Origin of the sequence: Pseudomonas sp. NFACC46-3, from assembly GCF_900114515.1 — a bacterium.
Taxonomy (GTDB): Bacteria; Pseudomonadota; Gammaproteobacteria; order Pseudomonadales; family Pseudomonadaceae; genus Aquipseudomonas; species Aquipseudomonas fluorescens_Q.
This window is the reverse complement of record NZ_FOTH01000003.1, coordinates 120,936-234,774: the sequence shown is the minus strand read 5'-3', so window position 1 is coordinate 234,774 and position 113,839 is coordinate 120,936. Positions and strand designations below refer to the sequence as shown.

General features: G+C 59.3%; 108 protein-coding genes and 1 pseudogene (1 of these 109 running past the window's edge). 45 read left to right on the top strand and 64 right to left on the bottom strand.

Features of this window, described 5'->3' with window-relative positions; translation table 11 throughout:
* Nucleotides 1-892, bottom strand: partial view of a sigma-54-dependent transcriptional regulator gene (locus BM300_RS06615; RefSeq protein WP_063324630.1) — the 5' portion only. It extends 617 nt beyond the left edge of the window; the window shows 892 of its 1,509 coding nt (coding positions 1-892); the start codon lies at nt 890-892; the stop codon falls past the left edge of the window.
* A gap of 129 nt (nt 893-1,021) precedes the next feature.
* Complete coding sequence (locus BM300_RS06610) at nt 1,022-1,927, bottom strand: LysR family transcriptional regulator (protein ID WP_092223489.1); 906 nt, start codon at nt 1,925-1,927, stop codon at nt 1,022-1,024.
* Between the two features lie 111 nt (nt 1,928-2,038).
* Here BM300_RS06610 and BM300_RS06605 point away from each other — a divergent pair, with 111 nt between their 5' ends.
* Complete coding sequence (locus BM300_RS06605; protein WP_092462372.1) at nt 2,039-2,917, top strand: MBL fold metallo-hydrolase; 879 nt, start codon at nt 2,039-2,041, stop codon at nt 2,915-2,917.
* A 201-nt stretch (nt 2,918-3,118) separates the two neighbouring features.
* On the top strand, nt 3,119-3,733 hold the full coding sequence (locus BM300_RS06600) for an NAD(P)-dependent oxidoreductase (protein ID WP_092145142.1): 615 nt from the start codon (nt 3,119-3,121) through the stop codon (nt 3,731-3,733).
* A 50-nt stretch (nt 3,734-3,783) separates the two neighbouring features.
* Here BM300_RS06600 and BM300_RS06595 read toward each other — a convergent pair whose 3' ends face one another.
* The 12 genes and pseudogenes from BM300_RS06595 to BM300_RS06540 all read right to left on the bottom strand — a co-directional run bounded on the left by BM300_RS06595 (nt 3,784) and on the right by BM300_RS06540 (nt 16,810).
* Nucleotides 3,784-4,113 carry a GlpM family protein gene (locus tag BM300_RS06595; protein ID WP_170862026.1) on the bottom strand — a complete coding sequence of 110 codons (330 nt, stop codon included), beginning with the start codon at nt 4,111-4,113 and terminating at the stop codon, nt 3,784-3,786.
* 28 nt (nt 4,114-4,141) lie between these two features.
* On the bottom strand, nt 4,142-5,470 hold the full coding sequence (locus BM300_RS06590) for a two-component response regulator AauR (RefSeq protein WP_063324635.1): 1,329 nt from the start codon (nt 5,468-5,470) through the stop codon (nt 4,142-4,144).
* Complete coding sequence (locus tag BM300_RS06585; protein ID WP_063324636.1) at nt 5,467-7,371, bottom strand: two-component sensor histidine kinase AauS; 1,905 nt, start codon at nt 7,369-7,371, stop codon at nt 5,467-5,469. The genes BM300_RS06590 and BM300_RS06585 overlap by 4 nt, the downstream gene beginning before the upstream one ends.
* Nucleotides 7,372-7,583: 212 nt before the next feature.
* Nucleotides 7,584-8,318 (bottom strand): amino acid ABC transporter ATP-binding protein, encoded by a 735-nt coding sequence (locus tag BM300_RS06580; protein ID WP_003204983.1) that lies wholly within the window; start codon nt 8,316-8,318, stop codon nt 7,584-7,586.
* Entirely contained in the window at nt 8,315-8,986 is a 672-nt protein-coding gene (locus BM300_RS06575) for an amino acid ABC transporter permease (RefSeq protein WP_063324637.1), read from the bottom strand. Before BM300_RS06575 ends, BM300_RS06580 begins: the two co-directional genes overlap by 4 nt.
* The gene (locus BM300_RS06570; RefSeq protein WP_063324638.1) at nt 8,986-9,732 is read right to left on the bottom strand and encodes an amino acid ABC transporter permease; all 747 of its coding nucleotides are present in this window, start codon (nt 9,730-9,732) and stop codon (nt 8,986-8,988) included. Before BM300_RS06570 ends, BM300_RS06575 begins: the two co-directional genes overlap by 1 nt.
* A gap of 190 nt (nt 9,733-9,922) precedes the next feature.
* Nucleotides 9,923-10,837 (bottom strand): glutamate/aspartate ABC transporter substrate-binding protein, encoded by a 915-nt coding sequence (locus BM300_RS06565; RefSeq protein ID WP_063324639.1) that lies wholly within the window; start codon nt 10,835-10,837, stop codon nt 9,923-9,925.
* Nucleotides 10,838-11,285: 448 nt separating this feature from the next.
* On the bottom strand, nt 11,286-12,824 hold the full coding sequence (gene glpD, locus BM300_RS06560) for a glycerol-3-phosphate dehydrogenase (protein WP_092145144.1): 1,539 nt from the start codon (nt 12,822-12,824) through the stop codon (nt 11,286-11,288).
* A 320-nt stretch (nt 12,825-13,144) separates the two neighbouring features.
* Nucleotides 13,145-13,282: pseudogene (locus BM300_RS31320) on the bottom strand (transcriptional regulator); the annotation flags it as partial.
* A gap of 236 nt (nt 13,283-13,518) precedes the next feature.
* On the bottom strand, nt 13,519-14,274 hold the full coding sequence (locus BM300_RS06550) for a DeoR/GlpR family transcriptional regulator (protein ID WP_003204973.1): 756 nt from the start codon (nt 14,272-14,274) through the stop codon (nt 13,519-13,521).
* 85 nt (nt 14,275-14,359) lie between these two features.
* Nucleotides 14,360-15,865: a glycerol kinase GlpK gene (glpK, locus tag BM300_RS06545; RefSeq protein WP_072348398.1), complete on the bottom strand. Its 1,506-nt coding sequence runs from the start codon at nt 15,863-15,865 to the stop codon at nt 14,360-14,362.
* Nucleotides 15,866-15,958: 93 nt separating this feature from the next.
* Nucleotides 15,959-16,810 (bottom strand): MIP/aquaporin family protein, encoded by an 852-nt coding sequence (locus BM300_RS06540; RefSeq protein WP_092145146.1) that lies wholly within the window; start codon nt 16,808-16,810, stop codon nt 15,959-15,961.
* Between the two features lie 323 nt (nt 16,811-17,133).
* On the opposite strand from BM300_RS06540, the gene ybaK reads away from it, so the two are divergent.
* Nucleotides 17,134-17,604, top strand: a complete 471-nt coding sequence (ybaK, locus tag BM300_RS06535; protein ID WP_063324643.1) for a Cys-tRNA(Pro) deacylase — start codon at nt 17,134-17,136, stop codon at nt 17,602-17,604.
* A gap of 175 nt (nt 17,605-17,779) precedes the next feature.
* Nucleotides 17,780-18,562, top strand: coding sequence for a PhzF family phenazine biosynthesis protein (locus BM300_RS06530; RefSeq protein WP_063324644.1), 783 nt, complete (start codon nt 17,780-17,782; stop codon nt 18,560-18,562).
* 178 nt (nt 18,563-18,740) lie between these two features.
* On the opposite strand, the gene BM300_RS06525 is transcribed toward BM300_RS06530, so the two are convergent.
* Both BM300_RS06525 and argF read right to left on the bottom strand, forming a co-directional pair.
* The gene (locus BM300_RS06525; RefSeq protein ID WP_092145148.1) at nt 18,741-19,850 is read right to left on the bottom strand and encodes an ABC transporter ATP-binding protein; all 1,110 of its coding nucleotides are present in this window, start codon (nt 19,848-19,850) and stop codon (nt 18,741-18,743) included.
* Nucleotides 19,847-20,767 (bottom strand): ornithine carbamoyltransferase, encoded by a 921-nt coding sequence (argF, locus tag BM300_RS06520; RefSeq protein WP_092145150.1) that lies wholly within the window; start codon nt 20,765-20,767, stop codon nt 19,847-19,849. Before argF ends, BM300_RS06525 begins: the two co-directional genes overlap by 4 nt.
* A gap of 403 nt (nt 20,768-21,170) precedes the next feature.
* Between argF and BM300_RS06515 the strand changes: the two genes are divergently transcribed.
* From BM300_RS06515 to grxD, 3 genes are all read left to right on the top strand, one after another.
* Nucleotides 21,171-21,458: a hypothetical protein gene (locus BM300_RS06515; protein ID WP_072348410.1), complete on the top strand. Its 288-nt coding sequence runs from the start codon at nt 21,171-21,173 to the stop codon at nt 21,456-21,458.
* A 131-nt stretch (nt 21,459-21,589) separates the two neighbouring features.
* Complete coding sequence (locus BM300_RS06510) at nt 21,590-23,698, top strand: molybdopterin oxidoreductase family protein (RefSeq protein ID WP_092223495.1); 2,109 nt, start codon at nt 21,590-21,592, stop codon at nt 23,696-23,698.
* Between the two features lie 89 nt (nt 23,699-23,787).
* Nucleotides 23,788-24,129: a Grx4 family monothiol glutaredoxin gene (grxD, locus tag BM300_RS06505; RefSeq protein ID WP_003204956.1), complete on the top strand. Its 342-nt coding sequence runs from the start codon at nt 23,788-23,790 to the stop codon at nt 24,127-24,129.
* A 167-nt stretch (nt 24,130-24,296) separates the two neighbouring features.
* On the opposite strand, the gene bfr is transcribed toward grxD, so the two are convergent.
* Complete coding sequence (bfr, locus tag BM300_RS06500; RefSeq protein ID WP_003178701.1) at nt 24,297-24,770, bottom strand: bacterioferritin; 474 nt, start codon at nt 24,768-24,770, stop codon at nt 24,297-24,299.
* 198 nt (nt 24,771-24,968) lie between these two features.
* Nucleotides 24,969-25,187, bottom strand: coding sequence for a bacterioferritin-associated ferredoxin (locus BM300_RS06495; protein ID WP_003178704.1), 219 nt, complete (start codon nt 25,185-25,187; stop codon nt 24,969-24,971).
* A 57-nt stretch (nt 25,188-25,244) separates the two neighbouring features.
* Here BM300_RS06495 and BM300_RS31010 point away from each other — a divergent pair, with 57 nt between their 5' ends.
* Nucleotides 25,245-25,400: a hypothetical protein gene (locus tag BM300_RS31010; RefSeq protein ID WP_158265801.1), complete on the top strand. Its 156-nt coding sequence runs from the start codon at nt 25,245-25,247 to the stop codon at nt 25,398-25,400.
* 101 nt (nt 25,401-25,501) lie between these two features.
* Nucleotides 25,502-26,104: a peroxiredoxin gene (locus tag BM300_RS06490; RefSeq protein ID WP_025215179.1), complete on the top strand. Its 603-nt coding sequence runs from the start codon at nt 25,502-25,504 to the stop codon at nt 26,102-26,104.
* 186 nt (nt 26,105-26,290) lie between these two features.
* On the opposite strand, the gene rnt is transcribed toward BM300_RS06490, so the two are convergent.
* Nucleotides 26,291-26,968 carry a ribonuclease T gene (gene rnt, locus BM300_RS06485; RefSeq protein ID WP_063324649.1) on the bottom strand — a complete coding sequence of 226 codons (678 nt, stop codon included), beginning with the start codon at nt 26,966-26,968 and terminating at the stop codon, nt 26,291-26,293.
* A complete protein-coding gene (pyrC, locus tag BM300_RS06480; RefSeq protein WP_003204946.1) occupies nt 26,965-28,011 on the bottom strand; it encodes a dihydroorotase in 1,047 nt (348 codons plus the stop codon). The genes rnt and pyrC overlap by 4 nt, the downstream gene beginning before the upstream one ends.
* Nucleotides 28,012-28,201: 190 nt before the next feature.
* Between pyrC and BM300_RS06475 the strand changes: the two genes are divergently transcribed.
* Entirely contained in the window at nt 28,202-29,179 is a 978-nt protein-coding gene (locus BM300_RS06475) for a flagellar protein MotY (RefSeq protein ID WP_063324650.1), read from the top strand.
* A 127-nt stretch (nt 29,180-29,306) separates the two neighbouring features.
* A complete protein-coding gene (locus tag BM300_RS06470) occupies nt 29,307-30,524 on the top strand; it encodes an argininosuccinate synthase (RefSeq protein WP_003204943.1) in 1,218 nt (405 codons plus the stop codon).
* A 90-nt stretch (nt 30,525-30,614) separates the two neighbouring features.
* On the opposite strand, the gene BM300_RS31315 is transcribed toward BM300_RS06470, so the two are convergent.
* Nucleotides 30,615-31,097, bottom strand: coding sequence for a hypothetical protein (locus tag BM300_RS31315; protein WP_092223499.1), 483 nt, complete (start codon nt 31,095-31,097; stop codon nt 30,615-30,617).
* A gap of 469 nt (nt 31,098-31,566) precedes the next feature.
* Here BM300_RS31315 and BM300_RS06460 point away from each other — a divergent pair, with 469 nt between their 5' ends.
* Nucleotides 31,567-32,193, top strand: coding sequence for a response regulator transcription factor (locus tag BM300_RS06460; RefSeq protein ID WP_003204939.1), 627 nt, complete (start codon nt 31,567-31,569; stop codon nt 32,191-32,193).
* 55 nt (nt 32,194-32,248) lie between these two features.
* Here BM300_RS06460 and BM300_RS06455 read toward each other — a convergent pair whose 3' ends face one another.
* From BM300_RS06455 to metG, 8 genes are all read right to left on the bottom strand, one after another.
* Complete coding sequence (locus BM300_RS06455; RefSeq protein WP_063324652.1) at nt 32,249-32,431, bottom strand: PA3496 family putative envelope integrity protein; 183 nt, start codon at nt 32,429-32,431, stop codon at nt 32,249-32,251.
* Between the two features lie 107 nt (nt 32,432-32,538).
* A complete protein-coding gene (nth, locus tag BM300_RS06450) occupies nt 32,539-33,177 on the bottom strand; it encodes an endonuclease III (RefSeq protein WP_003204935.1) in 639 nt (212 codons plus the stop codon).
* A complete protein-coding gene (locus tag BM300_RS06445) occupies nt 33,174-33,707 on the bottom strand; it encodes an Rnf-Nqr domain containing protein (protein ID WP_092345641.1) in 534 nt (177 codons plus the stop codon). Before BM300_RS06445 ends, nth begins: the two co-directional genes overlap by 4 nt.
* Entirely contained in the window at nt 33,700-34,311 is a 612-nt protein-coding gene (locus BM300_RS06440; RefSeq protein ID WP_063324654.1) for an RnfABCDGE type electron transport complex subunit G, read from the bottom strand. The genes BM300_RS06445 and BM300_RS06440 overlap by 8 nt, the downstream gene beginning before the upstream one ends.
* Nucleotides 34,308-35,294, bottom strand: coding sequence for an RnfABCDGE type electron transport complex subunit D (locus tag BM300_RS06435; RefSeq protein ID WP_092462370.1), 987 nt, complete (start codon nt 35,292-35,294; stop codon nt 34,308-34,310). The genes BM300_RS06440 and BM300_RS06435 overlap by 4 nt, the downstream gene beginning before the upstream one ends.
* Nucleotides 35,281-36,300, bottom strand: coding sequence for an electron transport complex subunit RsxB (gene rsxB, locus BM300_RS06430; protein WP_092462368.1), 1,020 nt, complete (start codon nt 36,298-36,300; stop codon nt 35,281-35,283). Before rsxB ends, BM300_RS06435 begins: the two co-directional genes overlap by 14 nt.
* Nucleotides 36,297-36,869 (bottom strand): Rnf-Nqr domain containing protein, encoded by a 573-nt coding sequence (locus BM300_RS06425; RefSeq protein WP_092462366.1) that lies wholly within the window; start codon nt 36,867-36,869, stop codon nt 36,297-36,299. Before BM300_RS06425 ends, rsxB begins: the two co-directional genes overlap by 4 nt.
* Nucleotides 36,870-36,999: 130 nt before the next feature.
* Entirely contained in the window at nt 37,000-39,045 is a 2,046-nt protein-coding gene (gene metG / locus BM300_RS06420) for a methionine--tRNA ligase (protein ID WP_092223508.1), read from the bottom strand.
* Nucleotides 39,046-39,323: 278 nt separating this feature from the next.
* Between metG and apbC the strand changes: the two genes are divergently transcribed.
* Nucleotides 39,324-40,418: an iron-sulfur cluster carrier protein ApbC gene (gene apbC / locus BM300_RS06415; RefSeq protein WP_092145168.1), complete on the top strand. Its 1,095-nt coding sequence runs from the start codon at nt 39,324-39,326 to the stop codon at nt 40,416-40,418.
* 59 nt (nt 40,419-40,477) lie between these two features.
* Here the strand turns inward: apbC and BM300_RS06410 are convergent, their stop codons facing one another.
* Nucleotides 40,478-41,236 (bottom strand): SDR family oxidoreductase, encoded by a 759-nt coding sequence (locus tag BM300_RS06410; protein ID WP_092145170.1) that lies wholly within the window; start codon nt 41,234-41,236, stop codon nt 40,478-40,480.
* A gap of 164 nt (nt 41,237-41,400) precedes the next feature.
* Here BM300_RS06410 and BM300_RS06405 point away from each other — a divergent pair, with 164 nt between their 5' ends.
* From BM300_RS06405 to groL, 4 genes are all read left to right on the top strand, one after another.
* Nucleotides 41,401-42,132: a HugZ family pyridoxamine 5'-phosphate oxidase gene (locus BM300_RS06405; RefSeq protein ID WP_092462364.1), complete on the top strand. Its 732-nt coding sequence runs from the start codon at nt 41,401-41,403 to the stop codon at nt 42,130-42,132.
* A gap of 66 nt (nt 42,133-42,198) precedes the next feature.
* Entirely contained in the window at nt 42,199-42,675 is a 477-nt protein-coding gene (locus tag BM300_RS06400) for an FxsA family protein (RefSeq protein WP_063324662.1), read from the top strand.
* 244 nt (nt 42,676-42,919) lie between these two features.
* Nucleotides 42,920-43,213, top strand: a complete 294-nt coding sequence (locus tag BM300_RS06395) for a co-chaperone GroES (RefSeq protein WP_003204913.1) — start codon at nt 42,920-42,922, stop codon at nt 43,211-43,213.
* 50 nt (nt 43,214-43,263) lie between these two features.
* Entirely contained in the window at nt 43,264-44,907 is a 1,644-nt protein-coding gene (gene groL, locus BM300_RS06390; RefSeq protein ID WP_063324663.1) for a chaperonin GroEL, read from the top strand.
* 196 nt (nt 44,908-45,103) lie between these two features.
* On the opposite strand, the gene BM300_RS06385 is transcribed toward groL, so the two are convergent.
* A complete protein-coding gene (locus BM300_RS06385) occupies nt 45,104-45,847 on the bottom strand; it encodes a phosphatase PAP2 family protein (RefSeq protein ID WP_092462362.1) in 744 nt (247 codons plus the stop codon).
* 218 nt (nt 45,848-46,065) lie between these two features.
* Between BM300_RS06385 and colR the strand changes: the two genes are divergently transcribed.
* The 5 genes from colR to BM300_RS31310 all read left to right on the top strand — a co-directional run bounded on the left by colR (nt 46,066) and on the right by BM300_RS31310 (nt 49,744).
* Nucleotides 46,066-46,749, top strand: a complete 684-nt coding sequence (gene colR, locus BM300_RS06380; RefSeq protein ID WP_025215158.1) for a two-component system response regulator ColR — start codon at nt 46,066-46,068, stop codon at nt 46,747-46,749.
* Nucleotides 46,739-48,016: a sensor histidine kinase gene (locus tag BM300_RS06375; protein WP_063324665.1), complete on the top strand. Its 1,278-nt coding sequence runs from the start codon at nt 46,739-46,741 to the stop codon at nt 48,014-48,016. Before colR ends, BM300_RS06375 begins: the two co-directional genes overlap by 11 nt.
* 114 nt (nt 48,017-48,130) lie before the next feature.
* Nucleotides 48,131-48,799, top strand: coding sequence for a class I SAM-dependent methyltransferase (locus BM300_RS06370; protein ID WP_092145176.1), 669 nt, complete (start codon nt 48,131-48,133; stop codon nt 48,797-48,799).
* A gap of 4 nt (nt 48,800-48,803) precedes the next feature.
* Complete coding sequence (locus tag BM300_RS06365; RefSeq protein WP_092145178.1) at nt 48,804-49,514, top strand: lipopolysaccharide kinase InaA family protein; 711 nt, start codon at nt 48,804-48,806, stop codon at nt 49,512-49,514.
* A 2-nt stretch (nt 49,515-49,516) separates the two neighbouring features.
* Nucleotides 49,517-49,744 carry a hypothetical protein gene (locus BM300_RS31310; protein ID WP_092145179.1) on the top strand — a complete coding sequence of 76 codons (228 nt, stop codon included), beginning with the start codon at nt 49,517-49,519 and terminating at the stop codon, nt 49,742-49,744.
* Nucleotides 49,745-49,962: 218 nt separating this feature from the next.
* Here the strand turns inward: BM300_RS31310 and BM300_RS06355 are convergent, their stop codons facing one another.
* The 11 genes from BM300_RS06355 to BM300_RS06305 form a co-directional block, all read right to left on the bottom strand.
* The gene (locus BM300_RS06355) at nt 49,963-52,989 is read right to left on the bottom strand and encodes a multidrug efflux RND transporter permease subunit (RefSeq protein ID WP_063324669.1); all 3,027 of its coding nucleotides are present in this window, start codon (nt 52,987-52,989) and stop codon (nt 49,963-49,965) included.
* A 13-nt stretch (nt 52,990-53,002) separates the two neighbouring features.
* Complete coding sequence (locus tag BM300_RS06350) at nt 53,003-54,151, bottom strand: efflux RND transporter periplasmic adaptor subunit (RefSeq protein ID WP_092145184.1); 1,149 nt, start codon at nt 54,149-54,151, stop codon at nt 53,003-53,005.
* A gap of 155 nt (nt 54,152-54,306) precedes the next feature.
* Nucleotides 54,307-55,404: a DUF1513 domain-containing protein gene (locus tag BM300_RS06345; RefSeq protein ID WP_092462360.1), complete on the bottom strand. Its 1,098-nt coding sequence runs from the start codon at nt 55,402-55,404 to the stop codon at nt 54,307-54,309.
* Between the two features lie 2 nt (nt 55,405-55,406).
* Entirely contained in the window at nt 55,407-56,471 is a 1,065-nt protein-coding gene (locus BM300_RS06340) for an imelysin family protein (RefSeq protein WP_092462358.1), read from the bottom strand.
* 28 nt (nt 56,472-56,499) lie between these two features.
* Nucleotides 56,500-57,927 carry a di-heme oxidoreductase family protein gene (locus BM300_RS06335; RefSeq protein ID WP_092462356.1) on the bottom strand — a complete coding sequence of 476 codons (1,428 nt, stop codon included), beginning with the start codon at nt 57,925-57,927 and terminating at the stop codon, nt 56,500-56,502.
* Nucleotides 57,928-58,210: 283 nt separating this feature from the next.
* Nucleotides 58,211-59,551 carry a sensor histidine kinase gene (locus BM300_RS06330; RefSeq protein ID WP_063324673.1) on the bottom strand — a complete coding sequence of 447 codons (1,341 nt, stop codon included), beginning with the start codon at nt 59,549-59,551 and terminating at the stop codon, nt 58,211-58,213.
* A 65-nt stretch (nt 59,552-59,616) separates the two neighbouring features.
* A complete protein-coding gene (locus BM300_RS06325; protein WP_092145190.1) occupies nt 59,617-60,054 on the bottom strand; it encodes a Spy/CpxP family protein refolding chaperone in 438 nt (145 codons plus the stop codon).
* 328 nt (nt 60,055-60,382) lie between these two features.
* Entirely contained in the window at nt 60,383-61,060 is a 678-nt protein-coding gene (locus BM300_RS06320; RefSeq protein WP_063324675.1) for a response regulator transcription factor, read from the bottom strand.
* A 7-nt stretch (nt 61,061-61,067) separates the two neighbouring features.
* A complete protein-coding gene (locus BM300_RS06315) occupies nt 61,068-61,478 on the bottom strand; it encodes an SH3 domain-containing protein (protein WP_092223529.1) in 411 nt (136 codons plus the stop codon).
* 107 nt (nt 61,479-61,585) lie between these two features.
* Nucleotides 61,586-61,885, bottom strand: coding sequence for a YciI family protein (locus BM300_RS06310; protein ID WP_057452480.1), 300 nt, complete (start codon nt 61,883-61,885; stop codon nt 61,586-61,588).
* Nucleotide 61,886: 1 nt separating this feature from the next.
* Entirely contained in the window at nt 61,887-62,483 is a 597-nt protein-coding gene (locus BM300_RS06305) for a septation protein A (RefSeq protein ID WP_063324677.1), read from the bottom strand.
* 87 nt (nt 62,484-62,570) lie between these two features.
* Here BM300_RS06305 and BM300_RS06300 point away from each other — a divergent pair, with 87 nt between their 5' ends.
* The 5 genes from BM300_RS06300 (at nt 62,571) to rluB (ending at nt 67,406) form a co-directional block, all read left to right on the top strand.
* A complete protein-coding gene (locus BM300_RS06300; protein WP_092462354.1) occupies nt 62,571-63,434 on the top strand; it encodes a PHP domain-containing protein in 864 nt (287 codons plus the stop codon).
* 13 nt (nt 63,435-63,447) lie between these two features.
* Complete coding sequence (locus tag BM300_RS06295) at nt 63,448-64,077, top strand: L-threonylcarbamoyladenylate synthase (RefSeq protein ID WP_063325238.1); 630 nt, start codon at nt 63,448-63,450, stop codon at nt 64,075-64,077.
* A gap of 132 nt (nt 64,078-64,209) precedes the next feature.
* The gene (locus tag BM300_RS06290) at nt 64,210-64,908 is read left to right on the top strand and encodes a segregation and condensation protein A (protein WP_165826070.1); all 699 of its coding nucleotides are present in this window, start codon (nt 64,210-64,212) and stop codon (nt 64,906-64,908) included.
* A gap of 11 nt (nt 64,909-64,919) precedes the next feature.
* Nucleotides 64,920-65,873 carry an SMC-Scp complex subunit ScpB gene (scpB, locus tag BM300_RS06285; RefSeq protein ID WP_092345621.1) on the top strand — a complete coding sequence of 318 codons (954 nt, stop codon included), beginning with the start codon at nt 64,920-64,922 and terminating at the stop codon, nt 65,871-65,873.
* A gap of 297 nt (nt 65,874-66,170) precedes the next feature.
* The gene (gene rluB, locus BM300_RS06280; RefSeq protein ID WP_060740973.1) at nt 66,171-67,406 is read left to right on the top strand and encodes a 23S rRNA pseudouridine(2605) synthase RluB; all 1,236 of its coding nucleotides are present in this window, start codon (nt 66,171-66,173) and stop codon (nt 67,404-67,406) included.
* A 181-nt stretch (nt 67,407-67,587) separates the two neighbouring features.
* Here the strand turns inward: rluB and BM300_RS06275 are convergent, their stop codons facing one another.
* Nucleotides 67,588-68,553: a M29 family metallopeptidase gene (locus BM300_RS06275; protein ID WP_092462352.1), complete on the bottom strand. Its 966-nt coding sequence runs from the start codon at nt 68,551-68,553 to the stop codon at nt 67,588-67,590.
* A gap of 92 nt (nt 68,554-68,645) precedes the next feature.
* Entirely contained in the window at nt 68,646-68,783 is a 138-nt protein-coding gene (locus BM300_RS31000; RefSeq protein WP_003178782.1) for a hypothetical protein, read from the bottom strand.
* 937 nt (nt 68,784-69,720) lie between these two features.
* On the opposite strand from BM300_RS31000, the gene BM300_RS06270 reads away from it, so the two are divergent.
* Together BM300_RS06270 and arfB are read left to right on the top strand one after the other, a co-directional pair.
* The gene (locus BM300_RS06270; protein WP_063324682.1) at nt 69,721-71,139 is read left to right on the top strand and encodes an amino acid permease; all 1,419 of its coding nucleotides are present in this window, start codon (nt 69,721-69,723) and stop codon (nt 71,137-71,139) included.
* A gap of 338 nt (nt 71,140-71,477) precedes the next feature.
* Nucleotides 71,478-71,891 (top strand): alternative ribosome rescue aminoacyl-tRNA hydrolase ArfB, encoded by a 414-nt coding sequence (gene arfB, locus BM300_RS06265; protein WP_092145197.1) that lies wholly within the window; start codon nt 71,478-71,480, stop codon nt 71,889-71,891.
* Here the strand turns inward: arfB and BM300_RS06260 are convergent.
* The 4 genes from BM300_RS06260 to BM300_RS06250 all read right to left on the bottom strand — a co-directional run bounded on the left by BM300_RS06260 (nt 71,888) and on the right by BM300_RS06250 (nt 74,766).
* The gene (locus tag BM300_RS06260) at nt 71,888-73,087 is read right to left on the bottom strand and encodes an MFS transporter (RefSeq protein ID WP_063324684.1); all 1,200 of its coding nucleotides are present in this window, start codon (nt 73,085-73,087) and stop codon (nt 71,888-71,890) included. The genes arfB and BM300_RS06260 overlap by 4 nt on opposite strands.
* A 102-nt stretch (nt 73,088-73,189) precedes the next feature.
* On the bottom strand, nt 73,190-73,420 hold the full coding sequence (locus tag BM300_RS06255) for a hypothetical protein (protein WP_092462350.1): 231 nt from the start codon (nt 73,418-73,420) through the stop codon (nt 73,190-73,192).
* 37 nt (nt 73,421-73,457) lie between these two features.
* A complete protein-coding gene (locus BM300_RS30995) occupies nt 73,458-73,601 on the bottom strand; it encodes a hypothetical protein (protein ID WP_003204853.1) in 144 nt (47 codons plus the stop codon).
* A gap of 142 nt (nt 73,602-73,743) precedes the next feature.
* Entirely contained in the window at nt 73,744-74,766 is a 1,023-nt protein-coding gene (locus BM300_RS06250) for a transporter (protein WP_063324685.1), read from the bottom strand.
* A 244-nt stretch (nt 74,767-75,010) separates the two neighbouring features.
* Here BM300_RS06250 and BM300_RS06245 point away from each other — a divergent pair, with 244 nt between their 5' ends.
* A complete protein-coding gene (locus BM300_RS06245; protein WP_092145203.1) occupies nt 75,011-76,636 on the top strand; it encodes a methyl-accepting chemotaxis protein in 1,626 nt (541 codons plus the stop codon).
* Between the two features lie 81 nt (nt 76,637-76,717).
* Here BM300_RS06245 and BM300_RS06240 read toward each other — a convergent pair whose 3' ends face one another.
* Both BM300_RS06240 and BM300_RS06235 read right to left on the bottom strand, forming a co-directional pair.
* Complete coding sequence (locus tag BM300_RS06240) at nt 76,718-77,023, bottom strand: PepSY domain-containing protein (RefSeq protein ID WP_063324687.1); 306 nt, start codon at nt 77,021-77,023, stop codon at nt 76,718-76,720.
* Nucleotides 77,024-77,146: 123 nt separating this feature from the next.
* Complete coding sequence (locus BM300_RS06235; protein ID WP_092145207.1) at nt 77,147-78,274, bottom strand: glycerophosphodiester phosphodiesterase; 1,128 nt, start codon at nt 78,272-78,274, stop codon at nt 77,147-77,149.
* Nucleotides 78,275-78,517: 243 nt separating this feature from the next.
* On the opposite strand from BM300_RS06235, the gene BM300_RS06230 reads away from it, so the two are divergent.
* Nucleotides 78,518-78,844, top strand: coding sequence for a DUF2025 family protein (locus BM300_RS06230; protein ID WP_063324689.1), 327 nt, complete (start codon nt 78,518-78,520; stop codon nt 78,842-78,844).
* Nucleotides 78,845-79,060: 216 nt separating this feature from the next.
* Here BM300_RS06230 and BM300_RS06225 read toward each other — a convergent pair whose 3' ends face one another.
* Entirely contained in the window at nt 79,061-79,375 is a 315-nt protein-coding gene (locus tag BM300_RS06225; protein ID WP_092145209.1) for an antibiotic biosynthesis monooxygenase family protein, read from the bottom strand.
* Nucleotides 79,372-80,082: a CTP synthase C-terminal region-related (seleno)protein gene (locus BM300_RS06220; RefSeq protein ID WP_092462348.1), complete on the bottom strand. Its 711-nt coding sequence runs from the start codon at nt 80,080-80,082 to the stop codon at nt 79,372-79,374. Before BM300_RS06220 ends, BM300_RS06225 begins: the two co-directional genes overlap by 4 nt.
* Before the next feature lie 14 nt (nt 80,083-80,096).
* Between BM300_RS06220 and BM300_RS06215 the strand changes: the two genes are divergently transcribed.
* Together BM300_RS06215 and BM300_RS06210 are read left to right on the top strand one after the other, a co-directional pair.
* Complete coding sequence (locus BM300_RS06215; RefSeq protein ID WP_092462345.1) at nt 80,097-81,044, top strand: LysR family transcriptional regulator; 948 nt, start codon at nt 80,097-80,099, stop codon at nt 81,042-81,044.
* A 93-nt stretch (nt 81,045-81,137) separates the two neighbouring features.
* The gene (locus tag BM300_RS06210) at nt 81,138-81,671 is read left to right on the top strand and encodes a DUF1003 domain-containing protein (RefSeq protein ID WP_092145215.1); all 534 of its coding nucleotides are present in this window, start codon (nt 81,138-81,140) and stop codon (nt 81,669-81,671) included.
* 23 nt (nt 81,672-81,694) lie between these two features.
* Here BM300_RS06210 and BM300_RS06205 read toward each other — a convergent pair whose 3' ends face one another.
* Nucleotides 81,695-82,303, bottom strand: a complete 609-nt coding sequence (locus BM300_RS06205; RefSeq protein WP_072348224.1) for a TetR/AcrR family transcriptional regulator — start codon at nt 82,301-82,303, stop codon at nt 81,695-81,697.
* A 190-nt stretch (nt 82,304-82,493) separates the two neighbouring features.
* On the opposite strand from BM300_RS06205, the gene BM300_RS06200 reads away from it, so the two are divergent.
* Nucleotides 82,494-83,552, top strand: a complete 1,059-nt coding sequence (locus tag BM300_RS06200) for an MBL fold metallo-hydrolase (protein WP_092223542.1) — start codon at nt 82,494-82,496, stop codon at nt 83,550-83,552.
* A 15-nt stretch (nt 83,553-83,567) separates the two neighbouring features.
* Here BM300_RS06200 and BM300_RS06195 read toward each other — a convergent pair whose 3' ends face one another.
* Complete coding sequence (locus BM300_RS06195; protein WP_063324696.1) at nt 83,568-83,885, bottom strand: helix-turn-helix domain-containing protein; 318 nt, start codon at nt 83,883-83,885, stop codon at nt 83,568-83,570.
* A gap of 82 nt (nt 83,886-83,967) precedes the next feature.
* The gene (locus BM300_RS06190; RefSeq protein WP_092145221.1) at nt 83,968-84,744 is read right to left on the bottom strand and encodes an AraC family transcriptional regulator; all 777 of its coding nucleotides are present in this window, start codon (nt 84,742-84,744) and stop codon (nt 83,968-83,970) included.
* 112 nt (nt 84,745-84,856) lie between these two features.
* Here BM300_RS06190 and BM300_RS06185 point away from each other — a divergent pair, with 112 nt between their 5' ends.
* Nucleotides 84,857-85,672, top strand: coding sequence for a sulfite exporter TauE/SafE family protein (locus BM300_RS06185; RefSeq protein WP_092345617.1), 816 nt, complete (start codon nt 84,857-84,859; stop codon nt 85,670-85,672).
* 125 nt (nt 85,673-85,797) lie between these two features.
* Complete coding sequence (locus tag BM300_RS06180; protein WP_092462343.1) at nt 85,798-86,994, top strand: DUF3298 domain-containing protein; 1,197 nt, start codon at nt 85,798-85,800, stop codon at nt 86,992-86,994.
* Here the strand turns inward: BM300_RS06180 and BM300_RS06175 are convergent.
* From BM300_RS06175 to BM300_RS06160, 3 genes are all read right to left on the bottom strand, one after another.
* The gene (locus BM300_RS06175) at nt 86,991-87,977 is read right to left on the bottom strand and encodes a hypothetical protein (RefSeq protein WP_092223547.1); all 987 of its coding nucleotides are present in this window, start codon (nt 87,975-87,977) and stop codon (nt 86,991-86,993) included. The two genes, BM300_RS06180 and BM300_RS06175, sit on opposite strands and share 4 nt — an antisense overlap.
* A 629-nt stretch (nt 87,978-88,606) precedes the next feature.
* Entirely contained in the window at nt 88,607-88,786 is a 180-nt protein-coding gene (locus BM300_RS06165; protein WP_092462341.1) for a DNA-binding protein, read from the bottom strand.
* Between the two features lie 197 nt (nt 88,787-88,983).
* A complete protein-coding gene (locus BM300_RS06160; RefSeq protein ID WP_092462339.1) occupies nt 88,984-89,493 on the bottom strand; it encodes a BRO-N domain-containing protein in 510 nt (169 codons plus the stop codon).
* Between the two features lie 714 nt (nt 89,494-90,207).
* Between BM300_RS06160 and BM300_RS06155 the strand changes: the two genes are divergently transcribed.
* Together BM300_RS06155 and BM300_RS06150 are read left to right on the top strand one after the other, a co-directional pair.
* Nucleotides 90,208-90,720 carry a hypothetical protein gene (locus tag BM300_RS06155; protein WP_092462337.1) on the top strand — a complete coding sequence of 171 codons (513 nt, stop codon included), beginning with the start codon at nt 90,208-90,210 and terminating at the stop codon, nt 90,718-90,720.
* Nucleotides 90,721-90,779: 59 nt separating this feature from the next.
* Nucleotides 90,780-91,403 (top strand): DUF2272 domain-containing protein, encoded by a 624-nt coding sequence (locus tag BM300_RS06150; RefSeq protein ID WP_092462335.1) that lies wholly within the window; start codon nt 90,780-90,782, stop codon nt 91,401-91,403.
* A gap of 901 nt (nt 91,404-92,304) precedes the next feature.
* On the opposite strand, the gene BM300_RS06145 is transcribed toward BM300_RS06150, so the two are convergent.
* Complete coding sequence (locus BM300_RS06145; protein ID WP_139232338.1) at nt 92,305-93,393, bottom strand: hypothetical protein; 1,089 nt, start codon at nt 93,391-93,393, stop codon at nt 92,305-92,307.
* An 84-nt stretch (nt 93,394-93,477) separates the two neighbouring features.
* On the bottom strand, nt 93,478-94,296 hold the full coding sequence (locus BM300_RS06140; protein ID WP_092462331.1) for a hypothetical protein: 819 nt from the start codon (nt 94,294-94,296) through the stop codon (nt 93,478-93,480).
* A gap of 287 nt (nt 94,297-94,583) precedes the next feature.
* Between BM300_RS06140 and BM300_RS06135 the strand changes: the two genes are divergently transcribed.
* The 6 genes from BM300_RS06135 to BM300_RS06115 all read left to right on the top strand — a co-directional run bounded on the left by BM300_RS06135 (nt 94,584) and on the right by BM300_RS06115 (nt 107,426).
* On the top strand, nt 94,584-95,474 hold the full coding sequence (locus BM300_RS06135) for a DUF4747 family protein (RefSeq protein WP_092462329.1): 891 nt from the start codon (nt 94,584-94,586) through the stop codon (nt 95,472-95,474).
* Nucleotides 95,475-95,478: 4 nt separating this feature from the next.
* Nucleotides 95,479-96,042: a hypothetical protein gene (locus BM300_RS06130; RefSeq protein WP_092462327.1), complete on the top strand. Its 564-nt coding sequence runs from the start codon at nt 95,479-95,481 to the stop codon at nt 96,040-96,042.
* A 402-nt stretch (nt 96,043-96,444) separates the two neighbouring features.
* Nucleotides 96,445-98,526, top strand: a complete 2,082-nt coding sequence (locus BM300_RS30990; RefSeq protein WP_170862021.1) for a hypothetical protein — start codon at nt 96,445-96,447, stop codon at nt 98,524-98,526.
* Between the two features lie 26 nt (nt 98,527-98,552).
* Nucleotides 98,553-102,767: a DEAD/DEAH box helicase gene (locus BM300_RS06125; protein ID WP_170862020.1), complete on the top strand. Its 4,215-nt coding sequence runs from the start codon at nt 98,553-98,555 to the stop codon at nt 102,765-102,767.
* A gap of 386 nt (nt 102,768-103,153) precedes the next feature.
* Entirely contained in the window at nt 103,154-103,933 is a 780-nt protein-coding gene (locus BM300_RS06120) for a Hachiman antiphage defense system protein HamA (protein ID WP_092462323.1), read from the top strand.
* Nucleotides 103,917-107,426: a DEAD/DEAH box helicase gene (locus tag BM300_RS06115; protein ID WP_092462321.1), complete on the top strand. Its 3,510-nt coding sequence runs from the start codon at nt 103,917-103,919 to the stop codon at nt 107,424-107,426. Before BM300_RS06120 ends, BM300_RS06115 begins: the two co-directional genes overlap by 17 nt.
* 177 nt (nt 107,427-107,603) lie before the next feature.
* On the opposite strand, the gene BM300_RS06110 is transcribed toward BM300_RS06115, so the two are convergent.
* The 4 genes from BM300_RS06110 to BM300_RS06095 form a co-directional block, all read right to left on the bottom strand.
* Nucleotides 107,604-108,737 carry a hypothetical protein gene (locus BM300_RS06110; RefSeq protein WP_139232337.1) on the bottom strand — a complete coding sequence of 378 codons (1,134 nt, stop codon included), beginning with the start codon at nt 108,735-108,737 and terminating at the stop codon, nt 107,604-107,606.
* A 295-nt stretch (nt 108,738-109,032) separates the two neighbouring features.
* Entirely contained in the window at nt 109,033-110,280 is a 1,248-nt protein-coding gene (locus tag BM300_RS06105) for a ribonucleotide-diphosphate reductase subunit beta (RefSeq protein ID WP_063324703.1), read from the bottom strand.
* 490 nt (nt 110,281-110,770) lie between these two features.
* Nucleotides 110,771-110,986, bottom strand: coding sequence for a hypothetical protein (locus BM300_RS06100; RefSeq protein ID WP_063324704.1), 216 nt, complete (start codon nt 110,984-110,986; stop codon nt 110,771-110,773).
* A 31-nt stretch (nt 110,987-111,017) separates the two neighbouring features.
* Nucleotides 111,018-111,281 (bottom strand): DUF2790 domain-containing protein, encoded by a 264-nt coding sequence (locus BM300_RS06095; protein WP_003204807.1) that lies wholly within the window; start codon nt 111,279-111,281, stop codon nt 111,018-111,020.
* A gap of 445 nt (nt 111,282-111,726) precedes the next feature.
* On the opposite strand from BM300_RS06095, the gene acs reads away from it, so the two are divergent.
* On the top strand, nt 111,727-113,682 hold the full coding sequence (acs, locus tag BM300_RS06090; RefSeq protein ID WP_092145230.1) for an acetate--CoA ligase: 1,956 nt from the start codon (nt 111,727-111,729) through the stop codon (nt 113,680-113,682).
* Nucleotides 113,683-113,839: the final 157 nt, after the last annotated feature.

Below are 113,839 nucleotides of genomic sequence, written 5' to 3'. Positions count from 1 at the left end.
TCTCGCCGATTTCATCGAGGAATACCGTGCCCTGGTTCGCCAGCTCCATCAGCCCCGGCTTGCCGCCTCGTTGCGCGCCGGTGAAGGCGCCGGGGGCATAGCCGAACAGTTCGCTTTCGGCCAGGTTCTCCGGCAATGCCGCGCAGTTCAGGGCCAGGAACGGTGCGCCATGACGGGCGCTGATGGCATGGCAAGCCCGGGCCACCAGTTCCTTGCCGGTGCCGGTTTCGCCCTGGATCAGCAGTGGTGCGTCCAGCGCCGCGACCCGCTGGGCCCGGGCCTTGAGGGTGCGGATTGCCGGGGATTCGCCCAGCAGCGCGTCGAAGCCTTCGGCGTGATCGTGATGCAATGCCGACAGGCGCTCGCCGATGCGGTTCGGCTGATACAGCGTCAGCAGCGCGCCGGCATCGGTGATGGGCGTAGCGTCCAGCAGCAAGGTCTGGCCATTGAGGGTGATTTCCCGCAGCGGCAAGCGAAAACCGTTCTCCAGCAAGGCGTCCAGCAATGCCTCGTCACCGAACAGCTCGGCCACGCTTTCCCCGGCCGGTTCACGCCCGTACAGGGCAATCAGCGCCGGATTGGCCAGCAGCACCTTGCCGGCACTGTCCAGGGCCAGCACCGGGTCGGTCATGGCCGCGAGCAAGGCATCGAGCTGCAAGTGCCGACGCTGGCCCGGCAGGATGTCCACCACGGTGACCGCCTGCACGCCGCGCACGCTGAACAGCGCCTCGCGCAACTCGTCGAGCACTTGCGGGCTGAGGGTCGGGGCGTCGATGTAGACGTTGGGCGGCACCATCTCCACCGCATCCAGGTTTAGATTGCGTCCACCGAGCAAGGCCAGGACTTCCTGGGTGATGCCGACGCGGTCGATGAAACTGACGTGGATACGCATGGGGCGATGGGTTCTGGAACTCGGAGGGTCGCAAGTATGCCTTGGGGCGGGCTATTGGTGAAATCCTGGTGCAACTCTTGAGAAACGCACCGAACTCCCACAGGGGGACGGTGGTGAGGCGAATATGTTCTACAACCCCACATCCCACTCCGGTACCTCGGGAAATTTCTGTACCAGGAAATCCAGCAGACTGCGCAGCGCCGAGGGCATGTGCTTGCGTGAGGCGTACACCGCGTACATGTTCATCCGGCGGGGTTCGGCGTGGGGCAGCAGGCGGATCAGTTCGCCGTTCTTGATATGGGCGCCGGCCTGGTAGCTGGGCAGCATGGCCACGCCGGCACCGGCTATCGTTGCCTGAAGCAATGTGCTGGCTTCGTTGGCGCTGATATTACCTTGCACCGGCACCGAGACCTGCTCGCCGTCCTGCTCGAAATGCCACAGGCTCTTGCCGACGTAGGAGTGGGTCAGGCAGTTGTGTCGGCTCAGGTCTTCCACTCGCAGCGGTGTCGAGTGCTCGCGCAGATACTGTGGCGAGGCGCAGATCACCGAGCGGCAGACCGTGAGGCGACGGGCAATCAGGTTCGGGTCCAGGTCGTTGCTCATGCGGATCGCCAGGTCGATGCGCTCATCCACCAGGTTCACGGTGCGGTCGAGCATCTGTAGGTCGACGCTCACCCCTGGGTAGCGCTTGACGTATTCGGCCATGGCGCTCGCCAGTTGGGCCTGGCCGAACGAGGTACTGGCACTGATACGCAACATGCCCCGTGGCGCATCGTCCGGGGTGCTGACGGCGGCTTGCATGTCGCCGGACAGCTCCAGCATCTGTCGGCACCGGGGCAGGATCTCCGTGCCTGCGGCCGTCAGGCTCAGCTTGCGGGTGGTGCGGTGCATCAGCCGGGCACCGACCCAGTCCTCCAGCTCCGCCAGATACCGCGACACCACTGGGCGCGACAGGTCCAGATGCTCGGCCGCCGCCGACTGACTGCCCAGGTCCACCACCGTGACGAACACCCGCATTGCTTGTAGACGATCCATGATCTGCCCGATTTCAGAAACAAACTATGTTGGATCATCGCATTTTTTGAAATGAATCAGGTCACTAAGCTTCGTCTCATTCCCTTCGGGCTTTTGGACAATGGAGCACCCATGACCGCATTCACCCCACTCAAGCGCCTGTTGCTGGCGACCGCCTCGCTGGCGTTCGCCACACACACCTGGGCTGCGGACCTGACGTTGGACGTCTACAACCCAGGGGCGGCAGCGATTTTTCCGGTGACCTCGGTATTGGTCAGCGGCGAGAGGGAGGCGATCCTGGTAGACGCCCAGTTCGGCAAGTCCCAAGCCGTGCAGGTCGTGGAAAAGATCCGCGCCAGCGGCAAACAACTGACCACGATCTACGTCAGCCACGGCGATCCAGACTACTATTTTGGTCTGGAAACCCTGGTTGCCGCGTTTCCTGAGGCCAAGGTGCTGGCGTCCGCACCGACTGTCGAGCACATCAAGCAGACCATGGACGGCAAGCTGAAATACTGGGGACCGATCCTGAAGACCGATGCCCCGACCAAAGCCATCGTGCCCCAGGTGCTCAAGGGCGACAGCCTGACCCTGGAAGGCCAGCGCTTGCAGGTCGTCGGCCTGGATGGCCCACAGCCGGACCGCAGTTTCGTGTGGATTCCGTCGATCAAGGCCGTGGTAGGCGGTGTGGTGGTGGCCGAGAACATTCATGTGTGGATGGCTGACACCCAGACGCCGCAGTCTCACAAGGATTGGCTGGCGACCCTCGCCAACATTGAAAAACTGCAACCGGGTACGGTGATTCCAGGTCACTACCTGGGTGACAGCGCCCGTTCCCTGGCCCCGGTGCGCTTCACCGCCGACTACATCAGGGCTTTCGACGAAGAAACCACCAAGGCCAAGGACTCCGCCGCGCTGATCCGTGCCATGAAACTACGCTATCCGGACCTGGGTGAAGACAGCTCCCTGGAGCTCAGCGCCAAGGTTGCCAAGGGCGAAATGAAGTGGTGAACCACAGTTTGTAATGCGAGCACACAGTTGTGGCGAGGGGATTTATCCCCGTTGGACCGCGAAGCGGTCCTGAGAAGGCTGATCAAGTTACATCAGGCCTGCTGCATGTGATGCATTAGGGGACTGCTTCGCAGTCCAGCGGGGATAAATCCCCTCGCCACAAGAGCATGTATTCAACATCGCTAATCACTGGAGAACACCATGAGCAAAATCGCAATCATCGGCGCCACCGGTCGCGCCGGCAGCCAATTGCTGGAAGAAGCCCTGCGCCGTGGCCACAGCGTGACGGCCATTGCCCGCAACACCGCGAAAATCGGTGAAAGGGCCGGTGTGGTCAGCAAGCAACTGGATGTATTGGACAGCGAGGCGTTGACGGCGGCGGTGACCGATCACGATGTGGTGATCAGCGCGGCGCACTTTGCCACCGTGCCGGCCGACAAGGTCATCGCGCCGGTGAAAGCCGCTGGGGTCAAGCGTTTGCTGGTCGTCGGTGGGGCGGGTTCGTTGTTGCTGCCGGATAACAGCCGTGTGATCGACAGCGATGGCTTCCCGGAGGAATACCTGGCCGAAGCCAGCGCCGGAGCATTGTTCCTGGACGTACTGCGTCAGGAGCAGGACCTGGACTGGACCTTCCTTTCGCCTTCGGCGGAGTTCGTCGAAACCGAGCGCACGGAGCAGTTCCGTCTCGGCAAGGATCACTTGCTGTTCGACGACGCCGGGCGTAGTTGGATCAGCTTTGCCGATTACGCCATTGCGATGATCGATGAAGTGGAAACGCCGCAGTTTTCGCGCACACGGTTTACCGTCGGGTATTGATCGGGCGCTTTCGCGAGCAGGGTGGCTCCCACATGGGGGCCACAGTTTATTTAGCCATGGACTCTCACCCAGACGCTGACCAGCACCGTCGCGGCCATCAACCACGCCACCGCCGCCACGGCCAGGGACGCCTCCAGGCGCATGCGGTCGACCATCACATACAGCGTCGCCAGGTAGACAAAGTACGGAATGATCGACCACATCCCAAACACGATGGTGGTCTTCAGGTCATCCACCGAACGGCCCTTGCCGACGATGTAATGGGCAATCAGGGCGAAGGTCGGGAACAGTGGCACGAGCCCGGCGATGTAATAGTTCCTGGTCTTGGCCAGCATTGCCAGGATGACCACCACGGCTGCACCGAGCGCTGCCTTGAAAATCAGATCCACAGGTTTCCCGCCCAGTTGATTAATGGCTCAAGCCATATTTTTTGACTTTGTCGAACAGCGTGGTCTTGGCCATGCCCAGCTCCTGGCTGGCCTGGGTCAGGTTGCCGCCGCTGCGTTGCAGGGCGTCCACCAGCAGGTTGCGCTCGAAGGCTTCGACTGCTTCGGCGAAAGCCAGGCCCTGGTTGCCGCCGCTGGCACCGGAGCGCTTGAACGCCGGCAGGCCCAGGGCGTAACGCTCGGCGACGTTGCGCAGTTCGCGTACGTTGCCCGGCCAGTCGTGGCTCATCAGGTTCGACAGGGTCTGGTTGTCCAGCTCCGGCACCGTGCGGTCGAAGCGCAGGGACGACTGCTGGAGAAAATGCTCGAACAGTTGCAGGATGTCTTCGCGTCGCTCGCGCAAGGGCGGCAGTTCCAGGGTCACCACGTTGAGGCGGTAATACAAGTCGCTGCGGAACTGCCCGGTCCGGCCCATTTCGTCCAGGTCGGACTTGGTGGCGGCGATCACCCGGCAATCCACGGCCACGCTCTGGTTCGAACCCAGGCGCTCTAGGGTGCGTTCCTGCAACACGCGCAGCAACTTGATCTGCAAGGGCAGGGGCATGCTTTCCACTTCGTCGAGAAACAACGTGCCGCCATCGGCGTGCTCGATCTTGCCGATCCGGCGTTTGCCGGCACCGGTAAAGGCATTGGCCTCGTGGCCGAAAATCTCGCTTTCGAACAGGTTCTCTGGCAGGCCGCCGCAGTTCAGTGCGACGAACTGCTTGTCGTGGCGTCGGCTGAAGTCATGCAGGCAACGGGCGACCAATTCCTTGCCAGTACCGGTTTCACCTTCGATCAGCACGTTGGCCGAGGTGTCGGCGACGTTGGCGATCAGCGCGCGCAGGTGCTGCATGGCGGGCGAGCGGCCGATGATCCGGCCTTCCAGGGAATCGCGTTCGGCCAATTGCCGACGCAGCGACGACACTTCCCGGGCGAGGCTGCGCTGCTCCAGGGCACGGCGGGCGACGTCCACCAGGCGTTCAGGGGAGAAGGGCTTCTCCATGAAGTCATAGGCACCTTTTTGCATGGCGCCGACGGCCATGGAGATGTCGCCGTGGCCAGTGATCAGCACCACCGGCAAGCTGCGGTCCCGCGCCTTGAGTCGGGTCAGCAGTTCCAGGCCATCGATGCCCGGCAGGCGAATGTCGCTGATGACGATGCCGGCAAAGTTATCGTCGACGCGCTCCAGGGCCTCTTCGGCGCTGCCCACGCCGATGCAGGGAATGTCTTCCAGGGTCAGTGCCTGCTTGCAGCCCAGCAGGACATGGGGGTCGTCTTCGACGATCAATACGCTCAGGTCGTTGTTCATAGCGGCTCGGCAGGTAAAAGGCTTACCAACGGTAAACTGAGGACAAACGTGGTTCCACTGCCCTCGACCGGGTGTTCGACGCCCAGGTAGCCACCCGTGGCGGCGGCCAAGCTGGCGGAAAGCGTCAGGCCCAGGCCCAGGCCTTGTTCGCCGGGTTTGGTGGTGAAGAAGGGTTCGAACAGATGCTTGCGTGCTTCTGGGTCAATGCCATGGCCGTTATCCCGCACGCGCAGGCGATATTTGCCATCGCCGGCCTGGCCTTCGAGCCAGAGCTGCGGTTCGGGTTGCGTCTGCATGGCGTCCAGGGCATTGCCGATCAGGTTCACCAGGATCTGCTCCAGGCGCGTCTGGTCAATTTGCACCTGGACGTCGTCGAAGCTGGAATGAATCTGGATGTTCAAGCTTTCAAGACGAGCGCCCAGCAGTTGCAGCGCGGCCTCGACACCGTTGCCGAGGCTGGCCTGGCCCTGGTCGTCCCCACGCCGGGCAAAGGAGCGCAGGCTGGCGGTGATCCGGCCCATGCGGTCGATCAAATCGTTGATGGTCTTGAGGTTGGCGCTGGCGATATCCAGCTGGCCGCGTTCCAGGAAGCGCACGGTGTTGCCGGACAAGGTGCGCAGTGCCGCCAGCGGCTGGTTGAGTTCGTGGGCGATGCTGGTGGACATCTGGCCGATGGCAGCCAGTTTTCCGGCCTGGACCAATTCGTCCTGGGCCCGGCGCAAGGTCTCTTCGGCCTGTCGCCGCTCGCGGATCTGGCCCTTGAGTCGTTCGTTGCTGGCGCGCAGGTCGGTGGTGCGTTCGGTAATCCGACGCTCGAGCTGGTTGTTGGCTTGCTGCAAGGCTTCCCGGGCCGCGAGACGGGTGGCGATGACCTTGCGCCGTTCGTTCCAGGCGATCAACAGGAATGCCACCAGGGCGAAGGCCACGGCCACCAGGATGCCTTGGTTGATCGCCTGGCGACGCAGGTCTTCAAGTGGGGTCAGCAGGGTGAAATTCCACGGTGTATCGCTCAAGGGCCGGGTCTGCGACAAGTAGCTGATGGCGCGCTCGTCGGACACCAGTTCGCTGTTGGCCGGGAACGTCAGCTTCTCCATGCCTTCGGCCAGGCGTTCCCGGGCCAGGGGCACCAGTTCATTGAGCGGGAACCAGTAGTACTGCAGGCTGCGGGCCAGGCGTTCCTTGGTGTCGTCGCTCAGGGGGCGAACCGACTTGAGCCGTCGCGCCGGGTCGCTGGACAGGATAATGATGCCGTTCTCATCACTGACGAACGCCTCCAGCCGCGCACGTTGCCAGCGTTCCTCAAGGGCTTCGAGGCGCACCTTGACCACGGCGACGCCGATGATCTTGCCTTGTTGCTCCAAGCCATGGGCCAGGTAGTAGCCGGGTTCGCCGTTGGTACTGCCGATTCCGTAGAAGCGCCCCGGCTGGCCGCGCACGGCATTCTGGAAGTAGGCGCGGAAGGACAGGTCTTCGCCCAGGTAACTGTCGACATCGCGCCAGTTGCTGGTGGCCATCACCCGGCCGGTGGTGTCCATCACGTAGATGGCCCGGCTGCGGCTGCGACGGTTAAGGCCTTCGAGGTATTCATTGACGATCTTGCGGTGCTCGGGTGTCGGGTCGTCGAGCAGTTGCGAGACACTTGACTCAAGCTCCAGCAGGCTGGGCAGGTAGGTGTACTTGCTGATCTCGCTCTCGACCGCACGGGCGTGCAGTTCCAACTGGCGCTCGCCATTCTCGGCGAGGCCACGTACGCCATAGTGCTCGCTGATCCAGAAGCCGAGGTAACCCAGGCCGATCATCAGGGCAATGACCAGTGGCGGCAGGAACAGATGGCGGATCAGGCGGGGTTTCACGGCGAGTGATGGCGGCGCGGCGCGATAGAGGGTGGGGTCGCATTTCATCACAGAAGCCTTGGGTCAACCAGTGTGGCGGCGGCCGCCCTTCGAACCCGGTCCGGTGGCGAGGGAGCTTGCTCCCGCTCGGCTGCGAAGCAGTCGCATAATCGGCTCATGCAGTATGCCAGGTACACCGCATTCGCCGGTTTTGGGGTCGCTGCGCGACCCAGCGGGAGCAAGCTCCCTCGCCACAGGAGCCGCTCCAAAGGACGTGGCGCTTAGTGCTGCAGGATTTTCTCGAGGAAATGCTGCGCGCGTTCGGAACGGGCGCTGATGTCGCCGAAGAACTCTTCTTTCTTGCAGTCTTCGATGATCTGGCCCTGGTCCATGAATATCACCCGGTTCGCCACTTTGCGGGCGAAGCCCATTTCGTGGGTCACGCACATCATGGTCATGCCTTCGTGGGCCAGTTGCACCATCACGTCGAGCACTTCGTTGACCATTTCCGGGTCGAGAGCCGAGGTCGGCTCGTCGAACAGCATTACCACCGGGTCCATCGCCAGGGCACGGGCAATCGCCACGCGCTGCTGCTGACCGCCGGAGAGCTGGCCCGGGTGCTTGTGGGCGTGGGCCGAGAGGCCGACCCGCTCAAGCAGTTGCAAGCCTTTCTTGGTGGCCTCTTCCTTGCTGCGGCCCAGCACCTTGATCTGCGCGATGGTCAGGTTTTCGGTGATGGTCAGGTGCGGGAACAGTTCGAAATGCTGGAACACCATGCCCACGCGCGAGCGCAGTTTCGGCAGGTTGGTCTTCGGGTCGGCGATGGACGTGCCATCGACCACGATGTCGCCTTTCTGGAACGGTTCCAGGGCGTTCACGCATTTGATCAGCGTGGATTTGCCGGAACCGGACGGCCCGCACACCACCACCACCTCACCTTTGCTGACCTCGGTGCTGCAATTGGTCAGTACCTGGAAGTCCCCATACCACTTGTTGATGTTCTTGATAGAGATCATACGGCGAACCTTTTTTGCAGACGCTTGACCAGCTGCGAGGCGGCAAAGCTGACGGTGAAGTACACGAGACCTGCGATGATCAGGAACTCATTGGAGCGGCCGATGATGTCGCCACTGGCCCGCGAAGCATTGAGGAAGTCCACCAGGCCGACCGTGTAGACCAACGAGGTGTCCTGAAACAGGATGATGCTTTGTTGCAACAGCAGCGGGGTCATTTTGCGAAACGCCTGGGGCAGGATGATCAGGCGCATGGTCTGGCCGTAATTCATCCCCAGTGCCTGGGCGGCCCCCATCTGGCCCTTGGGAATCGACTGCACGCCAGCCCGGACGATTTCGCAGAAGTACGCCGCTTCGAACATCATGAACGCCACGATGCAGGAACCGAATGCCCCGATCGGCGTATCTTCGCCGGTGATCCAGCGCAGCACGAACGGTACCGCCAGGTAGAACCAGGTGATCACCAGCAGCAGCGGGATCGAGCGGAAATAGTTGACGTAGGCGCCAGCGATATTGGAGACCAGCTTGTTATGGGACAGGCGCATCAGCGCCAGGATCGTGCCGAGGATGATCCCGCCGACCACTCCCAAGGCCATCAGCTTGAGGGTCATCACCATGCCGTTCCACAAACCGGGAATGGCCGGGATGATGCCAGTGAAGTCGAATTCCATTATTTACCCCCCACGGAGATCAGGCCGGGCACCGCGACTTTCTTCTCGACCATGCGCATGAGCAGCATCAGGCTCATGTTCAGGGTGAAATAGATCAGCGTGGCCAGGGTAAAGGCTTCGAACAGGTTGGCGGAGAACTCGGCGGTCTGCTTGGTCTGCGCGAGCAACTCCATCAGGCCGATCAGCGAGGCCACGGAGGAGTTCTTGAAGACGTTGAGGAATTCCGAGGTAAGCGGCGGAATGATGATCCGGTAGGCCTGGGGCAGCAGCACGTTCCAGTAGATCTGCGGCAGCTTGAAGCCCATGGCACGGGCGGCGGATTCCTGGCCGCGCGGCAGCGCCTGGATACCGGTACGCACCTGTTCGCAAACACGGGCGGCGGTGAACAGGCCCAGGCACACGACTACGCTCAGGTAGGCCGAGGTGGTCGGGTTCAGGTCCTGCTTGTACCACTCCTGCATATCGGCGGGCAGCAGGTCCGGCACCAGGAAGTACCAGATGAACAGCTGAACCAGCAGCGGCACATTACGGAAAAGCTCCACGTAGCACGTGGCGATACCCGATACGAGCCGGTTCGGCACGGTACGCATGACGCCTAGTATCGAGCCGAGCAGCAGGGCGATGATCCAGGCTACGATGGCTATGGCGATGGTCCAGCCCAAGCCGGACACGTACCAGTCGAGATAGGTCTCGCTGCCCACGCCGGTGGACTTGAAGAACACGCCCCAGTCCCAGTTGTAATTCATTAGGGTCTCCCCTCAGATCGTTCGATGTACAAATGCCCGCCTGGGGAAACTCCGTTCCCGCCCGACTTGAAGGCCAGGCACACGCGATCGGCTCGACAGCCACCGGTTCGAGTGTTTCCAGATTTGCCAGCAGGGAGTGACCATCCCCTGAAAGGGCCGGGCCCTTTCAGGGGATAAGGTTAGTCAGAAATCAGGATTTCTTGTCGTCAGCCGCTTTATCGGTCGGCTTGGCGATCAGTGCCTTGAGTTCGTCGCTCATCGGGAAGTTCAGATTCAGGCCTTTTGGCGGGATAGGTTGCATGAACCATTTTTCGTAGATCTTGTTGATCTCGCCCGAAGCGTAGGTGGCCTTGATGGCGTCATCGACAGCCTTTTTGAACGGCTCGTCGCCCTTGCGCATCATGCAGCCATAGATTTCGTAGGACTGTGGGGTGCCGGTCACGGCCCAGTCATCGGCTTTCTTGGCCTTGGCGGCTTCGCCAGCCAGCAGGGCGTCGTCCATCATGAACGCGACGGCACGACCCGATTCCAGCATCTGGAAGGATTCGCCATGGTCCTTGGCGGAGATGACGTTCATGCCCATCTGCTTGTCGGCGTTCATCGCCTTGAGAATGCGCTCGGACGTGGTGCCGGCGGTGGTCACGACGTTCTTGCCCTTGAGGTCGTCGAAATCCTTGTACTTGGAATCTTTCTTGGAGAGCAGCTTGGTGCCGATCTCGAAAATGCCAACGGAGAAGTCAACCTGCTGCTGACGCTCGACGTTGTTGGTGGTGGAGCCGCATTCCAGGTCCACGGTGCCGTTCTGCACCAGTGGGATACGGGTTTGCGAGGTGACCAGGTTGTATTTGATCTGCAGGTTGGGCAGGTCCAGGTCTTTTTTCAGTGCTTCGACGACTTTCATCTGGATATCGTGGGAGTAGCCAACCGGTTTGCCGGAAGCGTCCGCGATGTAGGAAAACGGAATGGAAGCGTCGCGATGGCCAAGCGTGATAACGCCGGACTCTTTGATCTTTTTCAGCGTGCCGGTCAGTTCGGCTGCGAAAACCGGGGTGCTGATCAGAGCGGCAGCCATGGCTGCGCCCAGGAGATGGGGAACGATACGCATCGATGTTTCCTCGACATTGTTTTTTTTATTTCGGCCGGTTTGTCGGCCCTGAGTACTTCGAAGTGCCTGGCAGCTCCTGTTGTGTTGGCGTACAGGCATTCGTCTCCAGAAGTGTAGAGCATGACTCGTGCCAGGCCAGGGCTGTCTGTTTAACTTGTTGTTTTATATGGTAATTAATGTTTTGTTTCAGGTTTACGCGGGCTGCTTTATCCGGTTAGCCGAACTGACGGGCGGGTCATGTTCGGAAAACCGAATGGCTTGAGCCCGTCTCGATCCATTGTGGGAGCGAGCTTGCTCGCGATAGCGGTGTGTCGGTCCCATACAGGGTTGAATGTGCTGGCCTCATCGCGAGCAAGCTCGCTCCTACAGGGGGGCGGAGGTGCACGCCAGATAGCAAAAAGCCCCTGAATCGCTGGATTCAGGGGCTTTGGGTTTTGCGGGATATCCGTCAGGCCGCTTCGATCTTGCGGCGGTTGTGCTCGACCTTGTCCAGGTACTGCTGCAGTTTCTCCTGCTCGACCGGGGTGGTGAACAAGCCCAGCTTGCTGCGGCGCCACAGGATGTCCTGGGCATCGACGGCCCACTCGTCGCTGCACAGGTAGTCGACTTCGCGCGTATAGAGGCCGGCGCCGACGTGCTCACCCAAGTCGCCCAGGTTGTGCACGCCTTCGAGCATGCGCCAGGTGCGGCTGCCGTAGGTAGTGGCCCAGCGGCGTGCGATGTCGGTTGGCAGCCAGTCGAACTTGTCGCGGATCGCCGAGCACAGCGCCTGCGGGGTGGTCATGTTTTCGCCGCCGGGGAGGGCCTCTACGGCGGTCCAGCCCGGACGCATTTGCGTGAAATACGGGGCCAGTTGCGCCATCGCCGATTCGGCCAACTTGCGATAGGTGGTCAGCTTGCCGCCGAACACCGACAGCAAGGGGGCTTCTTCACCGCCACCCGACAGCGCCAGGGTGTAGTCGCGGGTCACGGCCGATGGGTTGTCGGATTCGTCGTTGCACAGCGGGCGTACACCGGAATAGCTGTGCAGGATATCGTCGCGGCTGATCTGCTTCTTGAAGTGGGCGTTGACCACCTTCAACAGGTAGTCGGTTTCACCCTCGGTGATCGCCACTTTGGCCGGGTCACCGGTGTATTCGCGGTCAGTCGTGCCGATCAGGGTGAACTGGTTAAGGTACGGAATGGTGAACACGATGCGCTGGTCTTCGTTCTGCAGAATGTGCGCATGTTCGCCTTCGTAGAGTTTCGGCACGATCAGGTGGCTGCCCTGGATCAGGCGGATGCCATAGGGCGATTCCAGCTTCAGGTCATCGCGAATGAACTTGGCGACCCACGGGCCGGCGGCGTTGACCAGTGCCTTGGCGCGGATCGAAAACAGGCTGCCGTCGGCACGTTCCAGGTGCAGGTGCCACAGGCCTTTGCTGCGGCGGGCATTCACGCAGCGCGTGCGGGTGTGGATGTGCGCGCCTTTTTCCCGGGCGGCCATGGCGTTGAGTACCACCAGCCGCGCATCGTCGACCCAGCAGTCGGAATATTCGAAACCTTTGGTGATCTCGCTTTTCAATGCGCTGTCGGCACCGAACTTCAGGCTTTTGGAGCCGGCGAGCTGCTCACGCTTGCCCAGGTGATCGTAGAGGAACAGGCCGGCGCGAATCATCCAGGCCGGGCGCAGATGCGGGCGGTGAGGCAATACGAAGCGCATTTGCTTGACGATGTGCGGGGCCTTGGTCAGCAGCACTTCGCGCTCGGCCAGCGCTTCGCGCACCAGGCGAAATTCATAATGTTCGAGGTAACGCAGGCCACCGTGGATCAGCTTGCTGCTGGCCGACGATGTGTGGCTGGCCAGGTCGTCCTTTTCGCAAAGGAACACCGAAAGACCGCGACCGGCAGCGTCCGCGGCAATCCCCACGCCGTTGATCCCGCCACCAATGACGGCGATGTCGTAAATCTCGGCGAGAGGGGGCGTAGGCAAGGTAGAAGTGGGCATCGGCTGGCCTCGGGCTCTTTTTCGCAATATTTGAATTCGAACATAAATGTTCATTTGCGAAAATACTAGCCCATAAAGACCGCAACAGCCAGCTGACTTCGATTGAAAATACTGATCAAAGGAAGCTGAAAGGAAAATTTTCGAACAAAAAAGTTACTGGTGAAGTGCGTTTGTGGCGAGGGAGCTTGCTCCCGCTGGGCGGCGCAGCCGCCCCAAGATGGACTGACGCGGTCTTCCAGGCAGACCGCGTCAACCGGTTTTACGACGGCTGCGCCGCCGAGCGGGAGCAAGCTCCCTCGCCACAAAAGCAGGTCGGTATTTCACTGCGCTACACCGAAGCGCTCGGCCAGCCAGCGGATCTGCCTCAAATTGAGCTGACGCTTACCGCTCAAAACCTCCGATACCACCGACTGGGTACCAACGCCTGGCAAGTCGCTCTGGCTCATGCCATGTTCACGGAATGGGGCAAGCGCCTGGAGTTCATCTGCTCGTCGTAACCCAGCCCCTCGGCTGAACACATAACTGTTTGGAGGCATGGTTAACCCTGTGGCGAGGGAGCTTGCTCCCGCTCGGCTGCGAAGCGGTCGTAAAACCGGCTGGCGCGGTGTGCCTGAAAGGTCGCGTCAGATCATTGGGGGCGGCTGCGCCACCCAGCGGGAGCAAGCTCCCTCGCCACAGGGAGACTTGGATGCAGTCAGACCACTTCCAGGCGAATCTTGTGCTGGCTCAGCAACTGCGCCAGGGCCGGCACCGGTTGCTGGTCGGTCACCAGGCAGTCGATCAGGCTGATGGGGCCCAGGCGGACCATGGCATTGCGTCCGAACTTGCTGGAGTCCGCCGCCAGCAGCACTTGCCGGGCGTTGGCGATGATGGCTTGGGAAACCCGTACTTCCTGATAGTCGAAGTCCAGCAGGCTGCCGTCTTCATCGATCCCGCTGATGCCCACCAGGGCGAAGTCGACCTTGAACTGGTTGATGAAGTCGACGCTCGCCTGGCCCACCACGCCGCCGTCACGCCGTACGTTGCCGCCAGCGATCAGGACTTCGAAGTCGTCCTTGGCACTGAGGATCGAAGCCACGTGCAGGTTATTGGTGATGACCTTCAGATGGTTGTGATTGAGCAGCGCCCGGGCAATGGATTCGGTGGTGGTGCCGATGTTGATGAACAGCGAGGCATGATCGGGGATCTGGGCGGCGATGGCTTCGGCGATGCGTTGCTTCTCGTCGCGCATCTGATCGGCGCGCATGGCGTAGGCGGTGTTTTCCACGCTTGAATCGTAGGCGGCGCCGCCGTGGTAGCGACGCAGCAGGTTCACCTCCGCCAGTTGGTTGATATCGCGGCGAATGGTTTGCGGGGTGACGACGAATAGCTGCGCCATTTCCTCGATGCTGACATAGCCGCGTTCGCGGACCAGTTCGAGGATTTGCTGCTGGCGGGGAGGCAGATTCATGGGGCTTCCTTTGGGCTGCCGTACAAAATTTGCCCATGATGCCGCAGGAATCCACTCCCGACCAGTTTCAGAAGCTTATCAGGCTTTATTCAGCGTCTTCATGGGGTTCCCAGTCACGGGTGCGACTGACCGCCTTCTGCCAGCCGGCGTAGAGTTTTTCCTTCGCCTGTTCGTCCAGTTGCGGTTCGAATTCGCGCTCGATCACCGCTTTGCCGCGCAGTTCTTCCAGGCTGCCCCAGAAGCCGCATGCCAGGCCGGCCAAATACGCAGCACCCAGGGCGGTGGTTTCACGCATTTTCGGGCGCTCGACCTGGGTACCCAGGATGTCGGCCTGGAACTGCATGAGGAAGTTGTTCGCCACCGCGCCACCGTCGACTCGCAGGGCCTTGAGGCGTTCACCCGAATCCTGCTGCATGGCGTCGAGTACGTCGCGGGTCTGGTAGGCAATCGACTCCAGTGCTGCACGAATGATGTGGTCGACGCGTACGCCGCGGGTCAGGCCAAACAGCGCGCCACGGGCATAGGGGTCCCAATACGGCGCGCCCAGGCCGGTGAAGGCGGGCACCAGGTACACGCCGTTGCTGTCCTTGACCTTGTTGGCAAAGTATTCGGTATCCAGCGCATCGTTGATGATTTTCAGTTCGTCGCGCAGCCACTGGACCGTGGAGCCGCCATTGAAGACTGCACCTTCCAGGGCGTAGGCGACTTCGCCGCGTGGGCCGCAGGCGATGGTGGTGAGCATGCCGTGATTGGATTTGACGGCCTTGCTGCCGGTGTTCATCAGCAGGAAACAGCCGGTGCCGTAGGTGTTTTTCGCCTGGCCCGGCTCCACGCACATCTGGCCGAAAAGCGCCGCCTGCTGGTCGCCGGCGATGCCGCCGATGGCGATGCCGCTCTTGGTGCGGCCATAGATCTGCGAGGACGATTTCACTTCCGGGAGCATTTCGCGGGGGATGTCGAGGATGTCGAGCATCTTCGCGTCCCATTCCAGCGAGTGAATGTTGAAGAGCATGGTGCGCGAGGCGTTGGTGTAGTCGGTGACGTGGACCTTGCCGCCGGTGAATTTCCAGATCAGCCAGCTGTCGACGGTGCCGAACAGCAGTTCACCGTTGCGCGCACGCTCGCGGCTGCCTTCGACGTTGTCCAGGATCCACTTGAGCTTGGTGCCGGAAAAGTACGGGTCGGTGACCAGGCCGGTGGTTTGGCTGATGTATTGTTCGTGGCCATCGCGCTTGAGCTGCTGGCAGATTTCGGTACTGCGGCGGCATTGCCAGACGATGGCGTTGTAGATCGGCCGGCCGGTGGTCTTGTCCCAGACCACGGTGGTTTCACGCTGGTTGGTGATGCCGATGGCAGCCACCTGGTCATGGTGCAGGCCGGCCTGGGCGAGGGCTTCGACCATGACCGCGCTCTGGGTGGCGAAGATTTCCATCGGGTCGTGTTCGACCCAGCCGGCCTGTGGGTAATGCTGGGCGAATTCGCGCTGGGCGGTGCAGACCACGTTGGCGTCACGGTCGAAGATGATTGCCCGCGAGCTGGTCGTACCCTGGTCGAGGGCAATGATGTAGTTCTTGTTCTGTATATCGGTCATGTCGATTGCCTCGGGTCTTTCTATAAAAGGGAGACTAGATAAGGGAAGAAGCCACGGCGCAGGCTGGAATGGCAGAAGCCTGCGCCGACTGTTTCAGGATGTTCTGGGCTTGCCGTCAATGGCCGGTTTTGCATCCTTTGTAGCAGTTATGGCGCTGGGCAGGTGGCGGGCAATCAAGCCGCGATAAGCCGCAGCACCCAGGCATGCACCCACAATCGGGGCAAAAATCGGAACCAGGAAGTACGGGATGTCACGCCCGCCCGTGAGGGAAATTTCACCCCAGCCGGTGAAGAAAGTCATCAGTTTAGGGCCGAAGTCCCGCGCCGGGTTCATCGCAAAGCCTGTCAGCGGCCCCATGGAGCTGCCGATCACCGCAATCAGCAGGCCGATCAGCAGTGGCGCCAGCGGGCCGCGAGGCAAACCATTGTTGTCATCGGTCAGGGACATGATCACTCCCATCAGGATGGCTGTGATGATCACCTCCACGAGGAAGGCTTGGCCGGTGGACAGTGCGGCGTGGGGGTAGGTGGAAAACACCGAGGCCAGTTCGAGGCTGGCTTCGGTGCCTCTAATCATGTGCCGAGACTGTTCGAAATCGAAGAATAGGTTGCTGTACAGCGTGTAGACCAGAAATGCGCCGCAGAAAGCACCGGCCACTTGGGACAGCATATAGAAAGGCAGTTTGCGCTTTTCGAAACCGGTGAAAATGCACAGGGCAATGCTGACGGCGGGGTTGAGATGGGCGCCGGAAATGCCCGCGCTCAGATAGATCGCCATGCTGACGCCGACACCCCAGATGAGGCTGATTTCCCACAATCCGAAGCTGGCACCCGCAACCTTGAGGGCCGCGACGCAACCGGTGCCAAAAAAAATCAGTAGGGCGGTGCCTAGGAATTCAGCCAGGCATTGGCTGGGCAGGGACGGCTGTTGTAAAGCAGTTGTCATTCAAACCTCGGTTTTTTGTTGTTTTGCTGCGCCTTCGATAAAGCTCGATGGCGCGATCTCCAACGAGGCAGGATCCCCATCCTGATCTCGAGTTGCTGCTTGAGACCTGCGATATGACTTTCAGTTTCGAAAAAATATAGACAAGAAACGCTGGTGTCAAAGGTCGAAAGTGAACCGTCGGTCACATTTCAACTATTCGTGACGTGAATGACTCTTGCGCTGGCGGCGGATCACCGGCACTCACGACGCCCTCCCAAGCCTTTTCGCTGGCGATGGCTTAGAATCCGGCCACTCTTTTTTTCATTTCTTTGTCAGGAGCAGTCATGACACCCGCGTTGGATCTGCTTAAGAAAGTGCGCGCCGAACATCGCATCCACAGTTACGAACACGATCCCAAGGCCGCGTCCTACGGTTTGGAAGCGGCGGAAAAGCTCGGCCTGGATCCGGCGCAGGTGTTCAAGACGTTGTTGGCGGCCAGCGAAAAGGGTGAACTGTTGGTGGCGGTGGTGCCCGTGGCCGGAAGCCTGGATTTGAAAGGTCTGGCCCATGCCGCCGGGGTGAAAAAGGTCGAGATGGCCGACCCCGCCGCTGCGCAGCGTTCGACCGGTTATTTACTGGGTGGGATCAGCCCGCTGGGGCAGAAGAAGCGCCTGCGCACCTTTATCGACAGTTCCGCACAGCCGCTCGCCAGCATGTTTGTCAGTGCGGGAAGACGCGGCTTGGAAGTCGAGTTGGCGCCTTCGGTATTGAAGGAGCACACCGGGGCGACGTTTGCTGACATTGGGCGCGCTTGAATAACGGCTGCGCAGCCGAGCGGGAGCCAGCGCCCTCGCCACAAGGGTATGAAAGGCTAAGCTTGGAGTCAGAGCTTCCATCCCCCGCTGTAGGGTGAAAATTCTACTGATCTGTCACTGGATAAGCTGTGCCGCTGCGCCGCATGCTGGCGCATCAAAAAAAAGGAGAAGTGCCATGCAGCTTGCGTTTCATCAGGTCGATGCGTTCAGTGACCGGCCGTTTGGCGGTAACCCGGCGATGGTCTATCGCCTCGACGGCTGGCTTGCTGATGACTTGATGCAGAAGATCGCCGCCGAACATAACCTGGCTGAAACCGCGTTTCTGGTGCGTGAAGGCCAGCATTGGCATATCCGCTGGTTCACGCCCACCACCGAAGTCCCGCTGTGCGGGCACGCCACGTTGGCCAGCGCTTATGTACTGTTCGAGGTCTACCACGAACCCGTAGGGCGGCTGGATTTCATCTGCAAGTCCGGGGCGTTGAGCGTCACGCGCGAAGGTGATCGGCTGTGGCTGGATTTTCCGGCCATCGTGCCCGCCGAGCTGGGGGCATCCCTGGCAGTCCAGAGTGCCTTGGGTGTCGAAGCGGTGGACGTGCTGAGCTCCAACGAACTGTTCGTGGTGCTGGAGTCGGAGCAAGCGGTGCTTGATTGCAAGCCGGACATGGCGGCCCTGGCTAAACTGCCTTGGCCGGGCGCTATCGTGACCGCGCCGGGGAGCAAGCATGATTTTGTTTCGCGCTATTTTGCCCCGGCGATTGGCATCAACGAAGACCCGGTCACCGGCTCGACCCACTGCAGCCTGATTCCCTACTGGTCCAAACGCTTGGGTAAACACGGGCTGACGGCTTATCAATGCTCGGCCCGGGGTGGGGCGTTGTTCTGTCGGTTGGAAGGTGAGCGGGTGAAGATCGGTGGGAATGCGACGTTGGTGGCCAGTGGGACGTTGATGCTGGGTTGACACCACGGTCTGTGCACTTCTGTGGCGAGGGAGCTTGCTCCCGCTGGGCTGCGAAGCAGCCCTCAAAACAGTCACCTCGGCCTACATCTACCTGATCCACCGCGTTGTCAGGTTTTAGGGCTGCTGCGCAGCCCAGCGGGAGCAAGCTCCCTCGCCACACAAAAGCGGGTATCCGGCGTTAGCTGGCGGTGCTATAGCGCCGCACGCCGCTTTCCACCGGCGGTATATGCGCCGCCGTGCTGCCCGAGGCCTGGAACAGCACCAGGTGTTCTGCCGCTACCCGGATGCCGACCCGGTCACCGACCTGATGGTCGGCGTGGCTTGGGAAGATCGACTCCAGTTGCGCGCCTGTCGGCAGTTGCAGGCGATACAAGGTCGAGGCGCCTAGGAACGTCTTGCCGACTATGCTGGCGGTGAGCGGGCTGTCCGGTGCGTAGACGATATCGTCCGGGCGCAGCAGCACGTCCACCGCGCCGCCGATGGGCCAGGTGTAGGCTCGGTTACCGCGCAGGGTGCCCAACTCGGTTTGCACCGATTCAGGGCTGTCCAGCTGGCCGCGAATGAAGTAGCCCTGGCCAATGAAACTGGCGACGAATGGCGTCAGCGGTTCGTGGTACAGGTTGTAGGGCGTGTCCCACTGTTCCAGTCGACCTTCCTTGAATACCCCAACATGATCACTCACGGCGAAGGCTTCTTCCTGATCGTGTGTGACCAGGATCGCGCTGGTGCCGCGGGCCTTGAGGATATCCCGCACTTCATGGCTGAGCTTGCGTCGCAACTCGCCATCGAGGTTGGAGAACGGCTCATCGAGCAACAGCAGTTGTGGTTCTGGTGCCAGCGCGCGGGCCAGGGCCACGCGTTGCTGCTGGCCGCCGGACAACTCATGGGGAAAGCGCTTGCCCAGATGCATCAGGTTGACCAGTTCCAGCAACTCTTCGACGACGCGATCCTTGTCCGGATGCTTGCGAATGCCAAAGGCGATGTTCTCGGCCACGCTCAGGTGGGGGAACAGGGCATAGTCTTGGAACACCATGCCGATACGGCGTTTTTCCGGGGCGAGGGTGAAACCGGCGCGGGAAATGGTTTCCCCGGCCAGTTGGATTTCACCCTCGTGCACGGGTTCGAAGCCGGCTATGGCACGCAACGTGGTGGTCTTGCCGCACCCGGACGAACCGAGCAGGCAACCGATATCGCCGGCATTGAGGTGCAGGTTGAGGTTCTGCACGACCCGCTGGTTTTGGTAACCGCAGGCCAGGTCGTGCAAATTCAGCAGCAGCGAATGGCTCATGCGTGGTGATACGCCGGCTCGACAAGGAACTCGAGCAGTGCCTTTTGCGCGTGAAGTCGATTTTCTGCCTGGTCCCAGGCCACCGAGCGCGGATCGTCCAGCAAATCGAAGCTGATCTCCTCGCCACGGTGGGCCGGCAGGCAGTGCATGAACAGCACGTCGGCATCCGCCAGGTCGAGCAAGGCCCGGTTGACCTGCAGCGGCGCGAACAGCTCGAGGCGCTTGGCGGTTTCTTCTTCCTGGCCCATGGAGGTCCAGACGTCGGTGCTCACCAGGTGCGCGCCGGCCACGGCCTGTTTCGGATCACGCACGATGGTCACCCGGTCGCCGGCCTTGGCGAGCAGTTCGGCATTGGGGTCATAACCTTCAGGGCAGGCAATGCGCAGTTGGAAGTCGAATTGCAGCGCCGCTTCTATATAGCTGTTGCACATGTTGTTGCCGTCGCCGATCCAGGCTACGGTCTTGCCTTGGATCGAGCCGCGATGCTCGAGGAAGGTCTGCATGTCGGCCAGCAACTGGCAGGGGTGCAGGTCATCGGACAGGCCGTTGATGACGGGGACGCGGGAATGGGCTGCGAACTCGGTCAGGGTGCTGTGGGCAAAGGTACGGATCATCACCGCGTCCAGCATGCTCGACATGACGATGGCGCAATCGCTGATGGGTTCGCCACGGCCCAGTTGAGTGTCGCGCGGCGACAGGAAGATCGCCTGGCCGCCCAGCTGGATCATGCCGGCTTCGAAAGAGATGCGGGTGCGGGTCGATGACTTCTCGAAGATCATCCCCAGCACGCGGTTTTTCAAGGGCTCGAACAGTACGCCGCGGTTACGCAGGTCCTTGAGCTCCACGCCTCGACGGATCACGCCGAGCAACTCATCGGGCGTGAAATCCATCAGGGAGAGAAAGTGCCTTGCGCTCATGATTGACTACCTTTTTGTAACTGACCGCAGATGCTCAAAGCCTTGTTTATTCAAAAAACGGGCGAGACCTGCGGCAAAAGCCGCACGGGGCGACGAAATAGGGGAAGGCGCGATCTTATAATTAAATGTCGCGTCTTACCAATAGGGCTACGGTTTTTGGGGATTTCAGCGAGGCCATCGTGCGAAGGCGATGGCGTATTTGTGGCCGGTTTCCTGACAGCAGCGACCCATTTGTACACTGGCGTTGCTTGGATTGGCAATCGAGCGCGGCGGGCGTGCCATGGATGAACGTCGTTTTGCGCCGTGGCATCCCAGCCTTTCGCCTGTCTGCGGGTGGCTGTGAAACATTTCCTAATGCAAAGGCCTGGGTTATAAATGAACCTCAGCGACACAGGAGCCCGAAATGGATTCGAAAGAGCAACAATTGATGGAATTGCTGGGGCTGACTGCACGCTCGCTGACGCACCTGACGGCTTCGGTGACTTCCATGTCATTCGAATTGCTGCGCAGCGATGACGAGGTGACCAAGGCAGCGGGCCGTCGGATGATCGACCGCATGGCCACTATCAGCAGCGGCCTCGACGAGCATTGGCGGCTGATTGGCGAGCTCACGGGGGTGCCCATTGCCCAGGAGCAGGTGGAAACCGTCGAAGAAATCCAGATGCTGGCACCGCCTTCCGATCAGCCTTGACGCGCGCTCATCGGTGGGCCTGATGCCCGGCAATTCACAGGACGAACGTCGCTGGCGCTGCCGGGAATCACGCGCCATAGTTTTGTTCCCGCGGCCGAAAGCGCCCGCCACGAATAAAACAGAGACTGGCCATGACCAAGACTCTCCACCACCGTGCGTGCCACCTGTGTGAAGCCATCTGCGGCTTGACCCTCGAAACCACCGAAACCGACGGCCAGGGCCTGGCAATCACCTCGATCAAGGGCGATGCGCTGGACACCTTCAGCCGCGGTCACATCTGCCCCAAGGCGGTGGCCCTGCAAGATATCCAGAACGACCCGGACCGGCTGCGCCAGCCCATGCAGCGCGTTGGCAATGAATGGCAACCCATTGCCTGGGACGATGCCTTCGCGTTGGTGGCCGAGCGTCTGGCGGATATCCAGGCGCGCCACGGCCAGAACGCGGTGGCGGTCTACCAGGGCAACCCCAGCGTGCATAACTATGGGCTGATGACCCACAGCAACTATTTCCTGGGCCTGTTGAAAACCCGCAGCCGTTTCTCGGCGACTTCGGTGGATCAACTGCCCCATCACCTGACCAGTTACTTGATGTATGGCCACGGCCTGCTGCTGCCGATTCCGGACATCGACCACACCGACTTCATGCTGATCCTGGGCGGCAACCCGCTGGCTTCCAACGGCAGCATCATGACCGTGCCGGACGTGGAGAAGCGCCTCAAGGCGATCCAGGCCCGTGGCGGCAAGGTGGTGGTGGTCGATCCGCGCCGCAGCGAAACGGCGGCCATTGCCAACCAGCATGTCTTTGTACGCCCCGGCGGTGATGCTGCGCTGCTGTCTGGTTTGCTCAATACATTGTTCAGCGAAGGCCTGACCCGTGACAGCCACCTGCCAGTGGACGGCCTGGACGAGGTGCGCGAGGCCGTTGCCACGTTCACGGCTGAAGCCATGAGCCCGCTCTGTGCGGTGCCGGCAGCGCAGATCCGGCAATTGGCCCGGGACTTCGCCGCCGCGCCGTCAGCGGTGTGCTACGGACGGATGGGGGTCTCGACCCAGGCGTTTGGCACGCTGTGCCATTGGCTGATCCAGGTGATAAATCTGGTCACCGGCAATCTTGATCGGGTGGGCGGGGCGCTGTGCACCGAGCCGGCGGTGGACCTGGTCGCTACCACTTCGGGCGGGCATTTCAATCGTTGGCAGAGCCGGGTGTCCGGGCGTCCCGAGTACGCAGGGGAACTGCCGGTGTCGGCCCTGGCCGAGGAGATGCTCACCGAGGGCGAAGGCCAGATTCGGGCGCTGGTCACCGTGGCCGGCAACCCGGTGCTGTCTACACCCAACGGGCGGCAGTTGGAGCAGGCCCTGGATGGGCTGGAGTTCATGGTCAGTGTCGATCTGTACATCAACGAAACCACCCGCTACGCCGACCTGATCCTGCCTTCGACCTCGGCCCTGGAAAACGATCATTACGACACCACCTTCAACCTGTTCGCGGTGCGCAACGTGACCCGTTTCAACCGGGCGATCCTGCCCAAGCCCGAGGGTGCGCTGCACGATTGGGAAATCTTCGTCGGCCTGGCCAAGGCTTTTGCCGCCCGAACCGGCAAGGAACTCAAGCCGACCATGCCGCCGGCGCAGATGATCGATTTCGGCCTGCGCAGCGGAGCGTATGGCGATGCCTCGCCGCATAAGCTGTCCCTGGCGACCCTGTTCGATCATCCCCACGGCATTGACCTCGGTGCGCTCAAGCCCAACTTGGCTGCGCGCCTGAAAACCGAAAACCAACGTGTGCAGGCTGCGCCAGCCGTGATACTTGTCGATCTCGAGCGCTTCGCTGGGTTGCAGGCGCCAAAACCGGACGAATTGCTGATGATTGGCCGCCGCCATGTGCGCAGCAATAACTCCTGGATGCATAATTTTCATCGACTGGTGAAGGGCAAGCCGCGCCATCAATTGTTGATGCACCCGGATGACCTCGCCAGTCGCGGCCTTGTCGACGGGCAACGGGTGACCGTCAGTTCGCGGGTGGGCGTCATCGAAGTCGAGGTGCTGGGCAGCCTGGACATGATGAAAGGCGTGGTCAGCCTGCCCCACGGCTGGGGGCATGCCCGGCCGGGCGTGCAGATGACCATTGCCAGCGGACAACCGGGCTCCAGCGCCAACGACCTGACCGATGATTGTCAGCTCGATGAGTTGTCTGGCAATGCGGCGCTTAACGGCGTACCGGTGAAGGTGGCAGCTGCGTAAAATTGTCTCTGGAGCAGGTTCGGCTTTCCGTTACAATGCGTCACCGTGTCGACAACTTAAGTCGCAAAAGTTTTAAGCCGAGGTGCTCCATGGATATCATCGAAACGATTAAAGACCAGATTGCCAACAACACCATCCTGCTTTACATGAAAGGCTCGCCGAACGCGCCACAGTGCGGTTTCTCGGCCAAGGCTGCTCAGGCTGTGATGGCGTGTGGCGAGAAGTTTGCCTACGTGGACATCCTGCAGAACCCGGAAATCCGCGCCAACCTGCCCAAGTACGCCAACTGGCCAACCTTCCCACAGCTGTGGGTGGGTGGTGAACTGATCGGCGGTAGCGACATCATGACCGAGATGGCCGCCGACGGCTCTCTGCAGGCCACGATCAAGGAAGCGGTGGAAAAAGCGGCGGCGAACAAGACCGAAGCCTGATTCATGGATGTATGTTCACCACATCCGTCGTGGTGAACGGGAAACCTTGTGGGAGCGAGCAAGCTCGCTCCCACAGTGGTTTTCGGTGTGGCCTGGAATTCAGGCAATAAAAAGCCCCGCCTCTCGAAAGAGGGCGGGGCTTTTTAGTGGCTGGCTTTCGGGAAAGCTTACTCTTCACCCATCTGCGATTGCAGATAGTTCTCAAGACCGACTTTGTCGATCAGGCCCAATTGGGTTTCGAGCCAGTCGATGTGCTCTTCCTCGGATTCGAGAATGTCTTCCAGCAGTTCGCGGCTACCGAAGTCGCCAACGCTTTCGCAATGGGCGATAGCGGCTTTCAGGTCGGCGTGGCCGGTGCGCTCGATACGCAGGTCGCACTCGAGCATCTCGCGGGTATGTTCGCCGATGTGCAGCTTGCCCAGGTCCTGGACGTTCGGCAGGCCTTCAAGGAACAGGATGCGCTTGATCAGCTTGTCCGCGTGCTTCATCTCGTCGATGGATTCGTGGTACTCGTGCTTGCCCAGCTTGTTCAGGCCCCAATCCTCGTACATGCGCGCATGCAGGAAGTATTGGTTGATCGCGACCAGCTCATTGGCAAGGATCTTGTTGAGATGCTGGATGACTGTAATGTCGCCTTTCATGATGAGGCCTGCCCTGTAATAGCTGTGTATAAGGCAGAGTTTGAGCCGCGTATTTACGAGTGTCAAACCTAAGTTATTGAATAATAAATGAAAATTAATCGGAATAAGAATGTTTGTGTTCCGCGTCTGGAGGCTAAGCGCTTGATTTACAGGCATAAAAAAACCGGACATTGAGTCCGGTTCTTCAAAAAGCTGGTTTCAAGCGGCAGTAAATTCTACCGGATAGGGAATCGAGGCTTGAGCCGTTTGCACTTTGGCGAGGGTTTCACGAACCACTTCCTTGGCCAGGCAGGCACATTTGCCGCATTGGCTGGCTACGCCGGTGGCCTGGCGGACTTCGCGATAGCTGCAGCAACCTTCGTAGATCGCTTCGCGGATCTGCCCGTCGGTGACGCCAGTGCAGAGGCATACATACATAAGTGAGAACCGTCGCTGGTTGTGACTCAATTGGGACGGATCTTAATGTTAACGAGAATGATTGTCAAAGTGGTTTCTCAAGGTCTTGCGCCAGAGCGTTGCCAGGCTGACGAACGGTTTATCCAGGACGACTGGTGCGGCATGGAACCGGACGGCGATTTTTTCGATGTCGCCGAAAAACCGTTGAAGACAGTCCAAATGCGCGGTGTATGATGATCGGCCCTTGCAAGCGGGTTCGTGTCACAGGGTTGTCGCCTGAGGGTGGCAGGCTGGCCCGGACCTTGTTTTCACGCTATTACATCAGGAGATATCCAATGAGCGTACTCGTAGGCAAACAAGCCCCAGACTTCACCGTTCCAGCCGTCCTCGGCAACGGCGAAATCGTCGACAGCTTCACCCTGTCCTCGGCCATCAAAGGCAAATACGGCCTGGTGTTCTTCTATCCACTGGACTTCACCTTCGTCTGCCCGTCCGAGCTGATCGCACTGGATCACCGCATGGATGATTTCAAGGCGCGCAACGTCGAAGTGGTCGCTGTTTCGATCGACTCGCACTTCACCCACAACGCCTGGCGCAACACCCCGATCAACAATGGCGGTATCGGTCAGGTGAAATACACCATGGCTGCCGACATGAAGCACGAAATCGCCAAGGCCTATGACGTTGAGTCCGAAGGCGGCGTGGCCTTCCGTGGCGCGTTCCTGATCGACGACAAAGGTGTTGTCCGTTCGCAGATCATCAACGACCTGCCACTGGGTCGTAACATGGAAGAACTGATCCGTCTGGTCGACGCGCTGCAATTCCACGAAGAGCACGGCGAAGTCTGCCCGGCCAACTGGAAAAAAGGCGACAAGGGCATGGACGCATCGCCTGAAGGCGTGGCCGCTTACCTGACCGAGCACGGCGGCAAGCTGTAAGCGCGCAAGGCATAAAAAAACCGGCCCTCGACAGGCCGGTTTTTTTATGGGGTTGTAAAGCAGAACACAGACCCCGTGGCGAGGGAGCTTGCTCCCGCTGGGTGGCGCAGCCGCCCCAAGATCTTGTGAGCGCTGCGCACTCAAGCGGGAGCAAGCTCCCTCGCCACACAAAGAGCCAGGCCGATGTCAGTCGTCGAAATCCTGCCAGCCACCCATCTGCTTCCACCGATTGACGATGCCGCAGAACAGCTCGGCGGTCTTCTCGGTGTCGTAGCGGGCCGAGTGGGCTTCACGGCCATCGAAATCGATGTCGGCCGCCTGGCACGCCTTGGCCAGGACGGTCTGGCCGTACGCCAGGCCAGCCAGGGTCGCGGTGTCGAAGCTGGAGAACGGGTGGAACGGGTTGCGCTTCATGTCCAGGCGCGCGACGGCGGCGTTGAGGAAGCCCAGGTCGAAGCTGCTGTTGTGGCCGACCAGGATCGCTCGCTTGCAACCATTGGCCTTGAGCGCCTTGCGCACGCCACGGAAGATGTCGGTCAGGGCCGTTTCTTCGCTGACAGCCATGCGCAACGGGTGATCGAGCTTGATCCCGGTGAACTCCAGGGCCGCCGCTTCGACGTTGGCGCCTTCGAACGGTTCGACACGGAAGAAGTAGGTGTGGTCAGGGAACACGAAGCCTTTTTCGTCCATGCCAATGGTGGTCGCGGCGATTTCCAGCAAAGCGTCGGTGGCGGAGTTGAAACCGCCGGTTTCTACGTCGACGACGACCGGCAGGTAGCCACGGAACCGAGCTGCCATGGGGTGACGGGCGCCGCCCGAACCACCGTTGCCGTCCAGTTCGTCGTCGAAATGATCTTCACTCACGCGTTTTCCTCCAGCAGGCGCCAGCGCAGTTTTTCACCGGCGCGCAGCGGGATGACAGCCAGATCGCCGAAAGGCAGGCTGGCGGGGGCGGTCCACTCATCGCGAACCAGGGTAATACGATCGGTGTTCACCGGCAGGCCATAGAAACGTGGGCCATGCAGGCTGGCGAAGCCTTCGAGCTTGTCCAGCGCGTTGCGCTGTTCGAAGGCTTCGGCGTACATCTCGATGGCGGCATAGGCGGTGTAGCAACCGGCGCAACCGCAGGCCGCTTCCTTGGCATGCTGGGCGTGGGGTGCCGAGTCGGTGCCGAGGAAAAACTTGGCGCTGCCGCTGGTGGCGGCGTCCAGCAAGGCTTCCTGGTGGGTATTGCGCTTGAGGATCGGCAGGCAATAGAAGTGCGGCCGGATCCCGCCCACCAGCATGTGGTTGCGGTTGTACAGCAGGTGATGGGCGGTAATGGTCGCGCCGACGTTGGCCGGGGCCTCGTTGACGAACTGCACGGCATCGCCGGTGGTGATGTGTTCGAACACTACCTTGAGGGTCGGGAAGCGCTCCACGACGCGGCGCATGTGCTCGTCGATGAAGATTTTCTCGCGGTCGAACACGTCGACGTCGCCCCGGGTGACTTCACCATGGATCAACAATGGCATACCGACTTCGGCCATCGCCTCCAGCGCCGGGAAGATCTTGTCGATGCTGGTGACGCCGGAATCGGAGTTGGTGGTCGCGCCGGCCGGGTACAGCTTGGCGGCATGGACGAAGCCGCTGGCCTTGGCCTCGCGGATTTCTTCGGGCTGGGTGCGGTCGGTGAGATAAAGCACCATCAACGGTTCGAAGCGGCTGCCAGCCGGGCGTGCGGCGAGGATGCGCTGGCGATAGCCGTCGGCTTCGGCGGCATTGCGCACTGGCGGAACCAGGTTAGGCATGATGATTGCGCGCCCGAAGGTGCGCGCGACATCGGCGACGGTATGGGTCAACACAGCACCATCGCGAAGATGAATATGCCAGTCGTCGGGACGCAGCAGGGTCAGGCGGTCGGACATTGGGGGGCTTCCAGGCGGGTCAAACTGTGGGAATGCTACCGGAAAAGACCGATTCAGGCACCCGCTATCAAGTTCTGGCGCAACTTACCGATAGCTCCTACAGGTGTGCCACGAATCCGTTCAGTGCCCCGGACAGGCGTCATGCCCTCGGCATGCGTCGATCTTTGTATAAAAGTCAGTGGAGCCTCCCGTGCGCCAGCGTTATCTAGCCTTGCTCAGTGTGTTTGCCAGCCTTCCTGCCATGGCGCTCACTTTCCAGACCCGTCTGGAGAGCATTGAGTGGACGGTCGAAGGCGACAAGTTCGAGTGCCGGCTGAGCCAGCCGATCACTGATTTTGGCAGTGGCGAATTCGTGCGCCGGGCGGGTGAGCAGGCCACCTTCAGGCTCAAGGCCTATAATCCGATGCTCGGCGGCGGTTCCGCGACCTTGCTGGCGGCGGCCGCACCATGGCAACCGGGGCGAGGCGATATCAACCTGGGCTCGGTCAGCATTGGCAGTGGCGATGTGTTGTTCAACAGCTCGCAGGTCCAGGCCGGTCGCTTGATCAGCGGCCTGATGGACGGTCGCAGCCCTGTGGTACGGCGCAATACCGAGGACGGTCGAGTGTCGGAAGTCCGGTTGCTGCCGGTGCGTTTCAACAAAGCCTTCAGCGACTATCAGAGCTGCGTGGCCAAGTTGCTGCCGAAGAATTTCGAACAGGTGAAGCAGACCCAGATCGGCTTCCCTGGCGAGGAAGTCGAGCTCGATGCGCGGGCCAAGGCCCAGTTGCAGGTGATGCTCGACTTCATCAAGGCCGACCCGAGCGTCAATCATGTCGAACTCGATGGTCACTCCGACAACAGTGGCAATCGCCTGACCAACCGTGAACTGTCGCGCCGTCGGGCCCTGGCGGTCCAGGATTTCTTCAAGGCCAATGGCTTCCAGGAATCGCAGATCACCCTGCGTTTCCACGGCGAGCGTTATCCCCTGGTGCCCAATACCAACGCCGCCAACCGGGCCAAGAATCGTCGCGTGGTCGTGCGCCTGGAGCGTGTGGCGCCGACCGAAGCACCGGCCCCGCAGCCGACAACCCCGGCGCCAGCCCCAGCAGCAGCCCCCGCCAAGGTTCCGGCACCGGCTGCGGCACCGGCCAAGGTTCCCGCTGCCGCCACTGCACGCACGTCCTGATCAAGGGCGGCCGTCGCTCAATCGACATAATCTGTCGCTTCGTCGTCATAAGCTGTCGCGCCTCTGTAAATTATCCGCATTGGACGTTAGACTTCCCGGCTTTCCGTACAACCCGTGGAGTGATGGCATGGCGGACGTAAACAAGGTCGTTCTGGCGTATTCCGGCGGCCTGGACACTTCGGTGATCCTCAAGTGGCTGCAGGACACTTATAACTGCGAAGTGGTGACCTTCACCGCTGACCTGGGGCAGGGCGAAGAAGTCGAGCCTGCACGCGCCAAGGCCCAGGCCATGGGCGTCAAAGAGATCTACATCGATGACCTGCGCGAAGAATTCGTCCGCGACTTCGTGTTCCCGATGTTCCGCGCCAACACCGTTTACGAAGGCGAGTACCTGCTGGGCACCTCCATCGCCCGTCCGCTGATCGCCAAGCGCCTGATCGAAATCGCCAACGAAACGGGCGCCGATGCCATTTCCCATGGCGCCACCGGCAAAGGCAACGACCAGGTGCGTTTCGAGCTGGGTGCCTATGCCCTCAAGCCGGGCGTGAAAGTCATTGCCCCGTGGCGTGAATGGGACTTGCTGTCCCGTGAAAAACTGATGGACTACGCCGAGAAGCACGCGATTCCGATCGAGCGCCACGGCAAGAAGAAATCCCCGTACTCGATGGATGCCAACCTGCTGCACATCTCCTATGAAGGCGGCGTGCTGGAAGACACCTGGACCGAGCACGAAGAAGACATGTGGCGCTGGACCGTCTCCCCGGAGAAGGCTCCTGATACTCCGCAATACCTGGAACTGACCTATCGCAACGGCGATATCGTCGCGCTGGACGGCGTTGAGATGAGCCCGGCCACCGTGCTGGCAACCCTGAACCGCATCGGTGGCGAACACGGCATCGGTCGTCTGGACATCGTCGAAAACCGCTATGTGGGCATGAAGTCCCGCGGTTGCTACGAGACCCCGGGCGGCACCATCATGCTGCGCGCCCACCGGGCGATCGAGTCGATCACCCTGGACCGCGAAGTGGCTCACCTCAAGGACGAGTTGATGCCCAAGTACGCCAGCCTGATCTACACCGGCTACTGGTGGAGCCCAGAGCGCCTGATGCTGCAACAGATGATCGACGCCTCCCAGGCTCACGTGAATGGCGTGGTACGCCTGAAGCTGTACAAGGGCAACGTGATCGTCACCGGGCGCAAGTCCGACGAGTCGTTGTTCGATGCCAACATCGCGACTTTCGAAGAAGACGGCGGTGCCTACAACCAGGCTGACGCGGCCGGCTTCATCAAGCTCAACGCCCTGCGCATGCGCATCGCGGCGAACAAGGGTCGCAAGTTGTTCTGACCCTGGTGACCTGAAAACGGCCTGCCATGAGCAGGCCGTTTTTTTACCCTTTTTTTGTGTGGCTTTTGTTGCGGCGCTGCCCCGGCTCGCTTATTTATCCTGCCCGTGCGTTGCCAGGTCTGCGCTGCTGTAGATGACGTACACGACGATGCTGGTTTGCTTCAAATGTCTTGATCGACAAGTCTCGATCGGGCGTTTCGATTGGCTGCATACGATACAAAGGGTATCTGGTCCGCGCCTGCGTCGATGAAGACGTATCACCAGCAGTTCCTTGACGTCGTCGGCCCGACGTAGCTGTCGTTTGCGTCGACAGGGCGAATCATCCATGGTCTTTATGAAGTGTTTGCTCTTGCGAAAATCCGAAGGTGAATACAACGAACGATAATTGAAGTTGAGCGTTATGAAAAAAAGCAGCAATAGATAAAAAGGAAAACTGATCAGGAACCACAGGTAATACTCACGATCCTGGTCATCCAGAAAGGGCAGGGAAATCGCTGCGGAAGTTTCGGATAAAGTGGCGAATATGGCGATGAGGGTCATGGGGTTGGTTATGGTCTTCAAAGGTTTGTTCATGGTTAATGCTCATGGAGTACTTGTGCTCGGTGTGTGGGTTGGAAAGTGGTTGTCCATGCCGAATGAAATATAGGCATGGTCGCAATGGCTGCCGATGCTGGATGTCAGGCGCCTGAATATGTTTTATATAGGATTCCCCTTCCTTAAGTGAGTGGAAGGTAGTTTTAACAGTAAATAATTCAGTTACTTTCTATGAGTGAAGAACTTTCCAGTGGGCTGTCCATAGGTGGGTGGGCCGCTGAAAAAGCGCATTGTTCACAGGGTTACCGAATTGTTAAGAAAGGTCATTCCTTCTCTGTAAAAAAATCCATGACACATTTTTTCTGCGGCGATTTGTAGGACTTTTCTGTATAGCTTGTAGGTTCTGTCTCTCGGTGCGAGCGTTCAGGGGGGGGCGGCATGCCAAGGTAGAAATGACTAGGCTATTGTGCGTGCTCTAAAAATTCGAACAGCGAAGTTGGATTTGCCCATGAATAAAGTGCTGATCGTGGATGATCATCCCGTCATTCGTCTTGCTGTACGTTTGCTGATGGAGCGTCATGGTTATGAAGTCGTTGCCGAAACCGATAATGGCGTCGATGCGTTACAGTTTGCTCGCGAACTTATGCCCGATATCGTCATTCTCGATATTGGTATTCCGAAGCTGGACGGATTGGAAGTCATTGCTCGCCTGACGGCCATTCCTTCACCCATGAAGGTGTTGGTGCTGACTTCCCAGGCGCCGGGACATTTTTCAATGCGCTGCATGCAGACGGGGGCGGCCGGGTATGTATGCAAGCAACAGGATCTTACCGAGTTACTGAGTGCAATAAAGGCGGTACTGTCCGGTTACAGTTACTTTCCCAACCAGGCATTGCATACGGTGCGGTCGAGCCTGGGTAATGCCAGTGAGTCCGATATGGTCGATCGATTATCGGGGCGGGAAATGATGGTCTTGCAGCAACTGGCGCGCGGAAAGACCAACAAGGAGATCGCCGATGGAATGTTCTTGAGCAACAAGACCGTCAGTACTTACAAGACGCGCCTGTTATTGAAGCTCAATGCCCGTTCGCTGGTCGACCTGATCGAACTGGCGCAGCGCAATGGCTTGGTGTGAGTTTTCGGGTCACGCGTACTCAGTAAAAAGCCTCCATCAGGGAGGCTTTTACGTGTCAGAGGTCAAAATCATAATCGGCCAGTTGTTTCTGCAGGCGACGCTCTTCCAGCAGGTTATCGATGGTGCGGCGCTTGCTCAGGTTGGTTTTCGCCACTTCCACGACCACAGGTTCGACGTCGTCGCCCTCAGCGGCGATGAATTCGTCTTCTACATCCAGTTGTTCTTTGCCAGCACTCATGGGTTCGACTCCAGGCTAAGACTGCCATTGGCGCTCCTTATATCGATAAACCGCGGGCGGGTAAAAAAGATTTTTTCAATCGATGGATCGATAAAAGCAATAGCACCTCAATCGTCGGAGGTCTTGTGCTTGTATTCGCATAAATCTTCGATTCGGCAGCTGCCGCAGCGAGGCTTGCGCGCCAGGCAAACGTAACGGCCGTGAAGGATGAGCCAGTGATGGGAGTCCAGCAGGAATTCCTTGGGAACAAATTTCATCAATTTCTTCTCGACCTCCACCACGTTTTTGCCGGGGGCCAGCCCGGTGCGGTTGCTGACGCGGAAAATGTGGGTGTCGACCGCCATGGTCAACTGCCGAAACGCGGTATTGAGCACGACGTTGGCGGTTTTGCGGCCGACCCCCGGGAGGGCTTCCAGCGCTTCGCGAGTTTGCGGGACTTCACTGCCGTGGCGCTCGATCAGCAGGCGGCAGGTCTCGATCACGTTTTTGGCCTTGCTGTTGAACAGCCCGATGGTCTTGATGTATTCGGACAGTCCTTCGACGCCCAGGGCATAGATCGCCTCTGGCGTATTGGCCACCGGGAACAGTTTGGCCGTGGCTTTGTTGACGCCGACATCGGTGGACTGGGCTGACAGGATGACCGCGATCAGCAACTCGAACGGTGAGGAATAGGCCAGTTCGGTTTTCGGTTCCGGGTTGTCCTCGTGAAGGCGACGAAATATTTCCAGGCGTTTTGCGGCGTTCATGGGCGCGGCGTTTCCTCAACGGATGAATGGGGTCTGGCGGCCGTCCAGGCCTGTCGGGCCGCCAACAGCAGCCCGAGCAGAATGAACCCGCCAGGGGCGAGCAGGGCCAGGGGCAGGCCGTTGCCGATCAACTCACGCACGGCGCCCAGGCTGATCATCAAAAGGCCAAACAGCCCGGCCAGCCTGAGGCGTCCGGGCCAGCGAGAATCAACGAAGAAGCCCTCATGCTCCAGCGCTACGCAGCTCAGGGCGATCCAGCCAACGTAAAGGCTCAACGGTCGATACAATTCCAGTGCCCAGGCCTGGAGGACAAGGCCAATGCAGGTGCTCAGGGTAGCGGCCAACACGATAGAGGCGAGCAGCCGTTGACAGGCTGCCAGGTGTTGCCGCACAAGCCCCATTGCCAAGCCATGGCTGAAAAGAACCAGGGCCCAGGCCAGCCATAACCCCAGCGCGCCAACCAGCGAATCGCTCGCGCCGACCAATGGGACGAGCAGCAGGCCGTGTGTCAGTCCCCATGGCTTATTCATTGGCCGCCACCCCCGTCAACTGAGCCTTGTGCTCGTCGAAGTAACGCAGCGCATCGTGAACAGCCTGGAGGACCGCCCGGGACGTCACTGTCGCGCCAGCCAGTTGATCGAACTGGCCCTGGTCCTTTTTCAAGGCCCAGCCGCTGTCATCAGGCGCCTGGCGTGATTTACCCGTGAAGGTCTGCAACCAGGCGTTCGGCCAGCCGGCAATTGCTGCGCCCAATCCGGGTGTCTCGGATTGGCGCAGGGTCTTGACACCCAGCAACCGGCCCTGTGGATCGATGGCGACCAGCAATTCGATGCTGCCTTCATAGCCCAGCGCCTGGCTACGCAGCAGCACGGCGCTGGGTTGGCCGCTGCGAGTCGCCAGGTAGCCGCCCAGCAGCGTGCTATGGGCCAGGGGCTCTGAGGCTGTGACAACGGGGTGCGCCAACGGCTGGTTATCATAGTGGTCGGTGGGCAGCACCTCGAGCAAGGCCCTGTTCGCCAGCGCTTGCTGCTGGGCCTCGATGCGCCCGGCCGTGCCGAGGTGCGTGAGGTAAGTGGCACCGAGCCCCAGGCCGATCAACAGGGTCAGGATTGCCACGCCGACGGGGTTGTTCATGTCAGTGGCCGCCGTTGTCGCGCCTCGGCAAACCGGTCCAGTGCCGGCACGCCGAGGTTCATCAGCAACACTGCGAACGCCACGCCGTCGGGATAGCCACCCCAGGTGCGTATCAGATAGACCAGCAATCCCATGCCCGCGCCAAACAGCAGGCGGGCGAGAGGAGCCTTGGCACCGGAGACCGGTTCGGTCGCGATAAAAAACGCGCCGAGCATGGTTGCGCCGCTGAACAGATGAAACAGCGGCGAGCCATGGGAGTCGGAGCCCGAACCGTTCCAGCACAGCAGGCTGACGACGGACAGGCTCAGCAGCATGCCCACGGGTGCATGCCAACTGAACACCCGTTGCTGCAGCAGAAACAGACCGCCCGCCAGGAAGGCCAGGTTGACCCATTCGCCACCCCGGCCACCGAAACGCCCGAACGCCGGATCGTTGGCGAACAGTTCATCGACGGTCAGGCTCGCGTTGATTCGCAGGCTGTCCAGTGCGGTCGCCCCGGCCCAGGCATCGGGCGCCGGATGAGCGCCGAATACCTGCTGCAAGCCTTCAGACAGGCCCATGCCGTGGAGCGCCGGCCAGTGACTCATCTGGGAAGGAAAGGCCACCAGTACCAGGGCGTACCCGAGCATTGCCGGGTTGAACGGGTTGCTGCCGACGCCGCCCCACAGGTGCTTGCCGAACAGCAAGGCGCAGGCGGCCGCCGTGACGGTCAGCCACCAGGGGCAATAGGCCGGCAAGGCCAGGGCCAGCAGCGTGGCGCTGACCAGCGCGCTGCCATCGTTCAGGTCGGGCCTGAGTGGCTGGCGTCGCAAGCGCAGCACCAACGCCTCGACTGCCAGCGCAGTGGCGCCGGACAACAGCAGGTTGAGCGCCACGCCCCAGCCATGGAACCACAGCAACGCCAGCACGCCGGGCAGCGTCGCCAGCAACACTCGCGTCATTGCTGGGCGCAGCCGTTCGTCCACTGGCTCAAGAGGCGGCATGGGCGTCCACCTGGCGTTCGGCATCCTTCACCGCTTGTTCCAATGCCTGCAGTTGTTCATCCGATGCCGTAGCTGCCCGGGCTTTGCTGAGTTCGGCGCGGCGCATCGCCAGTTGGATCTTGGCCCGCTTCAGCTCGGCGTTTTGCGTCGGTGCTGGGGCTGGCGCGGCTGCGGGCGCGGCGCTTTCCAGTTGGTTCAGCGCCTGTTCGGCCGCTTCGAACTGGCGTTGCAGCACGATCAGTTGCGACTGCTGCTCGAAGGTTGGCGGGTGGCCGAACGCTTTCAAGGATTTGTTCAGCTGTGCCCGGCTCATGGCCAGGTCGATCTTGGCTTTTTTCAAGGCGGCATCGGCGGTAGCGGCTTTTTGAGCGCGCACGCGCTCCAGCGCGGCTTGTACGGGGTCGAGTGCCGGGTCCTGGGTTTGAGCCTGGGCCTGCGCCGCCCGTTTGGTCCGAGCCAGGCGCTCGGCCTGGCGCTGTTCCTCTTCGCGGCGCAGGCGCGCATTGCGTTGTTCGAAGCGGCGCCGGGCATGATTGCGCTTGGCGGTTCGCGCCTGTTGTTCTTCGGTGCTGAAGGCCAGGCCGCCGACGATCGGCAGCACGTTTGCCGTCGGCAGGGGACGCATTTCGATGCAATCGACCGGGCAGGGCGCCACGCACAGATCGCAGCCTGTGCATTCGTCGATGAGGACGGTGTGCATCAGCTTGGCGGCGCCGACAATCGCGTCCACCGGACAGGCCTGGATGCACTTGGTGCAACCGATGCATTCGGCTTCCCGGATAAAGGCGATTTGCGCCGGGGCCACGCCGCGGCTGGTGTCCAGCTCCAACACCGGTATTTTCATCAGTTCGGCCAGGGCCGCGATGGTTTCGCGCCCCCCGGGCGGACATTTGTTGATCGGCTCGCCCTGGGCAATGCCTTCGGCGTAGGGTTTGCACCCGGGATGGCCGCACTTGCCGCATTGGGTCTGCGGCAGCAGGGCGTCGATACGTTGAATCAGGCTCATGTTTTGACCAGCCCGCGTAATCCGAGAAAGGCCACCGCCATCAGTCCGGCGCTGATCAACTGAATCGGCAGGCCCCGAAAGGGCAGGGGAATATCGTTATTGAAAGTGCGCTGGCGCAAATCGTCGAACAGGCCCAGCACCAGCCAGAACCCCAGCCCGGCACCCAGGCTCAGGGCGATGGCGTGGCCCAGGCCCCGGTCATCCTGGCCGTTGAGCAGTGTGACGCCCAGTATGCCGGCATTGCCGAGCAACAGCGGCCACAACCCCTCGAACGACATTGCCGGCCGCCAGCGTGCCAGCAGGCGCAGCAAGGGGTCGATCAGCAACACGCTCAAGGACAGCCAGGCCAACAAGCGCAGCGAGACCAGGTTGCTTGGTGCCAGTAGGTAATGGTCGATCAGGTAGCCCAGGGTGCCGACGATCAGCATCAGGCACGCCGTCGCCAGGCCCAAGGCGTGCACCTGCTTTCGACCATTGGCCGCCAGCAGCGGATCGACGCCCAGCGGCCAGTGCAACACCAGGTTGTTGATCAGGGCAGCGCTGAACAGCGTGAGGACGATTTCGGTCATGGGTGCGTTGGCGACAAAGGGCCTGTTACAAGATTAGGCATTATCCGGCACGCCGGGAGCATGGGCCAGATATGAAAATCCCACAGCCACCTGCAAGGCGACTGTGGGATCGGTGCAGCAAGCGGTCGCGTTACTTGATCCGCTGGCCCGGCTTGGCGCCGCTGTCAGGGCTCAACAGGTAGATTTCCTCGCCGCCGGGGCCCGCCGCCATCACCATGCCTTCGGAGATGCCAAAGCGCATTTTGCGCGGCTTGAGGTTGGCGATCATCATCGTCAACCGACCTTCGAGCTTGGCCGGGTCCGGGTAGGCACTCTTGATCCCGGAGAATACGTTGCGTTGCTCGTCGCCGATGTCCAGGGTCAGGCGCAGCAGCTTGTCGGCGCCTTCGACGGCCTCGGCCTTGACGATCAGCGCCACGCGCAGGTCAACGGCGGCGAAAGTGTCGAAGTCGATTTCCGGCGACAGCGGGTCCTTGGCCAGTTCGCCGTTCCCGGCAGGTACACCGGTGTCGGTCTGGCTGGCGGCCAGGTCTTCCTTGGAGGCGTCGGTCATGGCTTGCACCTTGGTCGCGTCGATACGGGTCATCAACGGTTTGAACGCGTTCAACTGATGGTTGCTCAGCAGGGTCTGGTGATCGTTCCAGGTCAGCGGTGCGACGTTGAGGAACGCCTCGGCATCGGCGGCCAGCAGCGGCAGCACTGGCTTGAGGAAAATCACCAGTTGGCGGAACAGGTTGATGCCCAGGGCGCAGATCGCCTGGACTTCGTCCTGCTTGCCTTCCTGCTTGGCCAGGGACCAGGGCGCCTTGTCGGCGATCCAGGCATTGGCGCGGTCGGCCAAGGCCATGATCTCGCGCATGGCCCGGGCAAAGTCGCGGCTCTCATAGGCATCGGCGATGCTTGGCGCCGCGGCCAGGAAAGCGTCGGTCAGCTCCGGCGCGGCGTTGCCGGCTACCAGAACACCGGCGTTGCCTTTGTGGATAAAACCGGCGCAGCGGCTGGCAATGTTGACCACCTTGCCCACCAGGTCGGAGTTGACCTTCTGCACGAAGTCTTCGAGATTCAGGTCCAGGTCGTCGACGCCACGGCCGAGCTTGGCCGCGTAGTAGTAGCGCAGGTATTCCGGCGACAGGTGGTCCAGGTAGGTCCGGGCCTTGATGAAGGTGCCGCGGGACTTGGACATTTTCTGGCCGTTGACGGTCAGGTAGCCGTGGACATTGATACCGGTCGGCTTGCGGAAGCCGGCGCCTTCGAGCATGGCCGGCCAGAACAAGGCGTGGAAGTTGACGATGTCCTTGCCGATGAAGTGATACAGCTCGGCAGTGGAGTCCTTGCCCCAGAACGCGTCGAAGTCCAGCTCCGGTGTGCGGTTGCACAGGTTCTTGAAACTCGCCATGTAGCCGATCGGTGCATCCAGCCACACGTAGAAATACTTGCCGGGCTCGTCGGGGATCTCGAAGCCGAAGTACGGCGCATCGCGGGAAATGTCCCACTGCTGCAGGCCTGCATCGAGCCATTCGGCGATCTTGTTGGCGACGGCGTCCTGCAGGGTGCCGCTGCGGGTCCAGGCTTGCAGCATCTGCTGGAAGTCCGGCAGCTTGAAGAAGAAATGCTGGGAGTCCTTGAGCACCGGCGTCGCCCCGGAAATCGCCGATTTCGGGTCCTTCAGGTCGGTCGGTGCGTAGGTGGCGCCGCATTTTTCGCAGTTATCGCCGTACTGGTCTTCAGTGCCGCATTTCGGGCAGGTGCCCTTGATGAAGCGGTCGGCCAGGAACATTTTCTTTTCCGGGTCGAAATACTGGGTGATCGAACGGGTAGCGATGTGCCCGGCGTCACGCAGCTTCAGGTAGATCTGGCTCGACAGCTCACGGTTTTCTTCGGCGTGGGTGGAGTGGAAGTTGTCGAAATCCACCAGGAACTCGGCAAAGTCGGCGCTGTGTTCAGCCTGGACGTTGGCGATCAGTTGTTCCGGGGTGATGCCTTCTTTTTCCGCACGCAGCATGATGGCCGAGCCGTGGGCGTCGTCGGCGCAGACATAAATACATTGGTTGCCGCGATGCTTCTGGAAGCGCACCCACATATCGGTCTGGATGTATTCCAGCATATGGCCGAGGTGAATCGAACCATTGGCATAGGGCAGGGCGCTGGTGACGAGGATCTTGCGTGGCTCGGACATGGGGCTCGGCTACTTGATGAAACGGAGGTCGGCCACTATAAAGCGCTGGCGGCTTTTTTTCACCCTGTGAGCCTGTTTCCAGATGCTGGCAGGGCCTCTGTGGCGAGGGAGCTTGCTCCCGCTGGGTGGCGCAGCCGCCCCAATCAGTCAATCCTCAATCTCCTTTACTGCCTGATGGCGACTGCTGCGCAGTCGAGCGGGAGCAAGCTCCCTCGCCACACAAGCAGGTGGGGCGTAGGATAGCGGCCTGTTTTCAAGTCTTGCTATCGGAGTTGCCCATGAGCGCCGTCAATCGCGCAGCGGTGGAAGCCGTCCTTCGCCAGTACACCGACCCCTACCTGAACCAGGATCCGGTCAGCGCCGGATGTGTGCGCACCATCGACATCCAGGGCGATCGCGTCAGCGTCCAGCTGGAAATCGGCTACGCCGCCGACCTGTTCAAGGGTGGTTGGGCGCAGATGCTGCAAATGGCGATCGAGGCCCTGGACGGGGTGAGCGCCGCCAAAGTCGACGTCACCAGTGTGATCGCCGCCCACAAGGCCCAGGCGCAGGTGCCGGGGCTGGCGAACGTCAAGAACGTGATCGCCGTGGCCTCGGGCAAGGGCGGCGTGGGCAAGTCCACCACCGCCGCCAACCTGGCCCTGGCCCTGGCCCGTGAAGGGGCGAAGGTCGGGATTCTCGATGCAGACATCTACGGCCCGAGCCAGGGCATCATGTTCGGTGTTGCCGAGGGCACCCGACCGCAGGTCAAGGACCAGAAGTGGTTTGTGCCGATCCAGTCCCATGGCGTGGAAGTCATGTCCATGGCCTTCCTCACCGACGACAACACGCCGATGGTCTGGCGCGGGCCGATGGTTTCCGGTGCCTTGTTGCAACTGGTCACGCAAACCGCCTGGGGCGACCTGGATTACCTGGTGATCGACATGCCGCCCGGCACCGGCGATATCCAACTGACCCTGGCGCAGAAAGTCCCGGTGGCCGGTGCGGTGATCGTCACCACGCCTCAAGACCTGGCCTTGCTGGACGCGCGCAAGGGTGTGGAGATGTTCCGCAAGGTCAACATCCCGGTGCTGGGCGTGGTGGAGAACATGGCCGTGCACATCTGTTCGAACTGCGGGCATGCCGAGCACCTGTTCGGCGAAGGTGGCGGGGAAAAACTGGCGAGCCAGTACGGCGTCGAATTGCTGGCTTCGCTGCCGCTGTCGATGCTGATCCGCGAACAGGCCGACGGCGGCAAGCCGACGGTCATCGCCGAACCGGACAGCCAGATCGCCATGGTCTATCAGGAACTGGCCCGCCACGTGGGCGCGCGGATCGTGTTGCAAGAGGCCGCTTCACCGATGATGCCGAACATCACGGTCAGCGACGATTGACAGGCTGGGCCATCCACTGTGGGAGCGAGCTGGCTCCCACAGTGGATGTGTACGGGCGCTTAGATCCGCAACCCGCCATCCATCTCCAGGATCCGACCGGTGTAGTAGTCGTTCTCGAAGATATACGCCGCCGAATGAGCAATCTCCTCGGGCTTGCCCATGCGCTTGAGCGGAATCCCCGAGGTCATTTTTTCCAGGGCCTCGGGCTTCATGCCCAGGGTCATTTCGGTTTCGATGAAACCCGGGGCAATGCCGGCGACACGGATGCCGTAGCGTGCCAGCTCCTTGGCCCAGGTCACAGTGGCGGCGGCCACACCGGCCTTGGCGGCCGAGTAATTGGTCTGGCCGACGTTGCCGGCGCGCGAGATCGACGAAATGTTGATGATGGCGCCGCTGTTCTTCAGCTCGACCATTTTCGCCGCCACCTCACGGGTGCACAGGAATACACCGGTGAGGTTGACGTCGATCACGGCCTGCCACTGGGCCAGGCTCATCTTGGTCATGTCGCCGTCCTTGACCTTGAGCAGCAGGCCGTCACGCAGGATCCCGGCGTTGTTGATCAGGCCGTGGATCGCGCCGAAGTCCTCGGCGACCCGGGCGACCATGTCGCTGACCTGCTCCTCATTGGCAACGTTGCACAGGTACGCCCGGGCTTCGACGCCCTTGGCTGCACACGCGGCAACCGCCTGGTCGAGTTTTTCCTGGTTGAGGTCCACCAGGGCGAGCTTCGCGCCTTTGCCCGCGAGATACTCGGCCATGGAGCGGCCCAGGCCCTGGCAACCGCCGGTGATAATGATTACTTTGTCAGTGAGTTGCATGCTCATGTCCAGGTGGCGCAGCGATGGAGGGGACCTTTTGGGATGTCTTTCGATTGGCGACCGTGTAGCCCGGTTGCACACGAGAACTGTCCTATCGGTGTATCGGAACATTACTCCAGTCGCCTGACCGTTTTCTAGACGGATTTCATTAAAGGAGTCATAAGTTGAGCGTTGAAGCTGCCAAGCATGCCCGGGAACTGCTGCTCAAGGAATACCGTGGAGTGCTCTCCACTCATTCCAAATCCATGCCCGGCTTTCCGTTCGGTTCCGTGGTGCCCTATTGCCTGGACGAACAAGGCCGGCCACTGATCCTGATCAGCCGTATCGCCCAGCACACTCACAATCTGCAGAAAGACCCCAAGTGTTCGATGCTGGTGGGCGAGCGGGGAGCCGAGGATGTGCAGGCCGTGGGGCGCCTGACCTACCTGGCCGAGGCCCGCAAACTCGAAGACAGCGCCGTCATCGAGGCTGCCGCCGAGCGTTACTACCGCTATTTCCCTGACTCGCAGAACTACCACAAGGCCCATGATTTCGATTTCTGGGTGCTCGAGCCGGTGCGCCATCGCTACATTGGCGGCTTTGGCGCCATCCACTGGCTAGACCAGCTCACCCTGGCCAACCCCTTCGCCGGCAAAGCCGAAGCCAGCATGGTCGAGCACATGAATGCCGATCACGCCAAGGCCATTGCCCATTACGTGGAACTGACCGGCCTGCCGAAAAGCGAACCGGCACAACTGGCGGGCATCGACAGCGAGGGCATGCACTTGCGCATTGGCCAGGGCCTGCACTGGCTGGCGTTTCCGACGCCTTGCAACACCCCGACACAAGTGCGCGAAGCCTTGGTTTATCTGGCTCACGCCGAGCAATGGCCGAAAAATGCCGAGGTCGACGCTTGAATTCACGAAAGGGCGACGTCATTTAGGGTTTCATAGCAAGGCATTCTTGCGTTGAGGAACCATTTGATGCGCCCTTTTTTGTTGCTCTTTCTGCTGTTCCCGGTGTTGGAGCTGTTCGTATTCGTCAAGGTCAGCGGTGCGATCGGGTTTTTCCCGGCCCTGCTGCTGGTCATTCTCGGCTCGATGCTCGGCGTGTTCGTGCTGCGTATCGCCGGCCTCGCCACGGCATTGCGTGCCCGTGAAAGCCTGAACCGCGGCGAGCTGCCCGCCCAGACCATGCTCGAAGGCCTGATGCTGGCCCTGGGTGGCGGTCTGTTGATCCTGCCAGGCTTTATCAGCGACGTGTTGGGCCTGGTCATGCTGTTGCCGTTCACCCGTAGGCTGCTGGCCAATAAAATGCGCCAGCGTGCCGAAGAGCAGGCGATGCGTCAGCGTGCCTTCGCCGATGACCTCCAACCCCGTGGCGGCCCGGCTCCGCGAGAGCCTATGGGCCGCGAGCCCAATGTGATCGAAGGCGAATTCGAACACCGGGATTCCAAGTAAAACCTTCAGCACGGCGCCTTCGGGCGCCGTGCTCGTTTTGGTGGCGCGGAGCAAAAAAATTTCTGTCCCCGCCCTTGTAATCCACTTGTGCGCCCTTATGTAACGGTCACCGCAAGGTTTCCGGTGGTGACACCGGGCAGACTTCCGCGGTTCGACTGACGAACCGCACCCGGCTCCGCCGGCTTTGTTAAACCCGCCGGGACTACACCGGCCGATGAAAACCAAAAATTAGGAGAGATCGACAATGAAGCTTCGTCCTCTGCATGACCGCGTCGTCATCCGTCGCAGCGAAGAAGAGAAGAAAACCGCTGGCGGTATCGTCCTGCCAGGTTCGGCTGCTGAAAAAGCCAACCACGGTGAAGTTCTCGCTGTAGGCCCAGGCAAGGCACTGGAAAACGGTGAAGTACGTGCGCTGGCCGTGAAAGTGGGTGACAAGGTTGTGTTCGGCCCTTACTCCGGCAGCAACACAGTGAAAGTCGACGGCGAAGACCTGCTGGTAATGAGCGAGAACGAAATCCTCGCTGTTCTCGAAGGCTGATTCCCCCGCCCATTTTCCCGTTACTACAAAGTATTTAAGGAATATCGATCATGGCTGCTAAAGAAGTTAAATTCGGCGATTCCGCCCGCAAGAAAATGCTCGCCGGTGTCAACGTCCTGGCTGACGCAGTAAAAGCGACCCTGGGCCCGAAAGGCCGTAACGTGATCATCGAGAAGAGCTTCGGCGCTCCGACCATCACCAAGGACGGCGTTTCCGTAGCCAAGGAAATCGAGCTCAAAGATCGCTTCGAAAACATGGGCGCGCAGCTGGTCAAAGACGTTGCCTCCCGTGCCAACGATGACGCCGGTGACGGCACCACCACCGCCACCGTACTGGCTCAGTCGATCGTCAACGAAGGCCTGAAAGCCGTCGCTGCCGGCATGAACCCGATGGACCTCAAGCGTGGTATCGACAAGGCGACCATCGCCATCGTCAAGGAACTGAAGGGTCTGGCCAAGCCTTGCGCTGACTCCAAGGCGATCGCTCAGGTCGGCACCATCTCGGCCAACTCCGACAACTCCATCGGCGACATCATTGCCGAAGCCATGGAAAAAGTCGGTAAAGAAGGCGTGATCACCGTTGAAGAAGGCTCGGGCCTGGAAAACGAACTGTCGGTTGTAGAAGGCATGCAGTTCGACCGTGGCTACCTGTCCCCGTACTTCGTCAACAAGCCGGACACCATGACCGCCGAGCTGGACAGCCCGCTGATCCTGCTGGTGGACAAGAAGATCTCGAACATCCGCGAAATGCTGCCAGTGCTGGAAGCCGTTGCCAAAGCTGGCCGCCCACTGCTGATCGTGGCTGAAGACGTTGAAGGCGAAGCCCTGGCGACCCTGGTTGTGAACAACATGCGCGGTATCGTCAAAGTGGCTGCCGTCAAGGCACCAGGCTTCGGCGATCGTCGCAAGGCCATGCTGCAGGACATCGCTGTACTGACCGGCGGTACCGTTATCTCCGAAGAGATCGGCCTGAGCCTGGAAAGCACCACCCTGGAGCACCTGGGTAACGCCAAGCGCGTGATCCTGTCCAAGGAAAACACCACCGTGATCGACGGTGCCGGCGTTGAGGCTGACATCCAGGCTCGCGTTACCCAGATCCGCGCACAAGTGGCCGAGACCTCGTCCGACTACGACCGTGAAAAACTGCAAGAGCGTCTGGCCAAGTTGTCCGGCGGCGTCGCAGTGATCAAGGTTGGCGCGGGTTCCGAAGTTGAAATGAAAGAGAAGAAAGCCCGCGTTGAAGACGCCCTGCACGCTACCCGCGCAGCCGTCGAAGAAGGCGTGGTACCTGGCGGTGGCGTGGCTCTGGTTCGTGCCCTGCAAGCCATCAGCGAACTCAAAGGCGACAACGATGACCAGAACGTCGGCATCCAGTTGCTGCGTCGCGCTGTAGAAGCTCCGCTGCGCCAGATCGTTGCCAACTCCGGCGACGAGCCAAGCGTTGTGGTCGACAAGGTCAAGCAGGGTTCGGGTAACTACGGTTACAACGCTGCCACCGGCGAATACGGCGACATGATCGAAATGGGTATCCTGGACCCGGCCAAAGTGACTCGTTCGGCTCTGCAAGCGGCTTCGTCGATTGCCAGCCTGATGATCACCACCGAGGCGATGATCGCTGAAATCAAGGAAGACGCTCCAGCTGGCGGCGGTATGCCAGACATGGGCGGCATGGGTGGCATGGGCGGCATGATGTAAGCCAGCCTTACCCCTGTAGCGAAAAACCCCGCCTGCGAAAGCAAGCGGGGTTTTTTATTGCCTTGGATTCATGACGCGGTGCCAATCCCCTGTGGGAGCGAGCTTGCTCGCGATTACGGTGTGTCAGCTCATATATCCGGCACTGACCCACCGCTATCGCGAGCAAGCTCGCTCCCACATTGGGATGTGGTTCAGTTCAGGCATTGGCGGGACTGGTTACAGCTACGTGATCAGCCGTGGCGGCCGGTCGGTACAGGATGTAGTAGTAACACCCCAGGCAGATCAGCCAACAGAACACCGCCGTCCACACGTTATGGGAAAAGAAATGCGCCCCTTGCATCATCCGCCCCAGGGAGAACACCGTTCCCAACGTGAAGGCGAATATCAGAGCCTGGCGGGCCAGGCGTGGACGGCGGTCGCGTAGCACAAAAAACAGCGCAAACAACGTGAACCCAGTGGCGGCGTGACCGCCGGGCCAGCATCGACCGGGTTTGTCCGTGGCCGGCCGTGGGCTGAGCAGTTCGCTATAGGTTTCCTTGCCACCGAATTCCTTCAGGCTCCAGGGGCATTGCACTGCTGTCACCGCTTTCATCGGCGTGACGAAGGACGTCGCCAGTGCCAGGGACAGCACCAGGCAACCGAGCTCGCGCTTGAGCGGTTTGAGCCGGGCGATGAAGAACGAGCTGATGAATCCCAGGACCGCCAGCATGGAAAATACGATCACCACCTCTTTGGCCCGGTCGTGCAGGATGTCCTCCAGGAAAAAGCTGTGTCGACCGATAAATCCACCCGCCATCGGGTCGTAAAACAGCTTCGCCAGGTCTATGTCCAACGTGGTCAGTTCCAGTAACACCAGAATCGCTGCGACAACGGCAGGCAGGCCGAGGGCAATCCAGAAATTCAGGGGCCTGGAAGCGGGGCGGATGGCGGTGGAAACCATGGCAGTACCTTTGGTGGTGGGGGCGTAAGCAGCGCGATGCGCAGTCTGGTCTGCGTTGCGTCGGGACGGTGTGAATGTTGGGTGAAAAACTCGTCAATGCCTTGCAGTCTGGCTGTGGGTCCAGGCTGCCACAGCCGATACAATCCTAGCCGTCAGCCAAACTTGGCCGTAAGCTGCGCGGGCCAAGATGGCCGTTAACTGTGTACGCAGAGGTGCCCATGCGAATTCTATTGGTCGAAGACAACCGCGATATCCTGGCCAATCTGGCCGATTACCTGGGGCTCAAGGGCTACACCGTCGATTGTGCCCAGGACGGTTTGTCGGGGTTGCACCTGGCCGCGACCGAACACTACGACCTGATCGTGCTCGACATCATGCTGCCGGGCATCGACGGCTACACCTTGTGCAAGCGCCTGCGCGAAGACGCCCGACGCGATACACCGGTGATCATGCTCACCGCCCGGGATCAGTTGGACGATCGTTTGCAGGGCTTCAAGTCCGGGGCCGATGACTACCTGATCAAACCGTTTGCCCTGTCGGAACTGGCCGCACGGATCGAAGCTGTCATGCGTCGGGCCCAGGGCGGTGGCCGCCGTGCCTTGCAGGTTGGCGACCTGAGCTACGACCTCGACACCCTGGAAGTGACCCGTGAAGGCAAGCTGCTCAAGCTCAACCCTGTAGGCCTCAAGCTGCTGGCGGTACTGATGCAGAAAAGCCCCCACGTGCTGCGCCGCGAAATCCTCGAAGAAGCCTTGTGGGGCGATGACTGCCCGGACAGCGACAGCCTGCGCAGCCACGTCCATCAACTGCGCCAGGTGATCGACAAACCGTTCGACAAACCGTTGTTGCACACCGTACATGGCGTCGGCTATCGCTTGGCCGAGGGCCGCGATGGAGTTTAAGCAGAGCCTCGCCCAACGGATCATCATCGCCTTTGCGCTGATGAGCGCACTGGTGGCAGGCGCTTTCGCCATGGGCATCGTGGCGACGGTCCACCTGGTGGAAGAGAAGCTGATTTCCGCCGGGCTTGGCGGTGATTTGCAACGCCTGCTGTTGATGGACAGTGTCTCGGACTGGAACCATCGGCCGGAACCCGACCAGTTGTTTTATTTCAGCGGCGGCCCGGGGGACTTCGAGTTGCCCAAGGATCTGCGCCATCTGGAGCGCGGTTTCCACGAGGTGTTTCGCGAGCAGTTGTCCTATCACGCCATGGTAGAGATCGTTGATGGGCGGCACTACGTGTTGCTGCAGGACCAGAGCGATTTCGAAGAGCGCGAACGGGTGCTGTTCGCCGTGGTGCTGGTGGGTTTCGTGCTCAGCCTGGCACTGGCGGTATTTTTGGGCTGGGTCTTGGCACGCCGGGTAATGGCGCCCGTGGTTCGCCTGGCCCGGCAAGTGCGTCATCGCGACCAACTGCTGGGACTCGCGCCGCCGCTGGCCCCGGATTATGCCGCCGATGAGGTGGGTGAACTGGCGGTGGCGTTCGATGCCACATTGGGGCGTTTACGCCAGGCCTTGACCCGCGAGCGGTTGTTCACCAGCGACGTGAGCCACGAGTTGCGCACACCGTTGATGGTCCTGGCGACCTCTTGTGAGTTGCTGTTGGAAAACCCGGCGCTGGACCCGCGCGGTCGTACCCAGGTCGAGCGCATCAATCGGGCCAGTGAAGAGATGCGCGAGCTGGTGCAGACCTTCCTGATGCTCGCCAGGGCCGAGCGTGAAGACAACGGCATGTCGCCTCGACTGACCTTGGGGCAGGTGGCCGAGAACCTCCTTGGCGTGTGGCGTGCCCCCATCGAATCCAAAGGTCTGACGCTGATCTTCGAACCTGGGCAACCCGTCGACACCCTGTATAACGCCACGTTCCTGACGGCCGTGATGGGCAATCTATTGCGTAACGCCCTGCACTACACTGACCAGGGTTTTATCCGCCTGTCGCTGACCACCACCGGATTCGTGGTCGAGGACAGCGGCGTGGGGATTCCAGAGGAGAAGCGCGAGGCGATGTTCGAGCCGTTCGTGCGCGGAAACGAAAAACGCGGTGAGGGATTGGGATTGGGCTTGTCTCTGGTGCAGCGCATCTGCGAGAACCAGGCTTGGACAGTCAGCCTCAGTACGATGGAGCCCAATGGTTGCCACTTCGAGGTGGAATTGAATCCAGAGGGCTAAACCTCCATGCCGAAAAGTCTTGTAAACATTGGAGCGTTTACCTGACTTTATTTTCACAAAGGCATGACATTCCGATCCATAAGGTGGGGCCGATCAGTCATTGAGGCCCGCCTAATGTCCAAGCCCATCAAGCTGGAATTTTCTGAAAAATACGACGAGCAGCACGCCAGGGAATATTTTCATAAGCACCGCCGTGGCTTGAGTCGCCGTCTTTCCAATCAGCGAGATCAACAACTGGCCCGGCGTGCATTGGCCCTCGTCGCAGACCCCGGCCTGGTCCTGGACCTGCCCTGCGGTGCCGGGCGCTTCTGGTCTTTGTTAGCCGAAAAGCCGAATCGAGTCATCATCGGCGCGGACAATTCCGAGGCCATGCTCAAGACCGCAATGGAGGCTCAACCGACCGATGTGGTGAAACGGGTACAACCCTTGCACACTTCTGCGTTCGACATCGCGTTGCCTGATAACGCCGTCGATAGCATTTTTTGCATGCGTCTGTTGCACCACATCGGTGAACCCGCGCACCGACTGGCGATTCTGAAGGAATTCGAGCGTGTCAGCCGCGACAGCGTGATCGTTTCATTGTGGGTTGATGGCAATTTCAAGGCCTGGAAACGCAAGCGTCTGGAGCGCACTCGTGCGCAGAAAGACTACCAGAATCGATTTGTGTTACCGATAGATACAGTAGAAGAAGAGTTTCGGCAGTCTGGGTTTCGCATTCAGGAACGGCTGGATTTCCTACCGCTCTATGCCATGTGGCGAGTTTATGTATTGCGCAAGAGGTAAGGGCATGGGTGTACAGGCAGCAGAACCATCAATGTTTCTTCTCGACGACTTTGAACATTTCTGGAGTCAGCAGGGTGATTGGGTGGAAGAACCTAATGTACGTCGCGGTGGTGAAAGCGGCGTGCAGCGGATCAAGAGCAAGGATGGCAAGCTGCTTTATGCCAAGCGTCAGACCGGACATATTTATCGCAGCTGGCTGCACCCATTCGGTAGACCGACCGTGCTGCGCGAGCAAGACGCACTCCTGGCGTTGACCCGACTGGATGTTCGCGTCCCCCAGCTCATTTTCTGTGGCGCCCAATGGGACCCGGTTCACCAGTGGCGTGCGCTGCTGGTAACCCAGGCGCTGGAAGGTTTTGAAGAGATCGAGCACTGGTATGCCGGGGGTGGTCGCGAGCGCCATGGCGAAGCGGTGCATGATCAAATCCTCCTGGCACTGGCTGAAAACCTGGCTCGCATGCACAAGGGCCGTTGGCAACATGGCTGTATCTACATCAAGCATGTCTTTGTGCGCGTGAGCGGGGAGGGCGAGGCGGCCAAGGCCGAAGTGGCTTTGCTCGATTTTGAAAAGTGTCGCCAGCGTCTGACCGCCCAACGTGCGGCATCCCATGACCTGAAGCAGTTGCGGCGCCACTCGTCGTTCAGCGAGGCTGACTGGAAAAAACTGGTCTATTTTTACGAGGCGGCGTTTGGCAGCGCTATCAAAGGTTTATAGCGATGAAACTAGAAATTGCTAGAGGTTTGTTTTTAGTCGGAGCCCTGGCAGTTGCGTCGTTGGCGTTGGCTGTCTGGGAACAGCCTCGTTCGCAGATCCTCAGTGCCTCCAACGCTGGCGCTCACTGCCCTTTGCCAAGGGTAGCCAAGGCCAGCGAGGCGATCCGACCGGATAACGATCTGTTGCTGTTCATGTTCAGCCTGTCCCAAGGAATGAGGCCGCAGAGTTGAACATCACGAAGCCCAAAAGGCCTCGCTTGTGCGAGGCCTTTTTTTTCCTGCCGCAATCTCCAGTCGAGCACTGAAACCAGTGGCGAGGGAGCTTGCTCCCGCTGGACCGCGAAGCGGTCCCAATCGATTGCTCAGGTAGCCTTGGTGCATTGACGACTGCTTCGCAGCCGAGCGGGAGCAAGCGCCACAAAAAACCTCCTGTTCCCTTCTGGCGGCCTTCAGGGTTTATCGGGCTTGGCCAGCAGCGTGTAGACGCAAGGCAACACGAACAGCGTGAACAAGGTGCCAATCGACATCCCGGTGGCGATCACCGTGCCAATGTCGAAGCGGCTCACCGCCCCGGCGCCTGTGGCGAAGATGAGCGGCACCATGCCGAACACCATCGCAGCGGTGGTCATCAGCACCGGCCGCAGACGAATCGACGCGGCTTGTTCCACGGCTTCCCGCGGTGTCAGGTTCTGTTCCCTGCGCAGCTGGTTGGCGAATTCGACAATCAGGATCCCATGCTTGCTGATCAGGCCAATCAACGTCACCAGCCCCACCTGGGTATAGATGTTCATGCTCGACCAGCCGAGGAACAACGGAATCAAGGCGCCGCAAATCGACAACGGCACGGTCACCAGGATCACCAGCGGGTCCCGGAAACTCTCGAACTGCGCGGCCAGCACCAGGAAGATAATCGCCAGGGCCAGGGCAAAGGTCACCCACAACGCGCTGCCTTCCTGTACGAATTGGCGTGAAGCCCCGGCGTAATCGAAGGCGAACCCCGCTGGGGCTTCCTCCCGGGCGATCTGGCGGACGGTCTCGATCGCCTCGCCCATGCTTACGACGGGAAAGCCCGAAATGGTCACCGCATTGAGCTGCTGGAACTGGTTCAGCTGTCGCGGTCGCGCCCGGTCGCTGACCTTGATCAGGGTCGACAGCGGGAGTGATTCACCCTTGGCATTTTTCACGTAGTAGTTGTTCAACCAGTCCGGGTTGTCCCGGAAGGGGCGTTCGACCTGGGCAATGACCTTATAGCTGCGCCCCTCGAGGGTGAAGCGGTTGATCTCGGCTTCACCCAGCAGTGTCGCCAGGGTACCGCCCAGGTCCTGCATCGAGACGCCCATCTGGGCGGCCTTGGCGCGATCGATATCCACCACGACTTCGGGTTTGTCGAACGCCAGGTCAATGTCCATGAAGGCGAACTTGCCGGATTCCAATGCGCGCTTTTTGACACGCTCGGCAATCTCCAGCAGCGTCGCATAATCCTTCGGCGAGTTGATGACGAACGCAAATGGCAAGCCTTCGCCAGTGCCCGGCAGTGAGGGGAGGTTGAAACCGAAGATCTGCAAACCAGGCACGCTTTCGAGCTTGGCCTGGACCTCTGGCAGGATTTCCATCTGGGTGCGGCTGCGTTCGTTCCAGGGCTTGAGCAGGAAGCCGCCGATGCCCGACTGTACGCCGTTGTAGCCGTTGATCTGGAACGAGGAGTAGTACTCCGGGAACTCCTTGAAGATGGTAATGAAGTGATCGGTGTAGGTGTTCAGGTAGTCGAGGTTGGTTGGCTGCGGGGCGTTGGCCATCATGAAGATGATGCCCTGGTCCTCGTCGGGGGCCAGTTCGGACTTGGTGAACATGATCAGCACCGGGATCAGCAGCAGTACGATCACGGCGAACACCAGTACCACCGGCCGGGTGTTGAGCGTGCCGTGAAGCATGCGCTGGTAACGGCTCTTCAGACGCTCGAAAACCATGTCCAGCCGATGGGCCAGCCCCGAGGGGTTCTCATCGTGGCGCAGGAGCATGGCGCACATCATCGGTGACAAGGTCAGGGCGACGATGCCGGAGATCACCACCGCCCCGGCCAGGGTCAATGCGAACTCCTTGAACAAAGCGCCCGTCAGGCCCTGGAGCAGGCCGATCGGCGCGTACACCGCCGCCAGGGTGATGGTCATCGAGACCACCGGCATGGCGATTTCCCGGGCACCTTCTATCGCGGCGTCGAATGGTGTCTTGCCTTCCTCGATATGCCGGTGAATGTTCTCCACCACCACGATGGCGTCGTCCACTACCAGGCCGATGGCGAGCACCATGGCCAGCAGGGTCAGGAGGTTCATCGAGTAGCCCATCAACTGCATGAAGAACATCACGCCGATCATCGACAGCGGGATGGTCACCACCGGGATGACCACCGAACGCAGGGCGCCGAGGAACAGGAACACGACGACGATGACGATCAGCACCGCCTCGAACAGGGTTTTCACCACTTCGTCGATCGAGGCCTGGATGAACAGGGTGGCGTCGTAGGCAATCTCGGCCTTGAGGTTGGCCGGGAGCTGGGCCTCCATGTCCGGCATGATCTTGCGTACTTCCTTGATCACATCCAGCGGGTTCGCACCGGGTGTGGCCTTGATCCCTATGTACACCGAGGGTGTGCCACCAAAGGAACTGATGGTGTCGTAGTTCTCGGCGCCCATTTCCACGCGGGCGACGTCTCGCAGCAACACCCGGCTATCGCCGTCGGTCTTGAGCGGGATCGCGGCGAAGGCCTCGGCGGACTTGAGTTCGGTGTTGGCGTTGATGCTGGTGACGATGTACTCGCCTTTCACTTCACCGGCGGCGGAGAGGAAGTTGTGCTGGCGCACGGCATTGGTTACGTCGGCGGCAGTCAGGCCGAAGCCGGCGAGCTTGACCGGGTCCAGCCACAGGCGCATGGCGAAGACCTGGTTGCCGAGGATCTCCGCCTCGGCCATGCCGGGCAATGTCGCCAGCTTGGGCTGGATCACCCGTGACAGGTAGTCGGTGATCTGCGGGTTGTTCAGTTCCTTGCTGAAGAAGCTGATGTACATCAGTGCCGAGGCATCGGCGGCCTCGCGGCTGAGGACCGGATCCTCGGCATCCTGGGGCAACTGGTTCTTGACCTCGTTGGCCTTGGCCAGCAGTTCGGTAAAGAGCCGGTCGCTGTTGGAGCCGATGCGGGCATAGACCGAAATCACCGAGAAGTTCTGGCGACTGACCGAGGTCATGTAGTCGATGCCCTCGGCACTGGCCAGGCTCTGTTGCATCGGTTGGGTGATGTAGCCCTGGATGGTCTCGGCGTTGGCCCCGGGGTAGGCGGTGGTCACCGTGATCAGGGCGTTTTCCATTTGTGGATACTGACGCAGGGGCAGCTTGCTCCAGGCCTGGAAACCCAGGAGCACGATCAACAGGCTGACCACGGTGGCGAGCACCGGACGGCGGATGAACGGATCGGTAAAAGCCATGGGGGTTCCTTGATCAGTCCGCGCGCGGCGGGCTGTTCTGTTCGGTCAGGGTCTTGTCGTCGCTGATGGCGATGGGCGTACCGTTATCGAGCTTGATCTGGCCGGCGATCACGACTTGTTCGCCGCTCTGCACACCTTTGGTAACCAGCACCTGCCCGTCGCGTCGCTCGCCGGTTTCAACGAAACGCCGTTCAGCGATCAGGACCGGCTGGCCCTTGTCGTCTTTCTCGACTGTGCCGTCGGCGGCTTTCTTTTGCGCCACCACGTACATGGAGTTGCCGTAGAGGGTGTAGGTCACGGCGCTTTCCGGCACGACGATTCCGGCGGCCACGTCCGGCAGGATCACCTGCAGGTTGGCGAACATGCCGGGCAGCAGCTTGCCGTCGGGGTTGCCCAGGGTGGCGCGCACCAGCACGTTGCGGGTGCTGTCCTCGACCTTGGGGTTGATCGCGCTGATGGTGCCGACGAAGGTCTGCCCGGGATAGGCCGAGACGCTGACGTTGACCGGTTGGGCGACCGCGAGCCGGGGCACGCTTTGCTCTGGCACGTAGAAGTCCACGTACAGGCTGCTGAGGTCTTGCAGGGTGGCGATCACCGTGCCGCTGGCCAGGTAGTCGCCGACGTCCACCTGGCGAATGCCGATGGTGCCGCTGAATGGCGCCAGAATCTGTTTTTTGGCCAGCGAAGCCTTGAGCTGGTTGACCGTGGCCTGGTTCTTCTTCAGTTGTGCCGAGAGCCGGTCGAATTCGCCCTTGGAGATCGCCTGGCTGCCCACCAGCTGTCGGCCGCGACCGAAATCCAGTTGCGCCAGGCCAAGGTCGGCCTCGGCGGTTTCCAGCAGGGCGCTTTCGACTTCACTATCCAGTTGCAGGAGCGGCTGGCCCGCCTTGACCTTCTGCCCGGACTGGAACTGCACCTTCTGCACGGTCCCGGCGATTTCCAGGCTCAGGTCCACGCCTTGCAGGGCCTTGAGGCTACCGACGGTGGGCAGGCGTGCCTGCCAGGGCTGCTCGATGGCCTTGGCCACGGCCACGCTGACGGGTGGTTTCGGTGCAGAAAACATCTGGATCTGCTGGTAGATGGAGAAGGCCTTGTAGCCGGCGAGCAACAGCACCACCAGCAGGACAACACCCAACATGATCAGCATGCGGCGTCGCAGCATGTTCCACTTCCTTGGAAAAGGGCTGAGAGAAAATACAGATAGGCGGGCACATTACCCTGAGTGTGCGGGCTATTCCAGATGCTGGCGGGCTGGAGGTGCGTGGGATTTTTCCGAAAAATCAGGGAGCTCGGCGCCGATGGGCTTCGCTCCCTGGCTCAGGCCAGATGCAAATGGTTGTCCCAGAGCCCTGCCGGCAGATCCAGCGGCTTTGCAACCAGTTGTGTCTGCCGGCAATCGTAATAACGGCAACGCCCTTGTCCCGACGTCACGACGAAACCGTCGGCCACCGCACCCACACCGGCACAGTCCGGTAAAGGTGCATCCAGGCGCACTTCACCGCTGTCCAGGTCCCAGATGAAAAAGCGGTTGCCACGGGGAGCGGTCAGGGCCACCAGGCGCAGGTCGCTGTGCACGGCGACGCTGGCGGTGTAGTGCCCCATGGCCTGCAATTGTTCCTCAGGCAGGGGAAACGCCTGGAACGGCTGGCCCGGCCGCTTGATCGCTAGCAGTTCCGACGACTCGTGGGCTGCGCCCATGAACTGCTGGCCGGAGACGATGGTGCCGTCACTGGCGATGCCGAGGTGGCGCACGCTGTTCATCGATTGGGCGAGGGTTTCCTTGCTCAGCAGGGTGCCATCGCGTTGCATCAGCACCAGGCTCGGCTCCATGGCGTCGAGGTTCATTTCGACCCGGCTTTCGGCCTCGGTGCGAATGCCGCCATTGGCCACCACCAGGGTTTCGCCGTCAGGCATCCATGAGACCTGGTGCGGACCGATGCCATGGGTGAATATCTCGCCGCTGTGCACCAGCCGCTCGCCTTCGAAACGGTAAACGCCCAACAGGCCGCGTCCCGGGTCGGTGGTGTCGTTCTCGGTGGCGTACAGCCATTCGCCGCTGTTATGGATGACCGCGTGGCCGTAGAAATGCCGGTTCGGCAACGAGGCGATGGTTTGCAGCAGCGCCCCGTCGCGCAGGTCGATCAAGTAGCTTTCGGTGCCTGGACGACGGGCGACGAACAGCGCAATCGGCTGTGTCGGATGATTGATGATGTCATGGCAGCGTTGGCCGACCTGGGTGGCGAACACCCGGGTGCCGTCCAGTCGATAGCCGACGGCGTAGTGCTTGCCGTCGCCATCGTCCCGTGCCGAAAGCAAGAGTGGGTGCTTGTCCTTTTGCTTGAACAGCGTCCAGCCGCCCAGGGTGACGGCACCGAGCAGCAAGCTGCCCAGTGCCAGGACCTGACGTCGAAACATGATCAGTCACCGTCGTTGGCATTGAAGCCCAGTTGAATGCCCAGCGCCTTGGCCAGTTCGCCTTCGTGCAGGCGATGGACGACGTTGAGGCTGTCATACAAATCGTTGAGTTGCTGGCGCCCGGCATCGTCGTTGAGCATTTCAGTCAGCGAACGCTGGCTGCTGGCGAACAACTTCAAGGAGGCATCGTAGGCGGCGTCGATCTTGTCCGCCAACGGTTTCTGGTCGCTGGGCAGCAGGCCGCGCAGACCCTTGTTGTCCACGCCGGCCCAGACAGTCCTGGCCGCGCTCAGGCTGGCCTCCAGGCCTTGCAGCGACGACTGGCTGCGCCAGGCATCGGCCTGGAACGGTTGCGGCACACCCTTGCTCTGGCGGCCCATCGGCGTGCCGAGTTTTTTCTTCAGGGTGTCGAGGGCGGTGACCTGGACCCGCAGCAGGTCAGCGATGGCTTCGTGGGAATCGGCGTAGCGCTGGTTGGGGAATTTGCTCATCTGGGCGAGCATGCCGTCGTTGGTGTTCCAGCGCGACAGGATCTCTTCGGCCAGTTGTTTCTGGCGTTCGCCAATGGCGGTGAGCAGCGGGCAATACTTGGCTTTTTGCGCACTGTCGGCCATGTCGATCTTGGCGTCGAACAGCAGGTATTCATAGGCCGAGAGGCCCTGGACCACGACGCTGGACTTGGCCAGGCCGGCGGCGTCGATCTGTGGCTCGCTGTTGACCAATTGCTCGACCTGACGGCCCACCAGGTTTTTCTTGTCCGGCCAGAACTGCACCTGCCAGGCGCGGTTGCCCTCGGCCAGCGGACCGATCAACAGCGGTTGCAATTCGGCCCAGGCTTTTTGTGCCTTGAGGAAATCGGCGCGGGCGGTTTCCAGGTTTTCCTTGCCTTGGCAGAACGCCAGGGCGCTGGTCGCCAGTTGCCGGTCGGCCTCGACCCAGCGGCTATAGGTCGGCAGGATCACTTGCTTGGCGATGGCGGCCGAGGTTACGGCTTGTGGATCCTGGGGCGAGCAGGCACTGAGGGCGATGGCGGCGAGGCTGGTGAACAACAGCTTGGGACGGAACATGTCGTGCTCCCACTTCTGGAAAAGGCATTTAAAGGGAATTCAGGAAGGCCAGCAACGCAGTGCGCTGCTCGGCATTGAACGCTAAAACCTGACGCTGCGCCGCTTGTGCTTCGCCGCCATGCCACAGCACGGCTTCGAGCAGGTTGCGGGCCCGGCCGTCATGCAGGAACTGGGTGTGGCCGTTGACGGTTTCGGTCAGGCCGATGCCCCACAGCGGCGGGGTTCGCCAGTCACGGCCGCTGGCCTTGAATTCGCTGCGGTTGTCCGCCAGGCCTTCGCCCATGTCGTGCAACAGCAGGTCGGTGTAAGGGCGGATGACCTGGTTCGCCAACTCCGGTTCGGCGGCGTTGGCGGAGGTGGTGTATTTCGGGGTGTGGCAGGACTGGCAACCGGCCTGGAAGAACAGATTCTTGCCCGCCAGCACCTGGGGTGAATTCACCTCGCGCCGGGCCGGTACGGCGAGGTTGCGACTATAGAACAGCACCAGTCGCAGGATGTTGTCGCTGACTTCCGGTTCGCCATCCGGGCCGTTGCCGCTGGGCGCACGCTTGCAGTCGACCTGGGTCTGGGTGCAGTCGTCGAAGGGTCGCAGGCTTGTCGTCAGGCCCATGTCGCCGGAGAACGCGTGGACGTTCTGCTGGTTGAGGTTGGGCTGTCCGGCCTTCCAGCCGAACCTTCCCAGGACGGTTTTTTGCTGGGCATCGTCCCAGACCTCGTTGGGACGCCCGGCGATGCCGTTTTTCTCCCGGGCCTGGGCTTCGGCGTTTGCGAGGATGGCTTCGTCGGGGATCGCCTCGAGCAGTCCCAGGCCGATCATCGGCGGGGCGACGCGGGCGGAAAAACGCGTGTCCGGGTGCATCGGTCCATAGGCCAGTTGGGTAATCTGCAGGTCCGGCTTGCGCAGTTCCACCACGGTGCCGTCCTTGAAACGCATCGGGACCGGCGTGTAATCGACCCGCACCTTGCCTTCGGGGGCGACGCCGGGCACGGACATGTCCTGTAATTGCCCGCCGTAAACCGGTTCCGGCACGACGCCCAATTGTTCGATGACCTTGGCGTAGGGTGGTGCGTCGGGGATCGACAGGCGTACCAGCATCGATACCGCGGTGGTCGCGTCCGGCGCAGGTGGGTGGCCGCGGCCGTCCTTGATGTGGCAGTTCTGGCAGGCGTTGGTGTTGAACAAGGGCCCGAGGCCGTCGCGAGCGGTGGTGGTCGAGGGGGCGATCACCCAGGGGCTGCGGAAGAAACTGTTGCCGACGCTGAAATCCACGCGCCGTGAGGGCGGCAGGTTGGCCGAGGGCAGGGAAAAGGCGTTCTGGTCCGTCTTGCGTACTGTCGCGGCGCCACCGGAACGGGCTTCACCCGGTTCGGCCTGGGTAAAGCGCGGGGCATCATCGCAGGCGCTCAGGCCCAGGGCCATGAACAACGCACATAAACGAAGAGGCAACGACGGCATCGGGCGTCCTGGGAGATGAGTGAAAACGAGGGCGCAAAGTCTAACAGGGCGGGGCTGTTTGAATAAGAGGAATTATCGTTTGGTTGAGGGGGTCGCGCTTGCCTGGCGGCAACACTGCTCACTCAGGCTTGCTCGATTCCCTGTGGCGAGGGAGCTTGCTCCCGCTCGGTTGCGCAGCAACCGCAAAATCTTGGGGCCGCTTCGCAGCCCAGCGGGAGCAAGCTCCCTCGCCACAGGGTGCAGCGTTGCCCTGGAGTCAACAGATCAACTGTTCATTTGCAGGTTACGGCTGGACGACCGCCCCCGGCACCAACGGCAACTCCAGCGTCGCGATGAACCCGCCGCCAGGATGATTGCCCAGCACCAGCGTGCCGCCGTGGCGTTCGGCGGCACGGCGCGCGATGGCCAGGCCCAGGCCATGGCCGGCGGCGGTCTGGCCGGGCGCGCGATAGAACGGCTCGCCCAATTGTCCCAGGTGTTCGGCATCCACGCCTGGCCCGTGGTCGCGCACGCTGATCAGGATCCGTTCACCCTGGCGCATCGCGTGCATCTCGATCGATTGCCCGGCCGGATTGAAGCGCTGGGCGTTGCGCAGCAGGTTGTCCACTGCTCGCTCGATCATGGTCGGCCAGCCCTTGAGGGTCAGGTCCGCCTCGGTTTCGAGCTGCACGGTTTGTTCCGGTGAGGCCAGTTGCGCATCTTTTTGCAGGGTGACGAGCAAACCGTTGAGTTCCACCTCTTCGGCGCTGGCGTTGTCGGCATCGACCCGGGCCAATACCAGGATTTCACTGATCAGCGCTTCCAGGCGATCGCATTCGCGGGTCAGGCGTGGCCAGAGCCTTTCACGCTCCTCGGGGCTGGCTCGTTCAGCCAAGGCCAAGGCAATGCGCAGCCGGGCCAGGGGCGAGCGCAGTTCGTGGGACACGTCGCGCAGCAGTTGTCGCTGGCTGGTGATCAAGCTTTGCAGGCGCGCGCCCATGCGGTTGAAGTCAGTGGCCAGTACGCCGAACTCATCCCGCCGGTTGGCCAGCTTGGCGAGGCTGTTCTGCTGATAGGCGGCCTGGCCCAAGTCATGCACCGCACCACGCAGGCGGCTCAGCGGGCGAGTGATGGAAAGCGTCACCAACAGGCTGAACAAGGTCAGCACCACCAGCGCGATCCCCAGCGCACTGAGGGGCCAGAGCAGGCTGTCGCGGTGCCAGGCGTCCAGTTCGGGATGGGGGATGCGGTAGATGAACAGATACGTGTCGCCGGTTTTGGCGCTGGTGAATTCGTCGGTCAGTCGCCGCCAGGGCAGGCGTCGCTCGTTGTTGTTCTGCCGAGCCTCGAAGGCCGCGGCGCGATGTGGGAAGGTGCCGCGCACCACCGGGTCGCCGCTTTCATTGAACACTTGGACGTCGATGTGATATTGACGCTTGCGCTGTTGCAGGATGTCCTGCGCGGCGTCCTCGCCCTGGCTTTCGTAGGTTTGTGTCCACTCTTCGGGCAGGGTGTTGAGACCCGGATGGCGGCTGAGGATCCAGGCGTCCTGATTGAGCATGTGGCCCATCAGGAGCGAAAGCCCTGCAACCAGAGCGATGGCCAGCCAGAAACTGGCCAGGATGCGCCAGAACAATGAACGCACGGTAAATCCTCGAAAACAAAGAAAGCCCAACGGCGACTTGCCGTTGGGCTGGGGGCTTCAGTGCATTATTGCGCTTTTTGCGGCTGTTGCGCTTTCCAGGCCTTGAACTCAGCCCACTCGGCGCGACGCTCGGCCTGTTTCTTCTGGATCGCGTCGAACTCTTTCTGCTGCTCAGGCTTCAACAGCGCGCGGATCTGGGCATCGATCTTCTGATGCCGGGCGTCCATTTCGTCTTGCATGGCTTTCTGGTCGGCTGGCGACAGCTTGGCCAGGTACTTGTCTACCAGTTCGCGTTGTTCGTGGCGCTGTTCGCCCATGATCCGGCGAATCTGCTGGCGCTGTTCGCGGCTCAGGTCCAGATCGCTGAAGGGACCTTTGTCATGCATCATGCCGCCGTGGCGCGGGCCATCCATCGGACCCATCGGGCCGGCGTCTCCAGGCATGGCCATGGCGACGGTCGGCAGGGCAGCAGCGAACATCAGAGCGATAAGGGTCTTGCGCATGGTGTGTCTCCTTGTCTCATTCCCGGTCAGTTCCGGATGAGTGCAGATTACGGAGATCAAGGTCAGCGGCGGTCAGGGGTGGGTAAAGCTTGGGTAAAGAGGTTTTGGTGGCGGGCTTACAAAACCGTCGAAGCAAAAGATGTGGCAGGCAGATAATCTGTGGCGAGGGGATTTATCCCCGTTGGGCCGCGCAGCGGCCCCCCCTTGGTGTTATTTGATACACCAATGGGCAGACTGACTTGGGGGCGCTTCGCACCCCAACGGGGATAAATCCCCTCGCCACAAAGGGATCATGTCCCCCAGTCCAAGCAAGGCATCGGTGCAGTGCTTAGAGGCTGTAGTAGTAACCACGGCTACGCAGCGCCACGATGCGCGGGCGGCCGTCGGGGTGGGGGCCGATCTTCTTGCGCAGGTTGCTCACGTGCATATCGAGGCTGCGGTCGTACAGGGTCAGCTTGCGGCCCAGGGCGATCTGCGCCAGTTCCTGCTTGTCCAGCGGCTCGCCTGGCTGCTTGAGCAACGCTTCGAGCAGGCGGCTTTCGGAAATGGTGAGGGCCTGTTCCTGTTCATCGATGCTGACCACGCCACGCACCGGGCTGAAAGTCAGGTCACCCAGTTCGATCTGGGTGGACACGGCCGTCGGGTGGCTGCGCCGTAGCACGGCGCGCAGGCGGGCGGTCAGTTCGCGTGGGTCGCAGGGCTTGGCCAGGTAATCATCGGCGCCCAGTTCCAGGCCGAGGATACGGTCCAGCGGTTCACCCCGGGCCGACAGCATCAGCACCGGCAGCTCCGGGTGATCGCTGCGCAATTGCTTGAGCAGTTCCAGGCCACTGCCGTCGGGCAGCATCACGTCCAGTACCACGGCTGCCGGGGCGGTTTCGGCCAGGGCCTTGCGGGCACTTTGGCCATCGTGACAGGCCCGGACCTGAAAACCTTCCTGGCTCAACCAGCTAACGAGGAGCTCGCACAGCTCCTGGTCATCGTCTATCAGTAACAGCTCGCTCATGACTCACTCAATTTAGCCATTGCCGACGTTGTCTACGTCCACCGCTGGCAAAGATACCGCACAGCAGGGCCAATAGCGCTACCCCGGCACCGATGACAAACCATTGCTGTTGATCGGTCAACAGGCGTGGCAGGGGGCTGGCCTGGGCTTCCTTGAGTTGCAGCTTCAGGCGCTGGTTCTCCTGGCGCAACCGGGCCAGCAATGCGCTCTCGCGTTCGCTGTCGGCGCTTTGCAATTGCTTGCTCAATTCTTCGCGCTGGCGTTCGCTGTCTTTCAAGCGTTGCTGCAGTTCGGCGATCTGGCTGCCGGCACTCAGGGACAAAGGCGTCGAATGACTGCCCTCGGTGTTCTCCTCGCCATGGGCGGGTGCCCCGATCGCCAACGTGACCAATAACAGGCACAACGGACCTTTGCGCATTGCAACTCCTGAATTCCAATCGAGATTAGACAGGTTGTCGGCAGGCAAACGAGAACAATGAGCAATTGAACGCAATGAGCCGCGAAGGCTCATCGCGCCAGGGGCATTTACGGCATGACTTGCTTGAATGGCTTGACCACGACATTGGCATAGACGCCGGCCGCAACGAACGGATCGGCCTCGGCCCATTGCTGCGCAGCGGACAGCGAGTCGAATTCGACCACCATCAGGCTGCCACTGAAGCCCGCGGCGCCCGGGTCATTGCTGTCCACCGCCGGATGCGGTCCAGCCAGCACTACGCGGCCTTCGTCCTGGAGTTTTTGCAGGCGCTCCAGGTGCGCGGGACGAGCGGCCTGGCGTTTTTCCAGGGAGTTGGCGACGTCGGTAGCAATGATTGCGTAGAGCATGTCAGTCCTCGGTTTTTGGCGTAGTGGGGTCGGCATCATGCAGATGACGGGACAGGTAGATACCCTGGCCAATCAGGAACAACAGCGTCAAGCCCAGGCTACCGAAGACCTTGAAGTCGACCCAGTAGTCCTGGAACGTGAACGCAACGAACAGGTTGGCGGCGCCGCAGAACAGGAAGAACGCGATCCAGGCGATGTTCAACCGGGTCCAGATCAGTTCTGGCAGGTTGATGGCATGGCCCATGATGCGCTTGATCAGCAAGCGGTCACCGACAAAGTGGCTGCCGATGAAGGCGAGGGCGAACAACCAGTTGACCACCGGGGCCTTCCATTTGAGGAAGGTTTCGCTGTGGAACGCCAGGGTCAGGCTGCCGAACACGAGGCAGGCGATCAGGGTCAGCCACTGGCTCTTCTCCAGCTTGCGCTGGGACACGAACAATGCGCCGTAGACCACCAGGGAACTGATGATCAGCACTGCGGTGGCGCTGTAAATACCGCCTACAGTCAAGGAATGACCGGCGAAGTCGACGGCCCGGGGATCAAGTTTGTAGACGATGAAAAACAGCAGGAGCGGGATGAAGTCGATGAATTGTTTCACAGTGGCAGCCAGAAGCAGGATGTGGCGGCATAATAACAAACATCCTTGGCCGCGATAGGGCCAGCTGATTTGAGGTAACAAACTCTCGTGAATGTTGATTTGCACTGCCATAGCACGGCCTCCGATGGCGCCCTGGCGCCTGCGGTTCTGGTGGCGCGGGCGTTCGAGCACGGCGTGCGAGTCCTGGCCCTGACCGATCACGACACCCTCGAAGGCCTCGACGAGGCCCGCAGCGCCGCCACGGCACTGGGCATGCAACTGGTCAATGGGGTCGAGTTGTCCTGTACCTGGGGCGGGGCGACCATTCATGTGCTGGGCTATGGTTTCGATGTGAATGCGCCCGCATTGGTCCAGGCCATCGCGCAGTTGCGCGACGGGCGCTGGCTGCGTTCCGAAGAGATCAGCCGCAAGCTGGCCCTCAAGGGCATGCCCGGTGCGCTGGACGGCGCCCGGCAGATCCAGCAGGAACTGGGCGACAGCGGCAACGCACCGGCCCGGCCACACTTTGCCGACTGGATGGTGCGCGAAGGGTTCGTCAAGGATCGCGCCGAAGCGTTCCGCAAATGGCTGGGGGCCGGCAAGCTGGGGGATGTCAAGCAGCATTGGCCGACCCTGGAAGAAACCGTCCAGACCCTGCGGGCCGCTGGCGCCTGGGTCAGCCTGGCACATCCATGGCATTATGATTTCACTCGCAGCAAGCGCCGTCGCCTGGTCGCCGACTATATTCAAGCGGGGGGCCATGCCATTGAGGTGGTCAACGGCCATCAGGCTGCCGAGCAGGTCGGCAGCCTGGCGATCCTGGCCCGTGAGTTCGGCCTGCTGGTCACCGCCGGCAGTGATTTCCATGGCCCTGGGGGCTGGTCCGAGATTGGCGAGTACCGCCCGTTGCCGGAAGATCTGCCACCACTATGGTGTAGATTCAAACATGATCCCGTTACCGCCGCCGTCTGAACAGGTAGAACACGTGAGTCAATTTTTCCAGATTCATCCGGAAAACCCGCAAGCGCGCCTGATCAAACAGGCCGTGGAGATTATTCGTAGCGGTGGCGTGGTGGTCTATCCCACCGACTCGTCCTATGCCATCGGTTGCCAGATCGGCGACAAGAATGCCGTGGAGCGTGTCAGACGCCTGCGTCAACTGGACGACAAGCACAACTTCGCGCTCATCTGCAGCGACCTGTCGCAGTTGGGCCTGTTCGCCAAGATCGACACCGGCACCTTCCGCCTGCTCAAGGCGCATTTGCCGGGGCCATACACCTTTATTCTCAATGCTACGCGGGAAGTCCCGCGGCTGTTGCTGCACCCGAAAAAGCGCACCATCGGCCTGCGGGTGCCAAGCCATCCCATTGCCCTGGCGCTGCTGGCGGAACTGGGTGAGCCGCTGATGAGCGTGACGCTGATCATGCCCGGCGAGACCGATCCATTGACCGATCCCTATGAGATGCGCCAGATCCTCGAGCATCAGGTGGACCTGATCATCGACGGCGGTTTCGGCGGCATGTCGGCGTCCACGGTGATCAACCTGGCCGATGGCGAGCCCCAGGTGGTGCGCGTCGGTTGTGGCGATCCGACACCGTTCATGGTCGAGGCCTGAATGTCCGCCGTGGAAACCGCCGTGGAGCGTACAGACAGCCAGGCCGGCGCGCAGCAGGAGCTGCCGTTCGCCATGGTCTATGGCCAGGCGGTCATGGAAATGCCCCTGGACCTGTACATTCCGCCGGATGCGCTGGAAGTATTCCTCGAAGCCTTCGAGGGCCCGCTTGACCTGCTGCTGTACCTGATTCGCAAACAGAACATCAACATCCTCGACATCCCCGTGGCGGAAATCACCCGCCAGTACATGGGCTACGTCGAGTTGATGCAGTCGGTGCGCCTGGAACTGGCGGCCGAGTACCTGGTGATGGCCGCCATGCTGGCCGAGATCAAGTCGCGGATGCTGCTGCCGCGCTCGGCTGAGGTCGAAGCGGAAGAGGACGACCCGCGGGCCGAACTGATCCGTCGTTTGCAGGAGTACGAACGCTTCAAGGTCGCAGCCGAAGGCCTCGATGGTTTGAATCGGGTCGGGCGCGATGTGGTGGTGCCCAAGCTCGATGCCCCCGAGGCGCGGGCGCGCAAGTTGCTGCCGGATGTGAGCCTGGAAGAGTTGCTGATGTCCATGGCTGAGGTCCTGCGCCGGGGCGATATGTTTGAAAGTCATCAGGTCAGCCGCGAAGCGCTGTCCACCCGCGAGCGCATGAGCGATGTGCTGGAGCGGCTCAAGGGCGGCGGTTTCGTGCCGTTCGTCGAGCTGTTCACCGCCGAGGAAGGGCGCCTGGGGGTCGTTGTGACGTTTATGGCGGTCTTGGAATTGGTCAAGGAATCCTTGGTCGAGCTGGTACAGAATGAGCCGTTCGCAGCGATCCATGTGCGGGCACGAGCCGAATAACGAGCAAATCAATGAATCTGACTGAACCCCGCGAGCTGGCCCCCTTGCTTGAAGCTTTCCTGTTGGCCTCGGGAAAGCCGCAATCGATGGAGCGCCTGTTCGAACTCTTCGAAGAAGGCGAGCGACCTGAGCCGGCCGTGTTCAAGAAAGCCCTGACGCTGCTGGGCAAATCCTGCGAGGGACGGGCCTTCGAGCTCAAGGAAGTGGCGTCCGGTTATCGCCTGCAGATCCGCGAGAAGTTCGCGCCATGGGTCGGGCGCCTGTGGGAGGAGCGGCCGCAGCGCTACTCCCGCGCCATGCTCGAAACCATGGCATTGATTGCCTATCGTCAACCGATCACCCGGGGCGAGATCGAAGATGTGCGCGGCGTGGCGGTCAACAGCCATATCGTCAAGACGCTGTTGGAGCGCGAGTGGATCCGCGTCGTCGGCTATCGCGATGTGCCCGGCAAACCGGCGATGTTCGCCACCACCAAGGCCTTTCTCGATCACTTCAACCTGAAGAACCTGGATGACCTGCCGCCGCTGGCCGAACTGCGGGAGCTGGAACCCGAACCGATGCTGGAATTCGACGACGCCCCGGTGCCCCAGGGCCTGCAGGAATTGGCCGACGCCAGTGCCGAGCCTGAGGAGCCGAAGGAAGAGACCAGTTTCCACTCGTTGTTGCTGGAGCTGGACACCATGGAGGAGGGCTTGAAGACCGATTTCGACGACCTGCTGCGTGAGGGGCCGGGGCCTGAAGGCGAGACGGATGAGTTGCCGGAGCCTGACAGCGAGTCGGAGCCTGAACCTGAACCTGAACCTGAGCCGGAAGAAGACATCCTCGGCGTTGCCGAAGCCCGGGAAAAACTGCTGGCCGCCGTCGCCGCCCTCCAACCGCCGGAACCCGAACTGAGCGACGAGGAAGCCGAAGCCCGCGCCCTGGCCGAAGCGATCGAAAACGAACGGCGCCAGTTCGACGATTGATTCAACTGGGTTGGAACGCGGTCGCCTGTGGGAGCCGAGCTGCTCGCGATGACAGAGGAACATTCAGCATCAATGCAAGCTGACCCACCGCTATCGCGAGCAAGCTCGGCTCCCACAGGGGGCCTTCAGCCACCGGTCGGCGGAAAAAGCGCTGAGCCTGGGTTGATCAGCTAGTCTCTGATGCGCAATCGCCTCAACGAGCGTATGATTCGCGACCCTTTGGCGATCCCTTCGTCGAAGACCCGTTTTCAAAGCGTCAGGCCAAGCCTGGCTCGACCACACCGGGAGGTGCCCAGAATGAAAGACCAAGACCAGAACGACAGCCAGGAAATCGGCCCAGCAGGCGAGAAGCTGCAAAAAGTCCTCGCCCGTATCGGCGTCGGTTCGCGCCGTGACGTGGAAGCCTGGATCACCCAGGGCCGGATCAAGGTCAATGGCAAAGATGCCACCTTGGGCCTGCGTGTCGACATGCATGACGCCATCACCATCGATGGCAAGGTGATCAAGCGCGAAGAGGCCGCCGAAACGGTGCGTCGCGTGATCATGTACAACAAACCCGACGGCGAGATCTGCACCCGTGACGACCCGGAAGGCCGTCCGACCGTGTTCGACAAGATGCCGCGTCCGAAAGAAGGCCGCTGGATCAACATCGGGCGCTTGGACATCAACACCACCGGTCTGCTGATGTTCACCACCGACGGTGAACTGGCCAACCGCTTGATGCACCCGTCCTACGAGATGGACCGCGAATACGCTGTGCGTGTGCGTGGTGAAGTCGATGACGAGATGATCGAGCGCCTGAAGGCCGGCGTCGTGCTGGAAGACGGCCCGGCGCGTTTCACCGACATCAAGCAGGCGCCCGGCGGTGAAGGCTTCAACCACTGGTACCACTGCGTGGTGATGGAAGGCCGCAACCGTGAAGTGCGGCGTCTGTGGGAATCCCAGGGGTTGGTGGTCAGCCGCCTCAAGCGCGTGCGCTTCGGTCCGGTGTTCCTCAATTCCGACCTGCCGATGGGCCGCTGGCGCGAAATGAGCCAGTACGAAGTCGACATCCTGGCGGCCGAAGTGGGCCTCAAGCCGGTAGCAATGCCGCAGATGACCGCCAAGAGCAAGGACAAGCTGGAGCGGATGCAGCGCAAGTCCTCGCGTCCGATGGGCAAGACCGAGCGCGTGCGTACCCTGCGTCCGGCTGCTGAAGGTGTGGCGACCGGCCCGCGTCCTTCACGCGAGCCGCAGATCGAAGGCGAACGCCCGGCCCGCAAGCCTGCACCTCGCCAGGACGGCGAGCGTGGTCCACGCACGCCGCGTCCGGCCAATGGTCGGACTGAACGTGGTGAGGGGCGCGGTGCTCCGGCTGGCCGCGGTACACCAGTCGCCGATCGCCCGGCCGACACCAAGCGTCCGGCCAAGCCCGCGCCGAAAAAGCGCCCGGGTATCGTCCTGGCCGATCGCGATGCGCCATCGGGCAAGCGCCGTGGTGCACCGGCAGGTTCGGGACAGCGTCCGGGGTTCGGGCGTCGTAAGCCGGAGTGAGGCAGCCATGAGCTTCTAGCTGCAAGCTGCAAGAAAAAACGGCAACCACTAGGTTGCCGTTTTTGTGTCTGGCGTTATTGATACGCTGCCGGTGCGGCCGTCTTCGCGAGCAGCTCCACACCACGATCCAGAGGCTGCTCGCTCTTTCTTGCCGCTTGAAGCTCGCCGCTTGCAACTGCCCCTAAAGCACAAACCGCCCATCAAACATCGGCTCGTTATCCAGCGCCAATACGCCGCTCTCGAAAATCAGGTCCAGGTGATGGCTGCCCTTGGCCCCGCCACCGAGTCCCAGGTGCAGGCCGCAATGGCGCTCCTCGAAACCGGCGTTGCGTGCATAAAGACTCTTGACCCCTTCATTGGTGCCGATTCCCAGTTCCTCGATGCGGCGATTGGACGGGTTGGCGTCCAGGTACTTGTTGAAGTCGTGCTCCAGGCCCGGTACGTCGGTGGCGATTTTCTGGATGGTGGAGTCTTCGATCCACAGCTCCAGCGGCGATTGCAGCACGCCGTATTTACGTGCGAACGGGATGGTGCTCAGGAAGGTGCCGACGAAATTCACCCGACCATTGATGGTGTCGCTGTGAGTGGCGATTTCGCCGGGCGCCAGGTCGTAGTTGCCGAGGCCGTTGATGTCGGTCCACTTCTTCACGCCGCCCAGGACTGTGTCGAAATATGAACCGTGGTCATCCTGGAAACTCAGGGTCGCCGCCTGGGACATGCGTCGGATCAGGTGACTGTTGAGTCCGGCGATACGCTGGGGAATCACGCTGAAGGTGTCGTAGAAGTAGTCGCCGTAGTCCTTGAACAGCAGCGATTTCTTCCAGTTGTCGGCCATCACGCCTTGCAGTGCGCGGACAAAGTCCGGGCCGTCGGGACGAGGGTTGGGCAGGGTCGAGGAGTCGTAGAAGAAAATATACAGATCGCTGTCGGCAATGGCCTGGGACAGGCGCTCCGTGGGTTCGAGGTCCAGGCGCATGGCACTGAACCGGAAGGGCGAGCCGCTGCCCGCCTGTTCGGCGATGGCGCCGGTCAGCGCTTCGTAGTCAGCGGTATGGCCGAGCAACACCTTGGCGGGCTGGATGCCGGCCAGGGCGGGATGGTGTTCGAGGTAGTAAAGGAAATGTGAGATGGCTCGTTGCGTGTCCATGCTTATTCTTCCCTGACAAGTTCATTAAACGTCCCTGACAACCGGCAAAAGTGGCGGAGTCGACCGGCCGGATCGCCTCCGCCGGGCGGTGCCTACAGAGGCCACATCGCCGTGCCGAATGGAACGACGGCATCGGCCTGCATCATTTCAACGGCGGCTTCATGGGTTGGGGCTTCAAACCATTCGTCCAGTTGCAGTTCGGTTTCCAAGTCTTTGTCCAGTGCTTGCATAGTGAATCTCCTAGATGACTTTTACGGAAATAAGCGGCTCGCTTCGGCGAGTGGAAACAGGCCGGCGACGGCACCGCAGAACTTGTCGGCACGATGCCTTGGCAAGTCGCTGAAAACCTAGTCGAGGGAATTTTGGATTGCAAAAAAATAATTTATTTTTTTCGTTTGAACTTTTTGTTCCATTTTCAGCGACGACATTACTCATTCAAAAACAGCCGCCTGGGTGTTTTTTTAAATAGGTAGCTACCTACCGTCAATTTGCAGTCAGCCTACGGAAATTTCCTACTTGGAAAATTTGCGTGACGGGTTGTAAAGAAATGCTGACGTAAAAGGCCGGTCGAGAGGGGCCGAAACGTCGTTTTCCCAAAGCGTAAGAAAAAACTTCCGTAAGCCCCGCCCTGCAGGGGTTTCCAAAGCTCTGGCCCGCTTGTTTCGAATCGATGGGCAGGGTGAGATGCGCCTCATGCCTGTCGTGCAGGTGAATAACAAGAAGGAGGCGCAATGAACGCCGCAGCTCAAGTGCATTTCTCCCGTCGTAGCGTTTTTAGCGCTACACCCTTCAGGGGCTCGCAAGGGCCTGGACACTTTTTTGCAGCCGCCCGGCATGTTCGGGGCGGCCCCATGCAATCCCGGCAAACGACACGCTGATCCGGTGGTGTCTGGCAGCAGGGGGTCAGCGGTGTACAATGCGCCGCGTTTTACTGTGACCCTTCGCGTACCCACGCACTTTCAAGGTTATCCACCTTGTTCACTCCGCCACGCCACAAGCGTGTCGGGTTCGATTTCGTCACAGATAAAAACAAACAGGTGACGCATGACCGTTGTAAAAACGCTGAATTCCTGGTGCCTGCGCTGGGGTTTGATCGGCGCTGCTTGAGATCCGATTCGAGCGGCAACGTCTAACGAACATCATCAAACCTTGCGTGAGACCCTTTTCATGAGTGGACAAAACTCGCATTCGGGCGAGCTGAAACGCGGCCTGAAAAATCGCCACATTCAACTGATCGCCCTCGGTGGCGCGATCGGCACTGGCCTGTTCCTCGGCTCGGCGGGGGTGCTGAAATCAGCCGGCCCGTCGATGATCCTTGGCTACGCCATCTGCGGCTTCATCGCCTTCATGATCATGCGCCAGTTGGGCGAAATGATCGTCGAAGAGCCAGTCGCCGGGTCCTTCAGCCACTTCGCCCACAAGTATTGGGGCGGTTTCGCCGGGTTCCTGTCGGGTTGGAACTGCTGGATTCTGTACATCCTGGTGGGCATGTCCGAACTGACTGCTGTCGGCAAGTACATCCATTACTGGGCGCCGGATATCCCGACCTGGGTGTCGGCGGCGGCGTTTTTCATCCTGATCAACGTCATCAACCTGGCTAACGTCAAAGTCTTCGGCGAGGCCGAGTTCTGGTTCGCGATCATCAAGGTCGTGGCGATTGTCGGCATGATTGCCCTGGGCAGCTATTTGCTGGTCAGTGGCCACGGCGGCCCGCAAGCGTCGGTGACCAACCTGTGGTCCCATGGTGGGTTTTTCCCCAACGGCGTCAGCGGCCTGGTGATGGCCATGGCGATCATCATGTTCTCTTTTGGTGGCCTGGAAATGCTCGGTTTCACCGCCGCTGAGGCCGACAAACCGAAAACCGTGATCCCCAAGGCCATTAACCAGGTGATCTACCGGATCCTGATTTTCTACATCGGTGCGCTCGTGGTGCTGCTGTCCCTGACGCCTTGGGACAGCCTACTGAGCACGCTCAACGCCTCCGGCGATGCCTACAGCGGCAGCCCGTTCGTGCAGGTGTTCTCGATGCTGGGCAGCAACACCGCGGCGCATATCCTCAACTTCGTGGTGCTGACCGCCGCGCTGTCGGTGTACAACAGCGGCACCTATTGCAACAGCCGTATGTTGCTGGGCATGGCCGAGCAGGGCGATGCGCCCAAGGTCTTGTCCAAGATCGACAAGCGCGGCGTGCCGGTGCGTTCGATCCTCGCATCGGCGGCGGTCACGCTGGTGGCGGTGCTGTTGAATTACCTGATCCCGCAACATGCGCTGGAGTTGCTGATGTCGCTGGTGGTCGCGACCCTGGTGATCAACTGGGCGATGATCAGCTACTCGCACTTCAAGTTCCGCCAGCACATGAACCAGACCCATCAGACGCCGCTGTTCAAGGCGCTGTGGTACCCGTACGGCAACTACATCTGCCTGGCGTTCGTGGTGTTCATCCTGGGCGTGATGTTGTTGATCCCGGGCATCCAGGTATCGGTCTATGCGATTCCGGTGTGGGTGGTGTTCATGGCCGTGTGCTATTGGATCAAGAACAAGCGCAGTGCGCGGCAGGAACTGGCTGTGGCGGCTGCAGCCAAGTAATCCATCCTGAAAATACAACAAACCCGGCGAAGTGCCGTAATGCTGTTCACTCAAGGCAATCGGCAAACCCGTGGCGAGGGAGCTTGCTCCCGCTGGGCCGCGAAGCGGCCCCAAAACCTGCCAGATGCGGAGCATCAGACGCACCGCACCCGCCGGTTTACGACTGCTTCGCAGCCGAACGGGAGCAAGCTCCCTCGCCACAGGTCCATCATTTTTCTTGAATGAACCGCATTAGGCCAAGTGCCGGGTTTGTCGTTTCCGGCTCACACCTCCCACAGGGTTAGGCGTTGTCGGGGGGATTCGCGGTATCCTGTGGGGCCTGATACCGGACACTTTCCATGCTGGCGATTTCCAACACCGTGCACATCCCGGATGCCGAGATCGAGCTGACGGCCATCCGCGCCCAGGGGGCCGGGGGGCAGAACGTCAACAAGGTCTCCAGTGCCGTGCATTTGCGCTTCGACATTCCGGCCTCGTCGCTGCCCGAGTTCTACAAGGAGCGGCTGCTGGCCCTGAGTGACAGTCGCATTACCAGCGACGGTGTGTTGATCATCAAGGCCCAGCAGTACCGCACCCAGGAACAGAACCGGGCCGATGCCCTGGAGCGCCTGCTCGAGCTGATCCTCAGCGCCACCAAGGTCGAGAAGAAGCGCCGTCCGACCAAACCGACCCTGGGTTCGAAAAAGCGTCGCCTGGAATCCAAGACCAAGCGCGGCTCGATCAAGGCCGGCCGCGGCAAGGTGGACTTCTAGCTTTTCTCCCGTTCCTGGCGATGCCTCGGCGCCTGTCGGTACAGATAGACGCTCAATGCCAACCCGCCCAGGGCCGCGAATGCGGCGAACAGAAAGATCGAGGCAAAGCCGAAGCCCGCAGCAATCGCACCGGCCAGCGGTCCGGTGATCCCCAGCGACAAATCAATGAACAGTGAATAAGCCCCCACCGCCGCCCCACGGCTGGAGGCCGGCACCAGGTTGACCGCTTCCACGCCCAGCGCCGGAAACACCAGGGAGAAGCCGAAACCGCTCAACGCCGCGCCCGCCAGGGCCCAGTGGGCATCCGGTGCGAGCCACAACAGCAACAGGCCCAGGGTTTCCACCGACAGGCAGGCAATGGCGACGCGGAAGCCGCCCATTCGGTTGATCAGGTTGCCAAAGAGCAAGCGCGCGCCGATGAAGCTGGCGCCGAACAGGCTCAGGCACAACACCGCGTTGTCCCAATGCTGGGTGGCGTAGTACAGGGTGATGAACGTGGCGATGGTGCCAAACCCGATGGAACCCAGGGCCAGGCCGCAGCCGTGCGGCAGGACGCGCCCCAGCACGTGCATGAACGGCAGGCGTTCGCCAGTGACGATGGGCGCGGCGGTTTTGCGCCAGGCCAATGCCAACCCCAGCAAACCGAGCAAGATAATGCTCACGCCCATGCTCCACAGCCCCAGCGCATTGACCAGCCACACTCCCAGCGGTGCGCCGATCGCCAGCGCGCCGTAACTGGCGATACCGTTCCAGGAAATCACCTTGGCGGTATTCGCCGCGCCGACCCGGCCGATGCCCCAGCCAATCGAACCGGAGCCCACCAGGCTTTCCGCGCTGCCGAGCACCAGACGACCGATCAGCAGGCTGATCAGGCTGAACGTGGGCAGGTGGGGCGTCCAGGCAGAGACCAGCATGAACACGCCGCTCAGCCCGCAGCCGGCGAGGCCGAACATCACCGCGCGCTTGCTCCCCAGGTTATCGATGATTCGCCCGGCGTAAGGACGACTGAGCAGGGTGGCCAGGTATTGCACGCTGATCACCAACCCGGCGATCACTGCGCCGAAGCCCAGTTCGCCGTGGACGAACCCGGGCAGCACGGCCAGGGGAATGCCGATATTCAGGTAGCCGATGAAGGTGAACAGGACGATGGAGACGACTTGCAGCGTGACCGCCAGGGGGCGCTGGGAATCTGACATGGGGTAAAGGTCCACGGAGCAGCAGGATAGATAGGCTGCTTATGATAACGGCGACCGTGGGGTCAGGGCGCAGAAAAGTAAAACTATTTGCCCAATGGTGGTTCAGTTGCCGCCCTCACCGCTGACCAGGCGTGTGGTAACCAGTGCGGCGATGGCGTTTTCTTCGCTGCCAAAGCGCGCCAGCAGGACCGCTTGTTTCTCGGCAGGAAGGCGGGTCCAGATCTCGACCATTTTTTCGGCAGTGCCGATCAGTACGCTGGCCTGGGCTTCGCTGAATGGAGGGGTGTCATCGGTCATGGAGGGCTCGGGGTTCAGGCGGTGTGGAAAGCGCATCTTAGCGCTTTCCACACGGTCTGGTGGTGCGGGTCAATCAGTCTTCGCTGTCGGCCTGGCGGCGTTCAGTGGCTTCTTTTGGCTCGGGTTGCTGGGCGTCTGCTTGCCCCCCGGCTTGTAGCGTGGTCGTCTGCTCAGTGTCGTGCAGGCTTGGGAAGGGGAGATTAGGGATCTCGTGCATATCGCGCTCCTCGCAAGGTCTGTGGATAGATCTGGTAGATCCGCGCTTTTACAAAGCCTGGGCAGGATACAGCAGGAGAAATGACAAAAAGACTTTTAAATCCCGTCGGGCCGACAAAAGGGATTGTCTAGACACGTCATGTTCAATAGTCACCTCGCTTGCGAAATGCCCAGCGGCCGGCAATCAGCGTGAAGGTTGCCACCAGTGCCACCAGGATCCAGAAGCCTTCGGGATCGCTGGCAAGCGGCACGCCACCGACGTTCATGCCAAAGAAACCGGCAATGATGTTGATGGGCAATGCCAATACCGTGACCACCGTCAGGGTGAACAGGGTGCGGTTGCTTTGTTCGTTGAGATTGGCGGCGATTTCTTCCTGGAGCAGCTTGATCCGTTCACTCAACGCGGTGAGGTCGTTGATGATCAGGGCGAATTCCTCGGTGGATTTGCGCAGCTCCTTGACGTCTTCTTTCTGCAACCATTGCGGCGGGCGGTTGAGCAGACGTAGCAATGAACCCGGCTCCAGGGCCAGCAAGCGCTGCAAGCGCACCAGCACCCGGCGGTTGCTGCCCAGCTCGGCGCGGTTGGTGGACAGCCGCGAGGACAGCAATTGATCTTCGACCTGGTCGACGCTCAGGCTGGTCTTGCGCACGATCTGGGTCAGCACTTCGCCCTGGTCGCGCAGCAAGTGCACGAGTAATTCCACTGGCGAGCGAAAGCACTCGCCGGCCTTCACCGACGAGCGCAGCTTGTCGACCGAGTGCAAGGGTTGCAGGCGCGCGCTGACGATCAATCGGCTGTGCACGCAAACCCACAATGTGGAGACATCCGAGGACACCATGTTGCTGAGGTTGAACACGACATCGTTCACCACGGCCAGCAACGCCGAGTCGACATGCTCGATGCGGGTCGAGCGCGAGCCTTCGTGCAAGGCTTCGAAAAATTCCTGGGGCAGGGCCAGGTGACCTTTCATCCAGCGCTCGCACGCAGCGTGGGCCAGGTTCAGGTGCAGCCAGAGGAACTCATCCGAGTCTTGCGGGTGTTGCAGGCTCCGTAAGGCCTGGGCCGAATCGATTTCCTGCCCGCGTTCGCCGGGGCGGAAACGGAACCCGTAAAGCAGGCCGAACAGGTCCGGATCACGGTGGCTTTGATCAAGGCTGTGGTTCATGAAGTCTCGCTGGCGGGAAGTGCCTGTCGCGGCTACAGGTTCACTTGAACGCCATCTTCGCAAGCTTTCTTGATGGTTTTGTGACAGTCCCATCCGCACCGCCAAGCTGGCGCTACCGGCAGTCGCCAAGTTTCAAGAATGCCCCGGGCAGGCCGATGTCGTGTACATATCCCCCGTATTCGGTGTGTTGCGGATATGGGGGCGGGACATCGTTCCTGTTCCTCTTGCTTAGAGATTGCTCCCCATGATTCTACAAAAATCCCTTCGAGCCCAGATTCTCGCCCTGTTGAGCGGCAGCCTGCTGGCGATGTTGCTGATCGCCCTGGCGTCCTTTCATTTCCTTTCCAATGGTGTCCAGAACTATCGCAACCTGATCGATGGACCGTTGCGTGCCTCGCAATTGATCGACGAGGCCAACCTGCAGTTCAAGGTGCAGGTGCAGGAATGGAAAAACGTCCTGCTGCGCGGCAAGCAGCCGGCGGACCTGGATAAATACTGGAAGCAGTTCGAGGAACGTCAGCGTGAGGTCCAAGACATCCTTGGCCAATTGAGCGGGCGTGAAGGTGTGCCGGCGCCAATCAAGACCCGCATCGTGGCCCTGCGCGATGAACATCGTCAGTTGGGCGCTGCCTACCAAAAGGGCCGTGACGCATTTGTCGCCTCCGGTGGCGATTCGGCGGCGGGCGATGCGGCGGTCAAGGGCGTGGACCGTGCGGCCAGTGAGCAAATGAGTGCGCTGGTGGTGGAGCTGCGCAAGCTGGCCACCGAGCAATCGACGCTGATCAGTGCCGGCGCCGATCGCACGATTATGCTGGGCACCGTGATCATGCTGGTGTCGGGTGTGCTGATTGGGCTGTTCAGCCTGTGGCTGGTCAATCGCAACCTGGTTCAACCGATCCGTAACCTGATCGACTACGTGACCCGACTCAGCCATGGGCGTTTCGCCGAGCGTGTGACAAGCAACCGTCAGGACGAGTTGGGCAATCTGGCGGTAGCGGCCAACACATTGCGCGATTTCCTTGCCGAAACCTTTACCCGCCTGCAACGCAGTGCCACGGAACTGGACAGTGCCAGCGGTGAGCTCAATGCCATCGCCAGCCTGATGAGCCAGGGCACCAGCGAGCAATTCGAACGCACCGATCAGGTGGCGACGGCGATGAACGAAATGTCCGCCACAGCCCAGGAAGTGGCCCGCCATGCGGCTGACGCTGCAAGGGCGGCCGATGACGCCGATCAATCGGCGCAGCAGGGCGAGAAGGTCATGCAAGGGACCATTCACACCATCACCCGGATGCGCGGCGAGATCGCCAACACGGCCACGGTCATCCGTCAGTTGGAAACCGACAGCGGGCGCATCGGCAAGGTGCTGGAGGTGATCCGCGGGATCGCCGAACAGACCAACCTGCTGGCCCTCAATGCTGCCATCGAAGCGGCGCGAGCCGGGGAGGCGGGGCGCGGTTTCGCGGTGGTCGCCGATGAGGTCCGCAGCCTGGCCCAGCGTACGGCTTCGTCAATCATCGAGATCAACCAGATTATCCAGACTGTACAAACGGGAGCGGTGGACGCGGCCCACGCCATTGAAAGTGGGCAATCGCGCAGCGAAGAAAGTGTGGAGCAAGTGACCCAGGCCGGTGTGATGCTCGAACGCATCACCCAGGCTGTCGAAGCGATTCGTGACATGAACCGCCAGATCGCCACCGCAGCCGAAGAGCAGACTTCCGTGGCCGAAGACATATCCCGCAACCTGACGGAAATCACCTGCATTGCCAGCACTAACTTGGACAATGTGCAGCGCACCGAAGCCGCCAGTCGGGACTTGCACGGTTTGTCGGGACAGTTGAATGAAGTGACGGCGCGGTTGAGTGCCTGACGGTCGTTCGCGACAGGTATTGATAAACGCAAAAGAGCCGCGCAACCCCAAGGTTGCGCGGCTCTTTTTTTTGCTGATGGATCAAGTGTCTTGCTTGTTGCTCAAGACTTTGCCGGTGGTGGCATCGAAATCAACATCAAACTCTTTGCCGTCGGCGGTTTTCAATTCGACTTCATATTCATAACCGTTGAAGTGGTTATCCAGGTCGGTGTCGGTGATGGTCGCGCCCGGGTGCAACTTCAGGGCTTCGTCGTTCATCGACTCAAGGGACTTGATCTTGCCTTCCTTGACCAGTTGAGGAATCTGATCGACGCGAACATCTGCCTGGGCCAGGCCAGCAGTCAGGGTCAGGGCAGCGGCGGTAAACAGGGCAGTCAATGTTTTCATGAGTTCTTTCCTTGGTGTCGTTAAGGGTGAGTCGTTTAAGTGAGCTCAGATTAACTGTGGCAACTTAATTCACCCTTAATTCGAAAAAACCTGAAGCAAGTTGCCTGGCAACCGTCTTGCTACTCAGTAGCCATTCTTTTCCAATAGTTGCACCACGCTGCCTGTCTCGGGACGCTGGAAGTACTTGAGCAACTCATTGGCACGGTTGGTGAAGATGCCATCGACACCGGCATCCATCACTTTCTTGAAGTCCACCGCTTCATCCACGGTGTAGACATGCACCAGCAGACCCTGGTCATGGGTGTACTGGTTCATCCACGGTTGCACCAGGTCCGCGTAACTCTGGCTGCCGCCATGGGTCAACGCCGCGGATGGCCCGGTACCAACGGCGCCCTGGGCCTTGGCGTACTGAATCCATTTTTCGAATTCAGCCTTGTCCTTGGGTTCCTGTTTGGCGTAATAGGCGGCCTTGTCCGTTTCGCCGGACTCGGCAAAAGGCACCTTGGATTTGGGCTCGATGTTGCCTTCGCCCACCCACAACAGCAGGATCTTCGGCACCTTTGGCATTTCTTTGTGCAGCAGTTCGAGACTGCTCTTTTCAAAGGTCTGCAAGACGACTTTGCCCTTGCCCTGGCCGACTCCCGTGGCCCGCTTGGCCAGTTTCGACCCGGCCGGGCTCAGCCAACCGCGGTCCTGCAATTTGTCCTTCAGGTCGCGCTCGATGCCGGGGAACAGTTTCGGCTCTTTGGTTTCGATGTACAGCCCGGGTTTTTGCTGCGGATTGCCCTCGGCGATATTGATCACTTCATCGAGGGTCAGGATCTTCAGGCCGGCGAACGAAGGGCGCGCGCGGTCCGGGTAAGCGGTGTTGAACCAACTGCCGGCATCGAGCGTCTTGAGTTCCGCCATGGTGAATTCGTTGGCGGTGCTGTCCTTGCGCTCGGGGAATTTGACCGCGACATCCGTGGTGCGCAGCAGGCTGTCGTCATGCAGGACGAACAGCACGCCGTCCTTGCTGCGTTGCAGGTCCAGTTCCAGGTAATCGGCGCCCAGGTCGCGGGCCAGCTTGTAGGCGGCAGCAGTAGATTCCGGCGCGTCGAACGAGGCCCCGCGGTGGGCGATCACGGCGGGGTGCGGAATGCCCTGGAGGGTTGCCAGGGCCTTGGGGCTCGGGGCCTCGGACGCTTGGGGCTGGCCGAAGCCGAGCAACAGGCTCAGCATCAAGGCGGTGCGGGTGAAGGTGACAGGCATGCTCGAAATCCTTTCGTCGGTGTGCAAAAAACTATCTTTTAACAACTGAACGCGGTCGGCGCTATCGCCATACCGACATAAAGCTGTGCAAAGAAGATTTTTCCCACGCATTTCCAGGCCGCTTTGCAGTACCCTTGCCGCATCAGTTTCCCCGGCAGAGGGAAACCTTAAATCTTGTGTCCGCTTGCCCTGCGTGTAAACCATTGATCAGACGTCCTGAGGGACGCATCCATGAGGTTTACCATGCGCACCACTTCGACATTCATCTGCCAGGCCGCCGACCAGCTCAAGGGTTTTGTCGGCTTGAACCGCAAGACTGGCCAGTACATCGTGCGTTTCAGCGAAGACGCTTTCGGCATGGACGTGGCCGACGACGGCATCATCCCCACCTGCGAATTTGTCTGGGCCCCCGTGGCAGACGGCACCATGGCCCTCAAGCGCGAGCGGATCCAGTTGCTGCTGGACCAGCACATCGACGACCGGATCAACCTCACCGAACCCTTGCGGGTGTACATGGCCCGCAGTGATTTGCCAGAGATCGTGGCGGTGCGGCAGTTGGTGGAGGGCTGAAGCCCTCGATCTTGCGTTGAACAGAGATCCCGTGGGAGCCCACAAGGATTTTTGGAATGGCACGGTCCTGTGGCGAGGGAGCTTGCTCCCGCTGGGTCGCGCAGCGGCCCGCAAAAAAGCGATGAGCGCTGCGCACTCAAGCGGGAGCAAGCTCCCTCGCCACAAAAGCTTCCCTGCTATCACGCTACAGATTGATCAACGGTAAACCCTGTGACATTAGATTGGGCGTTGGAAGGCATAGTCGCGTTCGACCTTGCACACCCTCGTATGGCAATGGCTATACCAAGTGGAGCGGCCGCGCTCACGGATCGCGCAGTGTTCGGGATGCTGCTTCCAGGCCAGGATCGCGGCTTCATCGCTCCAATAGGACACGGTAATCCCGAGGCCATCTTCGCCACGCGCCGATTCGACACCGAGAAACCCCGGCTGCTCTCGAGCCAAGGCCAGCATGCGCTCGGCGGCTTCGGCGTATCCTTGGTTCCCCTCGGTGCGCAGGGAGGTGAAAATCACTGCGTAGTAGTGGGCGTTCATGGCGTTGTCCTGGCGCAGGCTTGGACAAACGCGCTGACCAGCGGCGGCACGCGCCCTTCCAATGCGGCACGTTCAGGCTGGAACAGCGTGGCGACGAAGAACGGATGGTCCTGCAGCTCCATCGCTCGCAGGCCGCCGGCCGAGTCTCGGGCCACGGGATGCAGGCGCTGATTGAGCAAGTCTTCTTCAAAGTTCGGGTTGACCCCGAAGCGGCAATGGTAGCCCTCGAATACCATCTGGCGACCATAAGCCTTGGCAATCAACGAGTCCGCATCGAGCTGAAGGCTATCGATGGTTTCGATCAAGGCACAGCTCAGCGGCGTCAACAGCGCGCGTTTAGCTTCGGGATCGGTTTCGCCATGGGCGGCATCGGCCCAACCCATCACATTGCGCGCGTATTCCAGCACGGCATGCTGAAAACCACCGCAGGTGCCGAGGAAAGGGCGACGCTGTTCGCGGGCAAAACGAATCGCTTGCACGGCGCCGTCTTCACTTCGGTAAGGACTGCCGGGCACGCACCAGACGCCGTTGAAGTCATTTAGAACGCTGTTGTCAGCGATGGAGTCGGTTGCCAACCATTGGAAGTGAATGTCTTGGCCGGTTTGTCTGGTGATGAGCTCAAGGGCGATGGGGATTGCCCGATGAGCCGTTATCTGGGGGGCATGGTCGCCGACCAGGGCGATGTGTAGAGGACGCTGTTTTTCCATGGGAGAGTCGCCGCTTGTTGATTCCTGGTCGCCACTATAGATTGGCGTTCACGCAATCAATATTGGCGTTTATACAAGTGATCAATGCAGCAGCGCACTATCGTCTGGACTATCCCGACCTGTCCCTGATCCTCGCACTGGTCCGTGGCGGCTCACTGGCCCGGGCCGCTCGATTGCTGCAGGTGGATGTGTCCACGGTGTTTCGTTCGGTACGTCGGCTGGAGGCGGCCCTGGGCCAGCCCTTGTTCGAAAAAAGCCGTTCCGGGTACTTGCCCATGAGCCTGGCCCAGGCGCTGGCCGAGCAAGCCGAGCGCGCCGAACAGGCCTTGGAGGCGGCGCGGGTGGGGGTGGAGCAGGGCGGCGAGGTCATCAGCGGGACGGTACGCTTGACGTGCAGCGACTCGGTCCTGCAAGCGTTGCTGCTGCCTGCGCTGGCGCGTTTCATGCCCGCGTATCCGGCGTTGACCCTTGAGCTGAGCACCTCGAACGACTTCGCCAACCTGAGCCGCCGCGATGCCGACATCGCGTTACGCCTGACCCGTACGCCGCCGGAACACCTGGTCGGTCGAAATCTGGGCGATGTGGCATACCGGGTATGCGCCAGCGCCACCTACCTGCGCTTGGCGAATACGGATGACCTGGCTTCCATGACCTGGATCGCGTCGGACGATTTTCTCCCGGATCACCCCACCGTAGCCTGGCGCCGCCAACATCTACCCGCCGTGGTGCCCGCCTATCGCTGCAACAGCATGCTCTCGGTCACCGAACTGGTGCGAGCCGGCTTGGGGGTGGCGGCGCTGCCAGACTTTCTGATCGATGAACACCAGGGCCTGATGCCCCTTGGCGAACCGCTGGAGGGGTATGACACCGCCCTGTGGCTCCTGACTCGCCCCGACTGCCGGGCCTTGCGCTCGGTGGTGAGCTTGTTCGATGAGCTGGGGCGCAATCTGCGCTGGCGCTGACTTTTAACGAGTAGGGTGTGCATGACTCAATGGATGATGGTCCCCCAACGATTATAGTGCCTCAAGCACCCGCCCTTGGCAGAGAACATCACGATGACGAAGTCTTCCCAACCCACTCCCGCCGCACCCGTTGACCACTTGCGTTTTCATCGCCCCCACGCGCATCTGGCGCCGACCTTCGGCAATGACCGCTTTGCGCTGAGAGCGGAGGCGTTCGCGCGTTTTTTCGGGACGCCGATGTTCCTCGGCGCGCAAACCTTGATCGTGTTGATATGGGTCAGCCTGAACCTGCTGGGGGTCTTTCATTTCGATGCTTACCCATTCATTTTGCTGAACCTGGCGTTCAGCCTGCAGTCAGCCTATGCCGCGCCGCTGATCTTGCTGGCACAAACCCGTCAGGCTGCTCGGGACAAAGCCCAGGCGGAAGCCGATGCCCAGCATCGTGAAGCCTTGGCCATCGCCAATAGCGAGCGCCAGGCCCAGGCCGCGCAGAATACGGCGCAGTTACTTGAGTTGTTGGAACAGAACACCCGCCTGACGGAAATGACCAAGGCATTGACCGAGCGCATCGACAACTTGACCACTGAAATGCACCAGAAGGTCGTGCACAACCCATCGGTGCAGTAGTCCTTCACGCCAGGACTTCTTGATCAAGCCTGGTAACGGCTCAGGAACATGTCGAGGGCCGATTCGATCACCTGGGCCTGCTCATCCTGGGTCAGGCTGGGTTGCCCCATCGAGACCTGCGGCCAGAAGGCGAACGTCTTGAGCAGCCCATGCATTTGCTGGGCGGCAAATGCCGGTTCCACGGGTTTCAACCGGCCATCGGCCTGGGCTTGGCGAATCCAGGCCGTCAGGCCTTCTTCCCGCTGGCCCATGCGCGACACCATGTCCCGGGCCCGCTCCGGGGAATGAATGGTTGCGGCGATGGCGATGCGCGCCAGGTCAAGGAAGTTCTCGTCCGCCAGCATGTGCAGTTTGGCTTGCAGCAACGTTTGCAGCTGCTCCCGTAGCGGCTTTCGCGGGCTGTAGGGCATGTCCTGTTCCGCGGTAATGCTGTTCCATAACCGATTCAGAATTTCGGCAAACAACTCTTCCTTGCTCGGAAAATGGTTATACACCGTGCGCTTCGATACGCCGGCAGTCGCCGCAATCTTGTCCATGCTGGTGATCTCGAAACCGCTGCTACGGAATTCAGCAATCGCGGCCTGGAGGATGGCTTCGCGTTTTCGCTCGGTAAGGCGCTGCGGTACGGTCATGGGCAATTCGTCGGTGAGATGAGAGAACTTACACTCGGCAGTTTACTTGCTGCCGGGATTCATGCAATCTAGAAAGTACACCGAGTGGTGTAGTTTTTTGAGTCAAGCGGCTGAGCGTGCATGCAACGGCCATCCAGCGTCCCACGACGGCGAAGCGCAATTGCGCCGACGCCCTTGGAGTTATCGCACCATGACCATTCCCTCTCTTTCGACCGACAATCCGTCCGCCCAAGACGCATCCCGGCGTGAACAGGGCAAGTATCGCAATCATGCCTTCACGCCTCGGGAAGGCTTTGGCACCACCCTGCGTATCATCTGGAACATGATCTTCCACAAGCCGCGCACCACTCGGCCTTCGGGCGCCATCGAGGTTCAACCGCTGTCGCGCGACACTCTGCTGGCCGCGCCGAATAACAGTGTCTGGCGCCTCGGCCATTCCACCGTGCTGCTCAAGCTGCGGGACAAGTTCTGGCTGACCGACCCGGTTTTCTCCGAACGTGCCTCACCCGTGCAATGGGTCGGTCCCAAGCGTTTTCATCAGCCACCCATCAGCCTGGAAGAACTGCCGCCGATCGAAGCAGTGATCCTTTCCCATGATCATTACGATCACCTCGACCATCAGGCCATTCTCAAACTGGCTGCCAAGACCCGCCACTTCCTGGCTCCCTTGGGCGTGGGCGACACCCTGATCAAATGGGGCATCGACGCCAGCAAGGTCCGTCAGTTGGACTGGTGGCAAGGCACCGAAGTGGACGGTATCGAGTTCATTGCCACGCCATCCCAGCATTTTTCCGGTCGCGGCCTGTTCGACAGCAACGGCACGTTATGGGCCTCGTGGGTGATGATCGACGCCGGTACCCGGATTTTCTTCAGCGGCGACACTGGTTATTTCGATGGTTTCAAACGCATCGGCGAGCAATACGGCCCCTTTGATCTGACGCTGATGGAAACTGGTGCCTATAACGTCGACTGGCCGCATGTCCACATGCAGCCGGAGCAAACCCTGCAAGCTCATATCGACCTCAGGGGCCGCTGGTTGCTGCCGATTCACAACGGCACATTCGACCTGGCGATGCATGCCTGGTATGAACCCTTCGATCGCATCCTGGCCCTGGCCTGGGAGCGAAACGTCAGCATCGCTACGCCGCAAATGGGCGAAGCATTCACCCTGACGCAGCCGAAACGTGGCCGCGCCTGGTGGCTGGATGTGGAGCCCTCGGCTTATCAGGACCAGCCCGACATGGCCTGACTCCCGACGCATCGATCATTCGATCATTGCGTAGTCTGGGCGCTCCATCGGATCCGGCGTGGCGCCCTTGATGTTCATGCCGCGCCCCGGTGCGAAGCCGGGGAAGAACACCAGGCCCTCGGCCTCCAGCCGAAAGGCCAGGGCCAGGCGGGTCACATCGAGCAACTCGCCCCCAGCCTCGAAGCGGCGGATGGCCTGGACCGAGACGCCGGATTGGCGGGACAGCTCCTCGACACTCCAGCCCAGCATGGCTCGCGCCTGTGCACTGTGAGCAGGGGTGAATTGATAGACAGCGATGCGTTGCAGGGTGGTTTTGATTGCGAGAGAGGCCATGGGGGGCTCCAAAGCTATGGGATAAAAAAGTACTGTGTTTTTGTACAGTTATTTTGAATCCCGATCAATCTCATTTTTTTGATCAATGGCCAGCGGTCTTTTCCAGCCAGGCACTCGGTGCGTGTCCCAGTACCCGGCGGAACATGGTGGAGAACGCGGCGGGGCTGTCGTAGCCCAGATCAAGGGCAATGCGGGTTACCGAATCGCCTACGGCCAATCGGGACAATGCCGACATCACACACGCCTGTTGCCGCCATTGGCTGAAACTTGCCCCAGTTTGCTGGCTGAACAGGCGATTGAACGAGCGCAAGCTGATATGTAGCTGCGCCGCCCATTGCACGGGCGAGACGTGGGCGTTGGGGTGTTTCAGAAAACCCTGGCACAGGCCTAGCAGGCGCGGGTCCTTGGGCAGTGGAAGGTGCAGCGGCAAATGCGCGCTGCGGGCCAGCTCGTGCAGCAACAGATCGATTAATGCACCGTCGCGTCCAGCCTCGTCATAGTCCGGGGCAAGTTCCACGGCTTCCATCAGCAACTGGCGCATCAGCGGCGACACGCTGATGACCTGGCAACGGGCGTCCATGGCCGTTACGGCGGCCGGTTCGATATACAAGCTTCGCGTGCTGACGCCCAGCATCAGCACCTCATGGGCAACCCCGGGCGGGATCCACACCGCCCGTTGCGGCGGCACCACCCAATTGCCGTCCGCGGTGCTGACCTGCATGACTCCGGTGGCGCCGTAGAGCAACTGCGCCCGCCGGTGGGTATGGCGCGGCAACCGATGACCGTCGGGGTAATCCGTGCCGATAGCCACTACTGGCCGTGGCGTGTCGTCCAGCAGGTCAATCGAAACATTGCGCATCGAGCGGTATCCAGCGATTGGCGTAAACACAAACATTATTGGCCTACTTGCTGAGGCAGGCCAAGCCCCATCGCTCTATCGTCGGCCTCTCTCAACTTACGGATGCTGCGCGATGTTCTACCTCTTGCTGGCACTCTTCGGTTGCATGACAGGCATCACTGCTGTGCTGTTCGGCTTCGGCGGTGGATTCGTCGTGGTGCCCTTGCTATACCGCATGCTCACCGCCAGCCACGGCGCTGACGACCCTATCGGCCAATCGGCGATGCATATTGCCGTGGCCACCTCGACCTGCGTGATGATAGTCAATGCGCTGATCGCCACCGCCAAGCATCACCGCGCCGGTAACCTCATTCGCCACTACGTGTGGCCGTTGGGCGGCTTCATCGGCCTGGGCGCTATCGTCGGAGCCGTTGCCGCGATGTGGGCGAGTAGCGAAGTCATTCGCTATGCCTTCATCGTTTATCTGGGCGTGACCATCCTGGACTGCTTGTTCAGACGCGGTTTTCTGACGCAGCCTGACGCTGTAGTCCCACGGCGATTGGGCAGGGCAGAGGTATCGGCAGGCGGAATCAGCATCGGCGTCATCGCCACTTTTCTGGGCGTGGGTGGCAGCGTCATGACCGTGCCGTTATTGCGTCGTTGCGGGCTGAACATGTCGCGCGCGACGTCCATGGCTAACCCGCTGAGTTTGCCGGTTGCGGTGGCCGGGACGTTGACTTACATGGCCATGGCCGGGTTTACCGAGTTTGATTTGGGGCCGTGGTTTGTTGGGTATGTGGATTTGCAGGCGTTTGCGGTTTTGACACTGGGCTCGTTAGTGGGGATTCGATTAGCTACGCCATGGATCGGGCGGATACCGGATCGATTTCACGCCGGGGTCTATATCGGATTGTTGATCGTCGTGATGTTGGGCATATCGGTGCGGTAAGTTGCTGCGTGGCATTGCTCAAAATTTTGTGGGAGAGGGTGGCATATCGATTCTATGAGGCTGATTCGTCATACTTCGCGCCACTCATTTCGTGAGCTGACGCTCGCTTTTTCCAGGAAGATTCCATGTTCAAAGGACTGTTGCTCCTCGCATCCAGCGCCGCGTGCCTGCTCGCGCTCTGTTCGACAGCCAGTGCCGATGGTGGTAGTGGCGTCTTTACCGGCACCTTGGGCAAGATGCCGATTGTGCTGGGACTCAACACTGCTCAAGAGGACGAGGTCATCGGTCGTTATTTCTATGAGAAATACCATCGTGACTTGGGATTGAGCGGCTCGCAGCAAGGAAAGACCCTGACGCTGGTCGAGGGCGGTACCCGTTACGACGACGGCCAATCGCTGCCAACCCTGACGCTGCAAAAAACGGCCAACGGCTGGCAGGGTGAATGGAAAAGTCTCAAGGGCAAAGTTCTGCCCGTACAGTTGACCGAGGCCAGGCTCCCGGCACCTGGGGCTGATCTTTCCCCCGTTATCGCCGAGCTGCAAAAAAGTGATCCTTATGAGTATCTCCGCCTGCAAGGCTTGAAACTCAAGCCGGGCAAGAAAGAATCTTTCATGGGGCATGACTTGCAATGGTGGACGGAGCCAGATTCCGGCATTTCTATGTTCAGCGTCGAGTCCGGCTACTCGAAAGACGAACTACAACGGGTCAATCGGCAATTGTTGGGACGGCTCTGGACCGAAGTCATCAGCTACCACGGCTGTCTGTTGCAGGGCGCGGATAATGCCGAGTTCGACCAAGGCGTTGCGCCCAAATTCCTATCGCCCGATGTGATCAGCCTGAACATTTCCACAAGTTACTACTGCGGCGGCGTGCATCCGGATTTTGGCAATTCGCCGCTCAATCTCGATGCTCACACCGGCCACAGTTTGTCGCTGGAAGATGTGCTCTGGGTTGGCACAGGCAAGCCAACGCTGTACGCCGGCCACAACGACATGGGTGATGCTCCGTTGACCGATGCAGAGAGCCAGGCGCGATACACTTACCAGCGCGAGGTATTCGCGCCATGGCTGATCAAGCAATTCACCACGCTGTACCCCGACGAGATGCTGAAGCCAACGGATGAAGACAGCTGCGACTACACCGATGAAGGCGTCTGGGGATATTCCAATTGGTACTTCACCGAAAAAGGTTTGTACCTGGGACCGTTCTTCGCCCGCGCGCAACGCGTTTGTGATGATCCTGGCTGGTCGGTGCTGCCATACGCAGTCGTAAAACAACACCCCGGTGCGGTCAAACTTCAATTGCCCGGGACTGGTGACTAACCCTCAGCCAACCCGGGTGCCTCCCGAATAACGAAGTGATCGAGGTTCTCGATACTGGCACTGAACACCCCGAACGTCTGTTCGGGGTTCTTCTTGCTCGGTACCTGTTTCAACTCCGGCGTCACGCCATAAAAGAAGCAATACAACGGCGCGTCACTGTCGACGGCATGCTTGATCTCTTCCAGGAACGCTTTGCGCTTGCGGTAGTTGTCGATCAACTTCTTGCTCAGGTAAACATTGACTGAGTAAGGCTTCTTCTTCGTCTCGTCCGGTTGCCTGAACCAGACCTTCTGTTCGAAATCGATGCGAAAGCTTTGCGTGTAATCCTTGATCTCCTTGATCTTGCCCCAGTAAATGAGCCCCTTGTTATCCAGCAGGTACTCGACCTTCTTGAAGAACGAGCCATAGGGCGCCGTGTGCTCGCCAATCTTCAGCATCATGCGCTTGAGCAGGTCCTTGTCCGCGAAGTTCGACACGAAGCACTCCACCGGATGGGCGAAGACATGGGTCTTGTCCGGTGCCGAGTCACGGCCCGGGTGCTCGTCATGCCTGGCGGCTGAAGGCACTCGCTCATCGCGCATCACGTCTGCAGTCGCCGTCGGGTTGGACGGCTTGCGCACATACTCACGTCGAGTCAGCAACAACTCCGAAGGGAAATGCTCCTCCCGCCCGTCATCCGATTCCGCACCATCCACTTCCAGGCCCGACGCCGATGCCTTCAGGCTGACATAAGGACAACCTTCGATATGCCGTGTGCTGGGGATGTTCTTGAAGTGCGGCGTGCGCACGTAATTCACATTCTTGGCGTTGAACGTCCCCAACACATTCGCCGCATCAAACGCCATTCGACAGGCATCGTTGGGGCACTGGAACTGTTCCTTCGCGGAATCGAACGCCACCGTCTCGTCGAAATTCAAATCGCGAACGTCATAGATCGACAGCTTGTCGTCGAGGCTGCGGCAGTAGGCGAGGTCGAATTTCATGGTGGGCTCGGGTCCTTGAGAGGAGAAGGGTATTAATAGCGGGAGGCGGGGTGGGTTGCACTGACTGTTTTCAGCTCAGAGCAAATTTGTAGCAATGCCCCGCCCATGGACAGCGCCCGAGACGTTATTGATATTCTTCCAGCTCAACACCGACCCTGTGGCGAGGGAGCTTGCTCCCGCTGGGCTGCGCAGCAGCCCCCAATTCCTATCACCAACAAAAAACCGTCGCTCGAACACAGACGGCAACGTCGCAATTACAACTCGCTTAACCACGCGCGTACGCATAACCGGAATTATATTGCCGGAAGTGGAGGCTTGAGCCACGACAATCGGCATTGTAGTTCCGACTATGTTGGACAAGCCTGCTCCTGAAGCGAGCGTTGCTACACTGCGAGGCATTGCGAAGGCCAAGGATGATGACAAGGGGGATCGAATGAGTGATGACGCAAAATCCGCAGGTACGCGTGCATGGCAGGGGGACAGGATGGTGTTCACAAAGGCCGATAAGCCTCATCTGGATCTGCTACCTCATGCCGATACGCCTCAGATGCGCAAGCCAGGTCGGTTGAAGGGGAAGATTCGGATGTCGGCGGATTTTGACTGCACCCCCGGGGACATCATCGAGAGTTTTAAGGGACGGTCGTGAGTTCGGAAGAGTTTTCCTGATCTGAGATTTCAGCAGGCACCTCAGCAATGCAGGTCTCGTCGAACTCCCGCATAGCGGCCGTGTCGATAGCGCCGATCTTCAGCAGCGCTTCAGCCGAGTTGTGAATCGATTCGAGAGCTTCACTTTTGTATTCTTCAGCCATGGCACATCTCCAAAAAATCTCGTTCTTGAGCAACTCAACGGGAGCCTGCTCGTGATCTTAAAAAAACACAGTAATGAGGCCTGCCGCTGAATTGTGGCGAGGGGATTTATCCCCGCTGGGCTGCGAAGCAGCCCCAACCCCCATTTCACCAACAAAGAACCGCCGCCCGAACACGAACGACGGCTTCAGATTGAGCTTCAAAACCCACGCAAAACCCGCGACGCCTTCCGCCACCAAGACTCATGCTGGCCAAACGGATCATCCACCAACACCGCCGGCATATCGCGCAAACGAATCCACGGCTCATCCTGCCAGTGCAGCATGCAGAGCGACATCTTCGGCCAATCCAACACGCTCAACGTAGGACGCTCCCCCTTATGTGAGTAGCGCTCATCCCGCAGCGTAGGCACCACCTGATGCGTGATCCACTCACGTAGCAACCGATACTCAGGGCAGTAGTGATAGACCAGCAACGCATAAACGCCCGACTCGCTCAGCATCAGACGCTCTTCGGTCAAGCCGTGGACATGCACGAGCATCATCCGGCGCTGGTCAGGGTCAAGCTTGCGGGTCATGCGCTCGTCGAGGTGCTTGCTCATCAAGCGTCCCAAGTCGGAGGCGCTGAACCAAGCCTGGTTTTCAACCAGAAGGGCGTGCAGATGAATATTGTGTCGAATAAATTGAGTAGGAATCAGGGGGTCAGACATGACAGATCTCCAGAAGCGGCTGTGCATGAGCTGACGAGCGGGTAGGGCTGGTTACCTTCATCTTGAAGGTCAGATTTACAGGCATATCCTTTACCTCTGGCTGCTTTCTTAGGGCATTCGTTATGGGTGCCGGGAGCTAAGAAACCCACCAGAGACGGGCCGGACATATTCCCCTTTCGGGTCTTGTATTCGCCCACTCCCGACATAACGGGGGATTTTCGCAGGCGTAGAGAAACCGCAGACGAAAAAAAGCCGCTGGCTGTCGGGTGCGGAGGACCGCTCTGGTTGAGGCGTTTCTTAGGCGCCGGATTGAGAGCCTAGAGGCTCAATGCCGCGGGGTCAACCCTTCAAAATCGGCCATGATAATTGAGTCTATCCTGGCCGTTCTAGAAGCCTACAAGTCCCGCACAGGGGGATTTTTTCGATTGGTAGCATGCCACCTCAAGAATCTTCAGCTAACGTAATCATCGGGTTCGCGCTGCGAGGATCGTATAGGCTCAAGATCAACCGCATCTGATTGGCGAAGGCGTTACATAGACTTTAACCATAACGGGACGTCTAACTTCAACCCGCATGGCAGGCCTTTATTATTTTGCGAGCGCCTTGGCTAGACTGATTGTTGTATGGGTTTAACAACCAAACAATCCGGCTACGCATCGAGTTCTGGCTTCAGATTCAAAGTCGGGTCAACAACGCGGCATCAGGGAGACCAACATGGAAAATAGACATGCTGTGACAGACCTTGAATCCACAGATACTCCAGCAACAGCCACTTCGGAAAAGGGCCCTGAAGCAACTTGGTATAAAACGCTGCAAATCCATTTGGGCAGCAACCCGGGCACCATCATTTTTGCTACCCTCTTTTTCTTCGCATTCGCCGGCCTGATCTGGAGTCTCACCAGCACCTTAAGTGGTGGCAGTGAAAGCGAGGAGGGACTTAATCGATTGATCGCCTTGCTCGGGGCGCTGCTGGGATGGGGTGTCGGGGTGCTCTTCGCACCACTCTCGAAAGCAGAAAAAGAGCAGTTCCAGGGGATTGCGAAGGTGGTGTCAGCCTTTGTCGCTGGTTATCTGTTATCGAAGGTCGAGGTGTTCATCAAGCTGACCCTGTTTCCGGAGGGGACTTTCCCAGCTATGAACTGGATTCGGGTCGGAATTTTCCTGTCCACGTTCTTGCTGGGCGCCCTGATTGTATTCATTCACCGGCTTTATGCTTTCCGTAAATAACCATCGTTAACTGTTTCGTATAGGCGTAGATAATTAATTCATCCTCCGAGGGGATCGTCATGACAATCGCAGATGTGCTGGTTCATGCAGCCCGTTCCGAACTGAAGAACTGGACCACAAACGAACTTGTCGAGTGTGTCTATAACGCATCCGGGAAACCGAGCGCTCAGGGGGAGCAGCAAGGCTCCGATACAGTCGCCAAGTATTGGAGCGATGGCTTGGGGGACAGCAGTCGTAATGGTTGCAGCAGTTATGCATGGTCTGCAGCCTTCATTTGCTGGTGCTTGAGGCAGGCCGATATCAGATTGGAGCAGTTTCCCTTCCATGGAGCTCATCATGCCTACATCCGTTGGGCGATCAACAATGCGAAGAGCGCTAAACAAGGCAAGCTTTACTACGGCCGCCGGATTGATGCATATATGCCAAAGCCCGGGGATTTGATTGCGCAATGGCGAAAGAAAGATAAAGACGATCCAGATCCGGATATTTCCTTTGATAGTCAGCCAGATGAGTTCTATGCGTCGCATTGCGACATCGTGACCAGAACGACCGCTGACCGGGTCTTTGCTATTGGAGGCAACGTGTCCAACAGAGTGCGGGAAAGTTCCTTCGACCTGTTCCAAGGACTGTTGAAGCCCAAGAAGGAGCTGATCTGCATCATGGAGCTCACTGAACTTCCATAGACGTCGTTGTGTTGCCGTCGGGGCATTTTTCACCCACATGCCTGAATCTCATCGACCCAGTTTTGAATACCAAACGAATTGTAGAATATCGCTTTCAGACTGCTGGATTGGGGCAGAATAGCGTTGGCACCTAGTCAAGAATGCATTGGTGGTAATACTTATTTTCTGATCAATAAGCCCATCGACTGCACCACTGCCTCACCCACTCTAAGAGGTCTAGACGCCAGACTTTCTGTGCTTTGCGTCCAGTGAATACACAAAAAAGGGTTGCCGACTGGCAACCCTTTTCTCAGAAACCATTTCATTTTTTATGAGACGGGCTCAGGTTCTGATGCGACTCTGCCGCTTAACCTTCCGTTTCGGCATCAAGCAAATAACGGGCTTTGATTTATAATGATTTTTTCAATGAAAATGGACGAAAGTTTCACGAAAGCCGTACCGAAGCGATAGGCATTCAGGGGCGTACGGACGGCCCCTCCAGAGCGTGGTGCAAGATAATTGGCGGTGGTGGTGGGACACGTGGAAGACCTTCTATACAGGGACCTCCCAAGGCAGAAGCTGAGTACGAGAACGATGACGGATAGGAGGGCTGGGCACGTGCGCTGTTGTCTTTCAATCAAATGTGCTCAGTCGCAACCAGAATCTTCGCAACAACTGGATTTTTTACTCGAGCTTTACACTAGAAATACATAGTTGCGATCCACTTGATTACCTGTTTGCAGGCGACGTGACCAGTATTTGCATTCGAGATGACCGTCGATTGTATGGAATATGATCAACACGTTTCGTAGTCGTTGGCCATAGCAGGGTACTGCGCTGATAAACGCCAGAGCTGTACAGAGATTCAGGCTGCGACGGGCTTTGGCGGGATTCAAAGGTTTTCATCCTGAGCATGCTATCGCTAGTTCAAGAACGTACACTCCGCTGTTCGTTCTTCAACGGTTGGGAGCCCTAGCGGTGACGCCTTGCGTGCTCTCAACGCCCTCCAAGCGTTGGAAAGTCTCTGAAGGAGACCGGGGCGTTCTATTGGGGTAATTAGTGCTTCCCGAACAGCGCGCCATGTCTCTCGTTTCATACGAATTCCACCGTTGATGCTCCAGGAGCCGTTGGGGTTGGTGCGCGGGTCGGCAAAGAGTGGTCGCAGGTATTGCAGCAAAAATCCTGGAACCCAAGGGAAATCGCGCGCTCCGCCGTGAAGGTAGAAGTTGCTCCAACGATAAATTTTCCACACATCGTGCATGTTAACGTTAAATTCAATATTCTCTTGATGGGTCTGTATGGCCTCAAATAGCTTGCTCAGGTCGATCGGAATGAGCTCATCAAGCTTTTCGGGGTTAACATAACTAGACACGCAGAATGCACCGCGTAAACGAAGCTCAATGGCGGTGCGTAGTACAGCGACAGGTGTATACGGCGCACGATCCACGTGGGTCATTCCAGAATATGTTCCATAGATAATCTGCTCCGTACCCTTGTAAACCTCGAAAGGAGTTTCGCGCTTGCGCCGCCAAGCTGCAAAGTACCCTTCAACCTCCGTTACGTTGTGCGCAGCATCCTCCAATAGAATCAACGCATATCCCATAATTTCATGCAGTGCGCGGTGTAAGGTGTGTACTACGGCATCTGTCGCAAATACTGATGGTGCCTGTGAGAAGGCATCAATGCTGTCGCAATAGCGGGTCGCCTCCTTGTCAAGCATGGTGAGCTGCGCTCTGTAGTAAGAGGGTTCAATTAATTTATTTACTCTGTCTGCGACTGAAACCATCAACCCTTGACGCACTGCATCGGCATCAGTCATAGGAGTAAGTTTTGGTCGTGGAGGTGCAACCGGTGCATTGGGATGGTGTTTTCGGGTCAGAATTGCACCGCCGAGTTCATTCCAAAGCCATGGAAGGGCATCGCTTCGAACCCAATCCCTTAAACTAATCAAGTTGGTGGAGTTGCAGGGTTCGAGCTGATGCAGTTTCTGAGAATAATCGTTGTGATTCATCAAGTAGCCCTGTAATTCTTCTACATATTAGGTTCCGGCGTGCCGTCGTCGAACTCGCGGGGAACGTATTCTAGTTTTGCCGCTTCAACGGCCGTTTCTAAGGCGACGAAGAAAGGTGCGCGCGGTGATGATTCCAAGATGCAGTCGAAATGTACTGTGATCTTCATCCGAGAGGCCGGGATGCGATCCATCTGTATGCAGCATCTTGAACAAACCGTTCAAATAGTTCTTTCCATCACCAGTCCATTCGTTCCTGCTGATCGACAGGAATCCACGCTCCGTGAGCCAGGCGCGACGGTTTTCGCTGGTAGGCAGCTCGGCGGTTTTTTGTGGATCAATATGCGAAGCAATGTCGCTGAGCAAGCCCTCTAAGAAGGTACGAATTTGACTGTTCGCGGCGGCCCAGTCGCCGCGTGCGTGCGCGTCGATTGCTTGGTCTAGATGTCCCAACGGCACGAGAAATCCGAACTGCTTCAGCAGTTGGTGAACCTCGTCGTCGGCCGCAGGAAGATCTACTTCTCTAGGCAACGCAGCACGCAGTAATGGCTTTCGGGTGTCATCGCTCCAGGAAATAACGTAGCCGTCAAGCGCTAACCCTCGCAGCAATCGTTCCTGCCCGGGATTCGCATACTGCGGCAGTACCACTCCAACCGCCTCGCGTACCGCCGCTTCGGCCAAAGTCACAGCCCCGTCCAAGGTGCTGACGATCTGCGTTGCGCGTTGATTGACGGCCCGCGCCAGCAGCGCACACTTGGCGGCAACGCTCTTTGTCGGTCCTTGCGGAATTTCGTCGTCAAGCCCCAGCCGCACCGCGAGTTGATCGAACTTTGCCTGCGTCAACATTTCCCCGAGGAATTCGATCGCTGCGACAATGGTAGGGCGGGTAAATGGATGGAGCTTCATTTCTGTTTGCTTCCTTTTTTTGGTTGCTCTGAGGCGACCAGCGAAACGCGCAGGAGTCATCTCGAGTGTCGCTGACGTCAGCACTCGCAGCTCTGAGGTAGGCCGCTGCAGGCGCGCCGGGTGAACCTTTAAGTGGGTCGAGCGGCGGCAGTGCCGGTTTTGCTCGGCTTAAAGGTACGTGGGGACCAATAGCTTACACAGCTGGGTGGATGCATTTTGCTATCATTTCTGGGATGCTGTGGGGCCGCGTTGGCAATTTCTCGTAATCATGGACGGTGTTGGCTGTTATGAGCAAAACTCGTGAGTCGGCTGGTGAAAGTTACTCTCGTGATCGCAAACTGGAGGTGAGTTGCCTGAATTTGGTGCTCCACCCTCATTCGCAGGAGCTTTACATTGCCCTGTTGAAGGCAATTCACGCGAACAAGCTAGACATTAAAGTTCGTGGAGATGATGCGGTCATGTTGGGATCAGTGTTCAAGGGCGAGGAAGGCGATGTCTATGTCGGGGAGATCTTCAAGTTTCTGAAACTCAATGCGGCGGAGGACTGGTTCAACACCTTGAGCATGGAAGTGGCTTCTCGGAATGATGTTAGAGGGATTGTCATTCCAGAGAATTTGAAGCCGCATTTCAAGAGCTTTCAATATGCGTTCTTTCCCAGCAAGCACCGGCTCTTTTATGTATCGCGCAGCGGCTCGGATGCGTTGTCTCCCGGATTGCTCAAAAAATTCTTCGAGGGCGCCGCAGAGTCAGCAGCGCTTGCCGAATTTTATTCGTTAACCGTGACCGTCGAGCCACGGATAGACTCTACTGAGCAAATTTTCTCGATTCCTCGCATTTCTCGGTTGGAGATGGAAATTAATAAGCCAAATCCTGATGACTTGGCCGGCTTGGACGTGGAAATGCAAGAGCGTTTGCGCAGGCTGAATGCAAAAAAGGAAATTGTCATCCTGGTCGAGGCTAATACTGAAGGCTTGCAACCTGATGATGAGCTCAAAGCCTTGGCGGATGTTGCCGCGTCCAATGGCAAGGTTTACGCCAAGGGCCGAGATGTAGAAGGCTCCGTCATAAAACTATCGACAGAAAGCATGCCGATGGCAGTGCCGGTGACCTTCAATCCTGACCTTCAAGCTGAGCGGGATGCTCTGGTTCAGGCCGCACGGGAGCTAATGCCGAGGTGAGGATATGTTTGAAGAAATAAAGCAGTCTTATGCCAACACTTTTACCCTGTGGGGGCGCTACTGGAAATATTACGGTGGCATCAAGGCGGTTGTGAATTCACTCTATTTTGGCCTGTCTGTGCTGGTGGCGCTGGCCTGCTTTAATGTGTGGCGGGCGCCGGCTTGGTGGGATACGGTTATCGCTTCGGTGCCCACCATGCTCGGCTTCACTTTGGCAGGCCTTGCTGTATTGCTTGGTATGGACTCTAAATTCAGCAAGTTTATATCGGGCCCTGGGAGCAATGGTGGGCCGTCGCCATTTGTCCGGATGATTTCCACGTTTGTGCATTTCGTTGTGCTTCAAGTGTTGTCTTTGATCTACGCCATATTGTGCAAGTCCTTGTACTTCGAATTGCCGGGTATGCCTGATTGGTTCTATTGGGTAATGGCGTGGGCTACTCCAGTAGTTTGGTTCATCGGTTTTCTGATCTTTATCTATGCGATTTTTTCCATGTTGGCCGCGACGTTCTCGATCTTGTGGACCAGCGAGTGGCTGGATAAGTTTGTTAGCTTGGATAAGGATGATTGAAGCTCGCCCGGAGATGCATCGGGAGGTGGCGCACAGAAATCCGGAGTTGAAGCCGGGAGGGCGCCGAGGTTGCCGATCTAAGCGAGGCGCTGGCAAGTCTGATGTTCGGAGTCGAAGCTCGGCGGCTGGCCACAGATCAGTTATAGACAGATAATCAACGTACTCAGCGAACGCGGCTGTCGGATCGGGGCAGAGCGCACGCAGATCAAAGCCTGGATGCCTCTGGCTAATAGCGGGGGGGGGGGGGAGATATTCTGAAGCTAACCGTGACCCTTCGCTGCCTTCAGGATAAAATCGACGGTTACTGTTGGACAGCGAGCGGCATGCGGGGACAGGTGATGTCCTATCCAGCAGTTGTATTGGCTAGTCTTGGTTGTCTCATTTTTAAAGCGAGAATTATTAGTGCGTGATGTAAGCACTCAAGACGCAGCGTTAGCTTCGCCTCAGTCCGCCCCAAAACGCCTTTCCATACCCTCTTTAACGCTTGCTGAAGCGGACGAGATTCCGGTCGAGACGCTAGTGCGCTTCGCGCTGCGTGACGGCCGCCGACCAAGACCGATATACACGGCCCACAAATGGTTTGCCCGTCGTCTGCCGTCCGTCTTCCGCAGTTTGCTTATTGGTGTGACGAGCGCACCCGGTGCAGATTTCGAGTCACTGTACTACGGTGATGCTGACCTACGAGGTCTCACCGTGCTCGACCCTTTTGTGGGTGGAGGAACCTCGGTGTTTGAGGCCTTACGCCTCGGCGCAAGCGTGCATGGTTGCGATGTCGATCCAGTAGCGTGTGCTGTTAGCCAACTTGAGCTGGACGCTTCCGAAATGCTGGATATGCAGCCGGTGTTTGAGACGCTCAAGGAGCGGGTGGGGCGTCAAATAGGTGAGTACCATCGTTCAGGTGATGAGCTCGTTTTGCATCACTTCTGGGTTCAGCATGTCAGCTGCGCTCACTGCGCAACAAATTTCGATGCTCATCCCAATTATGTGCTGGCCGACGATGGCAAGGTTCGCTACGCGTTTTGCGCCCATTGCGATGAGGTCGTAGCCTTGCCTGCGGGAACCCTCGAGTTTGACTGCAGCTGTTGCGGTGGGCATACAATCTGTGGGGCCGGCTTGGGCAAAGGGGGGCGGTCGGCTTGTCCATCTTGCGGACATAGCGAGTCGCTGATCGAGCGGGGACGCCGCGAGGGCGTGCCAGAGTGGCGGTTGTTCGCTGTTGAGACCATCGCGAAGACTGATGATCGGCGGGTGGTTCCGATTTGCAATCGTGTTTTTCGTCGCGCTACCGATATAGACCGCCAACAGTTCAAGGAAGCCTCCGTAGCGCTGGCTAAGGGGTTAGCCGACGGCACTTTAACCTTACCGCAGGACCCGATTGAGGCCGACGGTTGGTCAGATAACCGTTTGGTCGCTTACGGCTATCGCCGTTGGACAGAGTTGTTCAATGATCGGCAGCTCCTTCACCTCGCCTTGCTGATGAAAGAAATACGTGCGCTCGAAGAACCGGTGCGTACCTCCATCGCGATGGCTTTCAGTGACCACCTCACGACCAACTGCAAGATGGCGTCCTATGCCCATGGGTGGCGCAGGTTGACTCCCTTGTTTTCCGTGAGGGCGTTCCGCCATATCCAGCGGCCAGTGGAGCTCAACCCTTGGATCGAGCGAACAGGGCGGGGCAGTTTTCCCAACACTGTTCGAAAACTTGGCCAGGCCGCAGCATATGCGCGCGCACCTAAGGAGCCTACAGTTAACGGTGAATTCGTGCCGGTGGCTCTACGGGTACCCAAGCATCATGGAACCATTCATCTAGGTAGTGCACGTTCCCTTAAGTTTCTTGCTGATGCCTCCGTCGATGTGGTGATGACGGACCCACCGTATTTCGACAACATCGCCTATTCGGAGCTGGCACAGTTCTTCACACCTTGGCTGAGTGCACTCGGGGTGATAAATAGTTTACCTCGCGACCAGGTGACGACAGAGAGTCTGGTCGCGCGCAAGCATCAACCGCAGAGTGTCCAGCACTACATATCGGGGTTGGGCGAAGCGTTCTCTGAGATCGAGCGTGTGCTACGGCCTAAGGGCATAGTTGCTTTTAGCTATCGTCACACTGAAGCGCCTGCATGGTTAGCGTTAGCCGAGGCCATTGTGGGAACAGGCCTACACATCACACGGGTTTTACCCATGCCCGGCGAAGTGGGGATGGGCCTGCATGGCCAAGGTGAGCGGGGGCTTTGGGACGCCATCTTCATGCTGCGGCGTGGACGGCGAGCGACGAACCCAGAACTGTACGTTTCGGAGCAGGACATCGCGGCGGCTGAGGCGGCGGTGGCAGAATGGCAGGAGCGCTATGGAGCGCTGTCGATACCGTTCAATGCAATAGACGCGGTTGCGCTAAAGCGGGCGTTTTTGGTTGGTCAGGCACTTGCAAAGGGGAAAAAAGGCGGCGTAAAAAATCGCATAACTCTCAAGCAGGCATTGCGCTAAAACAGCAAATTCACACTTGGAAGGGAATGCCATTGCCGTACCTCAATAAGCGAGTTGTCAGTAACTATTTTCGTACCGACTGCCCTCGTCAGTTGGCTTTGCTGCTGTACCCACATAATAAGCAATACGAACCAGAGCGTAGTGCACTGGGAATGCCGCCGAAGGCAGTAGGGCGCACCGGAATGAATGCGCTTACCGAGGAGGGCGGGCGCTGGGAGCAAGCAAAGCTTCAGGACCTTGAGAAAACCTTCGGTAGCGACGCTGTGCTGGGCGCCAAGACGGGCAGCGACTTTCAAGATCAAAAGCTTGTCGACGTTATCAAGCGTGCGGCGCCAGGTGCGTTTCTCGTGCGACCAGCCTACGAGGTGGGAGAGGCGTTCAAGCGAGCAATGACCATCGATGCGATGAGTGCGCAGTACGATCTAGCCTTTGCCAAACTGATTCCCGATTTAATCCAAGTGATCGACCCGATAGCTGTTGGCCGCATTGTCGAGGCAGATGGTACGGTGCATGAGCCTGATGGGCGTATTGGCCTGCGTGTCATTGATGTAAAAATGACCGCCGAACCAAGTGCATCCTATTTTGCAGAAATCACCTACTACTCGCTGGCGTTGGCGGGATGGCTGCATGATCAGAATTTGGCTGGTAAGTATGCGGTGGTTGCCGAAGCTGCTATCTGGCCCGGCTCTCATGAGGCGGCGGCAATCATCAAGCTGCAGTCGGAAATGCGTAAGACAGCCTGCGAGGCAACAGCTGACGAGCTGCGTGGAGCGCTCGACATCGATATTGAAACACTGGAAATCGACGTGTTCGCCCCGCGCCTGCGTTATTTTTTCAACGTCGAGCTTCGTGATGCTTTGAAGGGGCCTTGGCGTGACCAAGATTACCACGTCAGCACCGCGTGTAGTGGCTGTGAGTATTTGGGTTATAGCTGGAATCCGAGCGTGGAGCCGCATGCGGAGCATTGTATGCCGCGGGCAGCTGCCGATGGACACCTGAGTTCAATCGCCTTTTTACCCCGAGGGGCTCGGCGCGCATTGGGTGACCGCAACTTGATCCAAGCAGATGCTCTCGCTCACTTGGCGCCGGATGACCAGGCGTTTGATTGTCACCCGAAATTGCGTGCGACGAGAACTGTGGTTGCTGGGCGAGCGCAGTCTCTCTCCGATAGAACCAGTAGCATTCCGCCGGGTTCGGGGACCTCTGCCGTACTCCCGAATTGGTCGGACCTCAGTTTGTATCTCTCCGCGGACTTTGATGTCGGCAGTGGTCTTACGCTGGCTTTCGGTATAGGTGGTTTCTCCAAGATCAACGATCAAATGGAGCGGGTGGATGCCCAAGTGTTTGTCAACGATACCCGCAGTCCAGAAAGTGAGCGACGTGAACTGCTTAATTTTTTGACTTATCTGCAAAAGGCGTTGAGTAATGCTCAGAAGGCAGAGCCCGACGCGACCGTTCAGATCTACCTGTGGGACAGTGTCACCTATGAACACCTGATAAGAGTTATTGGGCGCAACTTGCAGCACATCATGGCTGATAGCAATCTTAAAAAACTTGCTTGGCTCTTCCCAGCAGAGGAGTTGATCGAAAACTCCAAGCTTCGATCCGCCAATGCTCCGATCACCATCGTTCGAAATGCCGTTCAATCGTTGGTGGCTGCGCCGATTCCTCACTATTATTCGTTGCTGGCATTGGCGCGTGAATACAGACTCCCGAGCAAGCTTGGAACGGTCCCATTCGAGTTTCGCGTTCCGACCATCTTTGAAGATCCTTTGTCGGATCAAGTGCCATCGGAGCGAGCTCATGAAATTTGGACGAGAATGGGGGAGCCGCGGCCCTGGAGCCAGCAGGTCAGCCAGCTCCGATCCACGGTCACCACAAAGCTCAGGGCGACGGCATCGATCGTCAGTCGACTCCGGATGGACTTGAAGGGCGCGTTACGCAGCCGGTCTCCGAAAATTTCCGAGATCAAGCCGCCATCCACATTGAGCGGGGTGAGTGCTGATGGGCAAATCTGGTATGCATACGCCAGGCTGAACGCGCAGGTCGTGGCTCTCGAGCACACAATTTCCATGGCGACCCCGGTCCACGAGCGTGAAGCGCGCTATTTGGCTGCGCGGTTGGACGTTGAGATTACTGGCACGGAAGCAGATGAGGCGGCCGTCTCGTTGAAACTCTCTAGAGGTCCTGGAGTGCGGATCTACCGGTTGGGGCGGAATTCGCGCGAAGCTAAATTCGAGCCAGGGGATTTCCTGTGTGCTCTCTCACCTGCCTCTATGGCCGACTTCCATACGAGGAGGGTTCAAGATGTAACGGGCGGAGTTCAGCTGCCTTACGATTTCCCAAAATGGATCAAGCCATTCGGCTACGCCAATTCACTCACGGCAACCAAGTTGCTGGCTATCGATCGAGAAAACCTGCTGGTCGCTGTGTATTTCGACCCGCAAATCGATCGCTTTCTGCGTTCTATTGAGGCAGATCTGGATCTTAGTTGTGATGTAGTACTCGATAAGCAGGTGAAAGATTTTCTCACTGCTCGCTTAGAAACGGCATTGAAAGCCATTGGCAATCCCCCGCTTGCCGTTAGCGCGGGGGCGCCGACGGCGCAGGTCATTGGCAAGTCGGCGCCCAAGAAGGCCAGTCAGCATGTTCCAGTAGAAGAGGTTTTGTGGGGGACTGCGTCGCTCGCCCAGGAACGCACGGGCCGGAACGTTGTTAGCATCCGCAGCGCCCTTGAAGCCAAGGGCGTGAACTTGAACGATAGTCAATGGGCTGCCGTGCGGGCGGCAGTAGAGCAGCGGCTTGCTCTGATATGGGGCCCTCCCGGTACCGGAAAATCCGAAACGTTGCGTGCAATTCTTTTAGGCCTATTGCTGGATGCTCATCTGGCGGGCAAAGCCATACGCATCTTGGTGACGAGCAACACTTATGATGCCACTGACAACGTAGTATTAAAGACCTTCAAGCGTATTCTTGAGCTGGGATCGAACGTCACAGGGCAAGTACGACTGGCTCGGCTGCGTTCAGATGCGAAGGAGAACGCGCCGGGGTTGCCTTCGGGCATCAATTTGTTGAACGACTCGCAGGGGCCAGAGATTCTGGAGCTCCATGCGTTGCTCGGGAGTGGCAACTCCAGCGTCATAGTCTCAGCACCGCCACAGCAGGTTACCAAGTTTGCTGGCGTTCACGGTAACGTTGCGGAACCACTTTTCGATGTTGTTTTAATCGATGAAGCTTCGCAGATGGATATGGCAAATGCAGTGCTGGCCTTAGCGCCCCTTGCGGAAGGGGGGGCAGTGATCGTCGTCGGCGATCCAAAACAATTGCCTCCTATTCAGCAAGTGGAGGCGCCAGTGGGCCTTGAGACGCTAGTGGGTTCGGTGTATGACTTCATGGCCGATCACCGTAAAGTTTCCTACGTTAGTTTGCTGAAAAACTATCGGTCTAACGAAACAATTGTTGGGTTTAGCCGGTTTGCCGGCTACCCGACGAACCTGACCTCCATGTTTGCCAACCTACGCATTGCTACCGATGTACCGCTTCCGAAGAGTCAGCCGGCGGATTGGCCGGAAAGTCTTGCATTTGCGGAAGAGCTATCGATGCTCCTGGATCCCTCTCAGCCCATTACCGCCTTTGTTTACCCGGAGGGCAGGAGTAGTCAATGGAATGACTTCGAGGCGCAAACGGTGGCCGCTTTGTTGGTGTTGCTTCGTCGCCATTTGAAGCAAAGTCTCGAGAACGATCCGTTTGCATCAGGCAACGAGTTGCACACAGCCAAAAGTTTCTGGCAAACCGGGGTTGGAGTTGTCACGCCGCATCGTGCGCATAAAGCGTTGGTGGTATCCCGATTGCAATCGATTTTTGAACCGCTCAACGATGATCCTCAACTGATTCGCGAGGCGGTCAACACCGTCGAACGTTTCCAGGGACAACAGCGTGACGTGATTATTGCGAGCTATGCATTGGGCGACCCTGATGCAATTGCTGATGAAGACGAATTCTTACTCTCCCTCAATCGCTTCAACGTGATGTCTTCACGCCCTCGCGCTAAGCTGATTGTGCTTGCCAGCCAAGAAGTTATTAATCATCTGCCCAGCGACATTCAAATCATGCGCGATTCTCGCCTGCTAAAATACTTTGCCGAGACGTACTTAGATCGACGGTCTGACATTTCGATTCCATTCAGAGAAGGAGGCACTGCCAGTGCTCGCGTGGGGTCGTATCGGTTTAAACAGTGCTGACCAAGCGGGTTACCCAAGCTATAACGTCTTCTCCGTTCGCGATCCTTACCATTCAGATCGTGTACTTGCCGCTGAACATCGAAGCAGCGCTCAACCGAGCATGCTGCCTGTTCGGCTGCGTGGTTTTTCTGTAGAAGCGCGAAGGGTGATCCCTCTGACTACTGGCTGCCATTCGTGCTGGGCTCTCAACCAGAGGCTCATACTGTGCTGTGCTTGATTAACGCTTGGTATTGCCCGGAGAATCAGGCGCATCACAGACGTTAGCGGTAGCCCTAATCGAAAGCTTATCTAGTTGATCGGAGAAAGTTCGATGAGCGGTGATAAGTGAATGGTCGAGGGTGTCACGCACCAATCAACTGGTTAAACGGGTTCAGGGAAGCAACGGAATGGCGCAGTTCAACGATTGGTGTGATTGTACGGATGGTGCGGTGGGTAACCACTCTTGCAAGGTGCTGACTGAACAAGCGGCAAACCGCCAGACGGGGATTAACGTGACAGCGTCGATTATTCCAGGTCATTACGCTTCAGAGGAACGTGTTGCACGGGCGCTTGCACGCCTGGGAAAGCACGCCGCAGCTGACTTAATTGAAAGCAAGCTGCCGACGAGCAAGCAGATTCGCTCGGGTGACTTGGGTGAGATCTATGCGACGGAATGGATCGACGCGCTGAGCGGTGGCTTTCGTGCCTTGATCAAACGACTTCGCTGGAAGGACCACCGTAACATGGCGATGCGCGGCGACGATGTCATCGGGATACTGCAAGACCCGGCCACACAACGCCTGCGCTTCCTTAAGACCGAGGCTAAAAGTCGTGTCACGCTTTCCAGGCAGGTGCTTGAGGAGGCCCGGGCAGGATTGGATAAGGACGGTGGATTGCCTTCCGCTCATGCACTCGCTTTCGTTGCCGAACGCCTCTTAGAGGTCGGGAATGTGGCTTTGGCTGATGCGATTGATGATGCACAACTTCTGTACGGCATCCAGCCACAGGAGGTTCAACATCTGCTGTTCACTTTTTCGGGTAATGCCCCCTTAGGGCTGTTGACCAGCGCCCTCCAAAACTATCCAGGTCACATCACGCAACGAGCCGTTGGTTTGCATGTGCAAGACCACGCAGTTTTTGTGGGTGCTGTCTATGATCGGGTGATCGCTAATGCCAACAACATCTGAAGCCATCGCCGCGAGTATCGCGGAAGCTGCGGCCACCGGGTTTCGCGGTCGACTCATTGCTCGCGGACAGGCGAGAGCGATCATCTGGCGCGATGGTGTACTGCCACCGGATGCCCCAGAGTTTGCAACACAACTGAGTTACGACTTGCACTCCTATGGCTATTCCCTTCTTGGGCTGGGGCTTCGGCTCCGGGAACTTCAAGGGGACTCGACCCAAGCGCGGATAGCTTTCGAGCAAGCTGCAACCGCCCTGGAGGCGGTTATTGCCAGAGGCAATCCGAGCGAGGTTGATCGCGACTTTCACTTTGTCATGGCCGCGGCGAGTTATCACTTAGCACACTTGTCTGCGCGCTCCTATTCGTTGCTGCAAATGGTGATGAATGCTGACAACTTCACCCTCACAGAGCGCGCCCTCGTTCTGCTGATGCGCAGAGACTTCAATGCGCTGCGCGTGCAGGTCTTCGACTATCGCGCAGCCGAGATCGGTAGCGATGCTGTCATTGCCGCAGGCATCCAGGCCAATCTGGATAGAGTCAACGCGGCAGGCGATTTGCCCGGCGATAGCGATGACTTCCTTTTCGCAGGGCTGGACACCGCGCTAACGGATACCTTCATGGCTGCTATGGCCTTGTTCATATCGGCAATCGAGCGGGGTGAACAGGTAATGCTCCTGCAAGCCCAGGAACGCTTTGCGACTGGACTCGCAATTTCTGCTGAGCTGAACATGCTGCCCCAGTGGTGGGCGTATCGTATCGCGAGCCACTTGGTAACCGATCTTTGGTCTAGCACGTTCCACGTTAACGTCCCGCCTCAGCCTGCCGGTGGCGAAGCAATGGACTGGACCCACTTACGCGAGCTGTTCATCGCCGTGTTATTCCGGCGACCTCGTGCCGAGTTCGATCTCTGGCCCTCACAAATCGAAGCAGCTACGCGTGCCGCTGACCAAGCCGATGACTTGGTGGTGTCGCTCCCAACCAGCGCCGGCAAGACGCGCATTGCCGAATTGTGCATTCTTCGATGCTTGGCGGGCGGCAAGCGCGTGGCCTTTATCACCCCTCTGCGCGCGCTATCAGCACAAACCGAGGCTACCCTGCAGAGAACGTTCGGTCCTCTAGGTAAAACCATTTCGGCACTCTACGGAAGCATCGGAGTCAGCGGCATTGACGAAGATTCGATCCGCAGCCGCGACATCATTGTTGCAACGCCAGAAAAAATCGACTTTGCGCTGCGAAATGACCCTGACATCCTCGACGATGTGGGGCTATTGGTATTCGATGAAGGCCACATGATCGGTCTGAATGAACGCGAAGTGCGTTACGAGGTGCAGATCCAGCGATTGCTGCGGCGTCCTGACGCGGCACACAGGCGGATTGTATGCCTATCGGCAATCCTTCCCGACGGTGACCAACTGGAAGACTTTGCCAACTGGCTGCGAAAAGATCACCCTGGCGAAGTGATCAAAAACGAATGGCGGCCGACCCGTCTTCGCTTCGGCGAGGTCATCTGGAGCGCCGCGCACTCTGCAGCCCGTCTCAACCTGCGAGTTGGAGATGAACGTCCGTGGGTGCAGCGTTATCTGCTCGGGCTCATTCCACGCGTTTGGGTGCGGCCAAAACGCCGAAGGACGAAGGTTTTTCCTTGCGATCAACGTGAACTGTGTCTCGCCACGGCTTGGCGTCTGACTGAAGATGGTCAAACAGTGCTTATCTTCTGCCCACAACGAAGCAGTGTGGAACCCTACGCTGACGTAGTCGTTGATCTCCACGAGCGCGGAGCGCTTCGGTCCCTGCTTGAGGTCGACCCGGCACTACTTAACACTGCCATTGCGCTGGGCGAAGAGTGGCTCGGGACTGACAGCGCTATTCTTAGATGCCTGCGGATAGGGGTGGCGCTGCACCATGGCGCGCTGCCCACAGCCTACCGGAAGGAAGTTGAGCGTCTGCTGCGCGACGGAATTCTCAAAGTAACCATTTCGTCACCAACCTTAGCTCAGGGGCTAAATCTGTCAGCAACGGCGGTAGTCATGCATTCGCTATACCGAGCTGGTCAGCGAATTGAGATTGCCGAGTTTAAGAACGTGATCGGGCGGGCGGGCCGGGCGTACGTCGATGTTGAAGGTATGGTGTTGTTCCCCATATTTGACAAGGTACAGACGCGGCGTCGCGCTTGGGAGGGGCTAATTAGCGACCTAGGGGCCCGTAACATGGAGAGCGGTCTGGTCCAGCTCGTGATTGCTCTGCTGAACCGCATGTGGAGGCGCACCGGCGGAGACCTCAACCAGTTAGTTGAATACGTCACCAATAACGCGACGGCGTGGAGTTTTCCGGCGCTAGATGAGGAAAAACCCGAGGAAGTCGAGGCCGCCCGGACGGAGTGGGAACAGCACATCGCCACGCTCGACACAGCAGTCCTGAGCTTACTTGGGGAAAATGAAGTAGAGGACGATGATATCGAGTCAGCGCTTGACGATATTTTGCAATCATCACTATGGCAGCGTCGATTGCTACGACGTAATGAGCACGAGCAGCAAGCTTTGCAAGCTGGCCTCAAATCACGGGCCGAGCTGATTTGGGACCAAACAACCGTCGCGCAGCGCCGGGGCTATTTCCTAGCGGGCATTGGGTTGACTACTGGGCGAACTCTAGATGCTCGGGCAGAGATACTCAATCCGCTGCTGGTTACAGCTAACGCTGAAATACTTCAAAGAGATGATGCTGCTGCGATTGTAGCGCTCACCGCCATAGCCGAACACGTCTTCACCTTCTATCCCTTCAAACCTGATGTACTGCCAGCTAATTGGCGGGATCTCCTTCGTAAATGGCTCCTAGGAGAAGCTCTGACCAGCGATACATCTGAACAAGCTGCTGAAACCATGCGGTTTATTGAGAACGGCCTCGTTTATCGCCTGCCATGGGCGATGGAAGCAATTCGCGTCAGGGCTAAGGCCAATGGCGATACGGTATACGCTTTGGCAATGGATGATTTTGAGCTTGGCCTGGCAGTCGCTGCCGTTGAAACCGGTACATTAAACTGCGCCGTATCCCTGCTTATCCAAGCAGGTTTCAGCTCTCGGTTGGCCGCAATCAAAGCAGTTACCGACACCAATGCAAGCTTCGATAGCAGCGAGGGGCTTCGCCAATGGCTCCGCTCAGTAGAATTGGCTCAGTTCAGCAACCTCCCGAATTGGCCAACTCCTGAAACAAGACAGCTGTGGGTTGAGTTCACCGAGGGCTTTGAGCCCCAAGAGCGTCAAGTTTGGTCTAATCGTAGCTATTGCGGTGGAGTGACTTGGCGGGAAGTTCCACCACCTCCTGGAACGCCTGTGCAGCTACATAATTGGAATGGGCAGGTTCAAGTACTGAGTAGCGACGGTAGTCCGGTTGGGCGATTTGAGTCCCGCATCAATATCGCACATAAAGGGTTGCTGTCGGTAGAAGTCGGCCAGGATGTTGGAGTGTTGAATATTAAATATTTGGGTCCTGAAGACTTGTAGCTAATCGACAGTTTTGTAGCGAGCGAGTATCTTGCTGTTACACCGTCATGTTGATTGAATAATAGTGCTGCCTATGAGTCGAAAATCCATTTTCGCCAAAAAGCGGCGTATATGGCTTCTCGTTTTTGGCATTCCATGGTGTAAGCGCTCTGGCTGGCAGAGAATCCTCAAGCTCTGCTAATTTGAATGCCACGCTGCTAGTGATTTAATGAGGTGGTCAGGTAGTTCTCTTGCTATTCTAGATTGCCATTTGAATGAAAGCTTATTTTTCACTACTTTTGGGTAAAAAGCGTTCGCGGCGAGAGCCTTGGGTGAGGCATATTTTTTAATATAGGGAATGCGAGCAATGTGTTTGTCGGGATATTCCACATCAACAATTAGGCATAAAAACTCACCTATCAGTTCAATCGGGGTATTTGTAATAATCCTAGATTGTGCACCTATATGGTAAATAGGTGGTATAAAAAATGTCCTGTCGCTGAGAACGTCAGCCTTATTTTGATCTGGCTTGTGCTCGGCGTGCACGCTGCGGATGTAAAGTTCTCCACCTCTGTGTTGCTGCTTTATAAGTAATGAAGGGGTGTCAACTGACAAGAAGCCATTGGTATTGACTTTGCCTTTACAGAAAACATATAGAACGTTATTTATTTTCTGCAGTTTTCCATCGTAAAATGCAATTAGCTCATAACCACCGCCAAAATGATCGTAGAATGTATCGGAGAAATCTTGCTGATTAAGTTCGTGATGGAGTAATAGGCTAAATTGATAAAGCACAGCGCATGTTCCGTAGACAACGATCTCGTCTTCGGGAACTTCATCGGGGGTGGTTTCACCATACATATTGAGATATTTTTCAAAGGCTTCCACGCCTGAGCCTGCGGCGGCTGCGTTTTCGAAAAGCTTGGATTCAATGCGGGTAACATTATGCGCAGTAATAAGCGGCTCACCATTTTCTACGGTTAGCATGATGATTCCGACATCATATTTTTTTAGCTCAGGGTCTTCCTCAAGCAACCCGAGCATCACAGTGCCTAATAGTTTTTCACAAGGTAACTTTCGGAACTCATGTATGATCGAAGCGATTTCATCCACTCTACCAGTGCATGCTAGCGCGCAGTTGTCGCTGAGCAAAATTACTTTTTGATAGAGGCTCGACACCCCACGCCCGCCTGAGATTGGTCCACTGTTATCATCTGATAAATAGGTTGGAATTTCTGCGTGAGCAAAGCCAGGCCGAAACGGGGATGTGGTAATTATGTCGCCATATAGATAGGCTGTTCCTTTGAATTGGAAGCCAGCAATAGCTGTCATGTTATAAGTTTCCTTTCCTTAGGTTTATGTTTTTTCAAGATATGGGGTGTGTTAGGTAGGGGGCTAAGTGCCCACGTATCTTAGGGGCTGGTAAGCCTACTGTTCACTCGAAGGTGAAAAGGGTCTTCTGTTGGATCATAGACATCGGTGGGTCGAAAGTAATGGAAGTGTAGATCAAGTAAAAAAGCCACCTCAGCTTTTATCGCTGAAGTGGCTTTAAGGTCTTTGGGGCATTATAGATTTCATGAAATCCTGAAAAAATTCAGATGATCTTGAAAACCTACGTTCTTTCGAATCAATCCCAGCTCAAAGCCCCACCCGTCTGATACTCAATCACTCGCGTCTCAAAGAAGTTCTTCTCTTTCTTCAAGTCCATGATCTCGCTCATCCAAGGGAACGGGTTAGTCGTGCCTGGATACTCTTCCTTCAGACCAATCTGCGACAGGCGACGGTTAGCGATGAACTTCAGATAGTCTTCCATCATCGCCGCATTCATCCCCAACACGCCGCGAGGCATGGTGTCGCGGGCGTATTCGATCTCCAGCTGCGTACCCTGCAGGATCATCTGGGTCGCTTCTTCCTTCATCTCGGCATCCCACAGGTGCGGGTTTTCGATCTTGATCTGGTTGATCACGTCGATGCCGAAGTTCAGGTGCATGGATTCGTCGCGCAGGATGTATTGGAACTGCTCGGCGACGCCGGTCATTTTGTTGCGACGGCCCATGGAGAGGATCTGGGTGAAGCCGCAGTAGAAGAAGATGCCTTCCAGGACGCAGTAGTAGGCGATCAGGTTGCGCAGCAGCTCTTTGTCGGTGTCCGGGGTGCCGGTTTCGAACTTCGGATCGGAGATCGAACGGGTGTATTTCAGGCCCCAGGCGGCTTTTTTCGCGACCGATGGGATCTCGTGGTACATGTTGAAGATCTCGCCTTCATCCATGGCCAGCGATTCGATGCAGTACTGGTAGGCGTGGGTGTGGATCGCCTCTTCGAAGGCCTGGCGCAGGATGTACTGGCGGCATTCCGGGTTGGTGATCAGGCGGTACACGGCCAGGACCAGGTTGTTGGCAACCAGGGAGTCGGCGGTGGAGAAGAAGCCCAGGTTGCGCATCACGATGCGGCGCTCGTCGTCGGTCAGGCCTTCCGGGTTTTTCCAGAGGGCGATGTCGGCGGTCATGTTGACTTCTTGCGGCATCCAGTGGTTTGCGCAGCCGTCCAGGTACTTCTGCCAGGCCCAATCGTATTTGAATGGCACGAGCTGGTTGAGGTCGGCGCGGCAGTTGATCATGCGCTTTTCGTCGACGGCGACACGGGCGGAGGCGCCTTCGAGTTCGGCGAGGCCTTCGGCGATGTCGAGTTTGTCGAGGGCGGCCTTGGCGCGAATGATCGCGGCCGAGTCGTTGGCCGTCACAGCCCGGGCTTCGAGGGCGGCGGCACCGCCGGCGCTGTCGAGGCGGTCCATGTTGGCTTCAGAAGCGTGGCCGGCGTTGGCGCCTTTTACAGCGACTTCGCCGTCTTCTTTGTCGAATTCGTCCCAGCTCAGCATGACGTGTCGTCTCCTGCGTGAGGGCCAGATGCCCAATGAAGGCCTACTGGCCGCGGTGGATCTTGGAAAAATCGTTTGTTGCAGCAACTGACGCAGGCAATAAACAGAAAAATGTACGGGTCATTCTGAAGCGGCTGTGTACGCGAGGAGGCGATGAGCCTCTGCGGGGGCTTCAGGCTGGCTTGATCCCCTGTAAGGGAATATTGCAGGCCCGTTTAAGGCGGCATTATAAGGACTTTTTTACCTACGTGCTGCGGCGAAATCGCCCACGAAGGAGGTGGCGGGGGGCATATCCGCGTGGGAGCGAGGGTTTACAAGGCTTTGGCTGCTGAAGATTTTTTTTGCATGGGTCGCGGGGCGGGTTTTTTTGATCAAAAAATGAGCGTTTTTTACGGTTTTGCACTACATGTTGTGTTTGTGGAGGGTTTTCGGCGCTTTCAGACACAACCAGGCCCGATCGAAATCGGGCCGTGGAAAATGCCAGTAATGATCAGCCGATACGGGCCGAACCGGTTTGATCGTAGCCATCTTCCGCGACGGTAGCGGAGCCGGTACGGTCGTAGCCGTCTTGCGCGACGGTAGCAGAACCGGTGCGGTCGTAGCCGTCTTCAGCGACCGCAGAACCGGTGCGATCAAATCCGTCGGCGGCGAAGGTGTTGCCGGCCAATACGGACAGGGTCAGGACGAGGATCAGTGGGGTTTTCATGGTGGTTGCTCCCGATTGGTTTAAAGGTTGATCAGCCGTTGGAGCAGCCGTTGCCCATGACGCTGTAGCGCAGGATGTGGCGCTGGCCCTTGGAATCGTCGTATTCCATCTTCGCCGGGACCACTTCGCAGACGTTCGGGATTTCGCTCATGGAAATGACTTTGGCGATGTCCAGGTGGGTGGAGTAGGTGTACTCCTCAATGGCCGGTTTTTGCTGTGCAGCGTCGGTCGGGAGCTCGTCTGCCATCGCGGTGGCGCAAAGGCTGCCGAGGACCAGAACCCATAAAGCTTTCATCTGATTCACCTTTCTTGAGGTCGAGTGGGGTCACGCAACCTTTTTGGGGTTGCGTGTGGAGCAAGTATTGGAAGTTGGATTAACGGCCTTCGTGGGGGCTGTGTTGCGTTAATCGTGTTTGCCGGTTGGCGAGATGAATTTTAGGGAGTGGGGCGGGGCACAAAAAGACTCGGTTTTGATAAACACTGTTGGTTGATCTGGTAATAATCGCTGCAGGTGGGGGGATTGTCTGCTGTATCTATGTTGGATGGGCTACCGCCATCGCGAGCAGGCTCGGCTCCCACAGGCTCGGCTGCTGCACAGGGAAAAGCCTGGCGGGAGGGAGTTGCACGTTAGTACCGACATTTTGTAGGGACTTGTTACTACCATCGTCGAATGGTTCTATAGGCCCGCCCCGGGCTACAACGGGATCATACAAAAACAACTATTCACCGAGGTAAGAAAGATGAGTGCGGCTTCTGTGTATCCCGTTCGTCCCGAGGTTGCGGCCAATACGCTGACTGACGAGGCGACCTACAAGGCCATGTACCAGCAGTCGGTGGTCAACCCGGACGGCTTCTGGCGCGAGCAGGCCAAGCGCCTCGATTGGATCAAGCCTTTCACCACGGTGAAGCAGACGTCCTTCGACGATCACCATGTCGACATCAAGTGGTTCGCCGACGGCACCCTGAACGTTTCCTACAACTGCCTCGACCGTCACCTGGCCGAGCGCGGCGATCAGGTGGCGATTATCTGGGAGGGCGATGACCCTGCCGAGAGCCGCAACATCACCTATCGCGAGCTGCATGAAGAAGTCTGCAAGTTCGCCAACGCCCTGCGCGGCCAGGATGTGCATCGCGGCGACGTGGTGACGATCTACATGCCGATGATCCCCGAGGCCGTGGTCGCCATGCTGGCTTGTGCCCGGATCGGAGCGATCCACTCGGTCGTTTTCGGCGGCTTCTCGCCGGAAGCACTGGCCGGTCGGATCATCGACTGCAAGTCCAAAGTGGTGATCACCGCCGACGAGGGCGTTCGCGCCGGCAAGAAGATCCCGCTCAAGGCCAACGTCGATGACGCGTTGACCAACCCGGAAACCAGCAGCATCCAGAAGGTCATCGTGTGCAAGCGCACCGGTGGTGGCATCAAGTGGAACCAGCACCGCGACATCTGGTACGAAGACCTGATGAAAGTGGCCGGCACCGTTTGCGCGCCGAAGGAAATGGGCGCCGAAGAAGCGCTGTTCATCCTCTACACCTCCGGTTCCACCGGCAAGCCCAAGGGCGTGCAGCACACCACGGCCGGCTACTTGCTGTACGCGGCGCTGACCCATGAGCGCGTGTTCGACTACAAGCCCGGTGACGTCTACTGGTGCACCGCCGATGTCGGCTGGGTCACTGGCCACAGCTATATCGTCTACGGCCCGCTGGCCAATGGCGCGACCACGCTGCTGTTCGAAGGCGTGCCGAACTACCCGGACATCACCCGAGTGGCCAAGGTTGTCGACAAGCACAAGGTCAACATCCTCTACACCGCGCCGACCGCCATCCGCGCGATGATGGCCTCGGGTACTGCCGCCGTCGAAGGTGCCGATGGCAGCAGCCTGCGCCTGTTGGGTTCGGTCGGCGAGCCGATCAACCCGGAAGCCTGGGACTGGTACTACAAGAATGTCGGCAAGGAGCGTTGCCCGATCGTCGACACATGGTGGCAGACCGAAACCGGTGGCGTGCTGATCAGCCCACTGCCAGGCGCCACGGCGTTGAAGCCAGGTTCGGCTACGCGTCCGTTCTTCGGTGTGGTACCGGCGTTGGTGGACAACCTCGGCAACCTGATCGAAGGCGCGGCCGAAGGCAACCTGGTGATCCTCGATTCGTGGCCAGGCCAGGCGCGTACGCTGTACGGCGACCATGATCGTTTTGTCGACACCTACTTCAAGACTTTCAGTGGGATGTATTTCACCGGCGACGGTGCGCGTCGCGACGAGGATGGCTACTACTGGATCACCGGTCGGGTGGATGACGTGCTCAACGTGTCCGGCCACCGCATGGGCACGGCCGAGATCGAGAGCGCCATGGTCGCCCACCCGAAAGTCGCCGAAGCGGCGGTGGTCGGTGTGCCGCACGACATCAAGGGGCAGGGCATCTACGTCTATGTCACCCTCAATGCCGGCGAAGAAACCAGCGAGGCCCTGCGCCTGGAACTGAAGAACTGGGTGCGCAAGGAGATCGGTCCGATTGCTTCGCCGGATGTGATCCAGTGGGCGCCGGGGCTGCCAAAAACCCGCTCTGGCAAGATCATGCGCCGCATCCTGCGCAAGATCGCCACGGCGGAGTACGACGGGTTGGGTGATATCTCCACCCTGGCCGACCCGAGCGTGGTGGCGCATCTGATCGAGACGCACAAGACCATGAACGTTGCCTGACGGCGGTTTGTGACCTCAAGCAGCCCCGCCTGGCATTTGCCTGGCGGGGCTTTTTTGTGGGGCCTGTCTGGTCCTGAATAAGGTTTACACCTATTTCACGGCTGGGTGCTCTTGTGGCGAGGGAGCTTGCTCCCGCTCGGCTGCGCAGCAGTCGTAA

Bases quoted from the DNA above. Each gene is read 5' to 3' on its own strand.
- BM300_RS06490 (WP_025215179.1), top strand. From the start codon at position 25,502: ATGAGCGTACTCGTAGGCAAACAAGCCCCAGACTTCACCGTTCCAGCC.
- BM300_RS06550 (WP_003204973.1), bottom strand. From the start codon at position 14,274: ATGAATCTGCCTCCCCGCCAGCAGCAAATCCTCGAACTGGTCCGCGAA.
- BM300_RS06320 (WP_063324675.1), bottom strand. From the start codon at position 61,060: ATGAGCGAGCTGTTACTGATAGACGATGACCAGGAGCTGTGCGAGCTC.
- BM300_RS06370 (WP_092145176.1), top strand. From the start codon at position 48,131: ATGTCCAAGCCCATCAAGCTGGAATTTTCTGAAAAATACGACGAGCAG.
- BM300_RS06260 (WP_063324684.1), bottom strand. From the start codon at position 73,087: ATGTCAGATTCCCAGCGCCCCCTGGCGGTCACGCTGCAAGTCGTCTCC.
- BM300_RS06510 (WP_092223495.1), top strand. From the start codon at position 21,590: ATGACCAAGACTCTCCACCACCGTGCGTGCCACCTGTGTGAAGCCATC.
- colR (WP_025215158.1), top strand. From the start codon at position 46,066: ATGCGAATTCTATTGGTCGAAGACAACCGCGATATCCTGGCCAATCTG.
- nth (WP_003204935.1), bottom strand. From the start codon at position 33,177: ATGAACGCCGCAAAACGCCTGGAAATATTTCGTCGCCTTCACGAGGAC.
- BM300_RS06155 (WP_092462337.1), top strand. From the start codon at position 90,208: ATGGAAAATAGACATGCTGTGACAGACCTTGAATCCACAGATACTCCA.
- BM300_RS06275 (WP_092462352.1), bottom strand. From the start codon at position 68,553: ATGGACACGCAACGAGCCATCTCACATTTCCTTTACTACCTCGAACAC.
- BM300_RS06365 (WP_092145178.1), top strand. From the start codon at position 48,804: ATGGGTGTACAGGCAGCAGAACCATCAATGTTTCTTCTCGACGACTTT.
- BM300_RS06150 (WP_092462335.1), top strand. From the start codon at position 90,780: ATGACAATCGCAGATGTGCTGGTTCATGCAGCCCGTTCCGAACTGAAG.
- BM300_RS06565 (WP_063324639.1), bottom strand. From the start codon at position 10,837: ATGCGTATCGTTCCCCATCTCCTGGGCGCAGCCATGGCTGCCGCTCTG.
- BM300_RS06125 (WP_170862020.1), top strand. From the start codon at position 98,553: ATGCCATTGCCGTACCTCAATAAGCGAGTTGTCAGTAACTATTTTCGT.
- grxD (WP_003204956.1), top strand. From the start codon at position 23,788: ATGGATATCATCGAAACGATTAAAGACCAGATTGCCAACAACACCATC.
- BM300_RS06605 (WP_092462372.1), top strand. From the start codon at position 2,039: ATGACCGCATTCACCCCACTCAAGCGCCTGTTGCTGGCGACCGCCTCG.
- metG (WP_092223508.1), bottom strand. From the start codon at position 39,045: ATGTCCGAGCCACGCAAGATCCTCGTCACCAGCGCCCTGCCCTATGCC.
- BM300_RS06110 (WP_139232337.1), bottom strand. From the start codon at position 108,737: ATGACAGCTATTGCTGGCTTCCAATTCAAAGGAACAGCCTATCTATAT.
- rsxB (WP_092462368.1), bottom strand. From the start codon at position 36,300: ATGAGCCTGATTCAACGTATCGACGCCCTGCTGCCGCAGACCCAATGC.
- BM300_RS06230 (WP_063324689.1), top strand. From the start codon at position 78,518: ATGCGCACCACTTCGACATTCATCTGCCAGGCCGCCGACCAGCTCAAG.
- BM300_RS06470 (WP_003204943.1), top strand. From the start codon at position 29,307: ATGGCGGACGTAAACAAGGTCGTTCTGGCGTATTCCGGCGGCCTGGAC.
- BM300_RS06255 (WP_092462350.1), bottom strand. From the start codon at position 73,420: ATGCGCTTTCCACACCGCCTGAACCCCGAGCCCTCCATGACCGATGAC.
- BM300_RS06185 (WP_092345617.1), top strand. From the start codon at position 84,857: ATGTTCTACCTCTTGCTGGCACTCTTCGGTTGCATGACAGGCATCACT.
- BM300_RS06440 (WP_063324654.1), bottom strand. From the start codon at position 34,311: ATGAACAACCCCGTCGGCGTGGCAATCCTGACCCTGTTGATCGGCCTG.
- BM300_RS06570 (WP_063324638.1), bottom strand. From the start codon at position 9,732: ATGAATTACAACTGGGACTGGGGCGTGTTCTTCAAGTCCACCGGCGTG.
- BM300_RS06410 (WP_092145170.1), bottom strand. From the start codon at position 41,236: ATGCAACTCACTGACAAAGTAATCATTATCACCGGCGGTTGCCAGGGC.
- BM300_RS06515 (WP_072348410.1), top strand. From the start codon at position 21,171: ATGGATTCGAAAGAGCAACAATTGATGGAATTGCTGGGGCTGACTGCA.
- BM300_RS06375 (WP_063324665.1), top strand. From the start codon at position 46,739: ATGGAGTTTAAGCAGAGCCTCGCCCAACGGATCATCATCGCCTTTGCG.
- argF (WP_092145150.1), bottom strand. From the start codon at position 20,767: ATGAGCGCAAGGCACTTTCTCTCCCTGATGGATTTCACGCCCGATGAG.
- BM300_RS31000 (WP_003178782.1), bottom strand. From the start codon at position 68,783: ATGCAAGCACTGGACAAAGACTTGGAAACCGAACTGCAACTGGACGAA.
- BM300_RS06220 (WP_092462348.1), bottom strand. From the start codon at position 80,082: ATGGAAAAACAGCGTCCTCTACACATCGCCCTGGTCGGCGACCATGCC.
- BM300_RS06310 (WP_057452480.1), bottom strand. From the start codon at position 61,885: ATGCTCTACGCAATCATTGCTACCGACGTCGCCAACTCCCTGGAAAAA.
- BM300_RS06095 (WP_003204807.1), bottom strand. From the start codon at position 111,281: ATGAAAGCTTTATGGGTTCTGGTCCTCGGCAGCCTTTGCGCCACCGCG.
- BM300_RS06385 (WP_092462362.1), bottom strand. From the start codon at position 45,847: ATGGTTTCCACCGCCATCCGCCCCGCTTCCAGGCCCCTGAATTTCTGG.
- BM300_RS06395 (WP_003204913.1), top strand. From the start codon at position 42,920: ATGAAGCTTCGTCCTCTGCATGACCGCGTCGTCATCCGTCGCAGCGAA.
- groL (WP_063324663.1), top strand. From the start codon at position 43,264: ATGGCTGCTAAAGAAGTTAAATTCGGCGATTCCGCCCGCAAGAAAATG.
- apbC (WP_092145168.1), top strand. From the start codon at position 39,324: ATGAGCGCCGTCAATCGCGCAGCGGTGGAAGCCGTCCTTCGCCAGTAC.
- BM300_RS06400 (WP_063324662.1), top strand. From the start codon at position 42,199: ATGCGCCCTTTTTTGTTGCTCTTTCTGCTGTTCCCGGTGTTGGAGCTG.
- BM300_RS30995 (WP_003204853.1), bottom strand. From the start codon at position 73,601: ATGCACGAGATCCCTAATCTCCCCTTCCCAAGCCTGCACGACACTGAG.
- BM300_RS06585 (WP_063324636.1), bottom strand. From the start codon at position 7,371: ATGAAATGCGACCCCACCCTCTATCGCGCCGCGCCGCCATCACTCGCC.
- BM300_RS31010 (WP_158265801.1), top strand. From the start codon at position 25,245: ATGATTGTCAAAGTGGTTTCTCAAGGTCTTGCGCCAGAGCGTTGCCAG.
- BM300_RS06435 (WP_092462370.1), bottom strand. From the start codon at position 35,294: ATGCCGCCTCTTGAGCCAGTGGACGAACGGCTGCGCCCAGCAATGACG.
- BM300_RS06495 (WP_003178704.1), bottom strand. From the start codon at position 25,187: ATGTATGTATGCCTCTGCACTGGCGTCACCGACGGGCAGATCCGCGAA.
- BM300_RS06455 (WP_063324652.1), bottom strand. From the start codon at position 32,431: ATGAGTGCTGGCAAAGAACAACTGGATGTAGAAGACGAATTCATCGCC.
- BM300_RS31310 (WP_092145179.1), top strand. From the start codon at position 49,517: ATGAAACTAGAAATTGCTAGAGGTTTGTTTTTAGTCGGAGCCCTGGCA.
- BM300_RS06445 (WP_092345641.1), bottom strand. From the start codon at position 33,707: ATGAATAAGCCATGGGGACTGACACACGGCCTGCTGCTCGTCCCATTG.
- BM300_RS06235 (WP_092145207.1), bottom strand. From the start codon at position 78,274: ATGCCTGTCACCTTCACCCGCACCGCCTTGATGCTGAGCCTGTTGCTC.
- BM300_RS06165 (WP_092462341.1), bottom strand. From the start codon at position 88,786: ATGGCTGAAGAATACAAAAGTGAAGCTCTCGAATCGATTCACAACTCG.
- rluB (WP_060740973.1), top strand. From the start codon at position 66,171: ATGAAAGACCAAGACCAGAACGACAGCCAGGAAATCGGCCCAGCAGGC.
- BM300_RS06355 (WP_063324669.1), bottom strand. From the start codon at position 52,989: ATGGCTTTTACCGATCCGTTCATCCGCCGTCCGGTGCTCGCCACCGTG.
- BM300_RS06190 (WP_092145221.1), bottom strand. From the start codon at position 84,744: ATGCGCAATGTTTCGATTGACCTGCTGGACGACACGCCACGGCCAGTA.
- BM300_RS06600 (WP_092145142.1), top strand. From the start codon at position 3,119: ATGAGCAAAATCGCAATCATCGGCGCCACCGGTCGCGCCGGCAGCCAA.
- ybaK (WP_063324643.1), top strand. From the start codon at position 17,134: ATGACACCCGCGTTGGATCTGCTTAAGAAAGTGCGCGCCGAACATCGC.
- BM300_RS06115 (WP_092462321.1), top strand. From the start codon at position 103,917: ATGCCAACAACATCTGAAGCCATCGCCGCGAGTATCGCGGAAGCTGCG.
- BM300_RS06160 (WP_092462339.1), bottom strand. From the start codon at position 89,493: ATGTCTGACCCCCTGATTCCTACTCAATTTATTCGACACAATATTCAT.
- BM300_RS06335 (WP_092462356.1), bottom strand. From the start codon at position 57,927: ATGCCGTCGTTGCCTCTTCGTTTATGTGCGTTGTTCATGGCCCTGGGC.
- BM300_RS06175 (WP_092223547.1), bottom strand. From the start codon at position 87,977: ATGAAATTCGACCTCGCCTACTGCCGCAGCCTCGACGACAAGCTGTCG.
- BM300_RS31315 (WP_092223499.1), bottom strand. From the start codon at position 31,097: ATGAACAAACCTTTGAAGACCATAACCAACCCCATGACCCTCATCGCC.
- BM300_RS06245 (WP_092145203.1), top strand. From the start codon at position 75,011: ATGATTCTACAAAAATCCCTTCGAGCCCAGATTCTCGCCCTGTTGAGC.
- acs (WP_092145230.1), top strand. From the start codon at position 111,727: ATGAGTGCGGCTTCTGTGTATCCCGTTCGTCCCGAGGTTGCGGCCAAT.
- glpD (WP_092145144.1), bottom strand. From the start codon at position 12,824: ATGCCCACTTCTACCTTGCCTACGCCCCCTCTCGCCGAGATTTACGAC.
- BM300_RS06590 (WP_063324635.1), bottom strand. From the start codon at position 5,470: ATGAACAACGACCTGAGCGTATTGATCGTCGAAGACGACCCCCATGTC.
- BM300_RS06205 (WP_072348224.1), bottom strand. From the start codon at position 82,303: ATGACCGTACCGCAGCGCCTTACCGAGCGAAAACGCGAAGCCATCCTC.
- BM300_RS06135 (WP_092462329.1), top strand. From the start codon at position 94,584: ATGAGCAAAACTCGTGAGTCGGCTGGTGAAAGTTACTCTCGTGATCGC.
- glpK (WP_072348398.1), bottom strand. From the start codon at position 15,865: ATGACCGATATACAGAACAAGAACTACATCATTGCCCTCGACCAGGGT.
- bfr (WP_003178701.1), bottom strand. From the start codon at position 24,770: ATGAAAGGCGACATTACAGTCATCCAGCATCTCAACAAGATCCTTGCC.
- BM300_RS06340 (WP_092462358.1), bottom strand. From the start codon at position 56,471: ATGTTCCGTCCCAAGCTGTTGTTCACCAGCCTCGCCGCCATCGCCCTC.
- BM300_RS06210 (WP_092145215.1), top strand. From the start codon at position 81,138: ATGACGAAGTCTTCCCAACCCACTCCCGCCGCACCCGTTGACCACTTG.
- BM300_RS06315 (WP_092223529.1), bottom strand. From the start codon at position 61,478: ATGCGCAAAGGTCCGTTGTGCCTGTTATTGGTCACGTTGGCGATCGGG.
- BM300_RS06530 (WP_063324644.1), top strand. From the start codon at position 17,780: ATGCAGCTTGCGTTTCATCAGGTCGATGCGTTCAGTGACCGGCCGTTT.
- BM300_RS06180 (WP_092462343.1), top strand. From the start codon at position 85,798: ATGTTCAAAGGACTGTTGCTCCTCGCATCCAGCGCCGCGTGCCTGCTC.
- BM300_RS06250 (WP_063324685.1), bottom strand. From the start codon at position 74,766: ATGAACCACAGCCTTGATCAAAGCCACCGTGATCCGGACCTGTTCGGC.
- BM300_RS06525 (WP_092145148.1), bottom strand. From the start codon at position 19,850: ATGAGCCATTCGCTGCTGCTGAATTTGCACGACCTGGCCTGCGGTTAC.
- BM300_RS06200 (WP_092223542.1), top strand. From the start codon at position 82,494: ATGACCATTCCCTCTCTTTCGACCGACAATCCGTCCGCCCAAGACGCA.
- BM300_RS06145 (WP_139232338.1), bottom strand. From the start codon at position 93,393: ATGAATCACAACGATTATTCTCAGAAACTGCATCAGCTCGAACCCTGC.
- scpB (WP_092345621.1), top strand. From the start codon at position 64,920: ATGAATCTGACTGAACCCCGCGAGCTGGCCCCCTTGCTTGAAGCTTTC.
- BM300_RS06100 (WP_063324704.1), bottom strand. From the start codon at position 110,986: ATGAAAACCCCACTGATCCTCGTCCTGACCCTGTCCGTATTGGCCGGC.
- pyrC (WP_003204946.1), bottom strand. From the start codon at position 28,011: ATGTCCGACCGCCTGACCCTGCTGCGTCCCGACGACTGGCATATTCAT.
- arfB (WP_092145197.1), top strand. From the start codon at position 71,478: ATGCTGGCGATTTCCAACACCGTGCACATCCCGGATGCCGAGATCGAG.
- BM300_RS06130 (WP_092462327.1), top strand. From the start codon at position 95,479: ATGTTTGAAGAAATAAAGCAGTCTTATGCCAACACTTTTACCCTGTGG.
- BM300_RS06540 (WP_092145146.1), bottom strand. From the start codon at position 16,810: ATGACAACTGCTTTACAACAGCCGTCCCTGCCCAGCCAATGCCTGGCT.
- BM300_RS06240 (WP_063324687.1), bottom strand. From the start codon at position 77,023: ATGAAAACATTGACTGCCCTGTTTACCGCCGCTGCCCTGACCCTGACT.
- BM300_RS06140 (WP_092462331.1), bottom strand. From the start codon at position 94,296: ATGAAGCTCCATCCATTTACCCGCCCTACCATTGTCGCAGCGATCGAA.
- BM300_RS06195 (WP_063324696.1), bottom strand. From the start codon at position 83,885: ATGGCCTCTCTCGCAATCAAAACCACCCTGCAACGCATCGCTGTCTAT.
- BM300_RS06270 (WP_063324682.1), top strand. From the start codon at position 69,721: ATGAGTGGACAAAACTCGCATTCGGGCGAGCTGAAACGCGGCCTGAAA.
- BM300_RS06105 (WP_063324703.1), bottom strand. From the start codon at position 110,280: ATGCTGAGCTGGGACGAATTCGACAAAGAAGACGGCGAAGTCGCTGTA.
- BM300_RS06120 (WP_092462323.1), top strand. From the start codon at position 103,154: ATGGCGCAGTTCAACGATTGGTGTGATTGTACGGATGGTGCGGTGGGT.
- BM300_RS06580 (WP_003204983.1), bottom strand. From the start codon at position 8,318: ATGATCTCTATCAAGAACATCAACAAGTGGTATGGGGACTTCCAGGTA.
- BM300_RS06460 (WP_003204939.1), top strand. From the start codon at position 31,567: ATGAATAAAGTGCTGATCGTGGATGATCATCCCGTCATTCGTCTTGCT.
- BM300_RS06225 (WP_092145209.1), bottom strand. From the start codon at position 79,375: ATGAACGCCCACTACTACGCAGTGATTTTCACCTCCCTGCGCACCGAG.
- BM300_RS06610 (WP_092223489.1), bottom strand. From the start codon at position 1,927: ATGGATCGTCTACAAGCAATGCGGGTGTTCGTCACGGTGGTGGACCTG.
- BM300_RS06325 (WP_092145190.1), bottom strand. From the start codon at position 60,054: ATGCGCAAGACCCTTATCGCTCTGATGTTCGCTGCTGCCCTGCCGACC.
- BM300_RS06425 (WP_092462366.1), bottom strand. From the start codon at position 36,869: ATGACCGAAATCGTCCTCACGCTGTTCAGCGCTGCCCTGATCAACAAC.
- BM300_RS06345 (WP_092462360.1), bottom strand. From the start codon at position 55,404: ATGTTTCGACGTCAGGTCCTGGCACTGGGCAGCTTGCTGCTCGGTGCC.
- BM300_RS06350 (WP_092145184.1), bottom strand. From the start codon at position 54,151: ATGCTGCGACGCCGCATGCTGATCATGTTGGGTGTTGTCCTGCTGGTG.
- BM300_RS06575 (WP_063324637.1), bottom strand. From the start codon at position 8,986: ATGGAATTCGACTTCACTGGCATCATCCCGGCCATTCCCGGTTTGTGG.